The sequence below is a fragment of the Streptomyces sp. NPDC045998 genome (assembly GCF_056430285.1).
In genome coordinates, this window is record NZ_JBWKLJ010000001.1 from 1 (window position 1) to 115,343 (window position 115,343).

Sequence of the window (115,343 nt, forward strand, 5' to 3'; positions counted from 1 at the left end):
GCGAGGTGAGCCGCGCGATCTTGTGGCGGGAGAGGTGGTCTCTGCGCCCGTTCACGTCCAGCTGCGTCAGCAGGCACTTGCCGACCGCGCTCGCGCGCGCGGCGGAGCGGAAGTCGACCCACTCGTTGACCTTCGGCGTGTGCGGCCCGTCCGCGACCTGGGTGACCTTCACCTCGCCGTCGATGTACCGGCTGATGTAGACGGCGGCGCCGAGGGAGTCGCGCAGCTCGGTCAGGGTCTCCTGGAGCTTGTTTTGCAGGGCTTCGCGGCGGGTGGCGCCGGAGCCGAGCAGGACGAGGGAGTCGCCCACGACGTACGCGCCGTCGGAGACCTGCTCCACGTACCCCTCGCGGCGCAGCATCAGGAGCATGGGGGCCAGATGGCCGGTCGGGAGTCCGGTCTCGCGTGCGATCTGGACGTCGGTGACGCCACCGGGATGCCTGGAGATCGTTTCGAGGACGCGCAGGGCGTAGTGCACCGAGTGGAACGGCGCGGTCGGCTCGGGCTTCGGCGCCACGGTTTCCCCCTACCAGGTTGTGACCGCATGCTTCTGTACCACGATAGCCGCCAAGGGCCGTTTCAGGAGGCCCCGTTGGCAAGAAAGTGTCCCGTCCCGGGGTCATATGCAGGAACGGGACACTTTGGCATATGCCAATGGCCTACTTTCGCGGCTGACGGGGAGGTCAGAGCACCGCGCCGAGGAAGTCGCGCGTGCGTGCGTGCTCCGGATCGGAGAAGATCCGTTCCGGCGCACCCGACTCGATGACCTTCCCCGCGTCGAACATGAGCACCTCGTCCGAGATGTCCCGGGCGAAGTTCATCTCGTGGGTGACGCAGAGCATGGTGATGTCCGTGGACCGCGCGATGTCCCTGAGCAGGTCCAGCACCCCGGCCACCAGCTCCGGGTCGAGGGCCGAGGTCACCTCGTCCAGCAGCAGCACCTTCGGCCGCATCGCCAGCGCCCGCGCGATCGCCACCCGCTGCTGCTGACCGCCCGAGAGCTGAGCCGGTCTCGCGTCGCACTTGTCGGCGAGCCCCACCATCTCCAGGAGCTCCCGGCCGCGCTCCACGGCCTCGTCCTTCTCCAGGCCCAGCACCCGCACCGGGGCCTCGGTGATGTTGCGCAGCACCGACATGTTCGGGAAGAGGTTGAAGTGCTGGAAGACCATCCCGATCTGCTTGCGCACCTCCCGCCGCTGCTTCTCGTCGGCCGGGAAGAGCCGGCCGCCGTCGACGCGGATGGTGCCCGCGTCGGGCTTCTCCAGCGTCATCAGCATCCGCAGGATCGTCGTCTTGCCCGAGCCGGACGGGCCGATGAGCGTGACGTGCCGGCCCGCCTCGACCGAGAAGCACAGGTCGTCGAGGACGGTGTTCCCGCCGTAGCGCTTGGTGACGTTCTCGAAGGTGATCAGGTCAGTGGACAAGGCGGCGCTCCAGGGCTCGTACGAGAAGGGATGCCGGATAGGCGATGAGAATGAAGGCGACACCGACGACCGTCAGCGGCTCGGTGTACTGGAAGGTCGCCGCGCTCTCCAGCCGGGACTGCTGGAGCAGCTCCAGCACGCTGATTCCGGCCAGCAGCGGCGTGTCCTTCAGCATCGCGATGACGTAGTTGCCCAGCGCCGGCGCGACGCGGCGCAGCGCCTGCGGCAGGATCACCGCGGTCCAGGTCCGGTGGGCCGGCAGGCTCAGCGCGGTGGCGGCCTCCCACTGCCCGGCCGGTACGGCGTCGATCCCGGCCCGGTACACCTGCGCCGTGTACGTCGAGTAGTGCAGCCCGATGGCGAGCGTGCCGGTGGTCAGGGCGGAGAACTGCACCCCCCACTCCGGCAGCACGAAGAAGAGGAAGAACAGCTGCACCAGCAGCGGCGTGTTGCGGATGAACTCCGTCACCGCGTGCACCGGCCACCGCACCAGCCGGCTCGGGGCGCGGAAACCGGCCGCCCAGACGAGGCCGAGGGTGAAGGAGATGAGCGAGCCGAGGACGAGGATCTGCAGCGTGACCAGCAGCCCGTCCCAGAAGCGCGGCATGAAGTCCGCCACCGCGGACCAGTCCCAGGTCACTTGGCCACCACCCCCAGATTGGCCTTGGTCTTCCGTTCGAGTGCCTTCATGGAGCGGGTGATGACGAACGCGATCACGAAGTAGATCACCAGGATGAGGGAGTAGATCTGCGCGCTCTCCTGGGTCGCGAGGCGCACCAGGTACGCGGCGAAGGAGACGTCCCCGACGCCGAGCAGCGACACCAGCGCCGTGCCCTTGAGCAGCTCGACCAGCAGGTTGCAGAAGGACGGGATCATCTCGGGCACGGCCTGCGGCAGCAGGATCAGCCGCAGCCGCTGCCAGGGCGTGAAGCCGAGCGCCACGCCCGCCTCGCGCTGCGCCTTCGGTACGGAGGCCAGGGCGCCGCGCACGATCTCGGCGCCGTACGCCCCGTACGACAGGCCGAGCGCGAGCACCGCCGCCCACATCGGCACCAGCTGCCAGCCCAGCAGCGGCGGCACCACGAAGAACAGCCAGAACATCAGCACCAGCGCCGACGTGCCCCGGAAGATCTCCGTGTACGCGCCCGCCAGGAAACGGACGAACAGCGAGCGGTGGGTGCGGGCCGTGCCGACGGTGAAGGCGACCAGCGCGCCGAGCGCGGCGCTGTACACGAGCAGCTGGAGGGTGGTCCAGATGCCGGGCAGTACCCAGTTCTGCCAGAGTCCGGCGGTCATCGGCACAGCTCCTCGGCGGTGAGCGTGGTCATCTCGGCCTGGGTGAAACCGAAGCGCCGCATGATGCGGAAGAGCTCGCCGCTCTTCTTCATCTTGTGGATCTCGGTGTTGAAGGCGTCCCGGAGGTCGTGGTCGGTGGGGCGGAAGGCGAAGCCGCCGCCGTCGATCTTCTTCTCGCCGTCGACGACCGCCGAGAAGGGCGCCGTCGCCTCGGCCCGCCGGCTCTTCTCCACGACCAGGCGCGCGGTGAGGGCGGTGGCGGCGAAGACGTCGACGCGGCCGGATTCGACGGCGTTCAGCCCGGCCACCTGGTCCTGGAGAATGACGACGTCCTTCTCGGGGTACCCGGCGGCCACGGCGTAGTCGAGCTGCGCGTACCCGGTGGCGGTGGCGAACCTGGCCTTGGCGCGGACCGCGTCCTCGTACGAGCGCACGTTGAGGGGGTTGCCCTTGCGGACGACGAAGGAGTCGAGCATCTGGTACTCGGGGTCCGAGAAGATGACCTGCTCGCAGCGTTCCTTGTTGATGTACATCCCGGCCGAGACGACGTCGAACTGCCGGGAGTTCAGGCCCGGTATGAGGGAGGCGAAATCGGTGGCCACGGGCTGGACGCGGTCGATGCCGAGCCGCTTGAAGACCACCTTCGCCAGCTCGGGCGCCTCGCCGGTGAACTGGCCCTGCTCGTCGACGTACCCGTAGGGGACCTCGCCGGCGATGCCGAGCCGGACGGTGCCCTGCGATCTGAGCCGGTCCAGGGCGTTGCCGGAGGCGACGCGGCTGCAGCCGGTGGCGGCGGTGGCGCCCAGGGCGGCCGCGGCCGAGCCCAGCAGGAGGGTGCGCCGGGGCATCGAAGGGGTCGTTCTGAGTCGACGAACTGTTCGGGCCATGGGCGCGCGGCTACCCGAGACCGCGCGGGGTATGCGTACGTGAACGCCGACGCACAGGAGCGCGTGACATGGAGGGCATGACATGACGACGGTCGGACTGCTCTACCCGGGGCACGCCGCCGAGGAGGACTTCCCCCGGATGGAGTCGCTGCTCAACGGCCTCAACCTGCCCATCGTCCGCACCGACATCGGCGAGGACGCGCACCGCGTGGACGTCCTCCAGGAGATGGGCGCCCGCGAGCGGCTCGCGGCCGGGGTCGAGGAGCTGCGGCTCTCCGGCGCCGAATCGGTGGTCTGGGCGTGTACGAGCGGGTCGTTCGTGTACGGCTGGGAGGGCGCCCACGAGCAGATCCGGGCCCTCGCGGCGGCGGCCGGGCTGCCGGCGTCCAGCACGGCGTTCGCGTTCGCGCACGCGGCGGGGGCGCTGGGGGTGCGGCGGGTCGCGGTGGCGGCCACGTATCCGCCGGACGTCACGGAGCTCTTCGTACGGTTCCTCCAGGACGCCGGACTCGACGTGGTCGCGGCCCGGTCGAGCTCCGTCGTCACGGCGGCCGAGCTCGCCCGGTGGGGCCGGGAGCACGTGCTCCAGCTCGCGGCGACCGGCGACCATCCGGAGGCCGAGGCGGTGCTCCTGCCCGATACGGCGCTGCACACGGTGGCGTACCTGCCGGAGCTGGAGGCGACCGTCGGCAAGCCGGTGCTCACCGGGAACCAGGTGACCGTGTGGGAAGGCCTGCGGCTCGCGGAGCGGCGCGGGGCCTGGTCGGAGGAGCTGGGGCGGCTCTTCGCGCGGCAGGGCGCGGAAGCGCTCACGGAATGAGCCCACGCGGAGGGCGTGCGGAATAACCGGAGAGTGCCTCATGTTGTGGATGGGTGCACTACGCACGCATCGACGCAGGAGGGTCCTTCGTGAACGACGACGCCGTACGAGGCGATGAGGCCGTACGAGGCGAGGGCGCCGTACGAGGCGGGGACGCCATCCGCGGCACGGCGCTCGGGAGCGCGCCCGTACCGCTGTCCGTCCTCGACCTGGTCACCGTAGGCAGCGGGCGCACCGCCACCGAGGCCGTCGCCACCAGCGTGGCCCTCGCCCGGCTGGCCGAGCGGCGCGGCTACCACCGCCACTGGGTCGCCGAGCACCACTCCATGCCCGGGGTCGCCTCCTCCTCGCCGGCCGTGATCCTCGCGCACCTCGCCGCCCACACCGAGCGCATCCGGCTCGGCTCGGGCGGCGTCATGCTGCCCAACCACGCGCCGCTCGTCATCGCCGAGCAGTTCGGCACCCTGGAGGCCATGGCCCCGGGCCGCGTCGACCTGGGCCTCGGTCGGGCGCCCGGCACCGACGGGGCCACGGCGGCGGCCCTGCGCCGCACCGAACGGCTGAACGAAGGCGCCGACGACTTCCCGCAGCAGCTCGCGGAGCTGGTGCGCTTCCTCGACGACGACTTCCCCGACGGCCACCCCTACGCCCGGATCCACGCCGTACCGGGGCCGGTGCAGGGCCCGTCGGGCCGCCCGCCCGTGTGGCTGCTCGGCTCGTCCGGCTTCAGCGCCCGGCTCGCGGGGGCGCTGGGACTGCCGTTCGCGTTCGCCCACCACTTCTCGGCGCGGAACACCATTCCGGCGCTGGACCTGTACCGCGACTCCTTCCGCCCCTCGGCCGTGCTGGACGCGCCCTACACGCTCATCGGCGTCTCCGCGCTCGCCTCGGAGGACGAGCGGGAGGCGCGGCGCCAGGTACTCACGGGCGCGCTGTCCATGGTCCGCCTGCGCACCGGCCGGCCGGGCCTGATCCCGACGCCGGAGGAGGCGGAGTCGTACGCCTTCAGCCCGGCGGAGCGCGAGTTCGTCGACGGCTGGCTGGCCAACGTCGTCCACGGCACGCCGGACGCGGTACGGACGGGGTTGGGCGACCTCCAGAAGCGCACGGGCGCGGACGAGCTGATGATCACGGCGAACGCGCACGGGAGCGAGGCGCGGCTGCGCAGCTACGAGCTGATCGCGGACGCGTACGGGCTGCCGGACGCCTGATCCTTCGGATCGCGTGGTTCCTGCTCGGGAACGGGTGCACAAGATCCATAAGGGAGCCTTAAACCGCTCGTCACCACCGGTGGCGGGCGGTTTGTGCGCGCTCCTGACGAGGGGTTTCGCCGCCGAAATGGTCTAGTCCTCATTTGGTTCGGACCATTGACGCGCTGTTCACGAGGCGGCTATCACTGCTCCAACTCCCGTACCGCCACCCCCCTCGGAGGCCGCACGTGCAGCACCGCAAACCCCTCGTCGCCGCGCTCACCGGCGTGGCGCTGGCCGCCGGCGCGCTGGCCGCCCTCGCCGGCCCCGGCACCGCCGCCGCTGCCGCCCCGGCGGCCGCCGCGCCCTCCTCCGGCGGGGTGAAGATCGCGTACTACGACCAGTGGAGCGTCTACGGCAACGCCTTCTACCCCAAGCACCTGGACACCCGGGGCATCGCGGGCAAGCTGGACATCATCAACTACTCCTTCGGCAACATCCACCCCACCGAGCTCACCTGTTTCCAGGCCAACAAGGCGGCGGGCGATGACGCCAACCCCAACGCCGGTGACGGCGCGGGCGACTCGTACGCCGACTACCAGCGGTCCTTCTCGGCCGCCGACAGCGTCGACGGGGTCGCCGACAAGTGGGACCAGCCGATCGTGGGCGTCTTCAACCAGTTCAAGGAGCTGAAGGCGAAGTACCCGAAGCTGAAGATCAACATCTCGCTGGGCGGCTGGACCTACTCCAAGTACTTCCACGACGCCGCCAAGACGGACGCGAGCCGCAAGAAGCTCGTGGCCTCCTGCATCAAGCAGTACATCGCCGGCGACCTGCCGGTCGAGGGCGGTTACGGCGGGCCCGGCACGGCTGCCGGGATCTTCGACGGCATCGACATCGACTGGGAGTACCCCGGTTCGCCCGACGGCCACCTCGGCAACCACTACGGCCCCGAGGACAAGCAGAACTTCACGCTGCTCCTCGCCGAGTTCCGCAAGCAGCTGGACGCGTACGGCGCCGCCCACGGCGGCAAGAAGTACCTGCTGACCGCCGCCCTGCCGGCCGGGCAGGACAAGATCAAGCACATCGAGACCGACAAGATCGGCGCGTACCTCGACTACGCGAACATCATGACGTACGACATGCACGGCGCCTGGGACGGCGACGGGCCGACGTACCACCAGTCGCCGCTGTACTCCGGCTCCGACGACCCGACCGACCCGATCAAGCCCGGCACCGAGAAGTACTCGATCGACAACGCCATCGACGCCTGGATCGACGGCAAGCCGGCGTACGGCATCGCGGGCGGCTTCCCCGCGAACAAGCTGACGCTGGGGTACGAGTTCTACTACCGCGGCTGGAAGGGCGTCCCCGCCGGGGCGAAGAACGGCCTGGCGCAGCCCGCGACCGGCGCCTCGGCCGCCCGGCCGGTGAGTCAGCAGGCCGGCATCGCGCACTACAAGGAGCTCGGCGGCATCGTCGACAACGCGGCGACGACGTTCTGGGACGACCAGGCGAAGGCCGCGTACTTCTACAAGGACGGCGAGTTCTTCACCGGACTGGACAAGCGGTCCATCCAGGCCCGCGCGGACTACGCCCACAACCGGGGCCTGGCGGGCGCGATGATGTACTCGCTGCTCGGGCTGGACGAGCGGACCACGCTGCTGAACGACATCGTGGCCGCGGTCGGTTCGTCGCCGTCGACCCCGGACCCGACGCCGACCCCGACCCCGACCCCGACCCCGACTCCCACGCCGACCCCGACCCCGACGCCGGGTACGTGCACGGCCGCGGCCTGGTCCGCGACGGCGGAGTACACCGGTGGCGCGCAGGTCTCCCACAAGGGGCGGACCTGGAAGGCCAAGTGGTGGACGAAGGGCGAGGAGCCCGGCACCACCGGCGAGTGGGGCGTCTGGCAGGACCAGGGAGCCTGCTGACCCGCCACCACACGGCCTGACCGCCTGAGACCCACCCCCCACGACCACCGCCCCTGCCCGGCGAGCATCCCCCGGGCAGGGGCGGTTTCACGCCCCGGCGCCGATCAGCTCGGGGATGCGGTCGGGGGCCACCGCCCGCGAGTAGAGCCAGCCCTGGCCGGTGTCGCAGCCGATGCGGCGCAGGCGCGCCGCCTGGCCGGAGGTTTCGACGCACTCGGCGGTGACGGTGAGGCCGAGGCGGTGCGCGAGCTGGACCAGGGCCTCGACGATGACCTCGTCGGCCGGGTTGGGGTGCTCCTCGTCCTGGAAGCCGCGGACGAACGAGCCGTCCAGCTTGAGGACGGAGACCGGGAGGCGGCTGAGGTAGGCGAGGTTGGAGTAGCCGGTGCCGAAGTCGTCGATGGCGATCTGCACGCCCATGTCGCTGAGCGCCTGGAGCGCCTGGAGCGGCCGGCCCGCCGAGCCCATGACGGCCGACTCGGTGAGCTCCAGCTGGAGGAGGTGGGGCGCGAGCCCGGTCTCGGCGAGGATCTCGGCGACGTCCGCGACCAGGTCGGAGTCCCACACCTGGCGTACGGCGACGTTGACGCTGACGAACAGCGGCTTCTCGCGCGGGTGCTCCTTCTGCCACTGCCGGGCCTGGCGGCACGCGGTGCGCAGCACCCACCGCCCGAGCTGGACGATCGAGCCGTCCTCTTCGGCGATCCCGATGAACCGATTCGGCGCCAGCGAGCCGAACTGCGGGTGGTTCCAGCGCACCAGCGCCTCGACGCCGCGCACCGTCCCGTCGGACATGCCGACGAGCGGCTGGTACTCGAGGGCGAACTCGCCGCGTTCGACGGCCGGGCGGAGGGTGGAGGAGAGCGACTGCCGCGTCATGCGGTGGGCGTTGCGCTCGGGGTCGAACAGCGTCCAGCGGGCCTTGCCGTCGGCCTTGGCCCAGTACAGCGTGGTGTCGGCGGCCTGCATCAGGCCCGTCACGGTGGTGCCGGCGGCAGCCCGTTCGACGACCCCGATCGACGCCGAGACCGACAGCCGCTGCCCGGCCAGGTCGAACGGCCGCTGTACGGCGGCGAGTACGGAACGGGCCAGGTCGGCGAGCTGCTCCGTACCGGTCGAGTCCTCGACGAGGATCGCGAACTCGTCGCCGCCGAGCCGGGCGACGAGGTGGCCGCCGCTGCGGGTGTAGCCGTCGCTGTCCGCGCACTCGGTGAGCCGGGCGGCCACGGCCGCCAGCAGCCGGTCGCCGACGCGGTGCCCGAGGGTGTCGTTGACGGCCTTGAAGCCGTCCAGGTCCAGGTAGACGAGGCCGATCCGCCCTGATCCGCCATCGCCGTAGGAGTCGTACGTGTCGTACGCGTCGTACGCGGAGTTCTCCAGCGCGGAGGCGAGCCGTTCGAAGAAGAGCGTGCGGTTGGGCAGCCGGGTCACCGGGTCGTGCATCTGGAGGTGGCGCAGCCGCGCCTGGAGTTCGCGCCGGTCGCTGATGTCGGCGATGGACAGCAGCACCCGCCGGCTGTGCGGTACGGGCGCGACGGTGACCTCCGCCCACAGGGAGCGCCCGTCCGGGTGTTTGAGGCGCCGGGTGCAGCGGAAGCGGGAGCGGCGGCCGCTCAGCACCTCGCGGTAGGCGTGCCAGGTGCGGCTGTCGGAGGCGAGGTCGACGAGGTCGGAGGCCGGCTGCTCGCTCAGCGAGTCGGAGTCGGTGCCGAGGAGGGTGGCGAGGGCGTCGTTGGCGGCGACGACGAGGCCCTCGGGGTCGACGACGGCCATGGCGAGGTGGGCGGCGTTGAACGCGGCGCGGTAGTCGCGCAGTTCGGTGTCGGGCACGGGGCCCGGACCGCCGGATTCGTGACTCTGCGTGTTCGGAAGGTCGGCGGTGTCGGTCGCTGAGACTGCCGCAGCTCCCGGTGCTTGGGGCGTTCCGCTGGAGGTTCCGCTCACCGCTCGCTCCCGCAGGGCAGTTGTGACGCACAGATGTGGTCGGAATGGTCAGCCATCGAAAGTGTGCCGATCATAGAGGCTGTCGCGGCGGCCGTTCCAGCGCCGCCACTGGGTGAGAGGCGCCCGGAAGGTGTGAGCCGCCCCACCCGCGCGCCCCCGGTCGATCGTTTCTGCACAGGTCTGGCCCGGGTGTGGCGCACGCCGATCCCGCCCTGACCGGTTGTGACTTAGCGTGAAATCGGTCCGCTCACCCAAGTGGGGCAACGGAACAGGACGTATCGCACCAAATCGCCTCAGGGTGGTGAGACGTCCTGCATCCCGCACCCGGAGGTCGACGTGGAGAGTCAGCAGACACCCGAGGGAGTGGACCGCGCACGCCTGCGGTCCACCGCCGCGGGCATCTTCTCTCTCCTGGCGCTCGCCGCGACGGGCCTCGTGGCCGGCCCCGCGTCCGCCGCGCCCGAGGCGGCCCCGTGCGCCCTGCCCCGTACCGGCGCGCACCACTCGCTGGGCCTGGACACCTGGAACGCCGCCTACCCGCGGCCGGTGCGCGACCTCGACGCGGTCATGCTCTTCCTGTCCTTCCCGGACGCGCCGCCGCTGACCCACCCCGACGAGATCGCCGCCGACCACTTCCCGGCGACCACCCATTTCTTCCAGCGCGCGTCGTACGGCCGGTTCACGCTCCGCCCGCACCTGCTGCGCGAGTGGCTGCCGATGCCGCGTCCCTCCACCGCGTACGCCATACGGCGTGACTGGGAGCCGCAGCGGCGCGCGGCCTACCTGCGCGACGCGCTCGCCGTGGCCGACCCGTACGTCGACTTCTCGCGGTACGACATCGTCTACCTGGTCGCCGACCCGGACGCGCCGGGCGTCGACTCGGACGCTACGAAGGTCGTCAACCTCGACGTTCCGCTGCGGGCCGACGGCACCGACATCCGGCGTGTCGTCACGGTCTTCGAGCGCCACCCGCCGGACCGCAACGTGCTGGCCCACGAGACCGGGCACGTCTTCGACCTGCCGGACCTCTACCGGCGGCCGATGGACGGCAAGGGCGACTGGGACACCCATGTGGGGGACTGGGACGTCATGGGCAGCCAGTTCGCGATGGCGCCGGAGCCCTTCGGCTGGCACAAGTGGAAGCTGGGCTGGCTCGGCGGGCACCAGGTCCGCTGCGTTCCGGCGGGGGAGCCGACCCTCCTCACCCTGGAGCCGCTGGCCGCGGCGCCCGAGTGGGGTGTGTCGGTGGGCACCCGGCTGGCGGTCGTCAGGACCGGCGAGCACAGTGTGCTGGCGATCGAGGCGCGCGCCGCGACCGGCAACGACGAGGGCACCTGCACCGAGGGGGTGCTGATCTACCGCGTCCGGGGCGAGGCGTCGTCCGGCGCCGGACCGGTCGAGGTGGTCGACACGCACCCGCGTACCGGAGCCTGCTGGGGCCGCTCGGTGTACGCGCCGCTCGCGGACGCGCCGCTGGGGGTGGGGGAGACCTTCACGGTGCCGGGGGAAGGCACGCGGGTGGAGGTGGCGGACCGCACGGCCACGGGCGCCTGGACGGTCAAGATCACGCCCCGTTGACCGTGACGGCGAACGACCGCGGGTGAACGACCGCGGGCTAACGACCCCGGGCGAACGAAGAAGCCCCCCGCTTCCGCGAGGGGCTTCTTCCGTCTGTGCGCCGCCAGGGACTCGAACCCCGGACCCGCTGATTAAGAGTCAGCTGCTCTAACCAACTGAGCTAGCGGCGCCTGCTGACGTCGTAGACCTTAGCACCCTGTTCGGCGCGAGGAGAAATCGATAACGGCGCACCGCCCACAGCAGCACCTCCGGCCCCGGCAGCCACGGCCGCCGGGAGTCCGGCGCCACCACCCAGCGCGGCCCCTCGGTCGCACCCAGCGGCGCGGGCGGCGGCACGGTCACGGCGTCCCCCACGCCGTGGCAGATCAGCGGCGGCATGTCGTCGCCGCCCCACTGCTCCCAGCGCAGCAACGACGGTAACCGCTGGGCCGTGCCCGGCGCGGTGAACAGCAGCATCCGCCCCCGGTGTACGGCGACCGGCCCCGATCCCGGGCCCTCCTCCCACAGCCGGTCCAGCACGCGGCGCCCGGCGACCGCCGGGCCGCTCACGACGTCGAAGACCCGCCCACAGGGCAGGACGGCGGGGGCGGCGGGGTGCGCAGCCCAGAGGTCGAGGACGGAGTCCGGGTGCGGGGCGGCGGAGGCGAGCCAGTCGGCGCCGTCGGAGGTGGCGTGGGATACGTTCATGGCCACCACACTTACGCCCTGTGACAGCCCCCTCTCCGAGGGTTGGGGAAAACCCGGACAAGCGGGTCCCTCCGGGAGTAAGGTTCGCCCGACCGGCATATGCCGTCGGCCAGCGCCCGATCCTCGCGGTGGCGCCGGAGACCCTCCGTGGCGCCGTCGTCCCTCCGCGGTGGCGCCGTCCCCCGTGGCGCCGCCGTCAGTCCCGCTCGCTGTCCCGCAGCAGGTCACGCCCGAACTCGACCATCCGCTTCGCGTAGTCCTCGGTCCACTCCGCGCGCTCCGCGATGTCGGCGGCCGTCAGCCGGTCGAACCGGCGCGGGTCCGCGAGCTGCGCGGCCGCCATCGCCTGGAACTCCACCGCCCGGTCGGTCGCGGCGCGGAACGCCAGCGCGAGCTCGGTGGAGCGCGCGAGGAGCTCGCGCGGGTCGTCCATCGACTCCAGGTCGAAGAAGTGCTCCGGGTCGGCGGCGGCCTCCGCAGGCTCGAAGAGCAGGGGCGCGGGTTTCAGCCGCCGCTGCTCGCTCCGCTCGGTCTCCGCCATGTCGCCATCTCCTCCTGGTCCCGGCCCCCGCCCTCCGGTCGGCCACCGTCCATTGTCCCGCGCCGCGCAACCCCGCCCCGGGGGCCGTCCTACGGAGCCCACCTCACCCGGTGCTCCGACAGGTGCGACAGCACCGCGTGGTTCGCCTCCCAGCCGTCCGGGAACTTGACCGTCACGCCCAGCTGCACCGGCTCCGTCGACGGGTGCTCGTCCAGCAGCTCCGCGACGCCCGCCCGGCACACCACGATGCACGCGTGCCGGTGCCGCGACGCCAGCACGCACAGGCGGCCCGTCTCCAGGTGGAACGCCGTCGCGTCCGGGCGCCCCGACAGGGGGTGGAGCACGACCGTCACGTCGTACTCCCGCCCCTGGAGCCGGTTCGCCGTGTCCACCGTCACCCCGAACACGCCCAGCTCCGCCAGGGCCGCCCGCACCGCCGCCGCCTGGTCGCGGTGCGCCGTGCCGACGGCGATCCGGTCGGGGCCCAGCGGCACCGGCTCGGCGGCCCGCTCCGAGACCGCCGCCCCGCCGCGGTCCAGCAGCCGCCGCACCACCAGCGCCACGGCCCGTACGGCCTCCGGGTCCGTACGCGGCGTGTGCCGGGCCGGCAGCTCCAGCAGGCCCCACCCGGACTCGGCCGCCTCGTCCAGCACCCGGTCGGGCCCCGACCCGTCCGACGCGACGCCGAAGGCCAGCCGCCGCTCACCCGGCCCGGTCCCGCTGCGGAACGGCGTGTACGGGTAGAACGCCTGCGACACCAGCGGCGCCGCCGACGCCGGCAACCGCCACGACACCGGCAGCCGGTGCTGCGGCAGCTCGGGGTTGTGCGCGAGCAGCGTCGACACCGCGCTCGCGGACGGGTCGTACGACAGCCCCGCCCACTGCTCGGCGCCCACCACCGAGAAGGGGTCCAGCTGCCCGGGGTCCCCGACGAACAGCGCCCGCTCGAAGAGGCCGGCCACCGTCAGCAGGGCGTCGGACCGCATCTGGTAGGCCTCGTCGACGATGGCGTGGCCCCACGGCTCGACGCCCTTCACGTGCGCCCACTTCGCGGCCGTCGAGATCACCACGTCGAGCCCGGCCAGGTCCGCCGCCTTCGCCGACTTCCGTACGTTGTCGAGGGTGTCCAGCGCCTTGTCGTACGGGTCGGAGTCGTTCGAGTGCAGCCGCCCCACCGGCAGCTCCGGCTCCTTCTCGGCGAGCCGCAGCACCAGGTCGTCGACCTGGGCGTTGGTCTGCGCGACCACCATCAGCGGCCGCCCGGCCGCCGCCAGCTCCAGCGCCGCCCGCACGACGAGCGTCGACTTCCCGGCGCCCGGCGGCGAGTCCACGACGACGCCCCGGGCGTCCCCGTGCAGCGTGTCGTCGAGGATCCCCCGGGTCGCGCGGGCGGCCTCCGCGGCGGGATCGAAGGGCACGACGGCGGTCACAGCAGGTCCTCCGGCGTCACGGCGTCGGGCGTTTCCCCCGCGTCGGAACGCGGGGGACCGCCGTGGGTCCACGGCGTCTCCTCCGGGTCCGGCAGCTTCGGCCCGACCCGCTGGTCGTGCTCGAACAGCGTCCACACCAGACGGTCCCCCTTCTCCGGTACGGACCCCTCCGCCGGCTCCTTGCCCCGCCCCATGCGGTCCAGCACCCGCAGCACCAGCGCCCCGGCCTCCCCGTCCTCGAACCGCACGAACTCGGCCGTCTGCGGCTTGCCGTCCAGCGACCGGTACACCTTCACCTTCTCGCCCAGGTGCGGCCGGTCGTCCGTCCGCACCGTCAGCAGCGGGCGCGGCGCCGGGCGCTTCGACTCCGTCCACGTCATGGTCACGTCCAGCACCTCGGCCACGAACGCCTCACCGGCCAGCCGCCGCCCCGCCATGACCAGCGGATCGTCCAGCGCCTCCTGCGCCTCCAGCTGCGCCTGGGCGCTCTCGCGCGCGGCGAGCTTCTGCGCCGCCGTGACGGCGTCGTCGCGGCGCGGCTGCGGCGGCTCACCGGCCCGGACCCGGTCCCGGTGGCCGGTGAACGACCAGCGGTCCCGGGTCCAGCGGTCCGCGACCCGGGCGCCCGGCGGCAGCTCGCGCGCCAGCTCGACCGCCCGCCACACCGCCTCCCACGTGGGCCGCAGCTGGGTGGCGATCAGCCGCCGGACCTCCCGCTCGGCGCGGTGCAGCTCGCCGAGCCGCTCGTCGGCCGCCTCGCCGTCCTCCGCCGCCGCGAACGCCTGCCGCGCCCGGTCGTACCGCTCGATCGCGGGCGCCAGCAGCCGGTTGTCGAACGCCGGATCGGTCGCGGGACCGGCCGGCGGGCACAGCAGCTGCCCGTCCCGGTCACGCCCCAGCTCCGCCCGCAGCGCCGCCTCCGCGCCCGACTCTCCCCCTGGCTTCGCCGGGGGGACCCCCACCTCAGGGGTGTCGATCCAGGCGAGCAGCGCCCCCAGGTGCTGGTCCTCCAGCGAGGACTGGCCCGTCGCCCAGTGCCGGTTCAGCAGGTCCGTCGCCGCCAGCAGCAGCGACGAGCCCGGCACCCGCGCACGCTCGCCGTAGTGCGTCAGCCACCGCCCCAGCAGCGGCACGCGCGGCGGCGCCGGGAACGGCGTCTCCGGATCCTGCTCGGCCGTGCGCCGGAACCGCATCGACCGTCCCAGCAGCCGTACGTACTCGACGCCCGCCCGGCTCGGCACGATCAGCTGCGGCGCGTCCGCGCACAGCTCCAGCTCGACCTTGACCTTCTTGCCGGTCTCGGGGTCCGTCTCGTTGCGCTCGGCCGGCTCGACGTCGTCGGCGTACGCGTCGAGGTACGGGATCACGGCCTCCGCGAGCTCCGCGAGGAAGGCGAACCGCAGATCCCGGTCGCGCGGCTGCGGCACGACCAGCAGCCGCGGCTCCTCCGGATCGGTCCCGACCAGCGCCCCGAGCGGAGCACCGGCCTCACCGGCGGTCGTCAGCGGTACGAGGACGAGCGGCCGCTCCGAGAGATGGCGGTGCCGCACGGTGGCGAGCGGCTGCGCCCGCCCGGACTCGACGGCCTCCAGCCGCGCGAGCGTGGAGATCAACGACACGCGCCCACCCCCTCCGCGAGGGCCGGGCTCAGCACGCTCAGCAGGGACACGGTCAGCAGGGACATTCGACGTACTCCTTCGGCATCCGCGCGGGCGCCTGTGCGACCGCCTCCGCCCGCAGCGCCGCCGCCCGGCGCAGCGCCGCCACCGCCGGGTCGTCCGGGTCGCCGGCCTCCCCGCGCGCGGCCGCCAGCACCGCGCCGACCGTCGTCAGCCCGCCCAGCTCGCCCCGCACCGAACGGCCCAGCGCCTCCACCGCGCCCGCCTCCCTGGCCCGGTCGCGGCAGTGGAACGCCAGCTCGCACGCGGCCAGGCACTCCGGCGCGTACGCGTGCGGCACCGCGTCCACCGCCGCCGCCAGCTGCTCCGCCGAGCACGCCTCCACATCGAAGGTGACGCCGTCGGGGAGGGCGGCCGCGATGTCCTCCACGCGCGTCAGCCGGGCCAGCTGCCGCCGCGTCACGGACAGCTGCTTGCGCACGTCGACGAGCGAGCCCGTCGGCTGGTTGGAGAAGTCCTTGGGGCAGACCAGCAGCACCGAGTGCGTCACCCCCGCGCCGTCCGTCAGGGCCGCGACCCGCTCCAGCGCCAGCACGTACACGGCGGCCTGCCGGGCGGCCGCGCCCACCTTGGCCGCGTCCGCCGAGCCGTCGATCATCGGGAAGGACTTGATCTCGACGACCGTCCACCGCCCGTCGGGCCGTACGACGACGGCGTCCGGCTCCAGGTACGCGGGCGAGCCGGCGACCTCCAGCGCGAGCATCGGATGGTCGAGCAGCGACCACACCCCGGCCTCCGTCGCCTCACGCAGCGCCAGGGCCGTGCGCGCCGCGCGCCCCTCGGGCCCGGCCGCCGTGAGGTCCGGCACCCGCACGTCGCCCTGGCCCTCCACGCCGAGCAGCCGCAGCAGCTCCAGGCCGCCGTCGGCCTTGACCTTGGCCTCGAAGGCGTTGCCCCGCATGAAGGCGAACTGAGACTGCCCGAAGCCCGACGGCGAGCCGAGGGCGGTCGCCAGCGCGGCCTTGTCGACCCCCGCTCCGTCGAGCAGCGCGCGGCGCCGGCAGCCCGGATTGGCCGCCAGCGCGGCCAGCGCGCGGGCGTCCAGCGGATGCGGAGCGGCGGCGGGGCCGCGCAGCTCAGCGAGCCGGTGCCGGAGTGTCGTCTGCGGACGCCGATCGGGCCCGCTGCCCAGGAATTCGCTCACCCGCGGAAGTCTCGCATCCGCCACTGACAATCGGTGAGGTTCCCGGAAGGGAACCCCCGCCGAAACGCTCCCGTACCCGGTCCACCCCGCGCGCCACCGGCCCCGCCAGCACCAGCCCGGCGCCCATCACCGCGCACCCCGCGACCGCGTCGAGGAAGTAGTGGTTGGCCGTCCCCATCACGACGACCACGGTCAGCAGGGGGTACGCCACCCCGAGCGCCTTCAGCAGCGGTGTACGCCCGTACCGCCACAGCATCACCCCGCACCACAGCGCCCACCCCACGTGCAGACTGGGCATCGCCGCGTACTGGTTGGTCATGCCGCCGAGCCCGCGCGGGGCGCTCGCCTCGCCGCCCCACCAGCCGTAGGCGCTGTACTGCGCCATGGTGTCGACGAAGCCGTGCCCGGCGGCCAGCAGCCGGGGCGGGCAGGTCGGCAGCAGGGTGAAGCCGACGAGCCCGAGCAGCGTGGAGACCATCAGCCAGGTGCGGGCGGCCCGGTAGTGGAGGGGCCGGCGCCGGAAGAGCCAGACCAGGAGGGCGGGGGTCACCAGGTAGTGCAGGGTGGCGTACGCGAAGTCGGCGGGTATGCCGAGCGCGGGGGTCGTGGTGAAGAGACGGTTCAGCGGATGTTCGGCGTCGAGGTGCAGCGCCTGTTCCAGCCGGAGTATCGCCAGCCCGTGGTCCACGGCGTCGGCCACATCACCACGCGCGAGCAGCCGCCCGCCGGAGTACGCGGTGTACACCACCACGATCAGCAGCAGCTCGGTCCACCACCGGGGGCGACGGCTCACGACGGTGTGCGGCATCCGAACGGCTCCCCCTCCATGGCTCCCTCCTGTCATGGACGTGGAGATCGCGGCCGGGGTTGCTCCGGCGTGGGCCCCCGTTCACGTACGGGATGATGGAGGGGCACCTTCTGTGAACCTCAGGGAGAGCCCTCATGGCACCGCGCATCCTGCTCGCCCGGCACGGCCAGACCGAGTGGTCGCTGCTCGGCAAGCACACCGGCAGGACCGACATACCCCTCCTCGAGGAGGGCCGCCGGGGCGCGAAGCTGCTGGGCGAACGGCTGCACCGCGGCCCGTGGGGCGGCCTGGAGGGCGTCGAGATCCGTACGAGCCCGCTGGCCCGTGCGCGGGAGACCTGCGAACTGGCCGGCTTCGGCGACCGCGCCGAGCGCTGGGACGCGCTGATGGAGTGGGACTACGGCGCCTACGAGGGCATGACCCCCGCCGAGATCAAGGCCCTCCGTCCGGACTGGTTCATCTGGCGCGACGGCGTCCCGGAGGGTGAGTCCCTCGCCCAGCTCTCGGCCCGCGCGGACGAGGTCGTGGAGTGGGCCCGCTCGGCCGACCGCGACGTGCTGGTCTTCGCCCACGGCCACATCCTGCGCTCCATCGGCGCCCGCTGGCTCGGCGAGGACGTCTCCTTCGCGGCCCGCATCCGCCTCGACCCGACGAGCATCTCGGCCCTGGGCTGGGCGTACGGCGCCCCGGCGATCGAGCGCTGGAACGACACGGGCCACCTGGAGGGCTGACGGCGGCTCCGGCTCCCGGCGCGGCGGGGCGTCAGACCCGGTCCAAGGCCGCCCGCCGGTCCAGGAAGGCCGCCACCGCCGGCGTCGAGCGCTGCGGGGAGAGGATCCGGACGGTGTCGACGAGCATCGCCCGGATGCGGGACGACTGGACCTCGCCCAGCAGGTCCAGCACCCGCTCGCCCGCCGCGGCCGACTCCTCCAGGGCGCCGGAGCGGGCGAGGTCCGTGGCGAGCTGGGCGCGGTAGAGCGCGAGGTTCCGGGTGAAGTGCGGGTTCTGGAGGGCCGTCGCACGGCGGGCGTGGCGCACCGCGCGGGGCCAGTCGCCGAGCGCCGACCAGCACTGGGCCTCCAGTGCCTCCAGCTCGGGTTCGCCGAAGAAGGACATCCACTCGGGGTCCGCGTCGCACGGGCCCCGCCCGAAGAGCGCGTGCGCCCGGCCCAGGGCCTGCTCACACGCCGCGCGGTCGCCGAGGCCCGCCCAGGCGCACGCCTCGCGCAGCGTCAGCAGGGCGAGCAGGCGCGCGGAGGACAGCTGCCGGGCCGCGTGCTGGCCCGCCTGGGCGGCGCGGACCGCCTCCCGGAAGCGGCCCTCGTCGCGGGCGAGGAACGAGGTGTTGGAGAAGGCGTGCGCCTCCAGTGCCTGGTCGCCCGCCACGCGGGCGGTGGCCAGCGCCTCCGCGTAGTGGGAGCGGGCGTCCTCCAGGCGGCCCGAGTCATGGGCGAGCCAGCCCACGGAGAGGGCCAGCTCGCCGGTGCCCGCCTGCATCCGGTCGGCGGTCGACTGGCGGGCCGGGGTCCCCGAGTCGAGGAGCGCGTACGCCATGCGGAGCGGCTCGGCGGCTCTGCGGTACAGCCCGTCCGCGCCGTACCGGTCGTCGAGCAGGCGGATGCGCCGTACCGCCTCCTCGACGGCCTCCACCTCCGTCTCCCCGAACGTGCGGCCCGCGCGCGGCGCGGGGATGGTGCCGAGACCGGCACCGGCCAGGCCGCCGAGGCCGAGCGAGGCGGCCGCCACCGTGGCGGTACCGCTCGTCATGAATGCGCGACGCAGCACGTCGCTCTCCTCATCGTTCCGGATGGTGATCTGTGCCGCCGGTGGGGGGCCGGCGGGGGCGCGGGCCGCCCGGCCGCGCACCTGCTCACGTGCCGCGAACCCCAGATCGGCCAGGGTGAGGCCGGGGAACATGTGCAGGAACACCCGCTCGTACGCGTAGTTGGGGCAGCGGATCTCACCCGACTCCACGCGCCCGATGTAGCGGGCGTCACATGCGACCTGTTCGCCGATCTCCCGGGCGGACCGGCGGACCGCAGCCGCGAACTCGGCCGGGGAGCGCAGGCCGCGCAGCCGGCGGAAGGCGAGATTGGGAACTGCCCGTGACGACGCCATGGCCGAGCCCTCTCCTGCGTGCTGCCGTTGGTCCGGCGGAGGAAGAACGTACCTGCTGTGACCGGGTGCGCACGCTGCGTTTGGCAACAAACGGGATATCTCGCCCGCGATCCGCCATGAAATGCCATCCTTTGCGGCGGCGTGCCGCCGTAGCTGTTGACGCGTGTCGGCGTTGAACCCTCCGGAGAGACGGAACGTGTCTCCACACGGGGACTCGAGCGAGGAGGGATCCCTTGTTGGAGGTCGGCATGGCGTCGCAGCAGCAGTCGCACTACCAGTCCCAGTCCCAGCACGCGGAACCGCACACCACCGCACAGCACCGGCCGACGCAGGACGCGGGCGCCGCGCCTCCGGAGGCGGTCGGCGAACCCTGCGATCTGGTGACCGTGCCGACCCGTCAGGGCCTGGAGGCGGTCGACATCCTCCGCCGCGGCGGCGCCCCCGCCGTCGGCCCCGTCCTGCACGACGACCACCGCGACACCCTCGGCTTCCTGGTGCCCCCCGGCACCGCCGCCGACTGGGACATGCCGGGCAGCGCCTGTACGCAGACGGCGGGAAGGGGTCTGCGGATCCCCGACCTGGAGCCGGGCGTGCCGGGTGAGCCGCCGGTCGCCGGCGCCGGCTGGCTGCTGCCGCCCACCGGCCCCGACGCGGTCACCGACCCGGCCGTGCTGCGCCGGGCGCTCGGCGAGGCCGCCCGCCTCATCGAGGCCGCCGACAACTGTCAGTAGGCTCCCGCGGCCCCCGGCTCGCACGCCAGTGCGTCGATAATGGGCTGGTGGCGAGGAAAGCAGCACAGCACAAACAGCGCGGGCGGCAGGCCCCGGCGACCGTCGCCGAGGCCGTGGACGGCGGCCTCGCCGAGCTCGTACCCGACCCCGAGCGCTCCCGCGCCTGGACCCTGCTCATCGACCGCGCCCCGCAGTCGCACGTCGACCTCGACGACCCCGCCCACCTGAGCTTCGCCTACCAGCGCCGCCTCGGGCACATCGCCGACCTCGTCGCGCCGCCCGGCCGCCCCCTCACCGTCGTCCACCTCGGCGGCGGCGCCTTCACCCTCGCCCGCTACGTCGCCGCCACCCGGCCCCGCTCCACCCAGCAGATCGTCGAGCTCGACGCACCGCTCGTGGCGCTGGTCCGCCGTGAGCTGCCGCTCGACCCGGGGGCCCGGATACGCGTCCGGGGCGGCGACGCCCGCGCCGGGCTCGGCAAGATCCCCGACGGCTGGGCCGACCTCGTCATCGCCGACGTCTTCAGCGGGGCGCGCACGCCCGCGCACCTCACCAGCGCGGAGTTCCTCGCCGAGGTGCGGCGCGTGCTGAAGCCCGGCGGACACTACGCCGCCAACCTCGCCGACGGGCCCCCGCTGGCCCACCTGCGGGGTCAGATCGCCACCGCCGCCACGCTCTTCCCGGAGCTCGCGCTCGCCGCCGACCCGGCCGTACTGCGCGGGCGCCGCTTCGGCAACGCGGTCCTCCTCGCCTCGGACACCCCGTTGCCGGTCGCCGAGCTGACCCGCCGGGTGGCCACGGACCCGCACCCGGGGCGCGTCGAGCACGGGCGGGCGCTGGCCGACTTCACGGGCGGGGCGACAGCCGTCACCGACGCCGCGGCCAAGCCGTCGCCCGCACCGCCCGCAGACGCCTTCGAATAAGAGGACTACATCCGTCCGCATGGTGGGCGGCTGTTGCCCCGCACGGCCGCCGGAGGCCAGAATCGGGCAATTGTCCCAAAGAAGGTAGGGAGAGCCCCCATGGGTGCACATGTCCATGTTCGTATCCGCCAAGGCATGGGCGTCTCCGACGCCGGCGAGCTCGTCGAGCACTACCACTGCCGCTGCGGCGAGACCTGGACCAAGTCGTACCGGGTCGACGAGGGAGACCCGGAGCGCTAGCCGCTAGCGTTCGTCGATCTCGACGCGTGGCGCGGTGTCGTGCCAGACGCAGAACACCGAGATCTCCCGGCCGTCCTTCGTGAACGTCACCCGGATCCACGTCGGCTGCTTCCACACCTGCATCTGCCAGCCGGAGGCCGGGGTCGCCGAGACCAGCTCGGCGGAGGAGGGGCCCATGTCGAAGGCCACCCGGCCGCCGTCGACCGAGTAACTCTTCACGCTGCCGGTGGGCCGGCCGCTCGCCGACGGTGTCCTCTCCGGCGTACGGGACGGGGACGCGGGCGCGGACGGCTCGCGCGACGGCGACTCCGGCCGCTTCGACCCGGGCGTCCCGCCGGTGCGCGGGGGAGCGGAGGAGGCCGGCTTCTCCTCCGGATCCGGCCCCGGGCGCCGCGTCGACGACGACTGCGGCTCGGCGCCGCCCGCGGGTGCCGTGGGACGGTCGGCCGTGATCGGCAGGGCGCGCGGTGGGTCGTACGCCGTCCCGGCCATCACCGTGTGCACACCCCACCACGACAGAGTGACCGCCGCGCCGGTGGCGAGCGACCACGCCATGGCATGTACGAGTCCTCTACGCATCCGGGCCATAGTGCACTACCCGTCCGCGGCGTCCCTACCGGTCCCCCTCGTTCCGCCGAACGGATGAGGGATGGCGTACGGTGCGGGCCATGGCAAGTGTGCTCGTGGTCGAGGACGACCAGTTCGTGCGCTCCGCCCTCATCCGGCACCTGTCCGAGGCCGGCCACACCGTGCGGAGCGTCGGCACGGCCCTGGAGGCGCTGCGCGAAGTGGCCCATCACCGCTTCGACGTGGTCATCCTGGACCTCGGACTGCCCGATCTGGACGGGTCGGAGGCCCTGAAGATGCTGCGCGGCATCACCGACGTACCGGTGATCATCGCGACCGCGCGGGACGACGAGGCCGAGATCGTACGACTCCTGAACGACGGCGCCGACGACTACCTCACCAAGCCCTTCTCGGTGGAGCACCTCTCCGCGCGGATGGCCGCCGTGCTGCGCCGCTCGCGCGCCGCGGCCGGGGACGTACCGCCGCCGCGCCTGATCCAGGTGGGCGGGCTGTCCATCGACCCGCTGCGACGGCAGGCCGAACTCGACGGGGTGCCCCTGGACCTGACGCGGCGGGAGTTCGACCTGCTGACCTTCCTGGCCGGGCGGCCGGGCGTGGTCGTCCCGCGCAAGGAACTGCTCGCCGAGGTGTGGCAGCAGTCGTACGGCGACGACCAGACCATCGATGTCCACCTGTCATGGCTCCGCAGAAAGCTGGGCGAGACGGCGGCCCGACCACGCTACCTGCACACGCTGCGGGGTGTGGGCGTGAAGCTGGAGCCGCCGCTGTGAGCGTCGCACGCGCGGCCGCCAGGCCGCAGACAACCGACAAAGCCGCACCGCTGCTCCCCCTGCCTTCGGCGGGCGGTACCCCCAGCGCGGGCGGAGAAGCGAGCCGACGAAGGTGAGGTGGGCGCTCGTCAAGGTGGCGCTGGCGGTGACGGTGATGGTCGTGGTGGCCTTCGCCGTGCCCTTGGGCCTGGTCATCAAGGAGATGGCACGGGACCGGGCCTTCACCAACGCCGAGCGGCAGGCCGCCGCCATCGGCCCCACCCTCTCCATCACCACCGACCGCGACCAGCTGGAACGCGCCGTCGCCTCCACGCAGGCCGGGGCCGCCGGGCGCATGGCCGTCCACATCCCCGGCCGGGGGGAGGGCGGCGAGGCCGTGACCATCGGCACGGGGCGGGCCGCCGCGAAGGACCTCGCCACCGTGCAGCGGGTACCGCGCGCCTCGACGACCGAGGTGTCCGGCGGCTTCGCGCTGCTCCAGCCGACCGCCATCAGCACCGGCCGGATCGCGATCGTCGAGGTGTACGTGCCCGAGGGGGAGGTCACCAACGGCATCGCCACCGCGTGGCTGGTCCTCGCCGGGGTCGGGGCCGCGCTGGTCGTCGGGTCCGTCGCGGTCGCCGACCGGCTCGGCGTGCGCATGGTGCAGCCCGCCCAGCGCCTCGCGCGGGCCGCGCACGAGCTCGGCGAGGGCAAGCTGGGCGCCCGCGTCCCCGAAGACGGGCCCACGGAGCTGAAGTCCGCCGCGGTCGCCTTCAACTCGATGGCCGACCAGGTCGTCCAGCTCCTCGCCAACGAGCGCGAGCTCGCCGCCGACCTCTCCCACCGGCTGCGCACCCCGCTGACGGTGCTGCGGCTCAACGCCGCGTCCCTGGGCGACGGGCCCGCCGCCGACCAGACGCGCGCGGCCGTCGAGCAGCTGGAGCGGGAGGTCGACGTCATCATCCGCACGGCCAGGGAGGCCAAGCCCCAGACGCAGCCCACCGGTCCGGGCGCCGGCTGCGACGCCTCGGAGGTCGTACGGGAGCGGATGGACTTCTGGTCCGCACTCGCGGAGGACGAGGGGCGCAAGGTGCGGGTGGCGGGTGTCGACCGGCCCGTACGCATCCCGGTGGCCCGGCCCGAACTCGTCGCCGCGCTCGACGCGCTGCTCGGCAACGTCTTCCGCCACACCCCGGAGGGCACCGCCTTCTCGGTGGACCTCCACAACGGCGACGACGCCGTGATCATCCTCGTCTCGGACGCCGGGCCCGGCATCGCCGATCCGGAGGCGGCGCTGGCGCGCGGCAACAGCGGCGGCCGGGACGGCTCGACGGGGCTCGGACTCGACATCGTGCGCCGGGTCGCCGAGTCGACCGGCGGCGACGTGCGGATCGGGCACTCGGTGCTGGGCGGCACGGAGGTCCGGATCTGGATCGGACTGGGCGACGGGCGTGCCGACGCCCCGGCGCGGCGCGGGCACCGCGTCGTACGCCGCCGCCGCACGAGCGCCGGACGTGCCCCGCGTTAGTCGGCTCCCACCCGGCCGGAGCGCGCCCTCCCCCCTCCAGCTCGTCACCCGTCCAGCTCGTCGAGGAACGACGTGATGAGCTTGCCCCACCTCTCCGGTGCCTCGGCGAACGGCAGGTGCCCGGTGGCCAGCTCCTCCAGGCGCGCGCCGGGGATGCCGGCGGCGACGGCGCGGTGCAGGGCGGGCGGGACGAGCCGGTCCGCGGTCGTGGAGATCACCAGCGTCGGTACGGCTATGCCCGCCAGGTCCGCGCGCACGTCGGTGCGCGCCACCAGGTCGGCGTGGTCCCCCGTCCCGGGCGGCGCGGTCTCGCCCGTGGAACGGATCGCCGCCTCCAGCTGCTCGGGCGGCAGCGCCTCCAGCAGTCCCGGGCTGAGCGCGAGCGGTACGAGGAAGCGGCCCATCAGCTCCCGCTGCCCGCTTGCGAACAGGTCGCGCCACACCTCGGCGGCCAGCCGCGTGCGGTGGTCGGGCCGGGCGAACGCGGAGGTCAGGACCAGGGCCGTGACCCGCTCGGGGTAGCGGGCGGCGACCCGCACGGCCACCGAACCGCCCAGTGAGTACCCGGAGACGGCGAACCGGTCCAGGCCCTCCGCGTCGGCCGTGGCGACCAAGGCGTCGGCGAGGTCGTCCACTTCGAGGGCGCGCTCGGCGCGGGGCGTGCCGCCCGTACCCGGGAAGTCGACGCCCACGACGCGGCGCCCCTGCGCCAGGACGTCCAGGACCGGGCCGTAGTTGGCCTCGACGCCGCCACCGGCGCCGTGGGCGAGGAGGAGGCCGGGGCCGGAGGTGCCGCGGACGGTGCGGGCGAAGGCGGGCGGGGCCGACACGGCCGTCACGGATGACGCGGCCGTCACGGATGACGCGGTGGACACGGATGACGTGGATGGCGCGGTGGACGTGGACGACATGGGGTGGCCCCTCGTTTCTGTAGCGGTCGCTAGGGAATCTGGTGTAACCGTAGCACCTTTTCTAGTGACCGCTACAGAAATAAATCGCGGGCCCGGCCCCGGGTGTCGAAGCGTCAGGACGCGTCCCGCGACGGCAGTTCGCCGGACCGCGCCACCTTCGCGTACCAGTGCGCGCTCGACTTCGGCGTCCGCGCCAGCGTCTCGTAGTCCACGTGCACCGCGCCGAACCGCTTGGCATAGCCGTACGACCACTCGAAGTTGTCCATCAGGGACCACAGGAAGTAGCCGCGTACGTCCGCTCCGTCCGCGATCGCGCGGTGCACGGCTTCCAGGTGCCCGTGGACGTAGGCGATGCGCTCCGGGTCGTGGACCGAGCCGTCGGCGGCGACCTCGTCCTCGTACGCCGCGCCGTTCTCCGTGATGAGCAGGGGCAGGCCCGGGTGCTCGCCGGCCAGGCGCATCAGCAGGTCGTACATGCCCGTCGGGTCGACCGCCCAGCCCATCGCCGTCCGCGCGCCGGGCGGCTGGTGGAACGCGACGTCCTCCGCGCCCGGCCACGGCGAGTGGGCGCTGGCGCCGTGCCCGTCGTTGCGCGGGGCGGCCTCCCCGTCGCGGATCTTCGCCACCACGGCGGGGGTGTAGTAGTTGACGCCCAGGAAGTCGAGGCGCTGGTGGATGGCGGTGAGGTCGCCCGGCCGGACGAACGACCAGTCGGTGAGCGCCGCCGTGTCCGCGAGCAGGTCCTCCGGATACCCCCCCTCCAGCATGGGCCCGAGCCAGACGCGGTTGCCCACCGCGTCGATGCGGCGTACCGCGTCGATGTCCTCGGCCGCCGGGGTCAGCGGCCGCACCTCGTGCAGGTTGAGCGAGGCCGACACCTCGGCGTCGGCCGGCAGGGTGGCCCGCAGCGCCTGGACCGCGAGGCCGTGCCCGAGGTTGAGGTGGTGCGCGGCGCGCAGCGCGGCGACGGGGTCGGTGCGGCCCGGGGCGTGGACGCCGGAGCCGTACCCGAGGAAGGCCGTGCACCACGGCTCGTTGAGGGTGATCCAGCGGCCGACGCGGTCGCCGAGCGCGTCGGCGACGAGGGCGGCGTACTCGCCGAACCGCTCGGCGGTGGCCCGGTGCGGCCAGCCGCCCGCGTCCTCCAGCTCCTGCGGCAGGTCCCAGTGGTAGAGCGTCAGGGTCGGGGAGATACCGTGCGCGAGCAGCTCGTCGACGAGCTCGCGGTAGAAGTCGAGGCCCTTCTGGACGGCGGGGCCGCGGCCGGTGGGCTGCACGCGCGACCAGGAGACCGAGAAGCGGTACGCGCTCAGGCCGAGGTCCGCCATGAGCCGTACGTCGTCGCGGAAGCGGTGGTAGTGGTCGGTCGCCACGTCGCCGGTGTGGCCCTGGAACACCTTGCCCGGCGTGCGGGAGAAGGTGTCCCAGATGGAGGGGGTGCGGCCGCCCTCGGTGGCCGCGCCTTCGATCTGGTACGCGGCGGTGGCGGCGCCCCAGAGGAAGCCGGGCGGGAACTGACGGGTCGCGGTGAGAGGGCGAGCGTCGGACGCAGTCATTTGGGAGCGCTCCCAGGAGAAGAGGAGGGATGGGTGGAGGACGAAGGCTGATGTCCGGGGGCGGAGGGGCTGGCCCGAGGGCCTGGAGGGGGCGCACGCGAAGCGGCTGGGTGGCCGAGTGGCCGGGTGCCGGGGATCGGGTGGGGGTGGGGTGACGGGTATGGGGTGGGGGCGGGCGGCGACGGCGCTAGCGCGGACGTCCGCCCCCGGGCTCGCCCCCCGGGGCCGCCCCCGGGCCTGCCCCCCCGTGGCCGCCCCCGGCCCGGGCCCCGCGGGGGCCGACCCCGACGGTGCGTGGGCCTCAGCTCTTGACCGCGCCCGACGTGATGCCGCCCACGATGTGCTTGCCGAGCAGGGCGAAGACCAGCAGCAGCGGCACGGTCGAGATCAGGGCACCCGTCAGCACGATCGCCTGGTTGATGGTGTGGTTGCCCGAGCCCAGGCCGGCGAGCGCCACCTGGAGGGTCGGGTTGCCGTCCGGCGTGAGGGCGATGAACGGCCAGAAGAAGTCGTTCCACGCCTGGACGAAGACGAGCATGCCCAGCACCGCCATCGCCGGCCGCGCGACGGGGAAGACCACGTGCCAGATGATGCGCAGGCTGTGCGCGCCGTCCACCCGGGCCGCCTCGACCAGCTCCACGGGCAGTGCCTCCAGCAGGTACTGCCGCATGAAGAACACCCCGAACGCCGCCACCAGCGACGGCAGGACGACGGACTGGAGCTGGTCCACCCACCCGAGATCGGTGATGATCCGGTACAGCGGGATCACGCTGAGCTGCGGCGGGATGGTCATGGTCGCCACCACCAGCGCGAGCAGCGCGTTGCGGCCGCGGAAGGGCAGCTTGGCGAAGGCGAATCCGGCGAGGGTGGAGAACACCACGGTCGACGCCGCCACCAGACCGGCCACCACCGTGGTGTTGACCAGCGCCTCGCCCATGTCGACCTGGTTCCAGGCGAAGGTGAGGTTGTCGAGGAGGCGCGGTCCCGGCAGCAGCGGGGCCGGGGCCTCCACCACGCGCTCGCCGGTGTGCGAGGCGGCGACGAGGTTCCAGTACAGCGGGAAGAGCGAGAAGAGGGCGGCCAGTCCGAGGAGGACGTACGTCAGCGGGCCCGCGTGGTGCTGGCGCCCCGCCGCCGGCCGCGCCGGCCGGAGCCGCTTCAGCGGTGTTCCGAGGCTCATGACGTCCTTCCCTTGATGCCCTTGATCCCCTTGATCCCCTTGATCCCTTTGCGGGCGACGAGCAGCCGGGCCGCGCCGATCAGCAGCAGGAGCAGCAGCATCACCCAGGCGATGGCGGACGCTTGCCCCAGGGCGCCGGTGACCCAGCCCTTCTCGTACATCAGCAGGCTCAGCGTCTGGTACTGACCGCCGCTGCCGCCGCTCACCCCGAGGCTGCCGCCGAACAGCATCGGCTCGCCGAACAGCTGCGTGGCCCCGATCGTCGAGACGACGATCGTGAACAGGATGGTCGGGCGGATGGACGGAATGGTCACGCTGATGAACTGGCGCAAGCGCGACGCCCCGTCGAGGGCGGCCGCCTCGTACAGGTCCTGGGGAACGGCCTGCATCGCGGCGAGGTAGATCAGCGCGTTGTAGCCGGTCCAGCGCCAGATGACGATGACCGAGATCGCGATCTGCGCCGGCCACTTGGACGACTCCCAGTCGACGGGGTCGAAACCGACCCACCCCAGGACGGTGTTGACGAGGCCGTAGTCGCTGTTGAACAGCTGCGCGAAGACGAGCGTCGCGGCGGCGATCGAGGTGGCGTACGGGGCGAGGACCGCGACCCGGAAGAAACCACGGCCGCGCAGCTTGTAGTTGAGCAGGTGCGCGAGCCCCAGCGCCATCAGCAGCTGCGGAACGGTCGAGATGACCCCGATGGTGAAGGTGTTGGCGAGTGCCCGCCAGAAGAACTCGCTGTCCCACAGGCCCGTGTAATTGTCGAAGCCGCGCCACTCCGCCTCACCGCCGAGCTCCACGCGGTGCAGCGACAGCCAGCCCGTGTAGATCAGGGGGAAGAGCCCGAAGGCCGCGAAGCAGAGGAAGAACGGCGAGACGAAGGCGTACGGGGTCGCCTTGAGGTCCCAGCGGTAGAGGCGGCTGCGCCAGCCGCTGCCCGCGCGTACGGTACGGGGCGGCGGCGAGGGCGTGGGCGGCGGTGGCGCGGTGCCGCCATCGGCCGCCGCACGGACGGAGGTGGCCACGAGGGGCATTCCTTCCAGGTCGGTACGGGGCGGGGTGGCCGTCCGGCGGGGGAGCGCCGGGCGGCCACCCGCCTCAGGGGCACCCCGCTACTGATCGATCTTGTCGTCGACCAGCTTCTTGACGTTCTCCCAGGCGGCGTCGGGCGCGGTGCCGCGCTGCTCGATGTCGAGGATGCCGTTGTCGGTGATGAAGGTCTTCACCTGGCCGTCGTAGCGGCTGACCGGCGCGGGTGTGATGCCGGCCGCGGCCTCGGAGTAGATCCTGCCGACGGGGGTGTCGCCGAAGTACGGGATCTTGGCGTTCTGGACGGCGGCGGAGGCGAGGGTGGCCTTGGTGGAGGGGATGTTGCCGTTGACCCCGAACACCTTGGCGTGCTGCTCGGGCGCGGTCAGCCAGGCGGCGAGCTTGGCGGCCTCCTCCGCGTGCTTGCCGGACTTCGGTACGGCGAGGAAGGAGCCGCCCCAGTTGCCCGCGACCGGCGGCGCGGCGATGTCCCACTTGCCCTGGTTGGCCGGTCCGGCCTGGTCCTTGATGATGCCGGTCATCCAGCTCGGGCAGGCGACGGTGGCGAAAGTGGAGTTCTTGAACCCGGCGTTCCAGCTGCCCTTCTCGTCGAACTGCCGCAGCTTGGCGGTGATGCCGCTCTGCGCGGCCTCGACGGCCAGGTCCCACGCCTTCTTCACGCCGGGGCTGTTCGCGTAGTCCAACTCGCCCTCGGCGTTGGCGTACTGGAGGGGCTGGCTGGAGAGCACGGCGTTGAACAGGCCGCTCGCGGAGTCGTGGAAGGCGGTCCCGGCCGGGGCGCTCTTCTGGTACGTCTTGCCCGTGGCGACGAACTTCGCCCAGTCGCCGGCCCAGAGCCGGGCGACCTGGGTGCGGTCGGTGGGCAGTTTGGCCTTGGCGAAGAGGTCCTTGTTGTAGCAGATGGCCATCGGGCCGATGTCGGTGCCGAGGCCGATGACCTTGCCGTCGGCGGTCGTGGCCTGCTTGACCTTCCAGTCGAGGAAGGCGGAGGTGTCGGCGCCGCCGCTCTTGGAGAGGTCCACCCACTTGTTCGCCATGGCGGGGCCGGTGGCCTCCGCGATGTAACCGACCTCGATGGCCTGGATGTCGGCGAGGCCGCTGTTGCGGGAGAGGCGGAGCTTCAGCGTGTCCCAGTACTTCTGGCCGTCCGCGACGTTCGATTCCTCGATCTTGATGTTCGGGTGGAGCCTCTCGTACTCGGCGTAGAGCTTGGCCCCGTTCTTGTCGTCGTAACCGAAGGAGCCGAAGGTTCCGATGCGCAGGGTGATCTTCTCGTCGCCGGCTGCCTGGCCGGAACCGCCGCCGTCGCCGCAGCCGGTGAGCAGGACCGCGCAGGCCGCGACTGCGGCGGCGGCTCCGGTGTACGCGGTGCGCGTGCGGCGCGCGGTACCCGCGGGGCGCGTGGGGCGGCGGCCGGGCGCTCCGGCGCGCGTTCTGCCGCCGGACGTGCTGGAAGGGCGCATTCGACTCTCCTCGTCGTCTGTGGGAGCGCTCCCACGATGTTGGGTCACGAGGGTGGGTGTCAAGGGATGGGCGCGAATTGGAGCAGCTCCGTACGCAGGGACGCTCGCGGGGACGTCGCGCGGACGTCCGCAGGGACGTCCAGGGCTCGACCGGTGTCCGACGGGCGTCCGCTGGGTGCCCGTCCGGTGTCACGTCCGGCGTCGGGCTGGTGCCAAGCCGCGTGTCCGGCCCGCGCCGTTCGCGACCCCGTACCGCGAAGTGCCTGCCAGCGGAGGTCACTTGACCTTCTGCCGGCGCTTCCCCGGCCCCGCGCCACGGAATTGTGGCAATCCTGCGACATTCACCACGGCGCCACATAACGGAAGGTCGTGCGAACATTCCGTCGCCCGGCCCGCGCGGGACCGGGTGACAAGGGGAAGACTTCGTGAAGCGATCGACGTTCAGATCCGCCCTGGGGGCCGTATTGGCAGTCGCCGCATCGGCCGTCCTGCTGCCCACCGCTTTCGCGGGTGGCGACCCGGAGGCCGAGGCGGCCGTGAAGCCGACGGTGGACGGTGCCACGACGGCCTCGTTCGAGAAGCTGGCCGACGCCGTACTGACGCAGCGTACGGCGGCCCTGCTCGACAACGGCCAGGCGCGGCGTCCCACGCCGATGACGGACCGGAGGGCCGGCCTGTCCGCCGGGGCGGCGCGGTCGGAGAAGGAGGCGGTGTCCTCGCTGCGGTCCCGGAAGGACCGGCTCGCCGCACTGGGTGAGGTGTACACCGCGGCCACCACCGACGTCCGCGTGGACAAGACGCGCGTCAAGGACCGCCGCGCCACGGTCCGGGTCACCGAGACCACGACCCTGACGTACAAGAGGATCCGCGGTGACGAGCCGGCGAGCACCGGATTCCAGGCCCACCACGAGCTGAGCTTCGCCTTCACGCCGCGCGGCACGTGGGAACTGACGGGCATGAGGTCCACCGACGAGGGGCCCGTCGCCATCAACGAGCCCTTCGCGGCGCGGACGGCGGCGGCCGCGGCGGACACGGGCGTACCCTCGGCGACGCCCGCCTCGACCCGGCGGCCCTCGCAGCAGACGCAGAAGCCCCCGGGCACCGCCGGTTACGACTACCAGGCGATGGCGGCCTACGCCGAGAAGTACTGGAGCAACTACAACCCCGCCTACCCGGCGTACAACAGCGCCGGCGGTGACTGCACGAACTTCATCAGCCAGGCCCTGAAGGCGGGCGGCTGGAAGCACGATCCGGGGCTCTACTCGGACTACACCAACTGGTGGTACGACCCCACCCTGGGTGCCTCCGTATCGTTCGTGGGTGCCAACGAGTGGTCGTGGTTCGCGCTGCACAGCAAGCGGACGACCAACCTGGGCAACGTGTACGACATGGGCATCGGCGATGTGCTCCAGGTGGACTTCGACCGGGACGGGTCCAAGGACCACACCATGATGACCACGTACCGGAGCCGTTACGGGACGCCGTACCTGACCTACCACTCGACCGACACCTACCGGAAGTCGGTGGCGAGCCTCATCGCGTCCTACCCGAACGCGCTCTACTACGCCTACCGCACCTGACGCGCCGACGGCGCGGGGGTCCCGGGAACCCGCCGCCCCCGCGCCCGCGCACGTTCCCTGCCTCCGCGCCCGCGCGCGCTCCCTGCCCCCGCGTCCGCGCACGCCCCCCGCGCCCGCTCCCTGTGAGCGGTAGGCGGCTGGCGCCCCGGTGGCCTCGTCACTTACGGTGGGAGCGCTCCCAAGATCACGGGGGTGAAACCGGTACTCCCCTTCGGGCCGCGCAGGGGGCACCCTCTAGGTTGACTGGGTCACACCTCTTCTGAGGGAGAAACGTTCGATGGGAGGCCGATGGCGGTGAGCGGACGGCAGACCGGCAGGCCCACGCTGGAGGAGGTCGCGGCCCGGGCGGGGGTCGGGCGCGGCACGGTGTCGCGGGTGATCAACGGCTCGCCGCGGGTGAGCGACCGTGCGAAGGAGGCGGTCGGCCAGGCCATCGCCGAGCTCGGGTACGTCCCCAACCGCGCGGCCCGCGCGCTCGCGGGCGCCCGCACGGACGCCGTCGCGCTCGTCATCCCGGAGACCGAGGCGCGGCTGTTCGCGGAGCCGTACTTCCTCGACATCATCCGTGGCGTCAGCGCCGAGCTGGCGGACGCGGACATGCAGCTGCTGCTCACGCTGATCCGCTCCAGCAAGGAGCGGCAGCGCTTCGAGCAGTACCTCGCCGCACAGCGCGTGGACGGCGTCCTGCTGGTCTCGGTCCACGGCGACGACCCGCTGCCCGACATCGTCCAGGAGCTGGGGCTGCCCGCCGTGCTCAACGGCCGCCGCTCCGAGGCGGAGCCGGGCGCGTACGTCGACTCCGACAACGTCGGGGCCGGCCGTTCGGCGGTCGGCCACCTCGCCGCACGGGGCCGCCGCCGGATCGCCACCATCACGGGGCCGCTCGACATGTACGTGGCGCAGTGCCGCCTCGACGGCTACCGCCAGGGCGTCGAGGCGGCGGGCCTCCCGGCGGACGACCGGCTCGTGGCCGCGGGCGACTTCACCGAGGAGGGCGGCCGCCGGGCCATGCGCGAGCTGCTGGAACGCTGCCCCGACCTCGACGGCGTCTTCGCCGCGTCGGACGTCATGGCGGCGGGCGCTCGCGGAGTCCTGCGGGACGCGGGCCGCCGCGTACCGGACGACGTGGCGCTCATCGGCGTCGACGACTCGGCGGTGGCGCGCCTGATGGACCCGGCGCTCACCAGCGTGCGCCAGCCGATCGAGGAGATGGGCCGCCGGATGGCCCGCATCCTCCTCCAGGAGGTCACGGGCACGGCCGCGGAACCGCGACAGCTGGTGCTGCCGACGGAGCTGGTGGTACGGGAGTCGACGTGAGGGGCAATGCGCCGCGCCAGCGGCGGCGGCTCGGATCGGCGTGAGCGGCGGCGGCTCGGATCGGCGTGAGCGACGGCGTCGACTGGAGTCGGCGGGTGAGCGGAGCCGACCCGGGCCGGCGTGAGGGCGGCGACGGAACGGGTTACTCCGGGTAGGGCGCCGGGCCGAAACAATCAGGCGAACATGCTGGTCAGCGACGAGCCCTCGGGCCTTGTCAAAGATCGCCCGGGGCCCATATGTTCTCCCCCGCACCGCTTCTTTCCGGCCATACAGACGCCGCTCATGGTGCGCGCGGGACCACCTTTCCCGTTTCTGGTTCTCCCCCCCACGTTTCTCCACCCCTCCTGCCCGTATCGCTCCGGGCCTGCCCACCCTTCCGCCCGGCTCGACACCGGCGAGTACGACGACGCGTACAGGTCCCTCTGGAAGGACGGCGGTGGTCAGCGGCTGCAGCCAGTGCGCCCTCTGACTGGTGCCCGGCGCCCCGTCCTTCCAGAACGGACCCTGCCTTGCCCGCATCGCCCCGCCCCCGTCCCCGCCCCCTCCTCGGCCTCCGCCCCCTCCCTCACCTCACGCGGCGCCGCTCCACACCGGTCGCCCCCGCGCTGGCTGTCGTCACGCTGGCCGCCGTCACGCTGTCCGGGTGCGCGGGCGCGGGCGCGGCCGACTCCGCGGACGGTGCCGGAAGCGGCCCCATCGCGATCGGTGCGGTCACCACCGTCACCAGCGCGGAGCAACTCGCCTTCCCCCTGGACGCGTACGAGCTCACTCCCGCGCAGGCGCGTCAACTCCAGCTCGCGCAGGACAAGCTCGTCGCGACCTGCATGACCGCGCGGGGCTTCTCGTGGGCCGCGCCGCAGCGGCCCGCCCCGGCAGGGGGGAACCGGCACGTCCGCAGGTACGGCGTCCTCGACCCGGCGGAGGCCGGCCGGACCGGCTACCACGGCCCCGCGCAGACCGGCCCGGGCGCCAAGGAGCGGGAGGCGGGGCAGGACACGTCCGAGGCCGCACAGCAGGCGGCGGGCGCGTGCGTACTGGAGGCGCGGGCCCGGCTCAACGGCAGGAAGTCCATGGACAAGGCCGACACCACCAGCGACGACTACATCGAGCGGCTCGTCGTCGAGGACGCCGAGCGAGCCGAGCAGGACCCCCAGGTCGTCAAGGCGTTCGCCAAGTGGAGCGCGTGCATGGGCGAGGCCGGGCACGACTACGACGGCCCCTGGGCGGCCAACAACGACCCCGAGTGGGGCAAGTCGGAGACGGCGACGGACACCGAACGCCGCATCGCGACCGCGGACGTGACGTGCAAGGTGGAAACCAACCTGGCCGGGGTGTGGCTGGCGGTGGAGACCGCGTACCAGAAGCGCACGCTGGAGAGGAACGCGCAGGCGCTCGCCGAGGTGAAGAAGTCCAACGAGGACCGGATGCGCAGGGCGGCCGACGTCCTCGCCCAGGGCTGACCGGCGTAGCCAATCCCCGTCGAATTTCTTCGACTCCTCCCGCACCTTGACCCCTCTCGCGGCCCTCCCCATAGTGGGAGCGCTCCCACATGTTCACCGCTTGTGCTCACCCCCGACCCTCCCCGAGCCGCGAGGAGAAGCAGGCACATGTCACCGGGAACCCGAACCAGTAACAGAACCAGAACCTGGCTCAGAGGCAGGTCAAGGCCCCGCTCAACCGCCGCCCTCGTCGTCGCCCTGGCGTTACCGCTGGGCATGGCCGCCGTCGGCGCCCCCGCACCCGCCACGGCGGCCCAGGCCGCCGCCGTCCAGTGCAGCGTCGACTACAAGGTGGCCAACGACTGGGGCTCCGGCTTCACCGCCGAGGTCACGCTCACCAACCGGGGCACCGCGCCCCTCACCGGCTGGACCGTCACCTACGACCAGGCCGGCGACCAGAAGCTCACCAACGGCTGGAACGGCGTCTGGTCGCAGTCCGGCAAGACCGTCACCGTCCGCAACGCCGACTGGAACCGGACCGTCGCCGCGGGCGCGGCCGTCACCGCAGGCGGGCAGTTCACCTACACCGGCGCCAACCCCGCCCCCGCCGCCTTCGCCGTCAACGGCGAGCCCTGCGCCGGGGCGCACAAGCCGCCCGTCGCCGTGCTGACCAGCCCGGCCGCGGGCGCCGTCTTCACGGCGGGCGACCCCGTCCCGATGGCCGCCACCGCCGCGGCCGCCGACGGGGCGACCGTCACCAAGGTGGAGTTCTACAGCGACACCACCCTCCTCGGTACGGACACCACGGCGCCCTTCACCCACAGCGCGACCGGCCTCGCCGCCGGGACCCACTCGCTGTACGCCAAGGCGTACGACAACCGGGGCGCCGCCGCCGAGTCCGCGCCCGTCGGCATCACCGTCGCCGCCGGTGCCGCGCTCGTGGCGAGCCCCGCCCAGCTCGGCGTACGCCAGGGCTCCAGCGGCACGTTCGACCTGAAGCTCTCCACCCAGCCGTCCGCGAACGTCACGGTGACCGTCGCCCGCACCTCGGGCAACACGGGCCTCACCGCCGCGCCCGCCACCCTCACCTTCACCCCGGCGAACTGGAACACCGCCCAGAAGGTGACCGTGACCGCCGCGCCCACCGGCACCGGCTCGGCCGTCTTCACGGCCACCGCGCCCGGCCACACCAAGGCCGAGGTCACCGTCACGCAGCTGGCCGCCGACTCGACGTACGACGCCCGCTTCCTCGACCTGCACGCGCGGATCACCAACCCGGCCAACGGCTACTTCTCGCCGGAGGGCATCCCGTACCACTCGGTCGAGACCCTCATCGTCGAGGCGCCGGACCACGGCCACGAGACGACGTCGGAGGCGTACAGCTACCTGATCTGGCTCCAGGCCATGTACGGGAAGATCACCGGCGACTGGACGAAGTTCAACGGCGCGTGGGACACCATGGAGAAGTTCATGATCCCCACCCGCGCCGACCAGCCGACCAACTCCTTCTACAACGCCTCCAAGCCGGCCACGTACGCGCCCGAGCACGACCTCCCGTCCCAGTACCCCGCACGCCTCGACTCCGGCATCCCCGCCGGCGCCGACCCGATCGCGGGCGAACTGAAGAGCGCGTACGGCACGGACGACATCTACGGCATGCACTGGATCCAGGACGTCGACAACGTCTACGGCTTCGGAAACGAGCCGGGCAAGTGCTCCGCCGGACCGACGGCCACCGGCCCGTCGTACATCAACACCTTCCAGCGCGGCCCCCAGGAGTCCGTCTGGGAAACCGTCACCCACCCCACCTGCGACAACTTCACCTACGGCGGACGCAACGGCTTCCTCGACCTGTTCACCGGGGACGCCTCCTACGCCAAGCAGTGGAAGTTCACCAACGCCCCCGACGCCGATGCCCGCGCCGTCCAGGCCGCCTACTGGGCCGACGTCTGGGCCAAGCAGCAGGGCAAGGGCGCCCAGGTCACGGCGACCGTCGCCAAGGCCGCCAAGATGGGCGACTACCTGCGGTACGCCATGTTCGACAAGTACTTCAAGAAGTCGGGCAACTGCGTCGGCCCGGCCACCTGCCCCGCCGGCACCGGCAAGAACAGCGCGCACTACCTGCTGAGCTGGTACTACGCCTGGGGCGGCGCCACCGACAGCAGCGCCGGCTGGGCCTGGCGCATTGGCTCCAGCCACGCCCACGGCGGCTACCAGAACCCGCTCGCGGCGTACGCGCTCAGCGAGTACGCGCCACTGAAGCCCAAGTCGGCGACGGGCGCGCAGGACTGGGCGACCAGCCTCGACCGGCAGGTGGAGTTCTACCGCTGGCTCCAGTCCTCCGAGGGCGCCATCGCGGGCGGCGCCACCAACAGCTGGCAGGGCCGCTACGCCACCCCGCCGGCCGGCACGCCCACCTTCTACGGCCTCTTCTACGACGAGAAGCCCGTCTACCACGACCCGCCGTCCAACCAGTGGTTCGGCTTCCAGGCGTGGTCCATGGAGCGGGTCGCCGAGTACTACCACCAGAGCGGTGACGCCCTCGCCAAGAGCGTCCTCGACAAGTGGGTCGACTGGGCGATCTCCAAGACCACCATCAACCCCGACGGCACCTTCCGCATCCCGTCCACCCTCCAGTGGTCGGGCCGGCCCGACACCTGGAACCCGTCCGCACCCGGCGCGAACACCGGACTGCACGTCACCGTCGCCGACTACACCAACGACGTCGGCGTGGCCGCCGCGTACGCCAAGACCCTGACGTACTACGCCGCCAAGTCCGGTGACGCGAACGCCAAGCGGGTGGCCAAGGCCCTCCTCGACGGCATGTGGGACCACCACCAGGACCCCCTGGGCATCGCCGTCCCGGAGACCCGCGCCGATTACAACCGGTTCGACGACCCCGTCTACGTGCCGAGCGCCTGGACCGGGACCATGCCGAACGGCGACCGGGTCGACTCCTCCTCCACCTTCGCCTCGATCCGCTCCTTCTACGAGGACGACCCGGCCTGGTCGAAGGTCGAGGCCTATCTGAAGGGCGGCGCCGCGCCGGTCTTCACGTACCACCGCTTCTGGGCCCAGGCGGACATCGCCCTGGCCATGGGCTCGTACGCGGAGCTCCTCGAATAGCCCCGCGTGGCTCCGCGTACGTACGCACAACCGGGCCGGCCGCGCAGTCCGCGGCCGGCCCGGCTCGTCCCCCACCGAGAGGAAGCACCGTGCGCAGCACACGACACCTGCTCCTCGGCCTGGCGCTCGCCGCCGGCCTGCTGACCGCCGCGCCACCCACGGCCGCCGCCGAACCGGCGGTGGAACCGAAGGCCGCGGAGGCGTACACCTGGAAGAACGTCCGCATCGACGGCGGCGGCTTCGTCCCCGGCATCGTCTTCAACCGCGCCGAGAAGAACCTCGCCTACGCCCGCACCGACATCGGCGGCGCCTACCGCTGGCAGCAGTCGACCAAGACGTGGACCCCGCTGCTCGACCACATCGGCTGGGACGACTGGGGCCACACCGGCGTCGTCAGCCTCGCCACCGACTCCGTCGACCCGAACCGCGTGTACGCCGCCGTCGGCACGTACACCAACAGCTGGGACCCCGGCAACGGAGCCGTCCTGCGCTCCACCGACCGCGGCGCCACCTGGCGCAAGGCCGACCTGCCCTTCAAGCTCGGCGGCAACATGCCCGGGCGCGGCATGGGCGAGCGCCTCGCCGTCGACCCGCACCTGGGCAGCGTGCTCTACCTCGGAGCGCCCAGCGGCAAGGGCCTGTGGCGCTCCACCGACTCCGGTGCCAGCTGGTCGCAGGTCACCGCCTTCCCCAACCCCGGCAACTACGCCCAGGACCCGAGCGACACCAGCGGCTACGCCTCCGACAACCAGGGCATCGTCTGGGTCACCTTCGACGAGTCCACGGGCACGCCCGGCACCGCCACCAAGACGGTCTACGTCGGTGTCGCCGACAAGGAGAACGCCGTCTACCGCTCCACGGACGCCGGCGCCACCTGGACCCGGCTGCCCGGCCAGCCGACCGGCCTCCTCGCCCACAAGGGCGTCCTCGACAGCGCCAACGGCCACCTCTACCTCGCCTACAGCGACACGGGCGGCCCGTACGACGGTTCCAAGGGCGCGGTGTGGCGGTACGACACCAAGGCGGGCGGCGCCACGGGCGCCTGGAAGGACGTCACCCCCGCCGCCGACGCGTACTACGGCTTCAGCGGCCTGACCGTCGACCGGCAGAAGCCCGGCACCGTGATGGTGAGCGGCTACAGCTCCTGGTGGCCCGACACGCAGATCTTCCGCACCACCGACAGCGGCGCGAGCTGGACGAAGGCCTGGGACTTCACCTCGTACCCCGACCGCTCCAACCGCTACACCATGGACGTCTCCTCCTCCCCGTGGCTGACCTGGGGCGCCAACCCCGCGCCGCCCGAACAGACCCCCAAGCTCGGCTGGATGACGGAGGCCCTGGAGATCGACCCCTTCGACTCCCAGCGGATGATGTACGGCACCGGCGCCACGATCTACGGCACCGAGAACCTCGGCCAGTGGGACACCGGCGGCAAGATCACCATCAGGCCGATGGTGCAGGGCCTGGAGGAGACCGCCGTCCTGGACCTGGCGTCCCCGCCCTCCGGCGCGCCCCTGATCAGCGCCCTCGGTGACATCGGCGGCTTCCGCCACACGGACCTGACCAAGGTGCCGTCGATGATGTTCACCTCACCGAACTTCACCTCCACCACGAGCGTCGACTACGCCGAGACCAAGCCCGACGTCGTCGTACGCGCCGGGAACCTCGACGGCGGCCCGCGCGTCGCCTTCTCCACCGACAACGGCGCCCACTGGTTCCCCGGCACCGAGCCCTCCGGCGTCACGGGCGGCGGCACCGTCGCGGCCGCCGCCGACGGCAGCCGCTTCGTGTGGAGCCCGGACGGCGCCGGCGTCCACACCGCCTCCGGCTTCGGCACCTCCTGGACCGCCTCGCGGGGCATCCCGGCGGGCGCGGTCGTCGAGTCCGACCGCGTCGACCCGAAGACGTTCTACGGCTTCAAGGCCGGGGTCTTCTACGTCAGCACGGACGGCGGCACCACCTTCACCGCGTCCAAGGCGACGGGCCTGCCGGCCAAGGGAAACGTCCGCTTCAAGGCCGTCCCGGGCCGCGGCGGCGACCTCTGGCTGGCGGGCGGCGACCCCGACGGCGCCTACGGCCTGTGGCACTCCACCGACCGCGGGGCCACCTTCACCAAGGTCCAGGGTGTCGACCAGGCCGACACCATCGGCTTCGGCAAGGCCGCCCCCGGCGCCTCGTACCCGGCCCTCTACGCCAGCGCCAAGGTGGGCGGCGTACGCGGCGTCTTCCGGTCCACGGACGCGGGCGCGAGCTGGGTGCGCATCAACGACGACGCCCACCAGTGGGGCTGGACCGGCGCCGCCATCACCGGCGACCCGCGCGTCTACGGGCGGGTGTACGTGTCGACCAACGGCCGCGGCATCGTCTACGGCGACACCGCCCAGCCCTCCGACGGAGGGGGCGCCTGCCTCGCGACGTACAAGGTCACCGGTCAGTGGCAGGGCGGCTTCCAGGCCGAGGTGACGCTGAAGAACATGGGCGCGGCGGCCTGGAGTTCCTGGTCGGCCGACTGGACCTTCCCCGGCGACCAGCGGGTCACCCAGATGTGGAACGCCACCCACACCCAGACCGGCGCGGCCGTCACGGCGCGGAACACCGCCTGGAATGGCCGTGTCCCGCCGGGCGGTTCGGCCACCTTCGGCCTCACCGGCTCGTGGTCGGGGACGAACCCGCCCCCGACGACCGTGTCCTGTACGGGTACGGGTACGGGCACGGGGTAGCGATCGGCGGCCGGGGTGCGGTCCGCGTCCCGGCCCCCACGAACCTCACAGGCGCACCGGCCGGCCGGTCAGCGGCGGCGCACGTAGTCCAGGTCGTCCCGGGCGCTCGGCAGGTCCGTGTGCCCCTGCGACCAGTGGTTGACCCATCCGCACACGCCGCACGCGTAACGGCCGGTCAGCCCCGCGATCCGCGTGCCGCACCGCTCGCAGTCGGTCTCGGTGATCTCGGGCATGGGCCCGCCCGGCCGTCGCCGGAGGGCCGCTGCGGGCTCTGACCGCCGGTCGGCGGTCGGGCGGTTGGTCATGCCCGCAGGCTACCCGCGCGGGCTCAGGCGGGGCTTCCGGGCACGTAACGCGGCGCCTCGTCGTCCGGGGTCTCCGGGCTGCCGAAGTGGAACGGCACTCCCAGGTGGGCGGCCAGCTTTCTGCCGACGCGGTCGGCGGCCACGGCCGACGGGTGGAGCCCGCCGACGTCCTCGCCGCCGAGGTGCCGTACGGCCGTGCCCCGGTAGAGGGTGGCGAGCGGGTGTTCGCCGGCCGGGTCGGCGGTGAGGGCCAGCAGCTCCACGAACCAGTCGTGGACGGTGTCGCCGTCCCACACGGCCTCGATGGCCACGACTCGGCCGGGCGCCCCGGCGGCCAGGGCGGCCAGGGACTCCAGGTCGAGCGGGCTGTCGGGGGTGCGGGCGACCCGGTCGCCGTGGTGGACGTACCGGGCGTGGACCACCAGTTCGGCCTCGTGGAGGCCCATCCCGTGGGCGCGGCCGGCGGCGAAGACGACGCGGAGGGCCCGCATGCGCGCGTCCTGCAGGACGTGGCCGTCGGCCTGCTCCCGGATGCCGGCCGGGAGCAGGCCCCACCACGCGGACGCGGTGGCGTCGCTCATTCCTCGCCGAGCTTCCACTGCCCGGTCTCGTCGGAGAAGCCCGAGTTCATCGCGAACTGCACGGAGGCGAGCTTGGACGCCTTGGGCACTTCGAACACGACCCACCCGAGCACCTTCTCGCCGGGCGGCACATTGGCGTCGGAGGTCATGGACGGCCCGGCGCTGATGTCGGCGAGGGTGGTGCCGAACCGCTGCCCGTCGGCGTCGGCGACCTGGGCGCCGTTCCCGGGGCTGTCCGCGTAGACCTTGGTGCCGGTGTTGACCAGCTCGAACTGGGCGCCGACCCACCGGCTGCCGTCCTGGGGCTTGAAGAACTCGTCCTTCGGCTGGGCCGGGTCCACGATCTTCTTGAGGGTGACGGCGAGCTGCTCGCCCTCCTCCATGCCCTTGAGGGTGATCGTGCCGCCGACCTTCGCGGCGCTCGGCTTGTCGGCCTTGGGCTTGTCCGCCGGCGCCGCTGCCGTGGCGGCCGGGTCGGCGGAGGCCTTCACCTTCGGCGCGCTGTCGGCGTACTGCGGTCCGCCGCAGGCGGTGAGCGCGCCCAGGCAGAGGAGAGCGGTCAGGGTGGTGGTGGTGCGTCGCATGGTCCCCCCAGCGTTGATCGTGATCAGAGAGCCATCATGCGCGGTGTGGAGCGTATGTGGAGCCATCGCGACCGTTTCGTGACGGGAGGGCGGCTGCGGGATCGGTGGCGAGGAGCGGCCGGAGGGCCCCCAGAAGGGCGCCCGTGCAGGTGTCCCGCAGTTCGTCGCGGGGTCCGGCAGTCGCCGATCCCGGCGACGGCGGTGCGCTGGCCGGCCGGAGTGTTCCTGCTGGGCGCGGTCGGGCGGCTGCTCTCCTTCGCCGCGCACGGATGGCCGCACCCGTTCCAGGTGGTCCTCACGGCGATCGAGCTGGTGATGCCGCCGCTGTACTTCTGGCTGGCGGACGCGGAGGAGAAGGCGGTCCTGAACGGGACGGCGCGCGGGGCCGGCGTAGGACGGCGTATGACGGGAAGCAAACAGGCCGTCGACCTGCTTTCGCAGGTCGACGGCCTGTTCATCAAGGGTGAGTAACGGGACTCGAACCCGCGACATCCTGGACCACAACCAGGTGCTCTACCAGCTGAGCTATACCCACCACGACCGGTCTTCGTTTTTTCCCGACCGGCCGAGAAAAAGTGTACAGGGTCCGAGAGGGTGCTCGCTCCCGCCTTTCTCGTGGCGGCTCAGCGCGGGTGTCAGACGGCCGGTTCCGCGGGCAGGACGTGGCGGGACGCGATGGCGCGGGCGGTCTCGGAGTCCGGGCCGGGCTGGGGGACGAAGATCGCCTCGCGGTAGTAGCGGAGCTCGGCGATGGACTCGCGGATGTCGGCGAGCGCGCGGTGGTTGCCGCTCTTCTCCGGACTGTTGAAGTACGCCCTCGGGTACCAGCGGCGGGCCAGCTCCTTGACCGAGGAGACATCGACGATCCGGTAGTGGAGGTAGTCCTCCAGCGTCGGCATGTCGCGCAGCAGGAAGCCGCGGTCCGTGGAGACGGAGTTGCCGCACAGGGGTGCCTTGCCGGGCTCCTTCACGTACGCGCGTACGTAGGCCAGGACCTGCTCCTCGGCCTCGGCGAGGGTGGTGCCGGCGGCGAGCTCGTCGAGGAGGCCGGAGGCCGTGTGCATCTGGCGCACCACCTCGGGCATGGTCTCCAGTGCGGCGTCCGGCGGGCGGATCACGATGTCCACGCCGTCGCCGAGTACGTTCAGTTCCGAGTCGGTGACCAGCGCGGCCACCTCGATGAGTGCGTCGTCCGTCAACGAGAGCCCGGTCATCTCGCAGTCGATCCACACCATGCGGTCGTTCATGCGTCCTACCTTAGATGGGCCGCGCCGGAGGGGGTGTGGTCGTGCACCCCCTCCGCCGCGGCCCATCGTCACGGTGCGCTGCGCTGGCCCGGCAGGGCCACGTGCTGTCTGCCCGGCTCCCCGGGGCCTCCCGGGCGTCTGGCGCCCGGCAGGACCGCCTCCACGACCGCCTGCGGCGGCGGAGCGGAGGAGGCCGCGGTGTCGCCCTGCGGCCGCCGGGCCCGGTAGGCGGCCCGGTACGCGGCCGGCGACGAGCCCAGCTGGCGCCGGAAGTGGCCGCGCAGGGCCACCGGCGAGCGGAAGCCGCAGCGGCCCGCCACCTCGTCGACCGAGTAGTCGGACGTCTCCAGCAGCCGCTGGGCCTGGAGCACCCGCTGGGTGATCAGCCACTGCAGCGGCGCCGAGCCCGTCAGCGAACGGAACCGCCGGTCGAAGGTCCGCCGGCTCATGTACGCGCGGGCGGCGAGCGTCTCCACGTCGAACTGCTCATGGAGGTGCTCCAGTGCCCACGCGACCACCTCGGCCAGCGGGTCCGAGCCGATCTCCTCGGGCAGCGAGCGGTCCAGATAGCGCTCCTGGCCGCCGCTGCGCCGCGGTGGCACCACCAGCCGCCGGGCCAGCGCCCCGGCGGCCTCGGCCCCGTGGTCCGTCCGCACGATGTGCAGACAGAGATCGATTCCGGCCGCCGTGCCGGCGGACGTCAGTACGTCGCCGTCGTCGACGAAGAGCTCCCGCGGGTCCACATGGACCGACGGGTAGCGCTTCGCGAGCGTCGGCGCGTACATCCAGTGCGTGGTCGCCGGGCGGCCATCGAGTAAACCGGCCGCCGCGAGCACGAAGGCACCGGTGCACAGCCCGACGATGCGGGCGCCTTCCTCGTGCGCGCGGCGCAGCGCGTCGAGCGCCTCGGGCGGTGGCGGCGATGTGATCGAGCGCCACGCCGGTACGACGACGGTGCCGGCCCTGCTGATGGCCTCCAGGCCATACGGTGCGGAGAGTTCCAGTCCCCCTGTGGTCCGCAGGGGTCCTTCCTCGCCCGCACAGACAAGCAGCCTGTAGCGGGGCACTCCGGCGTCCTGGCGGTCAATCCCGAACACGGAGAGAGGAATGGAACTCTCGAAGATGGGGCCGCCGCTGAACAGCAGCACCGCGACGACCTCGCGACGACGGCGTCCGGACAGTCTGCGTCCGTTCTCCGGTGCGGCGGAGTCCTGGCTCATGACGCTAAGCCCCCCTCGGTGTTCGCGTCTCCTAGGTCCTGTCGCTCCTGCACGTTTCCCCTCGGTTTTGCACGAGTCCCCAGTCTTCGATACTCATGATCGAATCTACTGTGTCCCGTGGCGCCGCAGTGACAAGTTCCGCATCCGGGACTATGTCGACAAGGCAACTTGGCGCGAAGCATTCGATCACGAAGGCTTCCACTCCCGAGGCCCGCAGGGAAGTGCGCGTCGCGTGCATGGCCCATCCGCGTAGGGTTCCCGCGACCCCGTCGAGGCTTTCTTCCCTGGTGGCAAGGGGGTTGGCAGGCCATTTTGGCAAGGACTCGCCACCTCCCCGAAGTTGGCTGAAAACCAACGGGCGCAGGTGTGCGAAACCCTCAGCCCGCGGGCGTACACCGTCCCCCGTGACGGCCTCCCCGGTGCGCCCCCGCCCCCGTGCGCGTACCCGTACGCGTACCCGTGCGGGAGTGACGGGCCCGGTACGGCGCGTACGGCTCCGCCGGCACGCGGGCGGCGAGCCGCTCCGAGCGGCGCAGCAGCGCCCGGCAGGCGGCGGTCACGGCCGCCAGGCCCAGCGCGGTGCTGACCGCGCCGCCGAGGGGGGCTCCGTTGGCGACGAGGACCACGGGGACCAGGGCGCAGCTGAAGGCGGCCCAGCGCACCACCTCGCTCGCCGACTCGGAGGCTCCGGGCGCGGTCGGGGGAACGGGCGGGGGGACGGGCACGAGGGGCTCCCTGGGCGGCGCGGCGGCGGGGTGGACGTGTGGGCCAACGACGGGCCGCAGCTCGGGTCACTGCGCGCGCACGGGGGTGCGCGCGGCACGGGCGGGTGTCCGCGAGGTCACCCGGCGGTCACGTTCCGTGTCCAAAGGGCGCCTGTACGGCACAACCGGCATTGCCATCCTGGGCGGGCTCGGGCATGCTCCCTGGAACGCCTGTGAGCGCCGTGGGCAGGGCGGCGGGCACTGGGCAGGGCAGGAGTGTCGCCGTACCCTTGGGGGTATGGGGTTGGGAAGATGATTCCCGGACACGCCGCCTACCGTTGTTCCCCCGTCCCTTCTCACGAGGACTGTCTTCGCCGAGACTCCGATGGCCGGTCACGAATTCCCTGAACCCGCGGACCGCAGGCAGGTCGCCGACTCCACGGTCGACCCCCTCGCGGCGGACCAGACGCGCCACGCCTGCGATCCCGCCTTCCTCCACGGCGTCGTCGTGGGGTTCGACGGCTCCACCTCCAGTGAGCGCGCTCTGGCGTACGCCATCGGCATGGCCCGGCGGGCCGGCTCCGGACTGATCATCGTGCACGTGGCCAACCGGCTGCCCACCACCGTCTGGGCGGGCTGCGAGCCGCCGGTCTTCGTCGACGTACCGGATCACCGCACCGAGGTGCTCGGCCTGGAGCTGGCGTGCGCCGACTACCTCTCCGAGGTGCCGTGGATCCTGGTCGAGCGCGGCGGTGACATCTGCCACGAGCTGGAGGAGGTCGGCCGGGAGTACTCCGCCGACGCGATCGTGGTCGGCTCGACGCACGGCATCGTCGGGCGGATCTTCGGCTCGGTGGCCGGGCGGCTGGCGCGGCGCGCGCAGCGGCCGGTCGTCGTCATCCCGTAGCCCTCCCCGTCCCCGGGACCGCACCCCGTGGCCGGGTCGTAATCCGGCCGTTGCCCCGGCGTTATCGCTGGTGAGGCTGCGTCAACTTCCTTCCGTACCGATGGAATTCAGCCCCGCTCACAGGTGGATTGTGCGCTTGTGAAGGGTATATCCAGATGGCTGGGATCCAGTGCTCGGCACACTCACGAAGGGAGCCCGCCGTGGACAACGACGTCTCTGCGGGGAGCACCACCACCTCCACTCTCGGCCATCTCGCGCTCGGACTGACCCTGTTGGCCTTCGGCCTCGGCAACACCGGTGTGATCGACCACGTCGCGGCGGCCGACACCTCGGCGCTCGCCACCTGGGTCGGTGGAGTCGCGCTGTTCGCGACCGGGCTGCTGGCGCTGCGCGCGGGCAACGGCGGCGAGGGCACGGCCTTCGCCGGGCTCGGCGCCTTCTGGTTCACCTGGGGCACCGCCGTCGGCGGCGGGGCCTCGGCGGAGGCATCGGGTCTGTTCCTGCTGGTGTGGTCGCTCCTGGCGCTCACGCTGACCGTCTCGGCGAAGGGCGGCGGCCTGATGGGGCAGGGCGTGTACGGCCTGCTGTTCCTGTCGCTGCTCTCGTCCGGCGTCGGCGCCTTCGCGGAGGCGGGCGTCCTGACCAAGGCCGGCGGCTGGGCCGCCGCGCTGGCGGGCCTGGCGGCCTGGTACGGCGCGACGGCGACGGTCGCCAAGTGGCCGACGCTGTCGAACAGGGCCGCGGGCCGCAGCCGGGGTGTGACGGCCACGGGCTGAGAGGGCCACGGAGGCCGGTGTGAGGGCGACGCCGGCCGTACGAAAAAGGGCGACCCCCGGCGCGTTGGTGGCACGCGCCGGGGGTCGCCCCCTGTCCGGGAGGCAATCGCTCCGGGGGGATTTACTCCACGGTGACCGACTTCGCCAGGTTGCGCGGCTTGTCGATGTCCCGGCCCAGGGCCAGGGCCGTGTGGTACGCGAAGAGCTGGAGCGGGATGCCCATCAGGATCGGGTCCAGCTCGTCCTCGTTCTTCGGGACGATGATCGTGTGGTCGGCCTTCTCCTGCTCGGCGTGCGCCACCGCGAGGATCTTGCCGCTGCGGGCCTTGATCTCCTCCATCGCGGCGCGGTTCTTCTCCAGCAGCGAGTCGTTCGGGACGATCGCGACCGTCGGCATCGCGGGCTCGATGAGCGCCAGCGGGCCGTGCTTGAGCTCGGAGGCCGGGTACGCCTCGGCGTGGATGTAGGAGATCTCCTTGAGCTTCAGGGAGGCCTCCAGGGCGACCGGGTAGCCCCGGACGCGGCCGATGAACATCATCGACTTGGCGTTCGCGTACTCCGCGGCCAGCTTCTTGATGTCCTCCTCGCCCTGGAGGATCTCCTGGATCTGCTCCGGCAGCTTGCGCAGGCCCTCGATGATCCGCTTGCCGTCGGAGACCGACAGGTCGCGGATGCGGCCCAGGTGCAGTGCGAGCAGCGCGAAGGCGACGACCGTGTTGGTGAAGCACTTGGTGGAGACGACGCAGACCTCCGGGCCCGCGTGCACGTACACGCCGCCGTCCGCCTCGCGGGCGATCGCGGAGCCCACGACGTTGACGACGCCGAGGACGCGGGCGCCCTTGCGCTTGAGCTCCTGGACGGCCGCGAGCACGTCGTACGTCTCACCGGACTGCGAGACGGCGATGTACAGCGTGTCGGGGTCCACGACCGGGTTGCGGTAGCGGAACTCGGAGGCCGGCTCGGAGTCGGCCGGGATGCGGGCCAGGCCCTCGATCAGCGAAGCGCCGATCATGCCCGCGTGGTACGAGGTGCCGCAGCCGAGGATCTTCACGCGGCGGATGCCGCGGGCCTCGCGGGCGTCGAGGTTCAGGCCGCCCAGGTGGACGGTGGAGAACTTCTCGTCGATGCGGCCGCGCAGGACGCGGTCCACCGCGTCGGCCTGCTCCGAGATCTCCTTGTGCATGTACGTGTCGTGGCCGCCCATGTCGTACGAGGCGGCCTCCCACTCCACGGTCTCGGGCGTGGCGGTGGTCAGCGTGCCCGAGGTGGTGTACGTGCGGAACTCGTCGGCCTTCAGGGTGGCCATCTCGCCGTCGTCCAGGGTGACGATCTGGCGGGTGTGGGCGATCAGCGCGGCGATGTCGGAGGCGACCAGCATCTCCTTCTCGCCGATGCCGAGGACGACCGGCGAGCCGTTGCGGGCGACGACGATGCGGTCGTTGAAGTCGGCGTGCATGACGGCGATGCCGTACGTGCCCTCGACGACCTTGAGCGCCTCGCGGACCTTCTCCTCCAGGGTCTCGGCCTGGGAGCGGGCGATCAGGTGGGTGAGGACCTCGGTGTCGGTCTCGGAGGCGAAGACCACGCCGTCGGCCTCGAGCTTGGCGCGCAGCTCGGCGGCGTTGTCGACGATGCCGTTGTGGACGACCGCGACCTTGTTCTCGGGGTCCATGTGCGGGTGCGAGTTGATGTCGCTCGGGGCGCCGTGCGTGGCCCAGCGGGTGTGGGCGATGCCGGTGGTGCCGGTGAAGCGCTTGGGGACGCGGGCCTCCAGGTCACGGACCCGGCCCTTGGCCTTGACCATCTTCAGCCCCGGCGACTTGGGGCTGGTGATGACCATGCCCGCGGAGTCGTAGCCCCGGTACTCCAGCCGTGCCAGACCCTCCAGCAGCAGCGGAGCCACATCGCGCTTACCGATATAACCGACAATTCCGCACATAAAGTTCTGCCCCTCCGAGTGATTGCGGGTGTGCCCGGCTCTGGACCAGCCGTCAGCCGTAGACGATGCGGCGCAGCTGCCGGAGCGAGAGCTCCGGAGGCGCCACGGCGCGGTGCGGCAGCTCGGCCGCGATGCGCTCGAAGATCGCGGAGTTCACTTCGCCGCCGGACTGCAGTTCGCGGTGGCGGCGGCGGACGAACTCCTCGGTCGTCTCGTCGAAGTACGCCAGCACGTCGAGCACCACCCGGGCGGCCTCACCGCGCTGGAGCGCGGTGCTGCGGACCAGGTGGTCGATGAGGTCGTCATGCGACGGGCGGCGTTCGAGCACCCGTAGATACTGAGGGCTGAGGGGGTGCCTTCGCAAGATTTCTGCCCGATATCGGGCAGGACCTTCATGATCGACGGAAAACCACAGTCGGTCGGCAGCAGCTCCACGCTCGTGTCGGCCCCGGCACGCCGCCTATGACGTACCCGTCGAAACTCCAGTGCCGTGCTTCTGGATGATTTCCGCCGGGAGGTCGATTCTGGCATGGGGCACGCCCGGTGCGGCTGCCCGGCTCCACGGTTGCGACGCCCGTGCGACACCCGTCGAAGGGACCAGCTCGTGAGACAGCATTCAACGTTCCTCCGCCTCTGCTCCCGCCCCCGCCCCCGCCTTCGCCCGCGCTCCCGCCCTCGCCTGAGGCTCCTCGGACCGCTGCTGCTCGTCGTGGCCGCCGGGGTCGCGGGGGCCGGGGCCGCGCCCGGCGGGGCGTCCGCCGCCGCGCCCGCCGTGCGGCCGCTCGGCGACATCGTGCCCGTACCCGCCTCCGTACGCCCCTCGGGAGGCCCGTACACCCTCACCGCCCGCACCCGCGTCCACGCCGACGACGGCTCACCCGAGGCGCGCCGCGTCGCCGCGTACCTCGCGGAGGCGCTGCGGCCGTCCACCGGGTTCGCGCTGCCCGTCGCCGACGACGACGGCGAGGGGCGCGGCGGCATCCGGCTGCGGCTGAGCCGGGGCGAGCAGGAGCTGGGGGAGGAGGGCTACCGGATGGAGTCCGGGCGCCAGGGCGTCGTCCTCACCGCCCGCACGCCCGCCGGGCTCTTCCACGGCGTGCAGACCCTGCGCCAGCAGCTCCCGGCGGCGGTGGAGAGCGACACGCGGCAGCCCGGGCCCTGGACGGTCGCGGGCGGCACCATCGTCGACACGCCCCGGTACGCGTACCGGGGCGCGATGCTCGACGTCTCCCGGCACTTCTTCACCGTGGAGCAGGTCAAGCGCTACATCGACCAGCTCGCCCTCTACAAGGTCAACGCGCTGCACCTCCACCTGAGCGACGACCAGGGCTGGCGCATCGCCGTCGACTCCTGGCCGCGCCTGGCGGCCTACGGCGGCTCCACGCAGGTCGGCGGCGGGCCCGGCGGCCACTACACCAAGGAGCAGTACCGCGACATCGTCGCGTACGCCGCCTCCCGCCACCTGGAGGTCGTGCCCGAGATCGACATGCCGGGCCACACCAACGCCGCCCTCGCCTCGTACGCCGAGCTGAACTGCGACGGCGTCGCCCCACCGCTCTACACGGGCACGGCCGTCGGCTTCAGCTCGCTCTGCGTCGGCAAGGACATCACCTACGACTTCGTGGACGACGTCGTCCGCGAGCTCGCCGCGCTCACCCCCGGCCGCTACGTCCACATCGGCGGCGACGAGGCCCACTCCACCGGCCACGCGGACTACGTCGCCTTCATGGACCGGGCGCAGGCGGTCGTGGCGAAGTACGGCAAGACCGTCATCGGCTGGCACCAGCTGGCCGGCGCGACCCCGGCGAAGGGCGCGCTCGTGCAGTACTGGGGCCTGGACCGGACGAGCGACGCCGAGAAGGCGCGGGTGGCGGCCGCCGCGCGCGGCGGGACCGGGATCGTCCTGTCGCCCGCCGACCGGCTCTACCTCGACATGAAGTACACCAAGGACACCCCGCTCGGCCTGTCCTGGGCCGGGTACGTCGAGGTGCGGCGCTCCTACGACTGGGACCCGGGGAGCTACCTCCCGGGCGTCCCGCCGGGCGCCGTCGCGGGCGTCGAGGCGCCGCTGTGGACCGAGACCGTCGCGTCGAGCGCGCACATCGACCGGATGGCGTTCCCGCGCGTGCTGGGCGCGGCGGAGCTGGGCTGGTCCCCGGCCGCCTCGCACGACTGGGAGGCGTACCGGCAGCGGCTCGCGGGACAGGGGCCGCGCCTGGCGGCCCTCGGGATCGACTTCTACCGGTCGCCACAGGTGGAGTGGCGGACGGAGTAGGAGATGAGCCGGCGCCCGGGGGGACCGTACCCCCGGGCGCCGGCTGGTCCCGTTACGCGAACCGCGCCAGCGGGTTCTTCAGCGTGCCGACGAACTGCAGCGCGGCGGACGGGTCCGCCAGGTCCACCATCTGCTTGTTGTTGCGCAGCTGGAGCCGGTTGAGGCAGGACAGCGTGAACTCGTCCGCGAAGACGTCGTACTGCGCGAACTTCTCCGCCAGCTCCGGCTTCGACGCCTGGTACGCCTTCACGCACGCGGCGACCGTGCCCCAGAAGTCGTCCTCCTCCAGGACGCCCTCGGCGGCGAGCGTGGCGCTCAGGAAGCGGAAGAAGCAGTCGAAGACGTCCGTGAAGACGGACAGCAGCTTCGTGTCGTCCGGCACGTCCACCCGGATGCGCTCGACCGCCGGCGGCAGCACCGCGTCCGGGTCCATGACCACGATCTCCTCGGCGATGTCCTTGAAGATCGCGCGCTGCACCGCGCCGCCCTCGATGACGAGGATGACGTTCTCGCCGTGCGGCATCCACGCGAGGTCGTACGCGTAGAAGGTGTGCAGGATCGGCAGCAGGTACGCGTCCAGGTAGCGGCGCAGCCACTCGGTCGGCGCGAGCCCCGACTCGGCGATCAGCGCGCCCGCGAACGACGCGCCCGCGTGGTCGACGTGGAGCAGCGACGCCATGGTGGCGAGGCGCTGGCCCTCGGCGATCGTCGGCACCGGGCTCTCGCGCCACAGCGCGGCGAGCATCTTGCGGTACGGCGAGTACCGGTCGGTGGCGGCCTCGTACTCCAGGTGCCGGTAGCCGACCGCCGCGCGCTCGCGGATGATCGAGAAGCGGACGGACTGGAGGGTGTCGTCGCCGGCGATGAGGGTGGCCAGCCAGTCGTTGATGGCCGGGGTGGCCTCCATGTACGCGGCGGACAGGCCGCGCATGAAGCCCATGTTGAGGACGGAGATGGCCGTCTTCACGTAGTGCTTGGCCGGGTCGCTGGTGTTGAAGAAGGTGCGGATCGACTGCTGGGCCAGGTAGCGGTCGTCGCCCTCGCCGAGGAAGACCAGCCGCCGCTGGGCGATCTCGGCGGCGAAGGTGACGGACAGCTTGTTCCACCACTGCCAGGGGTGCACCGGCATCAGCAGGTAGTCGGCGAAGTCCAGGCCCAGGTCGGCGAGGGTCTTGGCGAAGCCGTCGACGGTGGCGTCGCCCAGCTCGGCGCGGATGAAGGCCTCGTAGTCGATGCCCGCGCCCGCCGTGAAGGTGGTGCGGTCGCGGCGCGCGGCCAGCCACACCAGCTGCAGAGGGCTCGCGGCCTCGGGGGCGTACGCGTGGTACTCGTCGATGCCGAAGCCGAGCCGGCCGTTGTTGGCGACGAAGCAGGGGTGGCCCTCGGTCATGCCCGTCTCGACGGCCTGGAAGTCGGCCTTGGCGAGCTCGGCGGCGGGGACCTGCGGCTTGGTCGCCTTGTAGGCCGTGCCGGAGAGGGTGGAGGAGATCTCCTCCAGGTAGACCGGGAGGATCTCGTCGCTCAGGCCGAGGGAGCCGCGCAGCTCGATGATGAAGCGCAGCGCGTCGAGCGGGAGCTCCTCGCCGTCCCGGTGGAGGCTGATGGAGTCGGCGTCCACCTGCCAGTGGTCCAGGGCGTACCGGCGGGCGTTGAAGCGGTACTCGGCCGTGCCGTCGTCGGTGCGCACGCGGTAGCGGTCCTCCCCGAGCGGCTCGGGGGTGAGCAGGCGCTCGTGGGTGAACTCGGCGAGGCCCTTGCGGATGAGCTGGCGGTTGGCCTGGGCCCAGCGCTCGGGGGTGAGGTGCGCGACGGGGTTCATGGGGTGCGTGGTGCTCATCGGGCGGCTCCCACGGCGGCGAAGAACTGCTCGCGGGTGCAGACGCTGAGGTAGGCGTCCTTCTCCGGCTTGGCTATCTTCTCGACGATCTCGAAGCCGACGGCCTCGTTGAGCGCGTGGACGGCCTTGTTGGCGACGTCCGGCTCGACGACGACCCGCTCCGTCGCCGGGTCGCGGAAGAGCTCCGCCATCACGGCGGTGATGACGGCGCGCGTGAAGCCGTGGATCCGGACGTCGCTGGGCGCGACCAGGAAGTGCATGCCGACGTCGCCGGGCCGGGCGTCGTACAGCCCGACCAGTTCGACCTTCGAGGGGTCGTACCGCTCCATGAGGAAGGCGGGCTCGCCGTCGTGGAGGCCGATGAAGGCGTCGTGGTGCGGGTGGGCCGCGATGGCCGCGTAGTCGCGCTGCACGTCCGCGACGGAGTGCTCGGCCATCAGCCAGAAGGACGCCTTGGGGTGGGTCACCCAGCCGTGGACCAGTTCGGCGTCGGCGAGGGGGTCGAGCGGCCGGAAGGAGAAGCTCCCGACCGACCGGGTGGTGCTGAGGGTGCTGGTGGTGCTCATACGGCGAACTCCTGGAACGCGATGGACTTCTCGATGGGGTAGTACTCGGAGCCCAGCAGCTCGCCGATGATGTACGCGTTGCGGTAGGCGCCCATGCCCAGGTCGGGGCTGGTGATCGAGTGGGTGTGCACGCCGGCGTTCTGCAGGAAGATGCCGCGGCCGGTCGTGTCGATGGAGTAGTTGCGGGCGACGTCGTAGCGGCCCTGCCCGTCCCAGCGGATGCGGTCGCGCACCGGCTCCAGGAAGGCGGGGGTGACGTACTTGTAGCCGGTGGCCAGGATCAGGCCCTCGGTCTCCAGCTCGAAGTCCTTGCCCTGCTCCTCCTGGCGCAGCCCGAGGGTGTAGGTGCCGTTCTCGTACGACGCCGAGTTCAGCGACGCGTTGGTGAGCAGGCGCGTCTGGACCGGGCCGCCGAGGTTCTTCTGGTACAGCAGGTCGAAGATCGCGTCGATGAGCTCGCCGTCGATGCCCTTGAACAGGCCCTTCTGCTGGGCCTCCAGGCGGTAGCGGGTGGTCTCCGGCAGGGCGTGGAAGTAGTCGATGTAGTCCGGGGACGTCATCTCCAGCGTGAGCTTGGTGTACTCCAGCGGGAAGAACCGCGGGGAGCGGGTGACCCAGTTCAGCCGGTAGCCGTGGACGTCGATCTCGCTCAGCAGGTCGTAGTAGATCTCGGCGGCGCTCTGGCCGCTGCCGACGAGCGTGATCGACTTCTTCTTCTGCAGCGCTTCCTTGTTCGGGAGGTAGCGCGAGTTGTGGATGAAGTCGCCGCCGAGGCCCTGGCAGGACTCCGGGATGTACGGCGGGGTGCCGGTGCCCAGGACGAGGCGGGGCGCGCGGAACGTTTCGCCACCCTCGGTGCGGACCGTGTAGAGGCCGGCCTCGTCGTCGTACTCGACCGTCGTGACCGTCGTGTCGAACCGGATGCTGCTCAGCTTCGCGGCGGCCCAGCGGCAGTAGTCGTTGTACTCGGTGCGCAGCGGATAGAAGTTCTCGCGGATGTAGAACGAGTACAGCCGGCCGTTCTCCTTGAGGTACTGGAGGAAGGAGTACGGCGACGTCGGGTCGGCGAGGGTGACCAGGTCCGACATGAACGGCGTCTGGAGGTGCGCGCCTTCGAGGAACATCCCCGAGTGCCACTCGAAGTCCGGCTTGGACTCCAGGAAGACGCCGTTCAGCTCGTCGATCGGCTCGGTGAGGCAGGCGAGGCCGAGGTTGAACGGACCCAGTCCGATACCGATGAAGTCGTGGATGTCACGAGGCGTGGACAAGGTTCTCTCCAAGGTACTGCTCGGCGTGGCCGGCGATCAGGTCGAGGACGGCGGCGATGTCGTGCACGGTCGTCTCGGGGTTGAGCAGGGTGAACTTCAGGTACTGACGGCCGCCGACCTTCGTACCGGCGACGACGGCCTCGCCCGAGGCGAACAGCGCCTTGCGGGCGTGGAGGTTGGCGCGGTCGATCTCCGCGGGGGAGGTGACGGCGTCCGGGACGTAGCGGAAGACCAGGGTGGACAGCGACGGCTCGACGACGACGTCGTAGCGCGGGTCCGCGGCGAGCAGGTCCCAGCCGGCGGCGGCCAGGTCGCAGACCTCGTCGAAGAGCTGCCCGACCCCGTCGGCGCCCATGACGCGCAGCGTCATCCACAGCTTGAGCGCGTCGAAGCGGCGGGTCGTCTGGAGCGACTTGTCGACCTGGTTCGGGATCTTCTCCTCGACGGTGCGCCGGGGGTTGAGGTACTCCGCGTGGTACGTGGCGTGGCGCAGCGTCGCCCCGTCCCGTACGAGCACGGCCGAGGAACTGACCGGCTGGAAGAAGGACTTGTGGTAGTCGACCGTGACGGAGTCGGCGCGCTCGATGCCGTCGAGGAGCCCGCGGCGGGTCGGGGAGGCCAGCAGGCCGCAGCCGTACGCGGCGTCGACGTGCATCCAGGCGCCGTACTGGGCGGCCAGCTCGGCGATCTCGGGGAGCGGGTCGATGGAACCGAAGTCGGTGGTGCCGGCGGTGGCGACGATCGCCATGGGCGTCAGGCCCTGGGCGGCGCACAGCTCCAGCTCGGCGGCGAGGGCGACGGACTGCATGCGCTTGTCGCGGTCGGTCGGGATGGACACGACGGCCTGCGGGGAGAGGCCGAGGAGCTTGGCCGACTTCTGGACGCTGAAGTGGCTGCACTCGGAGGTGAAGACGCGCAGTTTCGCCAGGTCGTCCGTCTTGGCCTCCTCGCGGGCGAGGAGCAGGGCCTGGAAGTTGGACTGCGAGCCGCCGCTGGTGAAGACGCCGTCGGCGGCGGGGCCGAGGCCGATGCGGCTGTTCGTCCAGTCGATCAGCTTGCGCTCGATGAGGGTGGCGCCGGCGCTCTGGTCCCAGGTGTCGAGGGAGGAGTTGACGGCGGAGAGGACAGCCTCGCCGAGGACGGCCGGGATGACGACCGGGCAGTTGAGGTGGCCCAGGTAACGGGGGTGGTGGAAGTAGACGGCGTCGCGGAGGTAGACGCTCTCCAGCTCGTCGAGGGCGGCGGTGGCGTCGCCGAGCGGCTGGTCGAGGTCGACCGCCGCGATCTGCGGGGCCAGCTCGTCGGGCGTGATGCCGGTGAACGGCCGCCGGGTGGAGGCGAGTCGGTTCGCCACCCGCTCGACTCCTTCGGTGACGGAACGCCGGTACTGCTCGGCGGTTGCGTCATTGAGCAGGTGCGAGCGCATGGAATGTCCTCCCGGGTACGGGGACTTGATCGGCCCTCAGGGGACAGGAGGGCGAGGAACCGTGTGGTTAGTAAGGTTAGCCTAACCTCAGTTGAAATACCAACGGCCACAAGGGCCTCAGAAAGCGCACCGGGCGCAGTTGTTGCCCCATCCGGGGCGCGTGTGCGGCGCGGGTCGCCGCCGGGTGTGTGCGGCGCGGGCCGGCCGCGGGGGCAGTGCTACGCCGCGGGGCAGTGCTACGCCACGGCGGCCCGCCCCGGGGATCCTCCCGGACGCAAGCCGCCGTGGCGGGGTGGGTCGGCCTACGCCTCGTCCTCGGAGGTCTCCGGGACCTCGCGCAGCGCGTCCTCGCTCATGCCCTTGCGCCAGTAACCGACGAACGTCACGCGGCGGCGGTCGATCCGGCGCTCGTTCACCAGGTGGCGGCGCAGCGCCTTGACCGATCCCGACTCGCCCGCGATCCAGGCGTACGGCGACGAGCCGGACAGCTCGGCGGCGCGGACGGCGTCGACGGCGGCGGGCGCGCCCTCCTCCCGTACGAGCCAGGTGACGGTCGCGTCCGCCTTCGTCGCGAGCTCCAGGCGGTCGGCGGCGTACGGCACTTCGAGCCAGACCCGCGCCCGCAGGCCCGCCGGCAGTGACTCCAGGATGGCGGAGGCGGCGGGCAGCGCCGTCTCGTCACCCCAGATCAGCACCTCGTCGGCGTCCTCGGGGAGCCGGAAGCGCACGCCGGTGTTGTCGGCGACGGCGGGGCCGAGGACGACCACGCGGTCGCCCTCGGACGCCTGCTGGGCCCAGCGGCACGCCGGACCGCCGTCCTCGTGGAGGGCGAAGTCGATGTCGACCTCACCCGCCTCCCGGCGCTGCTCCCGCACGGTGTACGAGCGCATGACGGCCCGTACGTCGTCGTCCATGGCCCGCCAGGCGCCGAGGACCGCGTACAGGTCCTCGGTGTCGAGCGGCGGCAGGACCGGCTCCGGCTGGCCGGGGTGCGGCAGGAAGAGGGAGAGCGACTGGTCGCGTCCGCCGGAGGCGAAACCTTTCAGCGCGTCCTCCGACGCCCCGGTGAAGGTGACGCGGACGAGCGACGGGCCGAGCCGCCGCGTCCGGGCGACCCGCAGGGCGAAGAAGCGGAACGGGACGGCGGCGGTCTCGGCTGTCGTCATCGGGTCAGGCCACCTTCTTGGCGTTCTCGATCGCCTTGGCGAGGTCCTCCAGGATGGGGGCGCACTTGGCGTACGAGTAGATGGGCTCGGTCACGCGCGGCACGACCTGGCCGGCCTTGACGGCGGGCAGCTGACCCCAGGTCGGCTTGGACTTCAGGGCCTCCGGCTGGAGCTGGGAGGAACGGTTGTCCAGGAGGATGATGTCGGCCTTGTACGTGTCGACCTCCTCCCAGCTGAGGCTCTGGAACCAGCCGCCCTCGTCCAGCTTGGTCGGCGCGACCAGGTTGACGCCCAGCTCCTTGAAGTAGAGCGTGTCGGACGGGCGGGCCGGGTCGGAGACGTAGAACGTGTCGGCGGCGGCCGAACCGATCAGGACCTTGATCTCCGGCTTGGCCTTGGCGGCCTGGCGCAGCCGGGCGGCCGCCTTCTCGAAGCGGGCCTTGTCGTCCTGGACCTTCTTCGCCTTGACGTCGGCGCCGAGCGCCTCGGCCAGGTCGACGTGGCGCTGGAGCACCTTGGGCATGGTGGCGTCGGCGGCCCACAGGGCGACGGCCGGCGCGACCTTGAGGATTTTGGCCTTCTGCTCGTCCGGGACGTACCAGAGCTGGTCCTTCTCCCACATGTCGGTGATGAGCAGCTCGGGCTGGAGCTTGAGGTACTCCTCGATCTTGAACTCGCCCCAGACGTTGCCGATGACCGCGACCTTGTTGATGTCGAGGTCGCCGGCCTGGACGTCGGGCACGCGCTTCTTGGTCTTCGGGTCCTCGACGTACGTCGGGCCGAAGACGCCCTTGACCTCGACGCCGAAGTCGTGCAGCGCGGCGGCCATGCCGGTGAAGGCGACGATGTTCTTCGGGGCGGCCTTCAGCTCGACGGTCTGGCCGCGGTCGTCCTTGAAGGTGAAGGGGCCGGACTTGGCGGCGCCGCCCTTGGCGTCGTCCTTCTTCGCGTCCTTGCCGCCGCAGGCCACGAGCGCGGCGCCGAGCCCGAGGGCGCCGCCCGCGGCGAGCAGACCGCGACGGGTGAATTGGGTGGCTCGTGCGTTGCTGGGCATGGCGGATCGCTTTCGTACGGCCGGTTTCGGCCACTGGGCAAGTTCGAGGGTAGGTTAGCCTAACCTCAGCCGTTGTCCAGAGTGGCCCCCGCCACATAGCCCGTCACGCGCCCCTGCCGCACCTTCTGACGCACGGCCAGCACCACGCACACCACCGTGCCCACCGCCCCCACCGCGAGGCCCGGGTTCACATAGCCGGGGACCAGGTCGTACGACGCGTTGCACCGGGCCGAGAGCGGCAGCAGCGAGTCCGGGCCGGCCTCGTCGGGGGCGAACTCCTGGCCTCGCGACAGCGTGCAGAACTCCTGGCGGTCGAAGGTGAACAGGCCCGCCAGGCCCCAGAGGTAGAGCAGCCCCGTGCCCAGCGCGAGGAGGACCCCGGCACGCGCCCAGGGGTGGCCCGCCGTGGCCCTGACCACCATCCAGGTGACCAGGGCCACGACGCCGATCGGGAGCGCCAGAACGCCGATGATGTGGACAGCGGCCTCGAAATGCACCTGTTCCCCCCGGTTTTCGTCCGAGGGGTCAGGCTACGGTGGCAGGCGCTGCTCGCGGAGACCGGCTCAGGCCGAGAAGCCCAGCTCCCGGGCGATGAGCATGCGCTGCACCTCGCTGGTGCCCTCGCCGATCTCCAGGATCTTCGAGTCCCGCCACATGCGGGCGACCGGATACTCGTTCATGAAGCCGTAGCCACCGTGGATCTGGGTGGCCTCCCGGGCGTTGTCCACCGCCACCGTCGACGAGTACAGCTTCGCCAGGGCCGCCTCCTTCTTGAACGGCTCACCGTGCACGAGCCGCGAGGCGGCGTCGCGCCAGCCGATCCGGGCCATGTGGGCCCGCATCTCCATGTCCGCGAGCTTGAACTGAATGGCCTGGTTGTCGCCGATGGGCCGCCCGAACGCCACGCGCTCCTTGGCGTACTTCACCGACTCGTCCACGCACCCCTGCGCGAGGCCGGTGGCGAGCGCCGAGATGGCGATCCGGCCCTCGTCCAGGATCCGCAGGAACTGCGCGTACCCGCGGCCCTCCTCGCCCAGCAGGTTCGCCGCCGGGACGCGGACGTCCGAGAAGGACAGCTCGCGGGTGTCCGAGGCGTTCCACCCCACCTTCGAGTACGGCGCGGCGACCGTGAAGCCCGGCGTGCCGGACGGGACGATGATCGACGAGATCAGCGGCTTGCCCTCCGGGGTGCGGCCGGTGACGGCGGTGACCGTGACCAGGCCGGTGATGTCCGTACCGGAGTTGGTGATGAAGCACTTGCTGCCGTTGACGACCCACTCGTCGCCGTCGCGCACGGCCGTCGTACGGGTGCCGCCCGCGTCCGAGCCGCAGCCCGGCTCCGTCAGCCCGAACGCGCCCAGGATCTCGCCGCTGCACATCCGCGGCAGCCACTCCCGCTTCTGCTCCTCGGTGCCGAAGCGGTAGACCGGCATCGCGCCGAGCGAGACGCCCGCCTCCAGGGTGATGGCGACCGACGAGTCGACGCGCGCCAGCTCCTCCAGCGCGATGCCGAGCGCGAGGTAGTCCCCGCCCATGCCGCCGTACTCCTCGGGGAAGGGCAGGCCGAACAGGCCCATCCGCCCCATCTCGCGGACGATCTCGTACGGGAACTCGTGGCGCTCGTAGAAGTCCCCGATCTTCGGGGCGACGACCTCGTGGGCGAACTCCTCGACGGTACGGCGCAGTTCCTCGTGTTCCGGTGAGAGCCGGTGGTCCAGGGACATGGGTCGGTCACTCCTTGTGGGAGGCGTCCGCGCCGGCGAGGGCGCGGACGGTACGGGAGGGGCTCGGGCGGCCCAGGTGTCCGGCCAGCCACACGCTGGTGGCGGTGAGCAGGCCGAGGTCGACCCCGGTGTCGATGCCGAGGCCGTGGAGCATCCACACGAGGTCTTCGGTGGCGAGGTTGCCGGTGGCGGACTTGGCGTACGGGCAGCCGCCGAGGCCGCCCGCCGAGGCGTCGACCGTCGTCACGCCGTGCTGCAGCGCGGCCAGCGTGTTGGCCAGGGCCTGGCCGTACGTGTCGTGGAAGTGCACGGCGAGGGCGCTGGTGGGGACCTGCGCCTCGTTCAGGGCCGTGAGGAGCCGCCCCACGTGGCCGGGCGTGGCCACGCCGATGGTGTCGCCCAGGCTCAGCTCGTCGCAGCCCATGTCCTTCAGGCGGCGGGCGACCCGGACGACCTGCTCGACGGGGACGGGGCCCTCCCACGGGTCGCCGAAGCACATGGAGAGGTACCCGCGCACCGACAGGCCCGCCTCTATGGCGCGGGTGACGACCGGCGCGAACATGTCGAGCGACTCGTCGACGGTGCGGTTGAGGTTGGCCTTCGCGAACGACTCGGTGGCGCTCGCGAACACGGCGACGTCCCGCGCCCCGAGCGCCAGCGCCCGGTCCAGCCCGCGTTCGTTCGGCACGAGGACCGGCAGGCGGACGCCGGTCTCGCGGACGAGCGGGAACAACTGCTCGGCGTCCGCCAGTTGGGGCACCCACTTGGGGTGGACGAAGCTGGTGGCCTCGACGGTGGTGAGCCCCGCGGCGGCGAGGCGCCGGATGAACTCGGCCTTCACCTCGGTGGGGACGGTGCCCTGCTCGTTCTGCAGACCGTCGCGCGGGCCGACCTCGTGGATCCGCACGCGGGCGGGCAGCCCGGGGGCGGGGACGGTCATGGGCAGTGCCCCGGGTTCGGGAACGGCTCCGGTCGTCATGATTCCTCCCTCGGGACGACGACGGCCAGCACCTGGTCCATGGCGACGGTGGTGCCGGGGGTGACGTCGAGCTCGGCGACGGTGCCGTCGTGGGGGGCGGAGATGACGTGCTCCATCTTCATCGCCTCCACGACGACGAGTCCCTGACCGGCGGTGACCTCGTCGCCGACGGCGACCTTGACGACGGTGACCGTGCCCGGCATGGGCGCGGTGAGCGAGTCGGCCCCCGCGTGCGCGGCGCGGCTCAAGGACGCCTCGACGGGGTCGTGGTCCAGGACGTTCCAGCTGTCCCCGTCCCGGCCGAGCCAGGTTCCGGCACGGCGGAAGGTGTGGGTGAGGCCGTCGAGGGTGACCGTGACCCGGTCCTCGGTGACGTGCGCCTGACCCCGGGTCCGGTGAGTGACGGGTTCGGCTCCCGCTACGCGAAGCCAGTGGGTGACCGGCACGGGTTCTCCTCCGAGGCGCCAGCCGCTCGGCATCGAGAACGGGTCGGTCCAGCCGGTGGTGGCGTCGGGCCGCGGCTGGAGCCGGGCCTCCCGTACCGCCGCGGCGGCCTCGTACACCTCCTCCGGGACACCCTCCGGAACCAGGCCGTCCACCTCACGCTCCACCAGCCCCGTGTCGAGGTCGCCCGCGACGACGTCCGGGTGGGCGAGCAGCCGGCGCAGGAACCCGGCGTTGGTCGGCACGCCGAGGGTGACGGTGTCCGCGAGGGCGGCGCGGAGCTTGCGCAGGGCGGTGGGGCGGTCGGCGGCGTGGACGATGACCTTCGCCAGCATCGGGTCGTACAGGCTGGAGACCTCGGTGCCCTCGCTCAGGCCCGAGTCGGTGCGTACGCCGTCGCCCTGCGGCTCGTCGAGCGCCAGCACCGTGCCGCCGGAGGGGAGGAAGCCGCGGGAGGGGTCCTCCGCGCAGAGGCGGGCCTCGATGGAGTGCCCGGTGAGGGTGATGTCCTCCTGGGCGAAGGGGAGTGCCTCGCCGGCGGCGACGCGCAGCTGCCATTCCACCAGGTCCAAGCCCGTGATCAGCTCGGTGACCGGGTGCTCCACCTGGAGGCGGGTGTTCATCTCCATGAAGTAATAGGAGGAGGGGTCACCGCCCGGGACGATGAACTCGACCGTGCCCGCGCCGCGGTAGCCGCAGGAGCGGGCCGCCTGGACCGCCGCCTCGCCCATTGCCGCGCGCGTCTTCTCGTCCAGCAGGACGGACGGCGCCTCTTCGATGATCTTCTGGTGGCGGCGCTGGAGGGAGCACTCGCGCTCGCCGAGGTGCACGACGTTGCCGTGGCCGTCCGCCAGGACCTGGATCTCGATGTGCCGCGGCCGGTCGATCCACCGCTCGACCAGGAGCGTGTCGTCGCCGAAGGAGGCGCGCGCCTCGCGCCGGGCCGCCGCGATCTCGTCCATCAGGGCCGACTCCACGCGCGTGAGGCGCATGCCCTTGCCGCCGCCGCCCGCCGAGGGCTTGAGCAGGACGGGCATGCCGATCTCGCGGGCGGCGGCGGCCAGTTCCTCGTCGCTGAGCCCGCTCCCGGAGGAGCCGGGGACGACGGGGACGCCGGCGGCCTTCACCGTCTCCTTGGCCCGGATCTTGTCGCCCATCAGGGCGATGGCCTCGGCCGGCGGCCCGATGAAGACGAGTCCGGCGTCCTCGCAGGCCCGGGCGAAGGCGGCGTTCTCGGCGAGGAAGCCGTACCCGGGGTGGACGGCCTCGGCGCCGGTGCGGGCGGCGGCCTCCAGGAGCCGGTCGACGCGCAGATAGCTGTCGGTCGCCGCGGGCGGTCCGATGCGTACGGCCGTGTCGGCCTCCCGTACGTGGCGGGCGTCGGCGTCCGCGTCGCTGAAGACGGCGACCGAGCGGATACCGAGGGCCCGCAGCGTACGGATCACGCGTACCGCGATCTCGCCCCGGTTGGCGACAAGAACAGTCGTGAACATCCCACCCTCACATCCGGAAGACGCCGAACTGGGGGTCACCCAGGGGCGCGTTGGCACAAGCCGTCAGGGCCAGACCCAGCACCTGGCGGGTCTCCAGCGGGTCGATCACACCGTCGTCCCACAGCCGGGCCGTCGCGTAGTAGGCGTTGCCCTGCCGCTCGTACTGGCCGCGGATCGGGGCCTTGAAAGCCTCCTCGTCCTCCGCCGGCCACTGCTCGCCGCGTGCCTCCAGCTGGTCGCGCTTGACCGTGGCGAGGACGGAGGCGGCCTGCTCGCCGCCCATGACGGAGATCTTGGCGTTCGGCCACATCCACAGGAAGCGGGGCGAGTACGCCCGGCCGCACATCGAGTAGTTGCCCGCGCCGTACGAGCCGCCGACCACCACCGTCAGTTTCGGCACGCGCGTGCAGGCGACGGCGGTGACCATCTTCGCGCCGTGCTTGGCGATGCCGCCCGCCTCGTAGTCCCGGCCGACCATGAAGCCGGAGATGTTCTGCAGGAACAGCAGCGGGATGCCGCGCTGGTCGCACAGCTCGATGAAGTGGGCGCCCTTCTGGGCGGACTCGGCGAAGAGGATGCCGTTGTTGGCGACGATCCCGACCGGGTGGCCGTGGATCCGGGCGAACCCGGTGACCAGCGTCTGCCCGAACTCCGCCTTGAACTCCTGGAACCGCGATCCGTCGGTGATCCGCGCGATGACCTCCCGGGCGTCGTACGGGGTGCGCGGGTCGACCGGCACCGCGCCGTACAGCCCGTACGGATCGACCTTCGGCTCCTCGACCGGCTCGACGGACCACGGCAGCGGGGCGCGCTCCGGCAGGGTCGCGACGATGTTCCGCACGATCCGCAGCGCGTGCGCGTCGTCCTCCGCGAGGTGGTCGGTCACCCCGGAGATCCGGGAGTGGACCTCGCCGCCGCCGAGCTCCTCGGCCGTGACGACCTCGCCCGTGGCGGCCTTCACCAGCGGCGGGCCGCCCAGGAAGATGGTGCCCTGGTTCCGCACGATCACGGCCTCGTCGCTCATCGCGGGGACGTACGCGCCGCCGGCCGTGCAGGAGCCGAGGACGGCGGCGATCTGCGGGATCCCGGCGCCCGACATGCGGGCCTGGTTGTAGAAGATGCGCCCGAAGTGCTCGCGGTCGGGGAAGACCTCGTCCTGCATCGGCAGGAAGGCGCCTCCCGAGTCCACCAGGTACACGCACGGCAGCCGGTTCTCCAGCGCCACCTCCTGCGCGCGCAGGTGCTTCTTCACCGTCATGGGGTAGTACGTGCCGCCCTTGACGGTCGCGTCGTTCGCGACGACCACCACCTCGCGGCCGCTGACCCGCCCGATGCCGGCGATGACGCCCGCGGCCGGCGCCTGGTCGTCGTACATCCCGTTCGCCGCGAGCGGTGCCAGCTCCAGGAACGGCGACCCCGGGTCCAGCAGCGTGTCCACCCGCTCGCGCGGCAGCAGCTTGCCGCGCGCGGTGTGCCGCGCCCGGGCCTTCTCACCGCCGCCCAGCCGCGCGGCGGCCAGCCGGGCGTGCAGATCCTCGACGAGCTCGCGGTGCGCGGCCTCGTTGGCCTGCCAGGCCGCGGAGGCGGGATCAGCCGCGCTGGTCAGCACGGGTGCCTGCTGCATCATGCCCCCAGTTAATGAGCGTTAACGTATGTCCATCAGGTTAACGACCGCTAACCGCGTTGTCTAGAATCAATCCCATGAGCACCAGGACCGACGCCCCGACGCGCCGCGAACAGATCCTCAAGGAGGCCGCCCGCCTCTTCGCCGAGCGCGGCTTCCACGGTGTGGGCGTCGACGAGATAGGGGCGGCGGTCGGCATCAGCGGCCCCGGCCTGTACCGGCACTTCCCCGGCAAGGACGCGATGCTCGCGGAACTGCTGGTCGGCATCAGCGAGCGGCTGCTCGACGGCGGCCGGCAGCGGGTGGAGGAGTCGGACGGCGACCCCGAGGCCCTGCTCGGCGCGCTCATCGACGGCCACATCGACTTCGCGCTCGACGACCGCCCGCTGATCACCCTGCACGACCGGGAGCTGGACCGCCTCCGCGACACGGACCGCAAACGGGTGCGCCAGCTCCAGCGCCAGTACGTCGAACTGTGGGTGGCGGTGGTGCGCCGCCTGTACCCCGCGCCGCCGGAGGCCGAGGCCCGGGCGACGGTCCACGCGGTGTTCGGCCTGCTGAACTCCACCCCGCACCTCGGCTCCGCCTCCGCGGGCAGCAGGGTGCTGGGCCGCGCGGAGGCGGAGTCCCTGCTGCGGCGGCTGGCGCACGGGGCGTTCGGGGCGCTGGCGTCGGTGCCGGCGTCGGCGTCGGCCTCGGCGGAGTGAGGGGCCGGGCCCGGGGCCGGGCGCTTGCCCGGTCTATCGAATTTCGATAGATTCCCATCGTTGCTCGATAAAAGGAGGAGCGATGGGAAAGCTGACCGTGCTCGCGCTGCGTGCCGTGCTCGTGGCGCTGCTCGCCGGATCGGTGTTCGTCGAGGCGGTGATGGTGCCGCTGCTGGCCATCGACCTGAGGCAGCTGAACCCGGAGTACGCGTACCTGCGCGCTCCGCTCCTCGCGATCATGTTCCTGGGGGCCGTGACGTTCCAGGTCGTCCTGGTCTGCGTGTGGCGCCTGGTGACGATGGTGCGGCGCGGGACGGTGTTCTCGCACGCCGCCTTCCGGTACGTGGACGTCGTGACCGGCGCCTTCGTGGCGGCCGCCCTGCTGGTCTTCGCCCTCGCGGTCGTCCTGGCCCCGGGCGAGGCCGTCGCGCCGGGCATCGTGCTCCTCGTCTGCGGGGTCAGCCACGCCGCCCTGGGGGTCGCGCTCATCGTGCTCGTCCTGCGGATGCTGCTCGCCCAGGCGACGCGGATGCAGGCCGAACTGGCCGAGGTCATCTGATGCCGATCACCGTCGACATCGACGTGATGCTGGCCAGGCGCAAGATGTCCGTGGGCGAACTCGCGGAGCGCGTCGGCATCACCCCCGCGAACCTGGCGGTCCTCAAGAACGGCCGCGCCAAGGCGGTCCGCTTCGCCACGCTCGCCGCCCTCTGCGAGGCGCTCGACTGCCAGCCGGGGGACCTGCTGCGCTGGGAGCCGGAGGACTGACGGGTGAGGCCCCGCCGTACCCCTCCACCCCAGGTCGGAGAGGCCGGTCCTGCCCAGGTGTGATGCCGCCGCGGCCCCCCGACTGACATGCTCGTCGCCGGGGTTGACCGAACGGACGACGGGGGCATGGCGTGACGGGGGAACAGGCGGGCACCGCCACCCAGCCGGTGGCGGGACAGGGGGACACCGGACGGCGCGTGCCGGAGGTCGACGCGCTGCGCGGCTTCGCGCTCGGCGGCATCGTCCTGGTGAACGTCCTGGTGCTGTCGGGGACCTACGGCCGCACGGCGGTCGACCCGGCCGTCGCCGGCGCCGACCTCGTGGCGCACTGGCTGGTCATCGCCTTCTTCGAAACCAAGTTCTACCTGCTGTTCTCCTTCCTCTTCGGGTACAGCTTCACCCTGCAGATGGAGTCGGCGCGGCGGGCGGGCGCGGCCTTCGTCCCCCGCATGCTGCGCCGGCTGACCGGCCTGCTGCTGCTCGGCGCCGCGCACATGGCGCTGCTGTACAGCGGCGACATCCTCACCATGTACGCCGTGCTGGGGCTGATCCTGCTCGCCGCGCGCAACGCGCCCCCCGAGCGCCTGTGGCGGGCCGCGCGCTGGTTCTACGCCGTGCCCGTGGTCCTGCTGGTCCTCGTCGGCGCGCTGGCCGCGGCCGCGTACACCCCCGACCCGTCCGCCACGGCCGACGCCACCCGGGAAGCCGCCCGGATCGCCGAGGAGATGCGCGGCGGCGCCGCCGACGTCATCGGCGCCCACCTCGCCACCTGGCCCGAGGCCATGGGCGCGCTGCTGCTCATGGGCGGTTCGATCGTGGCCGCCTTCCTGGTCGGCTGCGGGGCGGGCAAGCGACGCCTGCTCACGGGCGGCGTCGTCGACCCGGCCCGGCTGCGGCGCACCCGCGCCATCGGCCTCGCCGTGGGCCTGCCGGGCGGTCTCCTCATGGCCGCGGGCACCGTGACACCCCTCCCGGAGCGCTGGGAGGTCGTCTGCTTCGCCCTGGGCATGGCCGCCGCCCCGATGCTCACCGCCGCCTACGTGAGCGCGCTGATGCTCTGGTTCACCACGCCGCGCGGCGCCCGCGTGGCCGCGTGGCTCGCGCCCGCCGGCCGGATGGCGCTCACCAACTACCTGTCCCAGTCGCTGGTCTTGGCGCTGGTCTTCACCGGGTACGGCCTCGGCCTGTACGGCCGTACGGGCGCGGCGGTCGCGTGCGCCGTGGCCCTCGCCGTGTACGCGGCCCAGCTGTTCCTCAGCGCCCGGCTGATGCGGCGTTACTCCCACGGCCCCGTGGAGTGGGTGCTGCGCACGGTGACGCTGGGCAGGCCGCCACGCCGCTCCTGAACGCGGCCACCGCCGCCGCGCGCCGTCCACCCGACGGAATGGCGCCGCCACCGCGGGCGGCGGGCGGCAGAATGGGGGGCATGCCGATACCCAGCCGCGCCGCCCTCGTCGAGCACCTCGTCCGCACCCGGATCGCCGGAGACGTCGCCACACCCCGCGACAACAACCTCTCCCACTACCGCAAGCTCGCGAACGGCGACCGCCACTACTGGCTCGGGCTGGAGCTCGGCGACCGGTGGACGGACGAGCAGGACGTGCTCGCCGTCATGGCCGAGCGGTGCGGCGTGAACGACGACCCGGCGCACCGGGCCGGTCAGGACACCATCGATCCCGAGCTCACCGTCGACGGGCTGGAGCGCGCGGCGGCGCGGCTGCGGAAGGCCGCCGCCGGGAGGCAGCGCGTGCTGTTCGCGACCGGGCACCCCGGGGCGCTGCTCGACGTGCACAGCAGGACCGCCGCCGCGCTGCGCGCCGCCGGGTGCGACGTCGTGCGGATCCCCGGCGGGCTCACGGCCGACGAGGGGTACGTCGTGCAGTTCGCGGACGTCGCCGTCTTCGAGCGCGGCGCGAGCCTGTGGCACACGCACTCGCCGGAGCCGATGAACGCCATCCTGGACCGGCTCGACGTGCAGCCGGACCTGGTCGTGGCCGACCACGGGTGGGCGGGACGGGCCGGGCAGCGCGGCATCGACTCCATCGGGTACGCCGACTGCAACGACCCCGCCCTCTTCATCGGCGAGGCCGAGGGCACCATGCAGGTCACGATCCCGCTCGACGACCACGTACTGGACCCGCGCTTCTACGAGCCGATGACGGAGTACCTGCTGGGCGCGGCGGGGCTGCTCTGAGGGTGCCCCGCTGTCACAGGGTGCCCGGGGGAGCCACCCACAGCGTGGGCTGACCGGTCGCGCGTGCCACGGTCTCGAAGTCCGCGTCGTAGTGCAGGACCGTCAGCCCGGACAGCTCGGCCGTGGCCGCGATCAGCAGGTCGACCGGGCCGGCGCTGCGGTGCTCGCCGCGCTTCGTGAGCGTGCGCTGCACGGCGCCGGCCCGGCGGTAGACGCCGTCGGGGACCGGCGTCCAGTTGAAGAGTTCGGTGAGCAGTTCCTGCTTCTCCAAGCGGTCGGCGAGAGAACGCGCGGAGAAGAGCATCTCCAGCTCGGTGATCTCGCACATGCCGATGACCCCCTCGGCGAGGTGATCGCTCCAGCGCTCGCGTACACCCTTGTCCGTGAGGATCCGTGCCGCGGCGGAGGTGTCGATGAGATGAGTGACCGGGCTCATCCGCGGTAGTTCTCCTTGGTCAGGAGTACGTCGAAGTCACCGCGCTCGCCCATGGCCGCGAGCTCCTCGAGGGCCTTGAGGCGCCGACGGCGTTTCGCCACCTCCAGCAGCGCGGCGTTGACCGTGTCCTTCTTCGTGGTCGTGCCCAGTATCGACGCGGCCTCGGCCAGGGCGTCGTCGTCCACCTCGACGTAGAGATTCGACACGGCATATCCTCCCTATGGCGTTGGCATATGAAGCATATGCCCGCCCGGGTCGAAGCGCACCGCGTCGACGCCTCACCCCCGCGGCACCCGCACCACGCCCTCCTGGATGACCGAGATCGCGAGGCGGCCGTCCCGGGTCCAGATGCGGGCCTGGCCCAGACCCCGGCCGCCCGAGGAGGACGGGGACTCCTGGTCGTACAGGAGCCAGTCGTCGGCGCGGAAGGGGCGGTGGAACCACATCGCGTGGTCCAGGGACGCGCCGACCACGTCGCCGACCGCCCAGCCGCCGCGGCCGTGGGCGAGCAGGACCGAGTCGAGCAGCGTCATGTCGGAGACGTACGTCGCCAGGCAGACGTGGAGCAGCGGGTCGTCGGCGAGCTTGCCGTTGGTGCGGAACCAGACCTGCGACCGGGGCTCGCGCGGCTCGCCGACGCTGCCCCAGGGCGGGGTGTCGGCGTACCGCAGGTCGACCGCCGCGCGGGCCTCGATGAGGCGTTCGGCGACCGGGGCCGGGAGGTGGCGCGGCAGGATCTCGGCGGCCGTGGGGAGGGTCTCGGGGTCCGGCGCGGGCGGCATGGCCGCCTGGTGGTTGAGGCCCTCCTCGTACGTCTGGAACGACGCCGAGAGGTGGAAGATCGGCTGGCCGTGCTGGACGGCGACGACCCGCCGCGTGGTGAAGGAGCGGCCGTCGCGGATGCGGTCCACGGTGTAGACGATCGGCGCGCCCGGGTCACCGGGGCGCAGGAAGTACGCGTGGAGCGAGTGGGCGAGCCGGTCCTCCGGGACGGTCCGGCCGGCCGCGACCAGCGCCTGCGCGGCGACCTGGCCGCCGAACACGCGCGGGACGAGGGCCGACCGGGACTCGCCGCGGAAGATGTCCTGCTCGATCCGCTCCAGGTCGAGCAGATCGAGCAGGGCGTCGAGCGGTTCCGTCACCTGGCTTACAGGCCCATCGACTTGGCGATGATGGTCTTCATGATCTCGCTGGTGCCGCCGTAGATGCGGTTGACGCGGTTGTCCGCGTACAGGCGGGCGATCGGGTACTCGTTCATGTAGCCGTAGCCGCCGTGCAGCTGGAGGCAGCGGTCGATGACGCGGTGGGCGACCTCGGTGCAGAACAGCTTGGCGCTCGCGGCCTCGGCCGGGGTGAGCTCGCCGGCGTCCAGGGCCTCCAGGGCGCGGTCGGCGACCGCCTGGGCGGCGTCCACCTCGGCCTGGCAGGCGGCCAGCTCGAACTTGGTGTTCTGGAAGGACGCGACCGGCTTGCCGAAGACCGTGCGGTCGGTGACGTACTGCTGGGCGAACCGGATGGCGGCGGCGGCCTGCGCGTACGCGCCGAAGGCGATGCCCCAGCGCTCGGAGGCCAGGTTGTGCCCGAGGTAGTAGAAGCCCTTGCCCTCCTCGCCGAGGAGGTCCTCGACCGGGACCTTGACGTCGACGAAGGCCAGCTCGGCGGTGTCGGAGGTCTTCAGGCCCAGCTTGTCCAGCTTGCGGCCGACCGAGTAGCCCTCGGACTTGGTGTCCACCGCGAAGAGCGAGATGCCGAAGCGGCGGTCCTCGGCGGTGGGGGCGGCGGTGCGGGCGCAGACGATGACGCGGTCCGCGTGGACACCGCCGGTGATGAAGGTCTTGGCACCGTTGAGGACGTAGTGCGTGCCGTCCTCGGAGAGCTTGGCGGTGGTCTTCATGCCCGCGACGTCGGAGCCGGTGCCCGGCTCGGTCATCGCCAGCGCCCACATCTCCTCGCCGGTGACGAACTTCGGCAGGAAGCGCTTCTTCTGCTCGTCCGTGGCGAGCATCTTGAGGTAGGGCAGGGCCAGCAGGACGTGCACGCCCGAGCCGCCGAACTGCACGCCCGCGCGCGCCGTCTCCTCGTACAGGACGGCCTCGAACTTGTGGGTGTCCAGACCCGCGCCGCCGAACTCCTCGGGCACGTTGATGCCGAAGACGCCCAGCTCGCCGAGCTTGTAGTAGAAGTCGCGGGGCGCCTGGCCGGCCGCGAACCACTCGTCGTAGACGGGGACGACCTCGGCCTCGATGAAGGCGCGGATGGTCTCCCGGAACGCCTCGTGGTCCTCGTTGAATACGGTACGGCGCACGAGCCGCCTCCTTCGGTTCCTGTCCTGGTCCGGCCGGTCGCTCCCACGCTCCGGCATGTGCCTAAGCGCTTGCTCAGCCTATGTCAGACGAAGTTACTCATCGGTCACCCGGTCTGTCCAGACTCCGCGTCTGTGATCCAGCGCCCTTCGGTGGAGTCGTACCCGTACGCCGGCCTCCCCGCGGTCCCGCTCGTGCGGAACGGCTTCCCGCCGTCCGTGATCCGCACCGTCCCCGAACGGCCCCCGGCGCTCCACTCCAGCTCCAGGTACCAGCGGCAGTCGCAGCCCGCCGTCCGGGCGGAGACGAGCAGCTCCTCGGGGTCGGAGGAGGTGACCTTGTACGGGAAGGAGACGGCCGGGATCGTCCGGACCTCGGCGCCGGAGGCGTCGACGCCGTCGACGGGCCTCGCGAGCGGGCGCGGCCGGTCGAGGTCCACGGCGAAGTGGCGGGGAGTGACGGCGCCGCCGCAGCCGTTGTCCATCCGGTACGCGGTCCACGGCAGTGGTGCGGCCCGGTCGACCACGCGCACGTGCAGGGCGTGGAGGACGACGGCGTCGGACGGGGACCGGCCCTGGAGCGTGATCCGCACCAGCGCCTCCCCGCCGTGCACGGCACCGTGCGTCCCGGCCCACGCCCCGGAGTCGGCCGCGACCGGCGGCGGGGCGACCGCGCCGGGGGCCCGGTCCACGAGGTAGGTGTGACCGCAGCCGCCCTGCCAGAGCTCGGAACCGATGGTCCAGGTGAAGGGGAGGGGGGCGGCGGGCCGCCCCGGAGGGGTGGAAGCGGGAGCGGGGGCGGGGGCGGAAGCCGTACGGGTGGGGCGGCCGAGCAGGGCGGCGGCGAGGGCGAGCACGACGAGGGCGACGGCGACGGCGACGAGGAGGGGAGCGGGGACGGCACGACGGGGGCGGGCGCGTGGCGCCTCCGGCGCGGTCGGGGCCGGCGCGGACGGTTCCGGGTTCGGTTCCGGCGCGGCCGGTTCCGGCGCGGCCGACATGGCCGGCACAGGCACAGGCGAGGGCACGGGCGAGGCCGTTCGGCGGCGGGCGCGGTCCGCCTCCGTCCAGGCCGCCTCCAGGGCCCGCCGTTCCTCCTCGTCCGCCCCGCACAGCAGGGCGAGGCGGTCGACCACGGCGAACCCCTCCGGGACGGTCGCGCCCGAGCAGTAGCGGTGGAGTGTGGACGCGCTGACGCTCAGGCGCCGGCCCAGCGCCTCGTAACTCCTCCCGTCCCGCGCCTTCAGCGTGCGGACGAGCCCCGCGAACTCCTCGACGGCGGCGTCCTTCGGCATTCCATCCCCCTCGACCCTGCGTCCCACCCTTTACATCCCTGCACGTCAGTGGGGGTGGAATGGTTCCGGGACGGATGGTGGGCGTGTGATCGTTGCAGGCGGCGGGCGCCGGCCCCACGCTGGTTGAGCACTGACCGAGCGAACGACCCGACGGGGGAACCACCACCGTGAACAAGCTCCGTACCGCATTCGCCGCCGCCGCCGCTGCCGCCCTGGGCCTCGCGGCCCTCGCCACGGCCCCGGCGCAGGCCGCCGCCCAGCCCGCCTTCCTCGCCGCCTCCGAGATGCCGAAGTCGTCGACGCCGTGGACCGCCTCCAAGGTCTTCGCCGGCGTCCCGGAGAACGGTGGCACCCTCTGCGCCCCGTACAAGATCCCGGCGCAGAACAGCCGCTACCGCGATTTCAGCAACGAGCTCGACGCCTACGGCGTCCAGATCACCAACGTCGCCCGCACCGAGGCCGACGCCGTGAAGCTGGTCGACACCCTCCGCACGGCCCTCGCCGGCTGCGGGCCCCTGCTGGAGCGGCAGAACCCGGGCCTGAAGGCCGTCAGCGCCTCCCACGGCAAGCTCGCCGTCGAGGAGGGCGCCTGGGTCTACAGCCTGGACACCGCCGACCCGCAGATCGGCAACAGCGACATCCACCTGTTCGCCGTCGGCCGCGACGGCCGCACCGTGACCCTCGTCCGCTGGGGCCAGATGGGCGACCTCAAGGACGCCCCGCTGACCGCCTTCCGCACCACGACGAAGACCGCCGTCAACAAGCTCCACTGATCCGGGGGCTCTCCCAAGGGCTCACCACAGCTCCGCAGCGGCGCGTCCGGAACCTGGGCGCGCCGCTGTCGTGCCCACCTACTACGCTGGCGGCGGAGAGGGGCCGGCATGCTGCTGAGATTCCGCACGGCCAATGTGCGGTCACTGCGCGACGAGCAGGAGCTGTCGTTCGTCGTACCCGAGGACGATCCGAGCGCCGCCGCGCGGCGCGTTGAGCTCGCGGGGGGCTCAGTGGGCGTGCTCCCCCTGGTGGGCATCTTCGGCGCCAACGCCTCGGGCAAGTCGAATGTTCTTGCTGCGATGACGGACATGAGCAGCGCGGTGCAGAACTCCTACGCGCACTGGGCCTCGTACGACGGCACGGACCGCGTCCCCTTCGCACTGGACGCCAAGGGGTCTGCGGAGTCGAGTTTCTACGAGGTGGATCTCGTCCTCGACGGGATCCGCTGGACGTACGGCTTCGAGCTGGGCTCCGAGCGGGTCGAGGCCGAGTGGCTGCACAGCTACCCCCGCGGTCACCGGCAGGTGTGGCTGGACCGTGACGCCTCGCGCCCCAAGGTCTACGACTGGCCGGGTGCCCGGGTGAAGGACCGCGCCGGTCTGGAACGGCGTACACGTCCGAATGCCCTGGTGCTCTCCACGGCGGGCACGGACAACCACCCGCAACTCACCCCCTTGTTCCACTGGTTCCGTCGGAACCTCTGGCTGATCGACCCCGAGCTGGAGCGCCAGGAACGGGAGACGTTCACGACGCGCCAGCTGTCAGGCACCCGGGCAAGCCGTATCAACGAACTGCTGCGGGTCGCGGACCTCGGTATCACCGGCGCGGAGACGATCGAGGGAGGCAAGGGACGCCCGGAGGTCCGGCTCACCCACCGGTCCGCGGCCGGAGACGTCCCCCTCGACTGGCGGCACGAGTCCTACGGCACCCGCTCATGGTTCGCCCTGCTCGGCCCGCTGCTGCTGGCCCTGGACGAAGGGGCGGTACTGCTCGTCGACGAACTTGACGCCAGCCTGCACCCGCGTTTCGCGGCCGAGGTCGTCAGGCTCTTCCACGACCACCAAGCCAATCCCAAGGGCGCGCAGCTCGTCTTCACCTCCCACGACCCGTCCGTGCTCACCACGCCGAGCGGCGGTCGGCTCCTTGAGCCCGCGCAGGTGTGGCTCACCGAGAAGGACGAGGACGGGGCGACCCAGCTGTATCCGCTGACCGCCGCCTCGCCGGGAGAGGAAGAGGACCTGATGAAGTCCTACCTGGCCGGGGCTTTCGGAGCCGTTCCCGCCTTGTTGGAGGGGCAGATCGCGCGGCGACTGATGGCGGCGAATGAGCGGGAACGCGCGTACGGGGCGGAGCGGAGCGGCAGCTGATGGCGTACGCGAAGGGAAAGGACTCGCTGGGCCCCGCGAGCAAGGGACAGCGACGGAACAAGATCGTTCATGTCTTCACCGAGGGCCGGGTGACTGAGCCCGAGTACATCCGGATCGTGCGTGAACGGGCTCGCGTGACGGGCATCGAGGTCCGGATCGCCAACGCGACCGCGCCCGGGTCGCAGCGCAAGCCCATAATCCTGGTCGAGGCGGCGGCGCGGCTGATGCGTGAGGAGACGCGGACCGCGAAGAAGGCGAAGATCGCCAAGAAGTTCTGGCCCGAGGTCTGGTGCCTTTTTGACAGGGATCAGCACGAGCAGATTCCGGACGCCTTCAAGCTGGCGAAAGAGGCGGGCGTGCGGATCGCCTTCTCGCACCCCTGCTTCGAGCTCTGGCGGCTGCTCCACCACAAGCCGGTCCAAAGCACCTTCGGCGGTGTCTGCCGGGAAGCGGTGAAACTTCTCCCCTTCGCGAACGACGCCGAGAACATCAAGAGCGTGCTGCCCGAGCAGATCCCGAAGGGCAGTTTCGCCCTCGCGAAGAAGCGAGCCCAGGAGATTAACGCCCAGCACCCCGCGCACAAGGCCAAGGACCTGCGGGACCCGTACACGGATGTGTACGAGTTCGTCGAGGAGGGCCTGGGCATCACCGCGTACTGACGGAGGGTGACAGTCCGGGTCCGGGTTATCACCCCGGCCCCGAATCACCGTAGGGTTCCCTGGTCGTATCGGCTCGTAGGGAAGACGGTGACGTGGCCAAGCTCACGCTCGCGCAGTTGGAGCGGCATCTCTTCGCCGCCGCGGACATCCTCCGCGGCACGATGGACGCCTCCGAGTACAAGGACTACATCTTCGGCTTGCTGTTCCTGAAGCGGGCCAACGACGAGTTCGAGGCGGCGCGCGAGCGGATCAGGGAGAGCGCGCCACGGGGCCTGACCGGGGAACATTTGGAAGGCTGGCTGGAGAAGCCGACCCCCTACAACACCAGTGGAGTCCTCTTCGTTCCGGAGAAGGCTCGCTGGGCCAGGATCTCGTCAGCCACCCACAACATCAACGAGGAATACCTGCGGCCCGCGCTCCAGGCCCTCGAAGGACAGAACGCCAAGCTCAAGGGCCTCTTCGACCAGCTCGACTTCAACCGCATCGGCGGCTCGGGCGCCACGGCCGGCGCGGCCAAGCTCGCCGACCAGCGGCTGAAGCTGCTGATCGCCCACTTCGGGCGGGTCCGCCTGAGGACGGACGACTTCGAGTTCCCGGACCTGATCGGTGCCGCGTACGAGTACCTGATCAAGGAGTTCGCCGACACGGCCGGCCGGAAGGGCGGCGAGTTCTACACCCCGCGCGCCGTGGTCCGGATGATGGTCGAGCTGCTCGACCCCAAGGACGGCACGCGCATCTACGACCCCTGCGTCGGCTCGGGCGGCATGCTCATCCACGCCAAGGAGTACGTGGAGGAGCACGGCGGCGACGCCACGAACATGTTCTTCGCGGGCCAGGACGCCAACAGCGGCTCCTGGATCATGTCCACGATGAACATGGTGCTGCACGGCGTCAGCACCCGCTTCGACCTGCGGACCGGCGACACCTTGTCGGAGCCGGCGCACGTCCCGAAGTCGGACGACGACCGTTACGACGGCGTGCTGAGCAATCCGCCGTTCTCCATGGACTACTCGTACGAGAGCTTCCCGCACAAGGCGGAGCGGGCGAAGTACGGCGCGACGAGCGAGCGCGGCAAGGCCGACCTGATGTTCCTCCAGCACATGCTCTGGATGACCAAGCAGCAGGGACGCGGAGGCATGGTCATCACGGTCATGCCGCACGGCGTGCTCTTCCGGGGCGGCGGCGAACGGGACATCCGCGCCGAGCTGATCGAGAAGGACGCGATCGAGGCGGTCATCGGCCTCGCCCCGAACCTCTTCTACGGCACGGGCATCCCCGCCTGCATCCTGGTCCTCCGCCCTCCGGGCAAGAAGGACCGCGACCGTGAGGGCAAGATCCTCTTCATCAACGCGGACCGCGAGTACCACGCGGAGCGGGCGCAGAACGTACTTCTCCCCGAGCACGCGGAGAAGATCGTCACCACGTTTCGCGCGCAGGAGGACGTACCCGGCTTCGCCCGGTGGGTCGACCGCGAGGAACTGCGGGAGAACGACTACAACCTCAACATCCGCCGGTACGTCGACAACACGCCCCCGCCGGAGCCACAAGACGTGCGGGCTCACCTCACGGGCGGGATGCCTCGCGCCGAGGTCGCGGCGAAGCAGGACCTGCTCGACGCGTACGGGATCCGGCTGGAGGACCTGTTCGCGGAGCGGGACCCGGTGGACCCGGCGTACGTCGACTTCCTCCCGGAGGGCGAGCGCCCGGACACGGCCCGGCTGGCGGAGCTGGCGCGCCCCCGTGAGGAGGCGTTGCGGACGGCCTTCACCAAGTGGTGGGACGAGGAGGCCCGCCACCTGGAGGCCGTCGCCGCCACCGACGAGCGCCTGGCCGACCTGACGGCCTCGGAGCGCAAGGCGGCCCTGATGGCCGTACGGGGCTCGCTGATCGAGTCGTTCGTGAAGCGGCTCGGCGGGATCGGCCTCCTCGACCGGTACGCGCTCGCGGGCGCGGTGGCCGGCTGGTGGTACGAGGCCAAGTACGACCTGCTGGCCCTGTCGGAGAACGGCTTCGCCGGAGTCCTCGACGGCTGGGTCGAGAACGTCGAGACGATGCTCGCCCCCGAACAGGACCCGAAGACGCGGAAGCTGCGCAAGCGCACGGCGGCGGAGCGGCGCCAGGCGTACGACCACAAGGTGGTCGCGGCGATCGTCCCCGAGTTCCTGACGGAGCTGGCGGACGCGGACGCCCGCAAGGCGGAGCTGGACGCGCGCTGGAAGGAACTCAACGCGGAGCCGGAGGCTTCGGAGGACGGCGAGACCGAGGGTGACGAGGACGCTGTCACACGGGAGCGGGCCGAGCTGAGCGTGGAGCAGCTCGCGGAGCTGGCGCACGTGAAGAAGGAGCGGACGAAGGCCGCGGCCCGCATCAAGAAGCTTGAGGCGGAGTTCTGGTTCACCCCGTGGCCAGACCCCGACAAGCTGGCGGAGGACCCGCCGAGGCTGACCGCGGCGCGGCAGCGGTTGGCGGAGGACCCGGAGGGGGAGCGCCGGGTGGTCCTTGAGCTGCTGCGCGACGACCTGGCGGGGAAGCTGGAGGGGCATGTGGTGCGGCGTCGGCGGGAGTTCAGCGATTCATACTTGGCTTGGGTGGAAAAGTACGCTGTCTCGTTTCGAGAGATTCAGGCCCTGCGTGAGAAGGCTACCGAGCGGTTCGGTGGATTCCTGAAGGAGCTGGGCTATGAGGACTAGTGGCTGGGTTGCGACACGCCTGTCGAAGGTCCTGGATGAGGTGTTTGCGGGCGCTTGGGGGGAGAGTCCTTCGGACTCTGTGAATCCGAATGTACATGTGCTCCGGGCGACGAATATCGATAATGAAGGCCGTATTGACTACAGTAAGCCTGCCCCAAGGGTGTTTTCTGCGCAAGAGCTGGCTCGAAAGGAGCTGATCGCTGGCGATCTCATCGTCGAGGCATCGGGTGGAGGCCCCGGGACCCCTGTGGGAAGGGTGGCCCTCCATAAGGGGGGGACTGATGGGCGCGTGTATGCCTGCTCAAACTTCTTCCGCGCTATGCGGCCGAACTTGGATGTCGTAGACCCCGATTTTCTGACGCAGGTCCTCGTCAAGGTTTACCGATCGCCTGAGATCTGGCGTTACCAGCAGCAGACCACAGGTCTAGTAAACCTTAAATTCAGGGACTATCTGGAACAGCCTCTATTTCTTCCTCCGCTTAACGAGCAGCGGCGAATCGTCGAGGTGATCGATGCGATGTCGGCGCAGGAGCACGCCGTTCAAGCTTCGATCGCGAAGCTTCTCAAGCTTCGCGAAGGGGTCCTGCAGAACTTCATGGAACGCCTCGCGCGGGCAGATATCCCCATGGAATCGATCCCTGTGTGCGAGGTCGGAAGTATTCGAATGGGGAAGCAACTTTCACCCGAGAGTCGCGCAGCAGGGGGCCAGTTCCCATACCTGCGTGTGGCGAATGTCCTCGCCGGAGTAATCGACTACTCGGACGTGAAGTCCATGGGGTTCTCGTCCAGGGAACGCTTCACCTACGGGCTGCGTCCTGGCGACATCCTCTTGAACGAGGGGCAAAGCCTGGAGCTGGTCGGACGTAGCGCCATCTACAAGAGGGCAGCGGGTGAGTTCTGCTTTCAGAACACCCTGATCAGGTTTCGTGCGGGGGAGGGGCTGCATCCTGAGTATGCGCAGGTCGTTTTCGAATACTGGCTTCAAACCGGCGTATTTGCCAGCATCGCGAAGAAGACCACGAGTATCGCCCACCTTGGTGGAGATCGCTTCGGAGCGCTTGCTTTCCCGCTCGTCTCGCCTGAGGAGCAGGCCAGGCTCGTCTCCGTCGTCGGTGCCTGTGATGCACAGGTGGAGAGCGAGAGACGGGAGCTGGCGCGCCTGCGACTCATCAAGCAAGGACTCGCGGACGACCTGCTGAACGGAAATGCCTGAGTCAGGCCAAGGTGTCCGTGATGCTGGGGACAAAGGATGACCAGCTGGCACCATGGGAAGATCAACGCGGGTCCATGCGGGGTCTTCGAATCGCGGACGGCACGCCGGATGGGTAGCCGTCCCGGACCTCGACGCAGCTGCCTCCCTCGGGACCGCTATATGACGACTTGCGCCAGCCGCCGCGCAGGGCGGAGCTGCCGGGGATGGTGTAGTCAGCCACGATTTTCGTAGTCCTTTGCCGTTGCTCTCGGGAAAGCGAGCGATTCCTGTAGCGAAAGCGCGTCGCTCAGTGCGGATCGTAGGCACCTTATGGAGTCGGGTGACCAGCGCGGGTGAGTCGTGGACCGTGCCATCGCTGTTTCCTTCCGAGTAGGCGAGGGGCGGCTGGTCCTCGAACTCCAACAGGCTCAGCGTGCCCTGGATCAGCCGGTAGGCGCCGACGCCGAACGGCAGCACGTGGACACGGATGCGCCCCGCCTCCACGAGGCGAACCAAGTGCGTGATCTGCTCCGCCAACAGCCCCTCGTCAGGCCCTACCTCCTCGCCCGCGAGCGCCTCAGGCCAAGGCCCGGCGTCAACGATGCCGCCGCCGTTCCCTCCGGCTCGCCGTGCACGGCATCGACACCGGCCCCCGCGTCATCCATGGAAGGGAGGTCGCGGCTTGATCCGGCACACCACGCAGGCCGCCCGGCTGCTCCCCCGGACTGGTGACGAGGGGAAGCCCTGTTATCTCCTCGGTGACGGCGAGGGCTACGTCTCCCGCGTGGCCGACAACATCGAGAGCGTGCAGCTCGGCATGGCCGCCGATCTCCTCGGTCATGTCGAGGACCTGCTGAGTGACCGTTCGGCGACGCCCGAGCAACTCCGCTACGTCGTCGCCCGTCTGTCGGAGTCCCTGCGGGAGGTGCATCGTGTCGCACGGAGCCGGGGTGCCCGCCTGGTCGGAGACACCGTTCGCGCCGATCACCCCGAATAGTCGGAGCCGTCCGGCGGCCTGAACTCTCGCCCGTCCTCCGTCCATCGCGCAGAATGGATCACCTGCACGGTGTGGTGGGCGGGCGAGAGGGCGTGGGGGCATGGCGGCGATGCAGTTCGAGCGGGACGAGGTGGAGCGGCCGACCGTCGCGCAGCTGCAGGCGATGGGCTGGACGCACATCCCCGGCAAGGACGTCGGCACGCTCGACGTTGAAGCGCCCTTCCTCGATCACCAGCTCACCAAGGCGCTGCGCCGCATCAACGTCCGGGCCGACGACAGCCAGCCGTGGATGGACCTGACAGATATCAGGCGGTCGATCTCCGAACTTGCCTCGGTCTCCCTCGGTCAGGGTGTCGACGCGGCCAACCTCGAGGCCACCGATCTCCTCCTCAGCGGACTGACGCTCTTCAACCCGTCCGCCGCGCACGGCGGTCCGTCCGCCACCGTCCAGTATGTCGAGTGGCACGAGGAGCGCGCCGACCGCAACGAGTTCACCGTCGTCGACCAGCTCCGCGTACGGAACCGGTCCGGTGACGTGTCGGTCCTCGACATCGTCCTCTTCGTGAACGGCATTCCGCTGGTCGCCGTCGAGTGCAAGAGCTCTGAGCTCGCCGACCCGATCCGCAGCGCGGTCCTCGATCTGCGGCACTACGCCGGATCGCCACTCCCCGATGACGAGCGGGGCCCCGCCGGGCTGCTGCCCGCCGGAGTCCCGGAACTCTTCCGTACGGTGCAGCTGCTCGTGGCCGCGACGGCGGAGACCGCCTATCTCGGCACGATCACCTCCACCCCGGAGCACTTCCACCCGTGGCGGAGCGTCGAGCCGGAGGACCCGGCGGCGCTCATCGCCGACCTCCCCGACGGAGTCGGCAAGCTCAACGAGCGCCACAAGCTGGTGGGCGTCGTCCTGCGCCCGGCGGCACTGCTCAGGATCGTCCGGCACTACGTCATCCCGATGACCGTACCGACCGAGGCGGGCGGCGCCCGGATGGTCAAGGCCGTCGCCCGGCACCAGCAGTACCGGGCCGCCGAGAAGGCGGTCCACAAGCTGCTCACTGGCAAGGCACGCGGCGGACCCGTCCTCGAAGACGAGCGAGGGGGTGTCATCTGGCACACCCAGGGCTCCGGCAAGAGCCTCACCATGACGTTCCTCGTCCGCCGGATGCATCTGCACCACCGGCTCAGCGAGTTCATGGTGGTCGTCGTCACCGACCGGACGCAGTTGCAGGAACAGCTCGCCGGCACCCTGCGGCTGAGCGAGTCCGAGGTGGAGACCGCCAAGAACGCGGCCCAGATGGAGGGGCTGCTGCGGGACGGCGGTCGGCGGGTCGTGTTCGCGATGATCCAGAAGTACGGGGCCGGCGGCTTCACCTTCGCTGCCGAGGCCGAGGAGGACGGCGACGACCGGGACTTCGCCGCCGAGTACGACGAGGCGGAGAAGTCCCGGCGAGAGCGGCGCGCGGCGAAACTGCCGCCGGTGCCGAACTTCCCCGAGTGCAACACCTCGCCCGACATTCTCGTCCTCGTCGACGAGGCGCACCGGTCGCACACGAAGCTGCTGCACGCCGCCCTGCGCAAGGCGATCCCCAACGCGGCGAAGATCGGTTTCACCGGCACCCCCATCATGACCGGTAAGGCCGAGGACACGCGCCGGATCTTCAGCGGCGGCCCCGACCGGGGGTTTCTGGACGAGTACCGCATGGCGGACGCCGAGCATGACGGCGTGGTCGTCCGTATCCGCTACGAGGGCCGCACGGGTGAGGGGACGGTCCTCGACCAGGAGGGCCTGGACCGGCGCTTCGAGGACCTCATCAAGGACCGCAGTGAGGAGGAGCGGCGTGAGCTGCTCCACCGGTGGCCCACGGAGAGGGACGTCGCCGAGTCGACGCCGATGATCCGTGCCAAGGCCGAGGACATGCTGGAGCACTGGGTGACCACGGTGCTACCGGGCGGCGGCTTCAAGGCGCAGGTCGCGGCGGTCAGCCGGAAGGCGGCCGTCGAGTACCACCACGCGCTGCGGGCGGCGCGGGACGCCCTGCTGGTCGAGCTGGCCGAGTTCCGTCCGGAGTCGGTCGCCGGGACGCCGATCGAGCAGATGGACCGGCGGACCCGGTACCTCTTCCAGGCGTATCCGTTCCGGTCGCTGCTGCGGCGGATCGACTTCGTGCCGGTCGTCTCGCCCGGCAAGGAGCGCAAGCGGCGCGAGTGGCTGCACTGGACGGACCCGGTGCGGCAGGCCGCGTACATCGAGCGGTTCCACAAGGCGTTCCCCGTACTGCCGCCAGAGCCCGACTGGGTCGTCACCACGCCCTTCCACGCCCCGGCGAACGAGCCCCAAGCCCCGACGGAGACCGGCGGCAACCCGTGGTCCCAGGACGACGCGGACCAGGCCGGGAAGCCGAACACCGAACCCGACCCCGTACACCCCGAGAGCCCCATCGCCTTCCTGATCGTCAAGTCCATGCTCCTCACGGGCTTCGACGCCCCGCGTGAGCAGGCGCTCTACCTTGACCGGCCGATCCGGGACGCCGAGCTGCTGCAGGCCGTGGCCCGGGTGAACCGGCCCATGCCGGGCAAGGAGATCGGGTACGTCGTCGACTACTACGGGGTCTTCGAGCACCTGACCAGCGCGCTCGCCGACTACAAGAAGGCCGACGTCGACGACACGATGCGCAGCATGTCCGTGGAGATCGAAGCTCTGGAACCGGCGGCGGAGGAGGTGCGCCGGTACCTCCGGGACCACGCCGGTGTCATCGACGCCGACCTCGTCGACTTCGCCGCCGTGCGGTCCGCCGCCCTGGCCTTCGACGACGAGACCGTCCGCCAGGACTTCGATCAGGTCCTGCACGAGTTCCTCGCCACACTGGAGCGGGTCCTTCCGCACGAGCGCGGCCTGGACTACGTGGGCGAGGCCCGCCGCTGGGGGCTGCTCCAGAAGCGGATTCGTACTCTCCACCGCGATGCGGCGGGGGGCGCCTTCACCATGCGCATGTACGGACGCAAGGTGCGCTCGCTGATCGCCGAGCACCTGGAAGGCCCGGAGATCGACCAGGTGATCGCCCCCGTGTCCCTGGCGTCGCCGTTGTTCGACGAGAAGGTGCGAGCCATGCCCGCGCGCGAGGCGGCGGCCGAGATGGGGCATGCCCTGCGCTTCCACCTGGAGGAGCGGGTGAAGCGGGAGGACCCGGAGAAGTACGCCAGGCTCTCGCAGCGGCTGGAGGAGATCCTGCGCGAGATGCCCGGCCGGTTCGAGGACCAGATCCAGGAGTTCGGACCGCTCTTCGAACAGGTGCGCCGGGAGACCGAGGAAGATCCGAGGCTGGCGGGACTCACCCGGCTGGAGCAGGTGGTGTACCGCCTTCTGGACAGGGACGCGGTGGAGAACCCGGACATCGACACGAGCGGGGCGGACCTGCGGGCCGTGGCCGAAGCGGTGTGCGAGACGGCGGCCCGAGTCATGGGCAAGAAGTCCTACCAGGGCCAGGACCAGGACATCACTCTTCTCGCCGGTGAAATCGAGACCGCGCTTCTCCACCACGGGATGCTGCCGGGCGACGCGGGATGGGATCCGCTCAGCGCGCTCGCCCAGGGACTCGCGGCGTACGCCAATGACAACCAGGACTCGTTCCGGGCGAGGCTGAGGGGAGAATAGGCGGAGTGACCGCCTCCACCATCGACCCCGCCTCACCGGCCGCCCTCGCCGAGGGCGACCGGCTCGCCGTTGACGGTCTGGTGCTGGCCGTACGCGTCAGCCCCCGGCGGAAACGGTTCGCGCTCACCGTGGAGCTGGACGCCGAGGTCACACTGCACGCGCCGCAAGGGCGTCCCGCGGCCGACGCGGCGGACTTCGTCCGGGCACACCGGTCCTGGGTAGCGGACAAGGTGGCACTCCGCGAACGGACCCGCCCCCTGACCCCACCGAAGCGTCTCGTGGAAGGTGAGGTCTTCCGCTACCTGGGACGTACGTACCGGCTCACCATCGACGAGGAGTGCGCCGTGGAGGCCCCGGTGCGGCTGATCGCAGGGCGGCTCGCTCTCAGTGCGGCGCAGGCCGCCGACCCTGCGCTGGGGCGGACAGCGCTCGCCTCCTGGTACTGCCGAGCCGGGCGGCGGTGGGCCGGGGGGCGCCTTCAGCCGTGGGCAGCCCGGATGGGAGTGCCCGAGCCCGCCCTGGTCGTGTCCGATCTCGGTGGACGCTGGGGCAGCTACCGGCCCGGACCCGGCGATCGGGAGAAGGGGCGGATGAACCTTGGTTGGCCGCTGTTCCAGCTCCCCATGCACTTGGTGGACTACGTCGTCGCCCATGAGCTCGCCCACGTCAGGATCCACGGCCACGGCCCGGACTTCTGGGCGCTGCTCGGCCGGGCCCTCCCCGAGTACGAGGAGCGCAAGGCGGAACTCGACGAGCTGGGACGGCGCATGTGGATGGGGGACATCGCCTAAGGCCGCGGGGCGCTCTTGACGCCCCTGCGGCCAGCGCCCTGCTGTCCAGGGCCGTTCATGTCACAACGGCTCACAGCCACCGCAGCGCGAACCAGAGCTCCATCCGCACCTCCGCGTCGTCCAGGTCCGCCTCCAGCAGCGCCGCGCACCGCGCGATCCGCTGCCGCACGGTGTTGCGGTGCACCCCGAGCGCCGTGGCCGTACGGTCCCAGCTGCCGTGCAGCGACAGCCAGGTGCGCAGGGTCTCGGCCAGGGACTCCGTCAGCGGGTGCAGCAGGTCGCGGGCGTACGCCGCCGCCTCCTCGGGCGCCATCAGCCCGGCCAGGCCCGCCTCCCGGTGGTGCCGCGCCAGCGGTACGTGCCCGGCCTCGGCGCGGCGCAGGGCGCGGGCGGCCTGGAGGTCAGCGTCGCCGAGCGCGTCGGGGGCGGCCGGGGCGCTGACCCCGAGCGTCCAGCCCGGGTGCGGCGACGGCTCCCGGCCGGCGGGCAGCAGGGCCCGTACGGCGCCCGGCTCCCCGAGGTCCAGCAGCGGCGTGCCCAGCGGCGGCGGCGGGCCCTCGCCGCGCGCGTGCACCACGGTCCAGGGGGCCTCGCCGAGCAGCGGGGCCACCTCGGCGGGCGCGGCGCCCAGCAGCAGGCGCACCAGGGCGGTCGAGCGCGCGGCCTCGTCGGCGCCCTGGTGCGGAGCGGTCAGCAGCGACAGCAGCACCACCGCCACGCCCGCGATCGTGTGGTCGCCCGGTTCGCGGCGCGCGGTGGCGAGCGCCAGCGTCAGGCGCAGGTCGCCGCCGAGGGCGTACGCGGACAGGTGGGCCCCGCCCGAGGTGTCGGTCGCCGACGCCGGCGCCCGCGGGCCGGCCCGCACCACACCGACCAGGCGCACCAGCGCCTCCCGGGCCCCCGGCTCCACGGGCCGCCCGGCCGCCGCGTATTCCGTGCCGTCCGGCGCGTACAGGGCGGCGCGGCCCGACAGGCGGGACGCCAGCGCGTGCAGCACCGCCGGTACCGGGTCCGGCCGCGCCGCCGCGGTCGCGAGCGACTGCTGCGCCTCCGTCACGCGCCGCAGCTCGTGGTGGCGCGCCTGCGCCATGAGCCGCCACACCGCGCGCCCCACCGCCGCGAACGGCGTCCTCGGCGGCACCTCCAGCAGCGGCAGCCCGTGCCGGGCGCAGGCCACGACCAGGGCCTCCGGCACCGTGTCGTAGACCGGCGTCACACCGAAGCCCAGCGCCGCCGCGCCCGCCGCGACCACGCGCGCGACGTACCGCTCGGGGTCCGTCAGCTGCACGCCCGCCGTCAGCAGCAGCTCGCCGCCGAGCAGATACGGGTACGGATCGGCCATCTCCGAGGGGTGCACCCAGTGCAGCTCCGCATCCGGCGACCCGGCGATCAGCCGCAGGCCCAGGTCCTCGCGGGCGAGGAGCGCCGAGAGGGGGATGACCGGCCCGGGCGGGGCCGGCGCCGGTGTCGCCTCGGGCATGGACACTTCCTCCATCGAGAAGTGGGGTAGTGGAGGAAACGTACACTTCTGTCGGGCTTCCCAGCCACCTACTGTCGGGTCCAGGAGTACGAAATCCGCACCTCCGAACCTCCGCAGTCCGAACCGAAGGCAGAAGGCGACCGATCATGACCAGCAGCACCCCCGAGACGCCGCGCGGCCCCATCGACTCGTCCCGCGTCCCGCGGTACGCCGGACCCGCGACGTTCGCGCGGCTGCCGCGGCTCGACGAGGTCGGCACCGCCGACGTCGCCGTCATCGGCGTGCCCTTCGACTCCGGCGTGTCGTACCGCCCCGGCGCCCGCTTCGGCGGCAACGCCATCCGCGAGGCCTCGCGCCTGCTGCGCCCGTACAACCCGGCCCAGGACGCCTCGCCCTTCGCGCTCGCGCAGGTCGCGGACGGCGGCGACATCGCCGTGAACCCCTTCAACATCAACGAGGCCGTCGAGACGGTCGAGGCCGCCGCCGACGACCTGCTCTCCACCGGCGCCCGCCTGATGACGCTGGGCGGCGACCACACCATCGCGCTGCCCCTGCTGCGCTCGGTCGCCAAGAAGCACGGCCCCGTCGCCCTGCTCCACTTCGACGCCCACCTCGACACGTGGGACACCTACTTCGGCGCCGAGTACACGCACGGCACGCCGTTCCGCCGGGCCGTCGAGGAGGGCATCCTCGACACCGAGGCGCTCTCCCACGTGGGCACCCGCGGCCCGCTGTACGGCAAGCAGGACCTGACCGACGACGAGAAGATGGGCTTCGGCATCGTCACCTCCGCCGACGTCTACCGCCGCGGCGCCGACGAGATCGCCGACCAGCTGCGCCAGCGCATCGGCGACCGCCCGCTGTACATCTCCATCGACATCGACTGCCTCGACCCGGCCCACGCCCCCGGCACCGGCACCCCCGAGGCGGGCGGTATGACCTCCCGCGAGCTGCTGGAGATCCTGCGTGGCCTGTCCTCCTGCAACCTCGTCTCGGCCGACGTCGTCGAGGTCGCCCCGGCGTACGACCACGCCGAGATCACCTCCGTCGCCGCCTCCCACACGGCGTACGAGCTGACGACGATCATGTCCCGCCAGATCGCCGCGGCCCGCGCCTGACCCTCCCCCGGGCGTCCCGGTACCGTTCCCCCGGGCCCCGGTGACCCGCGGGGCCTCCACCGGGACCCCGGGGACCTCTGCCGTCGCCCGGGAAACCAGAGGCGAGTGAGGCGAAGGGGCGCGGCGGTGTCGAAAGGGATGGGGGTCCCCCCGCCGAAGGTAGGGGGAGCGCGGAGGTTCCGAGGAACGAGGAACCGAGCACGATCGACCGTCGACACCGACTGAGGCGCCCCGGAGCCGAACCGAGCCCCCAAAAAAGAGGGACCACACGCGTGACGCACGACCACGACCTGGTGCTGAGGCCCACCGCCGCGCAGACGGCCGCCGCCCTCAACCCTCCGCCCGGCCGCACCGGCGGCGACCTCGTCGTGGAGACGCTGGCGGGGCTCGGGGCCACCACGGTCTTCGGCCTGCCCGGCCAGCACGCGCTCGCCCTGTTCGACGCGGTGGGCCGCTCGACGCTCCGGTACGTGGGCCTGCGCACCGAGAACAACGCGGGGTTCGCCGCCGACGCGTACGGCAGGATCACCGGTGAGGCCGCGCCGCTGCTGCTGTCCACCGGGCCGGGCGCCCTGCTGTCGCTCGCCGCGCTCCAGGAGGCCGCCGCGGCCAGCGCGCCCGTGGTCGCCCTCGCCAGCCAGGTGCCGGTGGCCGGGCTCGGCGGGGGCCGCCGCGGCCACCTGCACGAGCTGCGCGACCAGCAGGCCTCCTTCCGCGACGTCGTGAAGTCCGTGCACACCGTCCGTACGGTGTCGCAGATCCCGTCGGCCGTCGCCGCCGCGTGGCGCTCCGCGCTGACCGCGCCGCACGGGCCCGTCTGGGTCGAGATCCCGCAGGACGTGCTGGCCGCCGAGACCCTCCTCCCGGTCGTCACCGCCCCGGACGCCTTTCCCGACGAGCTGGTGCCCCGCCCCGAGCTCACCGCCGTCGCCGCGCACCTGCTGGCGCACGCCGAGCGGCCCGCGATCATCGCGGGCGGCGGAGTCGTGCGCTCCGACGCGTCTGGCAAGCTGCGGGCCCTGGCGGAGCGGCTCAAGGCGCCGGTGGTGACGACCTTCGGCGGCAAGGGCGCCTTCCCCTGGACCCACCCGCTGTCCCTCCAGTCCTGGCTGGAGGACCGCCACACGACGGAGTTCCTGGAGGACGCCGACGTCCTGCTGGTCGTCGGCTCCGGGCTCGGCGAGCTCTCCTCGAACTACCACACCTTCGCCCCGCGCGGCCGCGTCGTCCAGATCGAGGCCGACCTCGGCAAGCTGGAGTCCAACCACCCGGCCCTCGGCATCCACGCCGACGCGCGGCTCGCGCTCTCCGCCCTGCTGGAGACGCTGGAGGCGGTTCCGCCGCGTGAGGACACCGGCGCCGCCGAGCGCGTCCGCACGGTGCTGGGCAAGGTACGCGACCGGCTCGCGGCCCAGGACCTGACGCTGGAGCAGCGGGTGCTCGCCGCCGTGCGCGAGGCCCTGCCGGACGACGCGCCCAGCTTCTGGGACATGACGATCCTCGCCTACTGGGCCTGGTCCGCCTTCGACGCCCGCCGCCCCAACACCATGCACTCCGCCCAGGGCGCGGGCGGCCTCGGCTACGCCTTCCCGGCCGCGCTCGGCGCGGCGTTCGCCGACCCCACCACCCCGGTCCTGGCCGTCTCCGGCGACGGCGGCGCCATGTACTCCCTCGCCGAGCTCGCGACGGCGAAGCAGTACGGCCTCGACGTCACCTGGCTCATCGTCGACGACGGCGGCTACGGCATCCTGCGCGAGTACATGACGGACGCCTTCGGCCGGGCCACCGGCACCGAACTGGCCCGCCCGGACTTCGTCGCCCTCGCCGGGTCCTTCGGCGTCCCGGCGATCCGTACGACGCCGGACGCGCTGCGCGAGGACCTCGCCGCCTCCCTCGCCACGCCCGGCCCTTCGGTGGTCGTCCTCCCGGCGGTCCTGCGCATGTTCGCGCCGACGCACCTCACGGCACCGGCCGCGGACGGTTCATGAGGGGCCCGTGCTTCTCCTCGTAGAGCGCCCGCTGGGTCTCGTAACCGGCGGTGAACTCGGCGGCCTCCGCCACGCCGAGGTTGCCGGCGGGCAGGCCGCCGGCCGGGACGAACCCGGGTATCGCGGCGAAGACCTCGGCGGCGGCCTCCGCGTGGGCGGGGCTCCGCCGTACCGCGAGGTGCAGGTGCTCGCCCACCGCCCGCAGGTGGCGTAGCAGCACGGTCCGCGGCGGCTGCATGGCCTTGCGGACCTCTTCCGGGCGCGCCATCCCCTCGCCGCCCGTGCCGATGACGCTCAGCGCCTCCAGCGTCGCGTACAACTGGCCGCAGAGGTACGGAGCCCTCCGCTCACCACCCGACATGGCCGTCCCCCGTCCCGTTTCCCTCGATGGCCGCCGGGACTGACTACCCCTCACGAGGCGCGCGGGAACGCGGTTTCGGCGCGCCGTGCCGTAGATCGCGTACAACCTTCCGGCCGGTCGCGGGTCTGGAAAGGCGTGACATCCATATTCCGCCATCCCCGGCGCGGCGCGCTCCGCGCCGCCCTCGCCCTCGGGGTGCTGCTGCCCGTCGTCGCCACGGCGACGCCCGCGAGCGCCGCGCCCCCGGCCGTGACGTGCACGTCCGGCAAGTCCGGACTGGCCGCCAAGCTGTCCCAGGACATCGCCGCGGCCCTCAAGGGCCGCACCTCCATGACGGCCGTCGTCGTGCACGACCGCGTCACCAACACGCACTGCGAGCTCCGCCCGACGCAGAAGTTCGACTCGGCGAGCATCGTGAAGTCGACCGTCCTCGCCGCCCTGCTGTGGGACGCGGGCAAGCAGGGGCGCGGGCTCACCCAGCGCGAGGTCGACCTGACCACGGCCATGATCACCAAGTCGGACAACGCCTCCACCAGCACCCTGTGGAAGCAGCTCGGCGTGACCAAGATCAACGCCTTCCTGCGGGCCGCCGGCATGACCCAGACCGTGCCCGGCTCCGGCGGCTACTGGGGCCTCACCCAGATCACCGCCCGTGACCAGCGCAAGCTGCTCGACCTGGTCTCCGTACGGAACACCGTGCTGACCGAGAGCTCCCGCTCGTACATGCGCAAGCTCATGCGGAACGTCGTCTCCTCGCAGCGCTGGGGCACCCCCGCGGGCGCGCCCGCCGGCATGACCGTCCACGTCAAGAACGGCTGGCTGTCGCGCGCCACGCACGGCTGGCGCGTCCACAGCATCGGCGTCTTCTCCAGCAGCACCGCCAACTACTCGATCACCGTCCTCACGCACGACAACAAGACGATGAACGACGGCATCAACACCATCCAGGCCGTCTCAAGGGTGGTCCACCGCGACCTCAACCCGACGCCGTCGAAGATGGGCAAGACGTTCCAGCTGCCCGCCGTCCCGCAGGAGGCCATGCCTCCGGTACCGGAGACGGGACCCGCCCACCCGGCGGGATGAAAATCGCATTTCAGCGTGTTGGTGCTTCCGGCGGAACAGACAACGGGAGGCACCAGTGGCGGCGGCGGACACGACCGCGGAACGAGGATGGGCACGGCGGCTGGCCGGTTACGCCTGGCGATACCGGCGCAACGTCGTGCTCGCCCTCGGTTCGTCCCTCGCGGGCATGGCCGTCATGGCCGTCGTCCCGCTGATCACCAAGATCGTCATCGACGACGTCATCGGTTCGGGAACCCGGTCCCTCGCCGTATGGACCGGGCTCCTCATCGGAGCCGCCGTCGTCGTCTACGCCCTGACGTACGTCCGCCGCTACTACGGCGGACGCCTCGCCCTCGACGTGCAGCACGACCTGCGCACCGAGATGTACGACACGATCATGAAGCTCGACGGGCGGCGTCAGGACCAGCTGTCCACCGGGCAGGTCGTCGGCCGCGCCACCAGCGACCTCCAGCTCATCCAGGGCCTTCTCTTCATGCTCCCGATGACGATCGGGAACATCCTGCTCTTCCTGATCTCCCTCGGCATCATGGCGTGGCTCTCCCTCCCCCTCACCCTCGTCGCCATCGCCGTCGGCCCCGCCCTGTGGTTCATCGCCAAGCGCAGCCGCACCCGCCTGCACCCCGCCACCTGGTACGCCCAGGCCCAGGCCGGTCACGTCGCGGGCGTCGTCGACGGCGCCGTGTCCGGCGTGCGCGTGGTCAAGGGCTTCGGGCAGGAGGAGCAGGAGACGCAGAAGCTGCGGGAGGCCAGCCGCAAGCTCTTCGCGGGCCGCCTGCGCACCATCAAGATGAACGCCCGCTACACCCCGGCGCTCCAGGCCGTGCCCGCCCTCGGGCAGGTCGCCATGCTGGCGCTCGGCGGCTGGCTCGCCACCCGCGGCCAGATCACCCTCGGCACCTTCGTCGCCTTCTCCACCTACCTCGCCCAGCTCGTCGGACCCGTCCGCATGCTCGCCATGGTCCTCACCGTCGGCCAGCAGGCCCGCGCGGGCGTCGAGCGCGTCCTGGAGCTCATCGACACCGAGCCCGTCCTGAAGGACGGCACGAAGGAGCTCCCGGCGGACTCGGCCGCGAGCGTCGAGTTCGACGACGTGTCCTTCGCCTACGAGGACGGGCGCCCGGTCCTGGACGGCTTCTCGCTGGAGATCCGGCCCGGCGAGACCGTCGCCGTCGTGGGCTCCTCCGGCAGCGGCAAGTCCACCGTCTCGCTGCTCCTGCCCCGCTTCTACGACGTGACGCACGGCGCCGTCCTGGTCGGCGGGCACGACGTGCGCGAGCTGACCCTCGCCTCCCTGCGGGACGCCATCGGGCTCGTACCGGAAGACAGCTTCCTCTTCTCCGACACCGTCCGCGCGAACATCGCCTACGGCAAGCCCGACGCGACCGACGACGAGATACGCGCCGCCGCCCGGGCCGCCCAGGCCGACGGCTTCATCGGCGAGCTCCCCGACGGCTACGACACCAAGGTCGGCGAGCACGGGCTCACCCTCTCCGGCGGCCAGCGCCAGCGGATCGCCCTCGCCCGCGCGATCCTCACCGACCCGAGGCTGCTGCTCCTCGACGACGCCACCTCGGCCGTCGACGCGCGCGTCGAGCACGAGATCCACGAGGCGCTGCGCTCCGTCATGGCCGGGCGCACCACCCTCCTCATCGCCCACCGCCGCTCCACCCTGAACCTCGCCGACCGGATCGCCGTCCTCGACGACGGCCGGCTCTCCGACATCGGCACCCACGACGAGCTCCAGGAGCGCTCCGCGCTCTACCGGCGGCTGCTCACCGACCCCGACGAGCTCGGCGGCGTCTCGCCCGGCCACGCCCTGCCCGTGGACGTCCCCGAGGACCACAGCGTCCGCGAGGAGCTTGACGCCGAGTTCGACGCGGAACGCGGCATCACGCCCGCCCTGTGGGAGCGCGACGCCGACGCGGCCGGCGCCGGCGTCGGTGCCGCCTCCACCTCCGCCTCCGAGACCCCCGGCGCCACGCCCGAGCTGCTCGCCCAGGTCGAGGCCCTGCCCCCGGCGGCCGACACCCCGGACATCGACGAGGCGCGGGCGGTCACGCCCGAGGAGTCGTACGGGCTGCGCCGGCTGCTGCGCGGCTTCGGGCTGCCGCTCCTCGTCAGCCTCGGGCTCGTCGCGCTCGACGCGGGCGCGGGCCTGCTGCTGCCCGTTCTCATCCGGCACGGCATCGACGAAGGCGTCGAGCGGCTCGCCCTCGGCGCGGTGTGGGCCGCGTCGGCCCTCGGGCTGCTGACCGTCGTCGTGCAGTGGGTGGCGCAGACCGGCGAGATCCGCATGACCGGCCGCACCGGTGAGCGGGTGCTGTACGCGCTGCGCCTGAAGATCTTCGCGCAGCTGCAGCGGCTCGGGCTCGACTACTACGAGCGCGAGCTGACCGGCCGCATCATGACCCGCATGACGACCGACGTCGACGCCCTGTCGACGTTCCTCCAGACCGGACTCGTCACCGCCTTCGTCTCCGTGGTGACCTTCTTCGGCATCATGGTCGCCCTCGTCGTGATCGACCTCCAGCTGGCCCTCGTCGTCTTCGCCACCCTGCCGGTGCTCGTCGTCGGGACGGTGTTCTTCCGCCGGTCGAGCGTCAAGGCGTACGAGCTGGCGCGCGAGCGGATCAGCGGCGTCAACGGCGACCTCCAGGAGTCGGTGTCCGGGCTGCGGATCGTGCAGGCGTTCCGGCGCGAGCGCGCGGGCGCGGCGCGCTTCGCCGAGCGCAGCTCGGAGTACCGCGAGGCGCGCGTCCGGGGCCAGTGGCTGATCTCGATCTACTTCCCCTTCGTGCAGCTGCTGTCGTCCGTCGCCGCGGCGGCCGTCCTCATCGTGGGCGCGGGCCGCGTCGAGGCGGGCACCCTCACCACCGGCGCCCTCGTCGCGTACCTCCTCTACATCGACCTCTTCTTCGCGCCCGTGCAGCAGCTGTCGCAGGTCTTCGACGGCTACCAGCAGGCGACGGTCTCCCTCGGCCGCATTCAGGAGCTGCTGCGGGAGCCGACCTCGACGGCCGCGCCCGCGCGGCCGCGTTCCGTGAGCGCGCTGCGCGGCGAGATCGCCTTCGAGAAGGTCTCCTTCGCCTACGGGGACGAGGAGGAGGCGCTGGCGGGGGTCGACCTGCGCATCCCCGCCGGTCAGACCGTCGCCTTCGTCGGCGAGACCGGCGCCGGCAAGTCGACGCTCGTCAAGCTCGTCGCCCGCTTCTACGACCCGACCGCCGGCCGCGTCACCGTCGACGGCACCGACCTGCGCGAGCTCGACCTCACCGCGTACCGCCACCGCCTCGGCGTCGTCCCCCAGGAGGCGTACCTCTTCCCGGGCACCGTCCGCGACGCCATCGCGTACGGGCGCCCCGGGGCGAGCGACGCGGAGGTCGAGGCGGCGGCGCGGGCCGTCGGCGCGCACGACATGATCGCCACGCTCGACGGCGGCTACCTCCACGAGGTCGCCGAGCGCGGCCGCAACCTCTCGGCCGGCCAGCGCCAGCTGATCGCTCTCGCCCGGGCCGAGCTCGTCGACCCGGACGTCCTCCTCCTCGACGAGGCGACGGCGGCGCTGGACCTCGCGACGGAGGCCCAGGTCAACGCCGCGACCGACCGCCTGGCCGGGCGCCGCACCACCCTGGTGGTCGCGCACCGGCTCACCACGGCGGCCCGCGCGGACCGCGTGATCGTCATGGACCACGGCCGCGTGGCGGAGGACGGCACCCACGAGGAGCTCCTGGCGAGGGGCGGGCGGTACGCCCGGCTGTGGGCGACGTTCGTGGGGGAGGCGCCGCTGGTGGCGTGAGGGTGGCTGCCGCCGGTGGCTGGTTTGCGGTGCGCTATGGCTTGCGCCGGTGGGCGTGGGGCGGGTGCCGGGGGTTCCGGTGGGGGGTGGTCGGACTCTCGTTCACCGCGCTTCGCGCGTGTTCAGTCGTTTGACGTCCGACCACCCCCCACGCTCCACCCCCGTCCCCCTCGCGACGGTGGTCCCTCGCGCCGTCGGTGCGTGCAACCCCCGGTGGGTGGCTTGAGGCCGTTCCCTGGCCCGATGGGCGTGCCCGTCGGCACGCCCCGCGTACGTCCCTCGCCGGCCAGCGCCTGGTGCACAAGCCCCGCGGCGCGAAGCTGCCGCGCTCCGGGGTGTGGGGGCGGAGCCCCCGGTTACGGGAAGGGGAGGGGTGGGGGAAAGGCACCGCGCAACCGAGCGGCGTCCTCGTGCGTCGTACGCATGTACGCTCACGAGGCGAAGGAGTGCAAGGGTGTTCGGTGGTGCGACGGCCGCGGCCGGGGCGACTAGGCGACTGTTCACGCACGTCCTCGCGGTGCTCGTCGCCGTGAGCGCCCTCACCCTCGCCGGGCACAGCGCCCCCGCGGAAGCCGCCGCGGCCTGCTCCGGACGGCTCGTCAAGACCGTGCCGTTCTCGACCGGAGAGCTGAGGATCTACAAGAGCCGCCAGTACGCGTGCGCCGTGACCGTCGCCAGGAAGCCGGGCGTGCGCCGCGCCATGTTCGTCTCCATCCAGGCGCGCGGTGGCCGTGCGGCGATCGACAAGGGACGCTTCACCCAGCAGGCCGGCCCCGTGACGGTGTACGCCCTCAACCGCTGCGTCCGCGCGTCCGGCACGGTCGCCGGCAAAGGTGGGAACACCGGCTGGATCCTGTGCTGAGCGGGTAACCGCCTCTGGTGGCGGCGGTGTTGACCCCGCTAGGTTCACGGGCGACCACCGTGACCCAAGTGGAGGGTGCATGCGTAAGGCGCTCAGATGGCTGCTGTCGCTCGTGGTGCTCATAGGCACCGTGAGCGCGACCGGTACGGCCACGGCCACCGCCGTCGTACCGGCCGACAAGGACAGGGACATCAAGGACCGCATCCTGGCGATCCCCGGGATGACCCTGCTGGAGGAGAAGCCCTACCCCGGCTACCGCTTCTTCGTCCTCGGCTACACCCAGCCGGTCGACCACCGCGACCCGGCCCGCGGAACCTTCCAGCAGCGCGTCACCGTGCTGCACAAGGACACCGCACGCCCCACCGTCTTCTACACGAGCGGGTACGAGCTCGGCACCCGCCCCTGGCGCAGCGAGCCGGCGGCCATCGTCGACGGCAACCAGGTCGCCATGGAGTACCGCTTCTTCCGCCCGTCCCGCCCCGAGCCGGCCGACTGGTCGAAGCTGGACATCTGGCAGGCGGCCTCCGACCAGCACAGGATCTTCGCCGCGCTGAAGCCGCTGTACGACCGCAAGTGGCTGGCCACCGGCGTGTCGAAGGGCGGCATGACGGCGACGTACTACGAGCGCTTCTACCCCCGGGACATGGACGGCGTCGTCGCGTACGTCGCGCCCAACGACGTGGTGGAGAAGGAGGACTCGGCGTACGACCGGTTCTTCGCGACCGTCGGGACGCAGGAGTGCCGCGACCGGCTCAACGCCATGCAGCGCGAGGCGCTGGTGCGCCGGGAGCCGCTGCAGAAGAAGTACCGCGCGTGGGCGGAGGAGACGGGCGCGACGTTCACCACCGTCGGCAGCCTCGACAAGGCGTACGAAGCGGTCGTCCTCGACTTCGTCTGGGGCTTCTGGCAGTACCACACCGAGGCCGAGTGCGCCGACATCCCGGACGCCGCCACCGCCTCCGACCAGACCGTCTACGACACCATCGACGGCTACTCGGGCTGGTCGTACTACACCGACCAGGGCCTGGAGTGGGCGGTCCCGTACTACTACCAGGCCGCGACCCAGCTCGGTTCGCCGAGCCTGCGGATGGACCACCTCAAGGGGCTGACGCGGTACGGCTACCAGCCCGCCCGCGCCTTCGTCCCGCGTGACGTCCCGCTGCCCCGCTTCCAGGCGTGGGCGATGCGGGACGTCGACACCTGGGTGCGCACGCGGGCGCGGGGGATGCTCTTCGTGTACGGCGCCAACGACCCGTGGGGCGCGGAGCGGTTCCGGGTCGACCGGGGCGCCCGCGACAGCTACGTCTTCGCGGCGCCCGGCGCCAACCACGGGGCGAGCGTCTCCGCTCTGGTCGAGGCCGAGCGGGTGAAGGCCACGGCACGGATCCAGGCGTGGGCGGGCGTCGCCCCGGCGCCGGTCCGCACGGTCCCGGGCCTGGACAAGCGCACGCTCGTGCGGGAGCAGACGCTGCGGCCGTAGGACGGGGTGGTGGCGGCCGGGCGGGGCGTGGTCCCGCCCGGCCGCCGCGTTCAGTACGTCAGGCCGTAGCCCATCGGGTACAGCACCTGCGCCGGGTCGTCGGCACGCTGCACGGGCACCGGCAGCCGCCCCCCGGGCCGCGCCCGGCCGGCGATGACCCGCGCGGCGGCGCGCAGTTCGACGTCGGTCCAGGAGTACGCGGCGAGGGTGGCGCGCTGGCCGCTGAGGCGTGCGATGTCGTACGGGTTGCGCAGGGCGACCGTGACCACTGGGACACCGGTCGCGGCGAGCCGGGACACCAGCGTGCGCTGGCTGCTGGTGGCCGACACGTTGTACGTGCCCACGACGATCGCGTCCTTGCCGGCCGATGCCGCCACCGCCTCGTCGATCTTCGCGGTGGAGGGCGCCGTGCCGGTGGAGAGGACCGACGCCGTGAAGCCCAGCTCCGTGAGAGCGGCGGCGAGGGTGGCGGTCGGCGGCCCCGTGGTGCCGGAGGGGGACGCCGGGTCGGCACCGACGACGAGCAGGTGGGGCCGCTCGCGGCGGTCGAGCGGCAGCAGGCCGCCCTCGTTGAGGAGGAGCGTCGTCGTCCGTTCCGCGATCCGGTCGGCGGTGGCGAGGTGGAGGGGGGAGCCGACGGTGCGGTCCACGCCCTCGTGGGTGACGTACGGCTCGCGGAAGAGGTCGAGCTTCGCCTTGAGGCGCAGGATGCGCAGAATCGATTCGTCGATACGGGCTTCGCTGATCTCGCCGCTCTGTACGGCCTTGAGGACGGCGTTCCAGGCGGTGGGGAGGTGCGGCGGGTTGAGCAGCTGGTCGCAGCCCGCCTTCAGCGCGAGGACGGGCACGCGGGCGTCGCCGTACTTGGTGCGGACGCCCTCCATGCCGAGCGAGTCGGTCACGACCACGCCGTCGTAGCCGAGGCGCTCGCGCAGGATGCCGGTGAGGATGGGGTGGGAGAGGGTCGCGGGGTCCTCGGCCGGGTCGAGCGCCGGGACCACGATGTGCGCCGTCATGATCGAGTCGATGCCGGCGGCGATGGCCGCCCGGAACGGCGGCGCGTCCAGCTTCTCCCACTGCTCGCGGGTGTGGCCGATCCTCGGCAGCCCGTAGTGGCTGTCGACCTCGGTGTCGCCGTGGCCGGGGAAGTGCTTGGAGGTGGCCGCGACCCCGGCCCGCTGATACCCCTTCACCTGGGCGGCGACCAGCTCGGCCACGGCCTCGGGGTCGGCGCCGAAGGAGCGGACGCCGATGACGGGGTTGGCGGGGTTGACGTTGACGTCGGCGACGGGCGCGTAGTTCTGCCGGATGCCCATCGCGGCGAGCTCCCGTGCCCCGACGCGCGCGGCCCGCCGGGCGTCGGAGCGGGACCCGCCCGCGCCGAGCGCCATCGCGCCGGGCAGCAGGGTGGCGGGTTCCCCTATCCGGGCGACGACACCGTGCTCCTGGTCGGTGGAGATGAGGAGCGGTACGGGCGTGGGCTGCGCGAGCCCGGCGCGCTGGATGCCGTTGGACAGGTCGGCGATCTGGTGCGGGTCGCGGGTGTTGTGCGCCCAGGTGAAGTAGATGACGCCGCCGACGTGGTACCGCTCGACGAGCTCGGCGGCGGTGCGCACGCCGATCTCCTTGAGGTTCGCGTCGACGTCGGCCGGGTCCGGCGCGGTGGCGGAGTGCCCGTACACGCGCGAGACGAAGAGCTGGCCGACCTTCTCCTCCAGGCTCATGCGCGCGACGAGCTGCTGGAGGCGCCGGTCGTCGGCGGCCCGCGCGGGGGTGGCCACCCCGGTGGCGGCGGCGGCCGCCGCGGCGGCGGTGACGGTGAGAAGGGTACGTCTCGAGGTGGTGGCGCGGTGGTGCACTGGTGCTCCTTCCGGCCGTGCAGAGGGGGAGTGGGGGGCGGTGAAGGAAACTGCCAAGGAGTCACGCTTAGCCGGAAAGTAACTGCCAGGTCAAGAACCGTGACGGCAGCGCGCGACAAAGCCCCCGGCGCGGCCGCGCGGCTTATACGCCCCGACGGGCGGCGAGCATGAGGGCGAGCGGCCCGGCCGGCAGGAGGAAACGACCGGTCACGGCCGCGTCGATGGCCTCCTGCAGGCGCCACCAGGACAGCTTGAAGTCCCCTTCGGTCGCGGTGAGCTGCTGCGCGCCGAGGGTCAGGCCCTGTGCCTCGAACAGATGGACGCGGGCCGTGGAGCCGAGAGTGATGGCGTACGAGCCGAGAGAACGCCACGAGGAGGCGGTGATGCCCGCCTCTTCCCGCAGCTCGCGTCGCGCGCATTCGTCGGGAGTCTCTCCTTCTTCGCGGCGTCCACCGGGAAGGAAGAGGTACTCGCCGCCATGCGCCGGGAAGTCCGCGCTCAGCAGGGCGACGAGTCCCTTGTCGTCACGGGCGACGACGACCGAGGCGTCCGGCGCGGTGCTGTGCGTCGAGGAGCTGCTCATGGGGCGCGAGCGTAGTGGTCACCCGCGCACCATGGCCGCGAAGGGGACGTTCATGACGGCCGGGTGCGCGATGCCCCGGCCCTGATGGCCGTCGTCTCCGTAACGCGCCGCCATGGTCGGCGCACATGAGGATCGGCCACCGCCCAAGCGTCCGCTCTCGTCGCAGCAGGGCTTCCTCCGTATGGCCTGGGGTGCCCCCTACCCCAGCCCCGCCAGCCGCTCGCGCCCCGCCGCCAGCAGGGGCGGCAGCTCGGGCGCGTCGGCGTACCAGCGCTTCTCGTACTCCCAGCACGCCCAGCCCTGGCCGCGCGTCAGGCCCAGGCACTCCGCGAGCGGCAGCACCCCGGTGCCCAGCGGCAGCGGGGTCGTGTCCTCGGCGGAGGCGATGTCCTTGACCTGGACGTAGCCGAGGTACGGTGCGAGGACCGCGTGCGTCGCCTCCGGGGGCTCGCCCGCGAGCCAGGGGTGCATCACGTCCCACAGCGCGCCGACGTGCTTGTGGCCGACCGCGCCCACGACGCGGGCGACGTCCGCGCCCGTGCGGTGCGAGTCGTGGGTCTCCAGCAGGACCCGTACGCCCAGTTCCGCCGCGACCTCCGCCGCCGCGCCCAGCCGCCGCGCGGCCGTCGCGTCCGCCTCCGCCGGGTCCTGGTCGCCGCCGCCCGGGAAGACCCGGACGAACGGCGCGCCCAGGTCGGCCGCCAGGTACAGCAGCCGGTGCAGCTCCTCGTACACGGCTTCGTCGTCGCCGGGCGCCGCGACCCGCGCGTATCCGGCGACGGCGAGGATCTCGACACCGCCGCGCGCGAACTCCTCGACCACCGCGCGGCGCTCATGCGCCGGCAACCCCGGATGGACCGGTTCCTCGGGGTGGGCGCGCAGTTCGACACCGTGGTAACCGGTCTCGGCGGCGAGGCGTACGACGTCGGCGACGGGCATCCCGGGGACACCGAGCGTGGAGAAGGCGTACTTCATGGGCGCGAACCTACCCGCTCGCCACCCTTCTATGACCGAGGCGCTACCCCCGGGGCCGCCCCGTCGACGCCCGCACCATCAGCTCCGCCGCGATCGTCGCGATGCCGCCCGGGGGCACGGCCTCGGCGCCGACCGCGAGGCGGCCCGCCCGCGCGCCCGCCTCCGACAGCGGAAGCCGTACGGTCGTGAGCGCGGGCACCGCGTCCACCGAGAAGGGGAGGTCGTCGAAGCCCGCCACCGAGACGTCCTCGGGGATGCGCAGCCCCCGGTCCCGCAGCGCGGCGCAGGCGCCCAGCGCCACGGTGTCGTTGGCGGCGACGACCGCCGTCAGGTCCGGGTCGCGCCGCAGCAGTTCCAGCGTCGCGTCGTAGCCGGAGCGGCGGTCGTACGAACCGTGCACGGTGAGGTGGTCCGGGCCGGCGCCCGCCACCCCCGCCGCGGCCATCGCCTCGCGGTGCCCCTCCAGCCGGTGCCGGGTCGTCGTGCGGTCGGCGGGCCCGGCGACGTAACCGATCCGCCGGTGGCCGAGGGCCAGCAGGTGCTCGGTGAGCCGCCGCCCCCCGCCCCGGTTGTCGAAGGTCAGCGCGGCCACGGTCGCCTCGCCGCCGCTCCCCTCCGGCATCGGCGGCCGCCCGCACAGCACCACGCGCGTGCCCGCGTCCGCCAGCTTGGCGAACCGCGCCGCCATCGCCGTCGTGTGCGCCGGGTCCTCCAGCGCGCCGCCGGTGAGCACGACGGCCGCCGCGCGCTGGCGCTGCAGCAGCGTCAGGTAGCGCAGCTCGCGCTCGGGCGAGCCGCCGGTGTTGCAGACGACGGCGAGCTTCTCGCCGCCGGCCCGCCCCTGCGCACCCTCGCCGATCGCGCTCTGCGCCGCTCCCGCCATGATCCCGAAGAAGGGGTCGGCGATGTCGTTGACGAGGATGCCGACCAGGTCGGAGGTGGCGGCGGCCAGCGAGCTGGCCGGACCGTTCAGGACGTAGTCGAGTTCCTCCACCGCGCGCAGGACGCGCTCGCGCGTGGCCGCGGCGACCGGATAGTTGCCGTTCAGGACGCGCGACACGGTCGCCGGGGACACCCGGGCGCGCGCCGCCACATCGGCCAGGGTGACTGTCATCGCTATCGCGTTCCTCCGAGGAGAGTCGGGCGTGGCTCTTGTACGCGCCGCTGCCCGCAGGCTAGCGTCACCCCGTATAGAAAGCGCTTACTACGCCGCTTACCACGCCGCTTACCGACTCTTGGAGGGACCTTCGTGACACCCAGGACAGTGCGGATCGCCATGAACGGCGTCACGGGGCGGATGGGCTACCGCCAGCACCTGGTCCGCTCGATCCTCGCCATCCGCGAGCAGGGCGGCCTGGACCTCGGCGACGGCGAGGTCCTGTGGCCCGAGCCCGTCCTCGTCGGCCGCCGCGAGCACGCCCTGCGCGCCCTCGCCGAACGCCACGGCCTCACCGAGTGGACCACCGACCTCGACGCGGTCCTCGCCGACGAGCGCACGGACGTCTACTTCGACGCCCAGGTCACCTCCGCCCGCGTCGACGCCCTCACCAAGGCCATCGCCGCCGGCAAGCACGTCTACACCGAGAAGCCCACCGCCACCGACACCGCCGGCGCCCTGGAACTGGCCCGGCTCGCCCGGGCGGCCGGCGTCAAGCACGGCGTCGTCCAGGACAAGATCTTCCTGCCGGGCCTGCTCAAGCTGAAGCGCCTGATCGACGGCGGCTTCTTCGGCGAGATCCTGTCCGTACGGGGAGAGTTCGGCTACTGGGTCTTCGAGGGCGACTGGCAGCAGGCCCAGCGCCCCTCCTGGAACTACCGCGCCGAGGACGGCGGCGGCATCGTCGTCGACATGTTCCCGCACTGGGAGTACGTGCTCCACGAGCTGTTCGGCCGCGTGACGTCCGTGACCGCCCACGTCACCACCCACATCCCGCAGCGCTGGGACGAGGACGGCAAGCCGTACGCCGCCACCGCCGACGACGCCGCGTACGGCATCTTCCAGCTGGCCGGCGGCGCCGTCGCGCAGATCAACTCCTCCTGGGCGGTACGCGTCCACCGCGACGAGCTCGTCGAGTTCCAGGTCGACGGCACGCACGGCTCGGCCGTCGCCGGGCTGCGCGGCTGCCGCGTCCAGCACCGGTCCATGACCCCCAAGCCCGTCTGGAACCCGGACATCCCCGTGACGGAGGCCTTCCGCGACCAGTGGCAGGAGGTGCCGGACAACACCGAGTTCGACAACGGCTTCAAGGCCCAGTGGGAGCTGTTCCTGCGCCACATCGCGCTCGACGAGCCGTACCACTGGGACCTGCTGGCGGGCGCGCGCGGTGTGCAGCTCGCCGAACTGGGCCTGAAGTCCTCGGCGGAGGGCCGCCGCTACGAGGTGCCGGAGCTGGCGCTGTGACGATCCGCCTCCCGCACGGCACGTACGAACCCCGCACCTCCGCCGCGTCCTTCACACCGGGCGCCGCCCTCGCCTCCCGTACGGTCTTCTCCGCCGCGCACGTCGTGGCCAACCCGTACGCGGACGTCTCGCCCGACTCCCCGGCGGCCGTGGACTGGGACGCCACGCTCGCCTTCCGCCGCCACCTGTGGGCGCACGGGCTCGGCGTCGCCGAGGCCATGGACACCGCGCAGCGGGGCATGGGCCTGGACTGGGCGGGGGCCGCCGAGCTGATCCGCCGCTCGGCGGCGGAGGCCAAGGCGGTGGGCGGCCGGATCGCGGCGGGCGTCGGCACGGACCAGCTGACGGGTCCGGCGGACCTGGAAACCGTACGGCACGCGTACGAGGAGCAGCTCGCGCTGGTCGAATCCGCCGGCGCGCAGCCCGTCCTCATGGCGTCCCGCGCCCTGGCGGCGGCCGCGACGGGCCCCGACGACTACCTGGCCGTCTACACCCACCTCCTGCGCCAGGCGTCCGAGCCCGTGATCCTCCACTGGCTGGGCCCGATGTTCGACCCGGCCCTGGAGGGCTACTGGGGATCGGCGGACCTGGACGCGGCGACCGACACCTTCCTGAAGGCCATCGCCGAACATCCTGACAAGGTCGACGGCATCAAGGTCTCCCTGCTGGACGCGCGCCGCGAGGTCGACCTGCGCCGCCGCCTGCCGAGGGGCGTGCGCTGCTACACCGGCGACGACTTCCACTACCCCGAGCTGATCGCGGGCGACGACCAGGGCTTCAGCCACGCGCTGCTGGGCGTCTTCGACCCGCTGGGGCCGCTGGCGGCGGAGGCGGTCCGCCGCCTCGACACCGGTGACATGGCGGGCTTCCGCGCCCTCCTCGACCCGACCGTCCCCCTCGCGCGCCACCTCTTCCAGACGCCCACCCGCTACTACAAGACGGGCGTGGTGCTGCTGGCGTGGCTGGCCGGCCACCAGGACCACTTCACGATGGTCGGCGGCCTCCAGTCGGCGCGCTCCCTGCCGCACCTGGCGATGGCGTACGAACTGGCCGACCGGCTGGGCCTGTTCCCCGACCCCGAGCTGGCGGAATCCCGCATGAGGAGCCTGCTGACCGTGTACGGAGGCGACCGGTGAACCTGAGCCGCTTCAGCATCAACCAGATGACCGTCAAGCAACTCCCGCTCCCCGAGCTGATGGAGGCCTGCGTCCGGCTCGGCGTGCCCGGCGTCGGCCTCTGGCGCGAGCCGGTGCACGCGTACGGGGTCGAGGCCACGGCCAAGCTCGTCCGGGACGCCGGCCTGACGGTCACCACCCTGTGCCGCGGAGGGTTCTTCACCACCGCGACCGACCTCGACGACAACCGCGCCGCCATCGACGAGGCCGCGACCCTCGGCACGGACACCCTGGTCCTCGTCTCCGGCGGTCTCCCCCCGGGCGGCAAGGACCTGCCCGGCGCCCGCTCCCTCATCGCGGACGCCCTCGCCGAACTCGCCCCGTACGCCGCCGCGCGCGGGGTCCGCCTGGCGATCGAGCCGCTGCACCCCATGTACGCGGCCGACCGCTGCGCCGTCTCCACCCTGGACCAGGCCCTCGCCCTGGCCGAGCCCTTCCCCGCCTCGCAGGTCGGCGTCGTCGTCGACACGTACCACGTCTGGTGGGACGACCGCGCCCCTGCGGCGGTCACCCGCGCGGGCGCGCAGGGCCGCATCCACTCCTTCCAGCTCGCCGACTGGACCCTCCCCCTCCCGGCCGGCGTCCTCACCGGCCGCGGCCAGCTCGGCGACGGCACGATCGACCTCCGCGCCTGGCGCGAACTGGTCGACGCGGCGGGCTACACCGGCCCCATCGAGGTCGAGCTCTTCAACGACGGCCTGTGGGCGCGCGACGGCCTGGAGGTCCTGGAGGAGACGGCCCGCCGGTACGCGGAGCACGCGCTGTAGCGGCCCCGCTTGTGGAATCCGGCTTCCGGAAAAATTACCCCCCGCATCCGTGCAACCAACCGGCGGTGAGGGGAGTCGTACATGGCGTCAGGGCTTCCGGGGGGAATCTGGGGGGATTCGGGAGGCCTTGAGGGGTGGGGGGAGCGCACAGGGGCCCGGTCATCGGACCGGGCCCCTTGGTGTCGCTCACCCGGCCCGATGCGGGTTCCCCGGCTCTCACCCGCGTTCTCGCTCGCGCAAAGCGCGGGCTGTCTCGATGTCCTCCCGCAGTGCACTGAGCCGAGGTGGCTGCCTGGAATCGTCCAGAACAACGGCATGCAGTCGATCACCCACCCGCGGAGGAGCCACGCCCGTGGACCACCAGGACGGATGCTTGACCTGGTCGATGAAACCCGTAGTCCCGTTCGCGTCGACCTGTGATCCGACGGAGGCGACGGCCGTGACCGTGACCTCGACTTCCTGGTGGTTCGCGAGCGTCATCGAGTCAGCGGTACTCGCCGGCCAGATAATCGAGATGCTCCAGCTCCGAGCCGCGCAGCGCCTGGCGCTGAAGCTCCCACAACGGCGTGAGGTGCACGGCTTCCACGAAGCCGGTTTCGGTGAGTTCACCTAGCGCGTGCAGCTCGCTCTCCAGGCAGTCCCGCTCGCTCTCCAAGGCCGCGACGGATGACAGCAGTCCGGCGATCACGGCTACCTCGCGCCGGTCGAAGGAGTGCAGCCAGTCGCAGATTACCGCCGAGGTTTCCTCTCTGATGTCAGGGGATGCGGAAACCAACCCGCGGACCACTCTGAGGAGATTCTCGTTTCCTACCGTCATCCCACCCACTCCGACGCTGCGGCCCGGAACTGCTCCACGAGAGCACACCCTGGATACGTCTCGAACGCCGTGTACCTCCAGCGGTAGTGGCACGACCAGTAGCTCACCACGCGCCTCTCCGTCCGCGCGAAGAAGGCCGCGTTCCGCGCGATGAACTCTCCGTAGAGCCGGCGCTGGGCCGAGCCGGGGACAGCGAGCCCGGGAAGCCCCCGCCCGATCGCCTCGACGATCTCCACTACGTACTCGCCGGCCAGTTGCACCACGAACGGCACGACCCACGGCTCGCTTGACGACACGATCTGTTCGAGGCGGCGCTGACGGACCCGGCCGTCACTGTGCCGGGAGTACAGGCACTGCAGGATCAGGCGCTGGGTCCCGGTCAGGGACCGCTCCAGGCCGGCTTCCGGTTCCGGGTGGTAGATCCGCGAGGGGATGGCAACCATCTCGCCCCGCACATCGACGTGGAAGGGGTCCGCCGGCCCGAGCGCGGCGTCCGGCACGGCCGCCAGAGCACTCCGTACATCACCGGCAAGACCGGCCGGAAACGTTGCCACCAGGGGATGCGGGGCGCTCGACGGGCCAGGGGACAGCTGCACGCGACGAGGATAAGCGGCGGACTTCCCAATCCCGCCCTGTGGAGGGCGCTCAGCGGACCAGCCCGGCGCCTCGGGAGTTGTCCACAGGCCTGCCGGACTGTCCGACCTGCCCGGTAGCGTCGGGGCATGTCCAACCTGGCAGTCGTCGAAGGGGTCCTCGAGCGGATCACGTACGCCAACGAGGAGAACGGCTACACCGTCGCGCGGGTCGACACCGGGCGCGGCGGTAAGGAGTTGCTCACCGTCGTCGGCTCGCTGCTCGGCGCGCAGCCGGGGGAGTCGCTGCGGATGGAGGGGCGCTGGGGGTCGCATCCGCAGTACGGCAGGCAGTTCACGGTGGAGAACTACACGACCGTGCTGCCCGCGACCGTGCAGGGCATCCGGAGGTACCTCGGGTCCGGGCTGATCAAGGGCATCGGCCCGCGCATCGCGGAGCGGATCGTCGACCACTTCGGGGTGGAGACGCTCGACGTCATCGAGCGGGAGCCGAAGCGGCTCATCGAGGTGCCGGGGCTCGGGCCCAAGCGGACCAAGCTCATCGGGGCCGCGTGGGAGGAGCAGAAGGCGATCAAGGAGGTGATGGTCTTCCTCCAGGGAGTGGGCGTCTCCACCTCCATCGCGGTGCGGATCTACAAGAAGTACGGGGACGCCTCGATCTCGGTGGTGAAGAACCAGCCCTACCGGCTGGCCGCCGACGTGTGGGGCATCGGCTTCCTCACCGCCGACCGGATCGCGCAGGCCGTCGGCATCCCGCACGACAGCCCGGAGCGCGTGAAGGCGGGCCTGCGGTACGCGCTGTCGCAGTCCAGCGACCAGGGGCACTGCTTCCTGCCCGAGGAGCAGCTCATCGCGGACGCGGTCAAGCTGCTCCAGGTCGACACGGGCCTGGTCATCGAGTGCCTCGCCGAGCTCGTCGCGGACGAGGAGGAGGGCGGCGTCGTACGGGAGCGGGTGCCGGGGCCGGAGGGGCCCGCGGGGGAGCCGCTGACCGCCGTCTACCTGGTGCCGTTCCACCGCGCCGAGGTCTCCCTCGCCGCCCAGCTGCTGCGGCTGCTGCGCACCGAGGAGGACCGGATGCCCGCCTTCCGCGACGTCGCCTGGGACAAGGCGCTCGCCTGGCTCGCGGACCGTACGGGCGCGGAACTGGCGCCCGAGCAGGAGCAGGCCGTGCGGCTCGCCCTCACCGAGAAGGTGGCCGTGCTGACGGGTGGCCCCGGCTGCGGCAAGTCCTTCACCGTGCGTTCCATCGTGGAGCTGGCCCGGGCCAAGAAGGCCAAGGTCGTCCTCGCCGCGCCGACCGGCCGCGCCGCCAAGCGGCTGGCGGAGCTGACCGGCGCGGAGGCCTCCACCGTGCACCGGTTGCTGGAGCTGAAGCCGGGCGGTGACGCGGCGTACGACCGGGACCGGCCGCTCGACGCCGACCTGGTCGTCGTCGACGAGGCCTCCATGCTGGACCTGCTGCTGGCCAACAAGCTGGTCAAGGCGGTCGCCCCGGGCGCGCACCTGCTGCTGGTGGGGGACGTGGACCAGCTGCCGAGCGTCGGTGCCGGCGAGATGCTCAGCGACCTGCTGGCCCCGGACAGCCCGGTGCCCGCCGTCCGGCTGACGAAGATCTTCCGGCAGGCCCAGCAGTCCGGTGTCGTCACCAACGCCCACCGGATCAACTCCGGCCAGCAGCCCCTCACTTCGGGGCTGCCGGACTTCTTCCTCTTCGTCGCGGAGGAGACCGAGGAGGCCGGGCGCCTCGCGGTGGACGTCGCCGCCCGCCGCGTGCCGATGAAATTCGGCCTTGATCCGCGCCGGGACGTGCAGGTCCTCGCGCCCATGCACCGCGGCCCGGCGGGCGCGGGCACCCTCAACGGTCTGCTGCAGCAGGCGATCACCCCCGCCCGCCCGGACCTGCCCGAGAAGAGGTTCGGCGGCCGGGTCTTCCGCGTCGGCGACAAAGTCACCCAGATTCGCAACAATTACGAAAAGGGCGCGAACGGCGTCTTCAACGGCACGGTCGGCGTGGTCACCTCCCTGAACGTGGACGACCAGCGCCTGACGGTACTGACGGACGAGGACGAGGAGGTGCCGTACGACTTCGACGAGCTCGACGAGCTGGCGCACGCGTACGCCGTCACCATCCACCGCTCCCAGGGCAGCGAGTACCCGGCCGTGGTGATCCCGGTCACCACGGGCGCGTGGATGATGCTGCAGCGCAACCTGCTCTACACCGCCGTCACGCGCGCGAAGAAGCTCGTCGTCCTCGTCGGCTCACGCAAGGCGATCGCCCAGGCCGTCCGGACCGTCTCCGCGGGCCGGCGCTTTACCTCACTGCGGCACCGGCTGACAGGTGAGGTCCGGGTGGGAAACATCACCCAGAGCCCCCCGGGAGATCGCCGGACTTTCCTAACCGGGGCGAAGGGGGCAGGATGAGCAGGTTGACGGCACTGAGTGCCGCCAATTGGCCGAATGGTCGACCCCGAGTGCACTCTGCTGAGCCAAGTGGGGGATGGTAGAGACAGTCAGGGCACCTCGAAGAAGAGGCACTACGTCGGTGAGGGATGACGTGAGCGACAACTCTGTAGTACTGCGGTACGCGGACGGTGAGTACACCTACCCGGTGGTCGAGAGCACCGTCGGTGACCAGGGCTTCGACATCGGGAAGCTCCGAGCCCAGACCGGTCTGGTGACCCTGGACAGTGGTTACGGCAACACCGCCGCCTATAAATCCGCGATCACCTACCTCGACGGCGAGCAGGGCATCCTGCGGTACCGCGGCTACCCCATCGAGCAGCTGGCCGAGCGCTCCACCTTCCTCGAGGTGGCGTACCTGCTGATCAACGGCGAGCTCCCCAAGGTGGACGAGCTGGCGGCCTTCCGTAACGAGATCACGCAGCACACGCTGCTGCACGAGGACGTCAAGCGGTTCTTCGACGGCTTCCCGCGCGACGCCCACCCGATGGCGATGCTGTCCTCCGTCGTCAGCGCGCTGTCCACCTTCTACCAGGACAGCCACAACCCCTTCGACGAGAAGCAGCGCCACCTCTCCACGATCCGGCTGCTCGCCAAGCTGCCGACGATCGCGGCGTACGCGTACAAGAAGTCGATCGGCCACCCCTTCGTCTACCCGCGCAACGACCTCTCGTACGTCGAGAACTTCCTGCGCATGACCTTCTCGGTCCCGGCGCAGGAGTACGAGCTCGACCCGGTCGTGGTCTCCGCCCTGGACAAGCTGCTGATCCTGCACGCGGACCACGAGCAGAACTGTTCGACCTCCACCGTGCGTCTGGTCGGCTCCTCGCAGGCGAACATGTTCGCCTCGATCTCCGCCGGCATCTCGGCCCTGTGGGGCCCGCTGCACGGTGGCGCCAACCAGTCGGTGCTGGAGATGCTGCAGGGCATCCAGGCCACCGGCGGCGACGTCGACTCCTTCATCCGCAAGGTGAAGAACAAGGAGGACGGCGTCCGCCTGATGGGCTTCGGCCACCGCGTCTACAAGAACTTCGACCCCCGCGCGAAGATCATCAAGGCGGCGGCGCACGATGTCCTCTCGGCCCTCGGCAAGTCCGACGAGCTGCTCGACATCGCGCTGAAGCTGGAGGAGCACGCGCTCGCCGACGAGTACTTCGTCTCGCGCAACCTCTACCCGAACGTCGACTTCTACACGGGTCTGATCTACCGGGCGATGGGCTTCCCGACCGAGATGTTCACGGTCCTCTTCGCCCTGGGCCGCCTGCCGGGCTGGATCGCCCAGTGGCACGAGATGATCAAGGAGCCGGGTTCCCGCATCGGCCGCCCGCGCCAGATCTACACGGGCGAGGTCCTGCGCGACTTCGTGCCGGTCGAGGCCCGCTGACGCCCGACGCCTTCCGCTTCCCCCACGGGGGAAGCGAAAGCGCCCCGCCGCCGATCCCCCCACGGGTCGACGAGCGGGGCGCTTCCATATCCCGGAGCGGATTCCCCCCACGGGATCCGGCCGGGCGTCTGCCGGGTTCGACAGAAGCTCGCGGTTGCGATCTGCCGGGGTACGTACGGGAGGGCCGCTCAAAGCTCCCCGGTGCACGTGCCCCGGCCAACGCTTGCCTGGGACGTCCCCCAAGACATCCCATGAACGTCCCCCAAGACGTTCGTGGCATCGCCCATTTAGACTCGCGAGCCGTCCAAATGGTTACCCCCAAATATCTGTGATCTAGGTCTCTTTGTGAAGGTCTTGTGTGTCACGTGAAGGCAAACTCACGTGAACGATCGCAGACGAAGGCTGTTCGTCACCACGAAAACGGACGAAAACGCCATGGCGAGGCCCGCGATCATGGGGTTGAGGAGCCCGGCGGCGGCCAGCGGCAGCGCGGCGACGTTGTAGCCGAAGGCCCAGAAGAGGTTCCCCTTGATCGTGGCGAGGGTGCGGCGCGCGAGGCGGATCGCGTCCGCCGCGACCCGCAGGTCCCCGCGTACGAGGGTGAGGTCGCCCGCCTCGATGGCCGCGTCCGTGCCCGTGCCCATGGCCAGGCCCAGGTCGGCCTGGGCGAGGGCGGCCGCGTCGTTGACGCCGTCGCCGACCATCGCCACGGAGCGCCCCTGGGCCTGGAGGCGCTTGATGACGTCGGCCTTCTCCTCGGGCAGCACCTCGGCGTACACCTCCTCGATGCCGACCTCGGCCGCGACCCGTTCGGCGACGGCCCGGTTGTCGCCGGTGAGCAGGACCGGGGCGAGGCCCAGCGCGCGCAGCCGCCGCACCGCCTCCGGGCTCGTCTCCTTGACGGCGTCGGCGACGGCGAGGGCGCCGCGCACCCGGCCGTCCCAGGCGACGTGGACGAGCGTGGTGCCGTCGGCCGGGGCCGCCGTGATCTGCGCGCCGTCCGCGTCGTCCAGCAGGGCCGCGCGGCCGACGACCACCTTGTGGCCGTCGACGACGCCCCGTACGCCCAGCCCCGGCACGTTCTCGAAGCTCTCGGGCGACGGCAGTCCGCCCACCCGCTCGGCGGCGCCCGCCGCGACCGCGCGGGCGACCGGGTGCTCGGAGGCGTGCTCCAGCGCCCCCGCGAGGCGCAGCAGCTCGCGCTCGTCCGTGCCCTCGGAGGCGTACACGCCCTGGAGGGTCATGCGCCCGGTGGTGACCGTGCCCGTCTTGTCGAGGACGACGGTGTCGACGCGGTGCGTGGACTCCAGCACCTCGGGGCCCTTGATGAGGATGCCCAGCTGGGCGCCGCGCCCGGTGCCGACCAGGAGCGCGGTCGGCGTGGCGAGGCCCAGCGCGCAGGGGCAGGCGATGATCAGGACGGCTACGGCCGCGGTGAAAGACGCGGTCGCGTCGCCGGTCACGGCCAGCCACGTCAGCAGCGTACCGAGGGAGATCAGCAGCACGACGGGTACGAAGACGGCGGAGACCCGGTCGGCGAGCCGCTGCACCCGCGCCTTGCCGGTCTGCGCCTCCTCGACCAGCCGGGCCATCCGGGCGAGCTGGGTGTCGGCGCCGACGCGGGTGGCCTCGACGACGAGGCGGCCGGAGGTGTTGAGCGTGGCCCCGGTGACGGCGTCGCCGACGGTGACGTCGACGGGGACCGACTCGCCGGTGAGCAGCGACACGTCGACGGCCGAGGCGCCCTCGACGACCGTCCCGTCGGTGGCGATCTTCTCCCCGGGACGGACCACGAAGCGGTCGCCGGGCCGCAGGTCGCCGACCGGGATCCGCACCTCGCCGCCGTCGCGCAGGACGGCCACGTCCTTCGCGCCGAGGCGCATGAGGGCGCGCAGGGCCGCACCGGCGCTGCGCTTGGCGCGGGCCTCCAGGTAGCGGCCGAGGAGGATGAAGGTGGTGACTCCGGCGGCGACCTCCAGGTAGATCGTCGACGCGCCGTCCCCGGGGGTGGGGGTGAGGTCGAAGCCGTGGCGCATGCCCGGTGCGCCGGCGTGGCCGAGGAACAGCGCCCACAGGGACCAGCCGAAGGCGGCGAGGGTGCCGACCGAGACGAGCGTGTCCATCGTCGCGGCGCCGTGCCGGAGGTTGGTCCAGGCGGCACGGTGGAACGGCAGGCCGCCCCAGACGACGACGGGGGCGGCGAGGGTGAGCGAGAGCCACTGCCAGTGGTCGAACTGGAGCGAGGGCACCATCGCGAGCAGGACGACGGGCGCGGCGAGGAGGAGGGAGACGGCGAGCCGCTGCCGCAGGGCGTCGGTCTCCCGGTCCGGGGCCTTCTCCTGTCGCTCCTCCGGCGCCGGCGCCTCCGCCCCCTGTGCCGGTGCCGGTGCCGGCACAGGGGGCGGAGGCGGAGGGGCCGGTTCCTGGGCCGTGTAACCGGTCTTGACGACCGTCGCGATCAGATCGGCGACCTCCACGTCCGTGGAGTGGGTGACCTTCGCCTTCTCCGTCGCGTAGTTGACGGTCGCGGTGACGCCTTCCATGCGGTTGAGCTTCTTCTCCACGCGGGCCGCGCAGGAGGCGCAGGTCATCCCACCGATGATCAGTTCGGTGGTGGAGGTCTCGGTCCCGGCGTTGGTCCCGGCGCCGGTCCCGGCCTCGGGTTCCGGTGGAGTGGTGGTGCTGGTCATGGGCGATTCCAGAGCGGGGCGGGGCGGGGCCGGGCCGACCGTCGTCACGGTACGGCCCGGCCGATGGTCCGAGGAGCGGGCCGCGGCGCCGGGCGGCGGCCGGCGGTGCCGGGTCGCGGTGCCGGCCCGCTGCCCTCGCGCTCAGGCCTGGCCGACGAGTTCGTAGCCCGCCTCGTCGACGGCCGCGCGCACGGCGTCCTCGTCCAGTGCGGCCTCGGACACCACGGTAACGCGGCCGGTCGCGGCGACGGCCGTGACGGAGGTGACGCCCGGGATCTCCGAGATCTCGCTGGAGACGGCGCCCTCGCAGTGGCCGCACGTCATGCCCTTGACCTGGTAGACGGTGGTGACCGTGCCGGCGGCGGCCGGGGTGTCGGCGGCGCCGCCGTGGCAGCCGCCCGACGGCGAGCAGCAGGAGCCGGAGGTGGCCTGGGGCAGTTCGGTCTTCGTCTCGGCGGTCATGGCGTACTCCTTTGGGGTCGGTCATGGTGCGCCAGGGGTTCACGGGAATGCCGTGGCTGCCTGACACTCCTCACTCTATACCCCTAGGGGGTATGAATGCCAGGTGGGTCGGTGGGCGATTTCGCGCCGGTACGTGAGAGGGCCCCGCACCGGGGCCGGTGCGGGGCTGTGGATGGTGCGGGGCCGCGGAGGGTACGCGGCTAGTACGGGCCGAGGGGTGGCGGGAAGTCAGTCCTTGCGCCCCCGGTTGCCCGGTCGATTGGCGACCCAGGTGCGGATGGTGTCCGCGTACCAGTACGGCTTGCCGCCCTCGACGTGGTCGGGCTGGGGGAGCAGGCCGTGTTTGCGGTACGACCGGACGGTGTCCGGCTGTACCCGGATGTGTGCGGCGATCTCCTTGTAGGACCAGAGCCTTCTGTCCGTCATCTGTGGCACCTCCCTGCGGGCGCCGCGGCGGCGGCCCGGGAGGGCCGTCGGGGGAGCCGCGGCGGGACGCTGGCGATCACTGAGCCTGTGCCCGGACAACGACGCTGAGTGAGCGGCGGGGAGCGGCTGTCGAAGGGCTGTGACGGAAGCCGGGCGGAGTGGAGACAAGCGTGACGAGGAGGAGACGCCTGTGACGCGAGAGGCGCCGGCCGAAACCTCCCGTGCCTCAGGCGCCGCAGGAGCGGAGGAAGCGGCGCGTCCGCTCCGCGATGGGGTACGGCTTGTCCGGCGGGCACGGGTACATGTCCTGCTCGACGATGGCGAAGAGGTCCACGTCCAGCGCCTGGGCCGCGGCCAGCACCGGTTCGAGCGCGGGCACCCCGGCGGGCGGCTCGCACATCACGCCGCGCGCGACGGCCGGGCCGAAGGGGGTCCCCTCGGCGATGACCTGGGCGAGGATCCGGGGATCCACCTGCTTGAGGTGGAGGTAGCCGATCCGTTCCCCGTAGGTCTCGATGAGCTTGACGCTGTCGCCGCCGCAGTAGGCGTAGTGCCCGGTGTCCAGGCAGAGGGCGACGAGCCCGGGGTCGGTGGCGTCGAGGAAGCGGGTGACGTTCTCCTCGCCGTCGATGTGCGTGTCGGCGTGCGGGTGGACGACGATGCGCAGCCCGAAGCGGTCCTGCACCTCCAGGCCCAGGCGCTCCGTCAGGCGGGTCAGGTTCCGCCACTGCTCCGGCGTCAGCGTCCGGTCCTCCAGCACCCGGCCGGTCTTGTCGTCCCGCCAGAAGGACGGGATGACGACCAGGTGGTCGGCGCCCACGGCCCGGGCGAGGGCGGCGTTGTCGGCGACGTGCGCCCAGGTCTTCTCCCAGACGGCCTCGCCGTGGTGCAGCCCGGTGAAGACCGTGCCGGCCGACACCTTGAGGCCCCGGCGCGCGGTCTCCTCGGTGAGCCGCGCCGGATCGGTGGGGAGGTAGCCGTACGGGCCGAGTTCGATCCACTCGTAACCGGCTGCGGCCACCTCGTCCAGGAAGCGTTCCCAGGGGACCTGCCGGGGGTCGTCGGCGAACCACACGCCCCACGAGTCGGGGGCGGAACCGATCCGGATACGGGACAGCGGCGGCGGTGACTGCGGCGTCATGGTGGCCAGCTTGGAGGCGGGCGGAGGAGAGCGTCAAGGGATAGTCCGAATGTAAGGACAAAATGTTGACAGGTGTTCCGGGGGCGGCTAGACCTGACCGCGGTGCCGATGTGAAGGGGACATGGATGGCGACCGATCCGTACGACCTGATCACCATGGGGCGCATCGGGGTGGACCTCTACCCCCTCCGCACGGGCGTGCCGCTCGCCCAGGTGGACGCCTTCGGCAAGTTCCTCGGCGGATCCGCCGCCAACGTCGCCGTCGCCGCCGCCCGCCTCGGCCGCCGTACCGCGCTGATCAGCCGCACGGGCGCCGACCCGTTCGGCGACTACCTCCACCAGGAGCTGCGGGCATTCGGCGTCGACGACCGCTGGGTGACGCCCGTCGAGGCCTACCCGACACCGCTCACCTTCTGCGAGATCTTCCCGCCCGACCACTTCCCGCTCTACTTCTACCGGCAGCCCAAGGCCCCGGACCTGGAGATCCACGAACACGAACTGGACCCGGCCGCCATCGCCGCCGCCCGCGTCTTCTGGGTGACCGGCACCGGCCTGTCCGCCGAGCCCAGCCGTACGGCCACCCTCGCCGCCCTCGCACACCGCGCCGAGCGCGGCACCACCGTCTTCGACCTCGACTGGCGGCCGATGTTCTGGTCCGGTGCCGACAGCGCCCGCCCGCACTACCGCGAAGCCCTCCGGTACGCCACCGTCGCCGTCGGCAACCTCGACGAGTGCGAGATCGCCACCGGCGAGCGCGAGCCGTACGCCGCCGCCCGCGCGCTGCTCGACGCGGGCGTCCGCCTCGCCGTCGTCAAGCAGGGGCCCAAGGGCGTCCTCGCCGTGGCCGCCGACGGCGAGACCGCCGACGTACCGCCCGTCCCGGTGGAGGTCGTCAACGGACTGGGCGCGG

General features: G+C 72.0%; 98 protein-coding genes, 2 tRNA genes and 3 pseudogenes (1 of these 103 running past the window's edge). 43 read left to right on the forward strand and 60 right to left on the reverse strand.

All coding sequences use genetic code 11. The annotated features are described in order from the left end of the window. The 5 genes from AC07FJ_RS00005 to ehuB all read right to left on the reverse strand — a co-directional run. A partial coding sequence (locus tag AC07FJ_RS00005; RefSeq protein ID WP_479043578.1) for a helix-turn-helix domain-containing protein occupies nt 1-517 on the reverse strand: 517 nt, incomplete at its 3' end. 166 nt (nt 518-683) lie between these two features. Continuing rightward, the gene (gene ehuA, locus AC07FJ_RS00010) at nt 684-1,424 is read right to left on the reverse strand and encodes an ectoine/hydroxyectoine ABC transporter ATP-binding protein EhuA (protein ID WP_479043580.1); all 741 of its coding nucleotides are present in this window, start codon (nt 1,422-1,424) and stop codon (nt 684-686) included. Continuing rightward, entirely contained in the window at nt 1,414-2,064 is a 651-nt protein-coding gene (gene ehuD, locus AC07FJ_RS00015) for an ectoine/hydroxyectoine ABC transporter permease subunit EhuD (RefSeq protein ID WP_479043583.1), read from the reverse strand. The genes ehuA and ehuD overlap by 11 nt, the downstream gene beginning before the upstream one ends. Then, nucleotides 2,061-2,720 carry an ectoine/hydroxyectoine ABC transporter permease subunit EhuC gene (ehuC, locus tag AC07FJ_RS00020; RefSeq protein ID WP_468290557.1) on the reverse strand — a complete coding sequence of 220 codons (660 nt, stop codon included), beginning with the start codon at nt 2,718-2,720 and terminating at the stop codon, nt 2,061-2,063. The genes ehuD and ehuC overlap by 4 nt, the downstream gene beginning before the upstream one ends. Next, entirely contained in the window at nt 2,717-3,568 is an 852-nt protein-coding gene (ehuB, locus tag AC07FJ_RS00025; protein ID WP_479043585.1) for an ectoine/hydroxyectoine ABC transporter substrate-binding protein EhuB, read from the reverse strand. The genes ehuC and ehuB overlap by 4 nt, the downstream gene beginning before the upstream one ends. Nucleotides 3,569-3,689: 121 nt before the next feature. Between ehuB and AC07FJ_RS00030 the strand changes: the two genes are divergently transcribed. The 3 genes from AC07FJ_RS00030 to AC07FJ_RS00040 all read left to right on the forward strand — a co-directional run bounded on the left by AC07FJ_RS00030 (nt 3,690) and on the right by AC07FJ_RS00040 (nt 7,554). Next, a complete protein-coding gene (locus AC07FJ_RS00030) occupies nt 3,690-4,427 on the forward strand; it encodes a maleate cis-trans isomerase family protein (protein ID WP_479043588.1) in 738 nt (245 codons plus the stop codon). An 89-nt stretch (nt 4,428-4,516) separates the two neighbouring features. Next, nucleotides 4,517-5,638: an LLM class flavin-dependent oxidoreductase gene (locus tag AC07FJ_RS00035; protein ID WP_479043591.1), complete on the forward strand. Its 1,122-nt coding sequence runs from the start codon at nt 4,517-4,519 to the stop codon at nt 5,636-5,638. A 227-nt stretch (nt 5,639-5,865) separates the two neighbouring features. After that, the gene (locus AC07FJ_RS00040) at nt 5,866-7,554 is read left to right on the forward strand and encodes a glycosyl hydrolase family 18 protein (protein ID WP_479043594.1); all 1,689 of its coding nucleotides are present in this window, start codon (nt 5,866-5,868) and stop codon (nt 7,552-7,554) included. A gap of 87 nt (nt 7,555-7,641) precedes the next feature. Here the strand turns inward: AC07FJ_RS00040 and AC07FJ_RS00045 are convergent, their stop codons facing one another. Continuing rightward, a complete protein-coding gene (locus tag AC07FJ_RS00045; protein ID WP_479043596.1) occupies nt 7,642-9,384 on the reverse strand; it encodes a putative bifunctional diguanylate cyclase/phosphodiesterase in 1,743 nt (580 codons plus the stop codon). Nucleotides 9,385-9,834: 450 nt separating this feature from the next. On the opposite strand from AC07FJ_RS00045, the gene AC07FJ_RS00050 reads away from it, so the two are divergent. Beyond that, complete coding sequence (locus tag AC07FJ_RS00050) at nt 9,835-11,076, forward strand: M6 family metalloprotease domain-containing protein (protein WP_479043598.1); 1,242 nt, start codon at nt 9,835-9,837, stop codon at nt 11,074-11,076. Nucleotides 11,077-11,172: 96 nt separating this feature from the next. Here the strand turns inward: AC07FJ_RS00050 and AC07FJ_RS00055 are convergent. From AC07FJ_RS00055 to AC07FJ_RS00085, 7 genes and pseudogenes are all read right to left on the reverse strand, one after another. Further along, a tRNA-Lys gene (locus AC07FJ_RS00055) sits at nt 11,173-11,246 on the reverse strand. Then, nucleotides 11,237-11,763 (reverse strand): annotated as a pseudogene (locus AC07FJ_RS00060) (bifunctional DNA primase/polymerase). The gene AC07FJ_RS00055 and the pseudogene AC07FJ_RS00060 overlap by 10 nt, the downstream one beginning before the upstream one ends. 196 nt (nt 11,764-11,959) lie before the next feature. Continuing rightward, nucleotides 11,960-12,304, reverse strand: a complete 345-nt coding sequence (locus AC07FJ_RS00065) for a hypothetical protein (RefSeq protein ID WP_361422962.1) — start codon at nt 12,302-12,304, stop codon at nt 11,960-11,962. Nucleotides 12,305-12,393: 89 nt separating this feature from the next. Further along, complete coding sequence (locus tag AC07FJ_RS00070; RefSeq protein WP_479043599.1) at nt 12,394-13,734, reverse strand: AAA domain-containing protein; 1,341 nt, start codon at nt 13,732-13,734, stop codon at nt 12,394-12,396. After that, entirely contained in the window at nt 13,731-15,353 is a 1,623-nt protein-coding gene (locus tag AC07FJ_RS00075; RefSeq protein WP_479043602.1) for a hypothetical protein, read from the reverse strand. Before AC07FJ_RS00075 ends, AC07FJ_RS00070 begins: the two co-directional genes overlap by 4 nt. A gap of 52 nt (nt 15,354-15,405) precedes the next feature. Then, a complete protein-coding gene (locus tag AC07FJ_RS00080; RefSeq protein ID WP_479043603.1) occupies nt 15,406-16,557 on the reverse strand; it encodes a hypothetical protein in 1,152 nt (383 codons plus the stop codon). Next, the gene (locus AC07FJ_RS00085; RefSeq protein WP_479043605.1) at nt 16,490-17,365 is read right to left on the reverse strand and encodes a phosphatase PAP2 family protein; all 876 of its coding nucleotides are present in this window, start codon (nt 17,363-17,365) and stop codon (nt 16,490-16,492) included. The genes AC07FJ_RS00080 and AC07FJ_RS00085 overlap by 68 nt, the downstream gene beginning before the upstream one ends. A 134-nt stretch (nt 17,366-17,499) precedes the next feature. Between AC07FJ_RS00085 and AC07FJ_RS00090 the strand changes: the two genes are divergently transcribed. Next, a complete protein-coding gene (locus AC07FJ_RS00090) occupies nt 17,500-18,096 on the forward strand; it encodes a histidine phosphatase family protein (RefSeq protein WP_479043608.1) in 597 nt (198 codons plus the stop codon). 31 nt (nt 18,097-18,127) lie between these two features. Here the strand turns inward: AC07FJ_RS00090 and AC07FJ_RS00095 are convergent, their stop codons facing one another. Continuing rightward, on the reverse strand, nt 18,128-19,483 hold the full coding sequence (locus tag AC07FJ_RS00095; protein WP_479043610.1) for a tetratricopeptide repeat protein: 1,356 nt from the start codon (nt 19,481-19,483) through the stop codon (nt 18,128-18,130). A 248-nt stretch (nt 19,484-19,731) separates the two neighbouring features. On the opposite strand from AC07FJ_RS00095, the gene AC07FJ_RS00100 reads away from it, so the two are divergent. Together AC07FJ_RS00100 and AC07FJ_RS00105 are read left to right on the forward strand one after the other, a co-directional pair. Beyond that, on the forward strand, nt 19,732-20,214 hold the full coding sequence (locus tag AC07FJ_RS00100) for a hypothetical protein (protein ID WP_479043611.1): 483 nt from the start codon (nt 19,732-19,734) through the stop codon (nt 20,212-20,214). A gap of 113 nt (nt 20,215-20,327) precedes the next feature. Continuing rightward, nucleotides 20,328-21,137 (forward strand): spermidine synthase, encoded by an 810-nt coding sequence (locus AC07FJ_RS00105; protein ID WP_479045191.1) that lies wholly within the window; start codon nt 20,328-20,330, stop codon nt 21,135-21,137. 243 nt (nt 21,138-21,380) lie between these two features. On the opposite strand, the gene AC07FJ_RS00110 is transcribed toward AC07FJ_RS00105, so the two are convergent. Further along, nucleotides 21,381-21,965: a hypothetical protein gene (locus tag AC07FJ_RS00110; protein ID WP_479043614.1), complete on the reverse strand. Its 585-nt coding sequence runs from the start codon at nt 21,963-21,965 to the stop codon at nt 21,381-21,383. Nucleotides 21,966-22,045: 80 nt separating this feature from the next. Between AC07FJ_RS00110 and AC07FJ_RS00115 the strand changes: the two genes are divergently transcribed. Then, nucleotides 22,046-22,735, forward strand: a complete 690-nt coding sequence (locus AC07FJ_RS00115) for a response regulator transcription factor (protein ID WP_361422995.1) — start codon at nt 22,046-22,048, stop codon at nt 22,733-22,735. A gap of 112 nt (nt 22,736-22,847) precedes the next feature. Then, nucleotides 22,848-24,245, forward strand: a complete 1,398-nt coding sequence (locus AC07FJ_RS00120) for a sensor histidine kinase (protein ID WP_479043616.1) — start codon at nt 22,848-22,850, stop codon at nt 24,243-24,245. Nucleotides 24,246-24,289: 44 nt separating this feature from the next. On the opposite strand, the gene AC07FJ_RS00125 is transcribed toward AC07FJ_RS00120, so the two are convergent. From AC07FJ_RS00125 to AC07FJ_RS00145, 5 genes are all read right to left on the reverse strand, one after another. Continuing rightward, nucleotides 24,290-25,102: an alpha/beta fold hydrolase gene (locus AC07FJ_RS00125; protein WP_479043619.1), complete on the reverse strand. Its 813-nt coding sequence runs from the start codon at nt 25,100-25,102 to the stop codon at nt 24,290-24,292. 167 nt (nt 25,103-25,269) lie between these two features. Further along, complete coding sequence (locus tag AC07FJ_RS00130; protein WP_479043621.1) at nt 25,270-26,712, reverse strand: GH1 family beta-glucosidase; 1,443 nt, start codon at nt 26,710-26,712, stop codon at nt 25,270-25,272. A 301-nt stretch (nt 26,713-27,013) separates the two neighbouring features. Further along, on the reverse strand, nt 27,014-27,892 hold the full coding sequence (locus AC07FJ_RS00135; RefSeq protein WP_361423004.1) for a carbohydrate ABC transporter permease: 879 nt from the start codon (nt 27,890-27,892) through the stop codon (nt 27,014-27,016). After that, entirely contained in the window at nt 27,889-28,917 is a 1,029-nt protein-coding gene (locus AC07FJ_RS00140; protein ID WP_479043623.1) for a carbohydrate ABC transporter permease, read from the reverse strand. The genes AC07FJ_RS00135 and AC07FJ_RS00140 overlap by 4 nt, the downstream gene beginning before the upstream one ends. Before the next feature lie 87 nt (nt 28,918-29,004). Continuing rightward, nucleotides 29,005-30,405 (reverse strand): ABC transporter substrate-binding protein, encoded by a 1,401-nt coding sequence (locus tag AC07FJ_RS00145; RefSeq protein ID WP_479043626.1) that lies wholly within the window; start codon nt 30,403-30,405, stop codon nt 29,005-29,007. Between the two features lie 425 nt (nt 30,406-30,830). On the opposite strand from AC07FJ_RS00145, the gene AC07FJ_RS00150 reads away from it, so the two are divergent. From AC07FJ_RS00150 to AC07FJ_RS00170, 5 genes are all read left to right on the forward strand, one after another. Continuing rightward, nucleotides 30,831-31,985: an amidase domain-containing protein gene (locus AC07FJ_RS00150; protein ID WP_479043628.1), complete on the forward strand. Its 1,155-nt coding sequence runs from the start codon at nt 30,831-30,833 to the stop codon at nt 31,983-31,985. Between the two features lie 288 nt (nt 31,986-32,273). Continuing rightward, on the forward strand, nt 32,274-33,302 hold the full coding sequence (locus AC07FJ_RS00155; RefSeq protein ID WP_479043630.1) for a LacI family DNA-binding transcriptional regulator: 1,029 nt from the start codon (nt 32,274-32,276) through the stop codon (nt 33,300-33,302). 509 nt (nt 33,303-33,811) lie between these two features. Then, entirely contained in the window at nt 33,812-34,762 is a 951-nt protein-coding gene (locus tag AC07FJ_RS00160; RefSeq protein ID WP_479043632.1) for a hypothetical protein, read from the forward strand. A gap of 147 nt (nt 34,763-34,909) precedes the next feature. After that, the gene (locus AC07FJ_RS00165) at nt 34,910-37,867 is read left to right on the forward strand and encodes a glycoside hydrolase family 48 protein (protein WP_479043634.1); all 2,958 of its coding nucleotides are present in this window, start codon (nt 34,910-34,912) and stop codon (nt 37,865-37,867) included. A gap of 89 nt (nt 37,868-37,956) precedes the next feature. Continuing rightward, on the forward strand, nt 37,957-40,587 hold the full coding sequence (locus AC07FJ_RS00170; protein ID WP_479043636.1) for a cellulose binding domain-containing protein: 2,631 nt from the start codon (nt 37,957-37,959) through the stop codon (nt 40,585-40,587). Nucleotides 40,588-40,655: 68 nt separating this feature from the next. Here the strand turns inward: AC07FJ_RS00170 and AC07FJ_RS00175 are convergent, their stop codons facing one another. Genes AC07FJ_RS00175 through AC07FJ_RS00185 form a run of 3 tightly spaced genes read right to left on the reverse strand, consistent with a single transcriptional unit; the run spans nt 40,656 to nt 42,057 of the window. Further along, nucleotides 40,656-40,892, reverse strand: coding sequence for a hypothetical protein (locus tag AC07FJ_RS00175; RefSeq protein WP_479043637.1), 237 nt, complete (start codon nt 40,890-40,892; stop codon nt 40,656-40,658). Nucleotides 40,893-40,915: 23 nt separating this feature from the next. Then, on the reverse strand, nt 40,916-41,473 hold the full coding sequence (locus tag AC07FJ_RS00180) for a hypothetical protein (RefSeq protein ID WP_479043640.1): 558 nt from the start codon (nt 41,471-41,473) through the stop codon (nt 40,916-40,918). Then, nucleotides 41,470-42,057 carry a DUF4352 domain-containing protein gene (locus tag AC07FJ_RS00185; RefSeq protein WP_479043643.1) on the reverse strand — a complete coding sequence of 196 codons (588 nt, stop codon included), beginning with the start codon at nt 42,055-42,057 and terminating at the stop codon, nt 41,470-41,472. Before AC07FJ_RS00185 ends, AC07FJ_RS00180 begins: the two co-directional genes overlap by 4 nt. Before the next feature lie 174 nt (nt 42,058-42,231). Here AC07FJ_RS00185 and AC07FJ_RS00190 point away from each other — a divergent pair. Next, nucleotides 42,232-42,528: pseudogene (locus AC07FJ_RS00190) on the forward strand (DUF4345 domain-containing protein); the annotation flags it as partial. Here the strand turns inward: AC07FJ_RS00190 and AC07FJ_RS00195 are convergent. The 4 genes from AC07FJ_RS00195 to AC07FJ_RS00210 all read right to left on the reverse strand — a co-directional run bounded on the left by AC07FJ_RS00195 (nt 42,520) and on the right by AC07FJ_RS00210 (nt 45,249). Then, nucleotides 42,520-42,592: transfer RNA gene (locus tag AC07FJ_RS00195), tRNA-His, on the reverse strand. The pseudogene AC07FJ_RS00190 and the gene AC07FJ_RS00195 sit on opposite strands and share 9 nt — an antisense overlap. 100 nt (nt 42,593-42,692) lie before the next feature. Further along, nucleotides 42,693-43,304 (reverse strand): oligoribonuclease, encoded by a 612-nt coding sequence (gene orn, locus AC07FJ_RS00200; protein WP_479043644.1) that lies wholly within the window; start codon nt 43,302-43,304, stop codon nt 42,693-42,695. Between the two features lie 68 nt (nt 43,305-43,372). Beyond that, entirely contained in the window at nt 43,373-44,524 is a 1,152-nt protein-coding gene (locus AC07FJ_RS00205) for a helix-turn-helix domain-containing protein (protein ID WP_479043646.1), read from the reverse strand. 377 nt (nt 44,525-44,901) lie between these two features. After that, the gene (locus AC07FJ_RS00210) at nt 44,902-45,249 is read right to left on the reverse strand and encodes a hypothetical protein (RefSeq protein ID WP_479043649.1); all 348 of its coding nucleotides are present in this window, start codon (nt 45,247-45,249) and stop codon (nt 44,902-44,904) included. A gap of 364 nt (nt 45,250-45,613) precedes the next feature. On the opposite strand from AC07FJ_RS00210, the gene AC07FJ_RS00215 reads away from it, so the two are divergent. Together AC07FJ_RS00215 and AC07FJ_RS00220 are read left to right on the forward strand one after the other, a co-directional pair. Further along, nucleotides 45,614-46,135 (forward strand): universal stress protein, encoded by a 522-nt coding sequence (locus AC07FJ_RS00215; protein WP_468290665.1) that lies wholly within the window; start codon nt 45,614-45,616, stop codon nt 46,133-46,135. A 200-nt stretch (nt 46,136-46,335) separates the two neighbouring features. Next, nucleotides 46,336-46,911 (forward strand): GPR1/FUN34/YaaH family transporter, encoded by a 576-nt coding sequence (locus AC07FJ_RS00220; protein ID WP_479043651.1) that lies wholly within the window; start codon nt 46,336-46,338, stop codon nt 46,909-46,911. Nucleotides 46,912-47,032: 121 nt separating this feature from the next. Here AC07FJ_RS00220 and glmS read toward each other — a convergent pair whose 3' ends face one another. After that, nucleotides 47,033-48,850: a glutamine--fructose-6-phosphate transaminase (isomerizing) gene (glmS, locus tag AC07FJ_RS00225; protein ID WP_361423066.1), complete on the reverse strand. Its 1,818-nt coding sequence runs from the start codon at nt 48,848-48,850 to the stop codon at nt 47,033-47,035. 52 nt (nt 48,851-48,902) lie between these two features. Continuing rightward, a complete protein-coding gene (locus AC07FJ_RS00230) occupies nt 48,903-49,178 on the reverse strand; it encodes a hypothetical protein (RefSeq protein ID WP_355353671.1) in 276 nt (91 codons plus the stop codon). A gap of 276 nt (nt 49,179-49,454) precedes the next feature. On the opposite strand from AC07FJ_RS00230, the gene AC07FJ_RS00235 reads away from it, so the two are divergent. Beyond that, entirely contained in the window at nt 49,455-51,125 is a 1,671-nt protein-coding gene (locus AC07FJ_RS00235) for a beta-N-acetylhexosaminidase (RefSeq protein WP_479043655.1), read from the forward strand. Between the two features lie 52 nt (nt 51,126-51,177). On the opposite strand, the gene AC07FJ_RS00240 is transcribed toward AC07FJ_RS00235, so the two are convergent. The 11 genes from AC07FJ_RS00240 to AC07FJ_RS00290 all read right to left on the reverse strand — a co-directional run bounded on the left by AC07FJ_RS00240 (nt 51,178) and on the right by AC07FJ_RS00290 (nt 64,706). After that, the gene (locus AC07FJ_RS00240; protein WP_479043657.1) at nt 51,178-52,962 is read right to left on the reverse strand and encodes an IucA/IucC family protein; all 1,785 of its coding nucleotides are present in this window, start codon (nt 52,960-52,962) and stop codon (nt 51,178-51,180) included. Further along, a complete protein-coding gene (locus AC07FJ_RS00245) occupies nt 52,959-53,528 on the reverse strand; it encodes a GNAT family N-acetyltransferase (protein ID WP_479043658.1) in 570 nt (189 codons plus the stop codon). Before AC07FJ_RS00245 ends, AC07FJ_RS00240 begins: the two co-directional genes overlap by 4 nt. After that, entirely contained in the window at nt 53,525-54,796 is a 1,272-nt protein-coding gene (locus AC07FJ_RS00250; RefSeq protein ID WP_479043660.1) for a lysine N(6)-hydroxylase/L-ornithine N(5)-oxygenase family protein, read from the reverse strand. The genes AC07FJ_RS00245 and AC07FJ_RS00250 overlap by 4 nt, the downstream gene beginning before the upstream one ends. Beyond that, on the reverse strand, nt 54,780-56,222 hold the full coding sequence (locus AC07FJ_RS00255) for a pyridoxal phosphate-dependent decarboxylase family protein (protein WP_479043662.1): 1,443 nt from the start codon (nt 56,220-56,222) through the stop codon (nt 54,780-54,782). The genes AC07FJ_RS00250 and AC07FJ_RS00255 overlap by 17 nt, the downstream gene beginning before the upstream one ends. Before the next feature lie 302 nt (nt 56,223-56,524). After that, nucleotides 56,525-57,388 (reverse strand): siderophore-interacting protein, encoded by an 864-nt coding sequence (locus AC07FJ_RS00260; protein WP_479043665.1) that lies wholly within the window; start codon nt 57,386-57,388, stop codon nt 56,525-56,527. A gap of 4 nt (nt 57,389-57,392) precedes the next feature. Further along, nucleotides 57,393-58,442: an ABC transporter substrate-binding protein gene (locus tag AC07FJ_RS00265; protein ID WP_479043667.1), complete on the reverse strand. Its 1,050-nt coding sequence runs from the start codon at nt 58,440-58,442 to the stop codon at nt 57,393-57,395. A 65-nt stretch (nt 58,443-58,507) separates the two neighbouring features. Next, a complete protein-coding gene (locus AC07FJ_RS00270; RefSeq protein ID WP_479043669.1) occupies nt 58,508-58,939 on the reverse strand; it encodes a hypothetical protein in 432 nt (143 codons plus the stop codon). A 66-nt stretch (nt 58,940-59,005) separates the two neighbouring features. Further along, a complete protein-coding gene (locus AC07FJ_RS00275; protein WP_479043671.1) occupies nt 59,006-60,166 on the reverse strand; it encodes an acyl-CoA dehydrogenase family protein in 1,161 nt (386 codons plus the stop codon). A 7-nt stretch (nt 60,167-60,173) separates the two neighbouring features. Further along, nucleotides 60,174-61,145, reverse strand: coding sequence for a hydroxymethylglutaryl-CoA lyase (locus AC07FJ_RS00280; RefSeq protein WP_479043673.1), 972 nt, complete (start codon nt 61,143-61,145; stop codon nt 60,174-60,176). Then, entirely contained in the window at nt 61,142-63,082 is a 1,941-nt protein-coding gene (locus tag AC07FJ_RS00285) for an acetyl/propionyl/methylcrotonyl-CoA carboxylase subunit alpha (protein WP_479043674.1), read from the reverse strand. Before AC07FJ_RS00285 ends, AC07FJ_RS00280 begins: the two co-directional genes overlap by 4 nt. A 7-nt stretch (nt 63,083-63,089) precedes the next feature. Then, nucleotides 63,090-64,706 carry a carboxyl transferase domain-containing protein gene (locus tag AC07FJ_RS00290; protein WP_479045193.1) on the reverse strand — a complete coding sequence of 539 codons (1,617 nt, stop codon included), beginning with the start codon at nt 64,704-64,706 and terminating at the stop codon, nt 63,090-63,092. A gap of 77 nt (nt 64,707-64,783) precedes the next feature. On the opposite strand from AC07FJ_RS00290, the gene AC07FJ_RS00295 reads away from it, so the two are divergent. From AC07FJ_RS00295 to AC07FJ_RS00315, 5 genes are all read left to right on the forward strand, one after another. Continuing rightward, nucleotides 64,784-65,413 carry an SACE_7040 family transcriptional regulator gene (locus tag AC07FJ_RS00295; protein ID WP_479043676.1) on the forward strand — a complete coding sequence of 210 codons (630 nt, stop codon included), beginning with the start codon at nt 64,784-64,786 and terminating at the stop codon, nt 65,411-65,413. 82 nt (nt 65,414-65,495) lie between these two features. Then, on the forward strand, nt 65,496-65,972 hold the full coding sequence (locus AC07FJ_RS00300) for a DUF2975 domain-containing protein (RefSeq protein WP_479043678.1): 477 nt from the start codon (nt 65,496-65,498) through the stop codon (nt 65,970-65,972). Next, complete coding sequence (locus AC07FJ_RS00305; protein WP_479043680.1) at nt 65,972-66,181, forward strand: helix-turn-helix domain-containing protein; 210 nt, start codon at nt 65,972-65,974, stop codon at nt 66,179-66,181. Before AC07FJ_RS00300 ends, AC07FJ_RS00305 begins: the two co-directional genes overlap by 1 nt. Before the next feature lie 131 nt (nt 66,182-66,312). Beyond that, nucleotides 66,313-67,527: a DUF418 domain-containing protein gene (locus tag AC07FJ_RS00310; protein ID WP_479043682.1), complete on the forward strand. Its 1,215-nt coding sequence runs from the start codon at nt 66,313-66,315 to the stop codon at nt 67,525-67,527. Nucleotides 67,528-67,607: 80 nt separating this feature from the next. Further along, nucleotides 67,608-68,375 carry a phosphatase gene (locus tag AC07FJ_RS00315; protein ID WP_479043683.1) on the forward strand — a complete coding sequence of 256 codons (768 nt, stop codon included), beginning with the start codon at nt 67,608-67,610 and terminating at the stop codon, nt 68,373-68,375. A gap of 13 nt (nt 68,376-68,388) precedes the next feature. Here the strand turns inward: AC07FJ_RS00315 and AC07FJ_RS00320 are convergent, their stop codons facing one another. From AC07FJ_RS00320 to AC07FJ_RS00340, 5 genes are all read right to left on the reverse strand, one after another. After that, nucleotides 68,389-68,811, reverse strand: coding sequence for a PIN domain-containing protein (locus AC07FJ_RS00320; RefSeq protein ID WP_479043685.1), 423 nt, complete (start codon nt 68,809-68,811; stop codon nt 68,389-68,391). Next, nucleotides 68,808-69,017, reverse strand: a complete 210-nt coding sequence (locus AC07FJ_RS00325; RefSeq protein ID WP_479043688.1) for a type II toxin-antitoxin system VapB family antitoxin — start codon at nt 69,015-69,017, stop codon at nt 68,808-68,810. Before AC07FJ_RS00325 ends, AC07FJ_RS00320 begins: the two co-directional genes overlap by 4 nt. A 72-nt stretch (nt 69,018-69,089) precedes the next feature. Next, nucleotides 69,090-69,953: an acyl-CoA thioesterase II gene (gene tesB / locus AC07FJ_RS00330; protein WP_479043690.1), complete on the reverse strand. Its 864-nt coding sequence runs from the start codon at nt 69,951-69,953 to the stop codon at nt 69,090-69,092. Nucleotides 69,954-69,958: 5 nt separating this feature from the next. Then, nucleotides 69,959-71,116 carry an acyl-CoA dehydrogenase family protein gene (locus tag AC07FJ_RS00335; protein ID WP_403551148.1) on the reverse strand — a complete coding sequence of 386 codons (1,158 nt, stop codon included), beginning with the start codon at nt 71,114-71,116 and terminating at the stop codon, nt 69,959-69,961. Between the two features lie 104 nt (nt 71,117-71,220). Then, entirely contained in the window at nt 71,221-72,408 is a 1,188-nt protein-coding gene (locus tag AC07FJ_RS00340; protein ID WP_479043692.1) for a helix-turn-helix domain-containing protein, read from the reverse strand. Between the two features lie 167 nt (nt 72,409-72,575). On the opposite strand from AC07FJ_RS00340, the gene AC07FJ_RS00345 reads away from it, so the two are divergent. The 5 genes from AC07FJ_RS00345 (at nt 72,576) to AC07FJ_RS00365 (ending at nt 79,111) form a co-directional block, all read left to right on the forward strand. Then, nucleotides 72,576-73,181, forward strand: a complete 606-nt coding sequence (locus AC07FJ_RS00345) for a hypothetical protein (protein ID WP_479043695.1) — start codon at nt 72,576-72,578, stop codon at nt 73,179-73,181. Nucleotides 73,182-73,289: 108 nt separating this feature from the next. Beyond that, the gene (locus tag AC07FJ_RS00350; protein WP_479043698.1) at nt 73,290-74,549 is read left to right on the forward strand and encodes an AAA family ATPase; all 1,260 of its coding nucleotides are present in this window, start codon (nt 73,290-73,292) and stop codon (nt 74,547-74,549) included. Next, nucleotides 74,549-75,208 (forward strand): RloB family protein, encoded by a 660-nt coding sequence (locus AC07FJ_RS00355; protein ID WP_479043700.1) that lies wholly within the window; start codon nt 74,549-74,551, stop codon nt 75,206-75,208. The genes AC07FJ_RS00350 and AC07FJ_RS00355 overlap by 1 nt, the downstream gene beginning before the upstream one ends. Nucleotides 75,209-75,300: 92 nt before the next feature. Beyond that, nucleotides 75,301-77,898: a type I restriction-modification system subunit M gene (locus AC07FJ_RS00360; RefSeq protein ID WP_479043702.1), complete on the forward strand. Its 2,598-nt coding sequence runs from the start codon at nt 75,301-75,303 to the stop codon at nt 77,896-77,898. Between the two features lie 331 nt (nt 77,899-78,229). Continuing rightward, nucleotides 78,230-79,111, forward strand: a complete 882-nt coding sequence (locus AC07FJ_RS00365) for a restriction endonuclease subunit S (protein WP_479043704.1) — start codon at nt 78,230-78,232, stop codon at nt 79,109-79,111. A 61-nt stretch (nt 79,112-79,172) separates the two neighbouring features. Here AC07FJ_RS00365 and AC07FJ_RS00370 read toward each other — a convergent pair whose 3' ends face one another. Next, nucleotides 79,173-79,331: a DUF397 domain-containing protein gene (locus AC07FJ_RS00370; RefSeq protein ID WP_479043706.1), complete on the reverse strand. Its 159-nt coding sequence runs from the start codon at nt 79,329-79,331 to the stop codon at nt 79,173-79,175. A 146-nt stretch (nt 79,332-79,477) separates the two neighbouring features. Continuing rightward, nucleotides 79,478-79,594: pseudogene (locus AC07FJ_RS00375) on the reverse strand (Scr1 family TA system antitoxin-like transcriptional regulator); the annotation flags it as partial. A gap of 178 nt (nt 79,595-79,772) precedes the next feature. Here AC07FJ_RS00375 and AC07FJ_RS00380 point away from each other — a divergent pair. The 3 genes from AC07FJ_RS00380 (at nt 79,773) to AC07FJ_RS00390 (ending at nt 84,530) form a co-directional block, all read left to right on the forward strand. Then, complete coding sequence (locus AC07FJ_RS00380; protein ID WP_479043709.1) at nt 79,773-80,087, forward strand: hypothetical protein; 315 nt, start codon at nt 79,773-79,775, stop codon at nt 80,085-80,087. A 100-nt stretch (nt 80,088-80,187) separates the two neighbouring features. Next, complete coding sequence (locus tag AC07FJ_RS00385) at nt 80,188-83,739, forward strand: type I restriction endonuclease subunit R (protein WP_479043710.1); 3,552 nt, start codon at nt 80,188-80,190, stop codon at nt 83,737-83,739. A gap of 5 nt (nt 83,740-83,744) precedes the next feature. Further along, entirely contained in the window at nt 83,745-84,530 is a 786-nt protein-coding gene (locus AC07FJ_RS00390) for a M48 family metallopeptidase (RefSeq protein ID WP_479043713.1), read from the forward strand. A gap of 70 nt (nt 84,531-84,600) precedes the next feature. Here the strand turns inward: AC07FJ_RS00390 and AC07FJ_RS00395 are convergent, their stop codons facing one another. After that, complete coding sequence (locus AC07FJ_RS00395) at nt 84,601-86,010, reverse strand: PucR family transcriptional regulator ligand-binding domain-containing protein (RefSeq protein ID WP_479043715.1); 1,410 nt, start codon at nt 86,008-86,010, stop codon at nt 84,601-84,603. Nucleotides 86,011-86,156: 146 nt separating this feature from the next. Here AC07FJ_RS00395 and speB point away from each other — a divergent pair, with 146 nt between their 5' ends. Beyond that, nucleotides 86,157-87,128: an agmatinase gene (gene speB, locus AC07FJ_RS00400; protein WP_479043718.1), complete on the forward strand. Its 972-nt coding sequence runs from the start codon at nt 86,157-86,159 to the stop codon at nt 87,126-87,128. Nucleotides 87,129-87,400: 272 nt separating this feature from the next. Then, nucleotides 87,401-89,116 carry a thiamine pyrophosphate-binding protein gene (locus AC07FJ_RS00405; protein WP_479043720.1) on the forward strand — a complete coding sequence of 572 codons (1,716 nt, stop codon included), beginning with the start codon at nt 87,401-87,403 and terminating at the stop codon, nt 89,114-89,116. Here the strand turns inward: AC07FJ_RS00405 and AC07FJ_RS00410 are convergent. Then, nucleotides 89,088-89,477 (reverse strand): hypothetical protein, encoded by a 390-nt coding sequence (locus AC07FJ_RS00410; protein WP_479043722.1) that lies wholly within the window; start codon nt 89,475-89,477, stop codon nt 89,088-89,090. The genes AC07FJ_RS00405 and AC07FJ_RS00410 overlap by 29 nt on opposite strands. A gap of 135 nt (nt 89,478-89,612) precedes the next feature. Here AC07FJ_RS00410 and AC07FJ_RS00415 point away from each other — a divergent pair, with 135 nt between their 5' ends. From AC07FJ_RS00415 to AC07FJ_RS00430, 4 genes are all read left to right on the forward strand, one after another. Beyond that, the gene (locus tag AC07FJ_RS00415) at nt 89,613-90,560 is read left to right on the forward strand and encodes a serine hydrolase (protein ID WP_479043725.1); all 948 of its coding nucleotides are present in this window, start codon (nt 89,613-89,615) and stop codon (nt 90,558-90,560) included. Between the two features lie 55 nt (nt 90,561-90,615). Further along, nucleotides 90,616-94,356 carry an ABC transporter ATP-binding protein gene (locus AC07FJ_RS00420; protein WP_479043727.1) on the forward strand — a complete coding sequence of 1,247 codons (3,741 nt, stop codon included), beginning with the start codon at nt 90,616-90,618 and terminating at the stop codon, nt 94,354-94,356. A gap of 454 nt (nt 94,357-94,810) precedes the next feature. Continuing rightward, a complete protein-coding gene (locus AC07FJ_RS00425) occupies nt 94,811-95,218 on the forward strand; it encodes a hypothetical protein (protein ID WP_479043729.1) in 408 nt (135 codons plus the stop codon). A 79-nt stretch (nt 95,219-95,297) separates the two neighbouring features. Further along, the gene (locus AC07FJ_RS00430; protein ID WP_479043731.1) at nt 95,298-96,698 is read left to right on the forward strand and encodes an aminopeptidase; all 1,401 of its coding nucleotides are present in this window, start codon (nt 95,298-95,300) and stop codon (nt 96,696-96,698) included. Nucleotides 96,699-96,748: 50 nt separating this feature from the next. On the opposite strand, the gene AC07FJ_RS00435 is transcribed toward AC07FJ_RS00430, so the two are convergent. From AC07FJ_RS00435 to AC07FJ_RS00450, 4 genes are all read right to left on the reverse strand, one after another. Then, nucleotides 96,749-98,557: a glycoside hydrolase family 3 protein gene (locus AC07FJ_RS00435; RefSeq protein ID WP_479043734.1), complete on the reverse strand. Its 1,809-nt coding sequence runs from the start codon at nt 98,555-98,557 to the stop codon at nt 96,749-96,751. 142 nt (nt 98,558-98,699) lie between these two features. Then, nucleotides 98,700-99,140, reverse strand: a complete 441-nt coding sequence (locus AC07FJ_RS00440; RefSeq protein WP_479043736.1) for an NUDIX domain-containing protein — start codon at nt 99,138-99,140, stop codon at nt 98,700-98,702. A 198-nt stretch (nt 99,141-99,338) separates the two neighbouring features. Then, on the reverse strand, nt 99,339-100,115 hold the full coding sequence (locus tag AC07FJ_RS00445) for a sugar phosphate isomerase/epimerase family protein (protein WP_479043737.1): 777 nt from the start codon (nt 100,113-100,115) through the stop codon (nt 99,339-99,341). A gap of 43 nt (nt 100,116-100,158) precedes the next feature. Beyond that, nucleotides 100,159-101,229 carry a LacI family DNA-binding transcriptional regulator gene (locus AC07FJ_RS00450; protein WP_479043740.1) on the reverse strand — a complete coding sequence of 357 codons (1,071 nt, stop codon included), beginning with the start codon at nt 101,227-101,229 and terminating at the stop codon, nt 100,159-100,161. A 135-nt stretch (nt 101,230-101,364) separates the two neighbouring features. Here AC07FJ_RS00450 and AC07FJ_RS00455 point away from each other — a divergent pair, with 135 nt between their 5' ends. The 3 genes from AC07FJ_RS00455 to AC07FJ_RS00465 are packed head-to-tail and all read left to right on the forward strand — an operon-like array spanning nt 101,365 to nt 104,458. Continuing rightward, a complete protein-coding gene (locus AC07FJ_RS00455; RefSeq protein WP_479043743.1) occupies nt 101,365-102,516 on the forward strand; it encodes a Gfo/Idh/MocA family protein in 1,152 nt (383 codons plus the stop codon). Further along, on the forward strand, nt 102,513-103,652 hold the full coding sequence (locus AC07FJ_RS00460; RefSeq protein ID WP_479043745.1) for a dihydrodipicolinate synthase family protein: 1,140 nt from the start codon (nt 102,513-102,515) through the stop codon (nt 103,650-103,652). The genes AC07FJ_RS00455 and AC07FJ_RS00460 overlap by 4 nt, the downstream gene beginning before the upstream one ends. A 26-nt stretch (nt 103,653-103,678) precedes the next feature. Next, the gene (locus tag AC07FJ_RS00465) at nt 103,679-104,458 is read left to right on the forward strand and encodes a sugar phosphate isomerase/epimerase family protein (protein ID WP_479045195.1); all 780 of its coding nucleotides are present in this window, start codon (nt 103,679-103,681) and stop codon (nt 104,456-104,458) included. Between the two features lie 216 nt (nt 104,459-104,674). Here AC07FJ_RS00465 and AC07FJ_RS00470 read toward each other — a convergent pair whose 3' ends face one another. From AC07FJ_RS00470 to AC07FJ_RS00480, 3 genes are read right to left on the reverse strand one after another with little or no spacing between them, the layout of a single operon-like run. Then, nucleotides 104,675-104,938, reverse strand: coding sequence for a hypothetical protein (locus AC07FJ_RS00470; protein WP_479043747.1), 264 nt, complete (start codon nt 104,936-104,938; stop codon nt 104,675-104,677). A 4-nt stretch (nt 104,939-104,942) separates the two neighbouring features. Beyond that, complete coding sequence (locus tag AC07FJ_RS00475; RefSeq protein ID WP_479043749.1) at nt 104,943-105,275, reverse strand: hypothetical protein; 333 nt, start codon at nt 105,273-105,275, stop codon at nt 104,943-104,945. Continuing rightward, on the reverse strand, nt 105,272-105,775 hold the full coding sequence (locus tag AC07FJ_RS00480; protein ID WP_479043750.1) for a hypothetical protein: 504 nt from the start codon (nt 105,773-105,775) through the stop codon (nt 105,272-105,274). The genes AC07FJ_RS00475 and AC07FJ_RS00480 overlap by 4 nt, the downstream gene beginning before the upstream one ends. Before the next feature lie 222 nt (nt 105,776-105,997). On the opposite strand from AC07FJ_RS00480, the gene recD2 reads away from it, so the two are divergent. After that, nucleotides 105,998-108,292, forward strand: coding sequence for an SF1B family DNA helicase RecD2 (recD2, locus tag AC07FJ_RS00485; RefSeq protein WP_479043753.1), 2,295 nt, complete (start codon nt 105,998-106,000; stop codon nt 108,290-108,292). Nucleotides 108,293-108,425: 133 nt separating this feature from the next. Further along, on the forward strand, nt 108,426-109,715 hold the full coding sequence (locus AC07FJ_RS00490; RefSeq protein ID WP_479043756.1) for a citrate synthase: 1,290 nt from the start codon (nt 108,426-108,428) through the stop codon (nt 109,713-109,715). A 377-nt stretch (nt 109,716-110,092) separates the two neighbouring features. On the opposite strand, the gene AC07FJ_RS00495 is transcribed toward AC07FJ_RS00490, so the two are convergent. The 4 genes from AC07FJ_RS00495 to AC07FJ_RS00510 form a co-directional block, all read right to left on the reverse strand. Further along, complete coding sequence (locus AC07FJ_RS00495) at nt 110,093-112,405, reverse strand: heavy metal translocating P-type ATPase (RefSeq protein ID WP_479043758.1); 2,313 nt, start codon at nt 112,403-112,405, stop codon at nt 110,093-110,095. 141 nt (nt 112,406-112,546) lie between these two features. Further along, nucleotides 112,547-112,867 carry a heavy-metal-associated domain-containing protein gene (locus AC07FJ_RS00500; protein WP_468290785.1) on the reverse strand — a complete coding sequence of 107 codons (321 nt, stop codon included), beginning with the start codon at nt 112,865-112,867 and terminating at the stop codon, nt 112,547-112,549. A gap of 228 nt (nt 112,868-113,095) precedes the next feature. Further along, nucleotides 113,096-113,293, reverse strand: a complete 198-nt coding sequence (locus AC07FJ_RS00505) for a helix-turn-helix transcriptional regulator (protein ID WP_479043760.1) — start codon at nt 113,291-113,293, stop codon at nt 113,096-113,098. Between the two features lie 226 nt (nt 113,294-113,519). Then, nucleotides 113,520-114,434: a sugar phosphate isomerase/epimerase family protein gene (locus AC07FJ_RS00510; RefSeq protein WP_479043763.1), complete on the reverse strand. Its 915-nt coding sequence runs from the start codon at nt 114,432-114,434 to the stop codon at nt 113,520-113,522. Nucleotides 114,435-114,559: 125 nt separating this feature from the next. Here AC07FJ_RS00510 and iolC point away from each other — a divergent pair, with 125 nt between their 5' ends. After that, nucleotides 114,560-115,343, forward strand: the 5' portion of a protein-coding gene (gene iolC / locus AC07FJ_RS00515) for a 5-dehydro-2-deoxygluconokinase (RefSeq protein WP_479043766.1). Its footprint extends 182 nt past the window's final position; 784 of the gene's 966 nt are visible here — the first part of the coding sequence; it begins with the start codon at nt 114,560-114,562; its stop codon lies beyond the right edge, outside the window.

Bases quoted from the DNA above. Each gene is read 5' to 3' on its own strand.
- AC07FJ_RS00300 (WP_479043678.1), top strand. From the start codon at position 65,496: ATGGGAAAGCTGACCGTGCTCGCGCTGCGTGCCGTGCTCGTGGCGCTG.
- recD2 (WP_479043753.1), top strand. From the start codon at position 105,998: ATGTCCAACCTGGCAGTCGTCGAAGGGGTCCTCGAGCGGATCACGTAC.
- AC07FJ_RS00030 (WP_479043588.1), top strand. From the start codon at position 3,690: ATGACGACGGTCGGACTGCTCTACCCGGGGCACGCCGCCGAGGAGGAC.
- AC07FJ_RS00440 (WP_479043736.1), bottom strand. From the start codon at position 99,140: ATGAGCAGCTCCTCGACGCACAGCACCGCGCCGGACGCCTCGGTCGTC.
- AC07FJ_RS00090 (WP_479043608.1), top strand. From the start codon at position 17,500: ATGGCACCGCGCATCCTGCTCGCCCGGCACGGCCAGACCGAGTGGTCG.
- AC07FJ_RS00115 (WP_361422995.1), top strand. From the start codon at position 22,046: ATGGCAAGTGTGCTCGTGGTCGAGGACGACCAGTTCGTGCGCTCCGCC.
- AC07FJ_RS00285 (WP_479043674.1), bottom strand. From the start codon at position 63,082: ATGTTCACGACTGTTCTTGTCGCCAACCGGGGCGAGATCGCGGTACGC.
- AC07FJ_RS00215 (WP_468290665.1), top strand. From the start codon at position 45,614: ATGGCCGGTCACGAATTCCCTGAACCCGCGGACCGCAGGCAGGTCGCC.
- AC07FJ_RS00175 (WP_479043637.1), bottom strand. From the start codon at position 40,892: ATGACCAACCGCCCGACCGCCGACCGGCGGTCAGAGCCCGCAGCGGCC.
- AC07FJ_RS00145 (WP_479043626.1), bottom strand. From the start codon at position 30,405: ATGCGCCCTTCCAGCACGTCCGGCGGCAGAACGCGCGCCGGAGCGCCC.
- AC07FJ_RS00470 (WP_479043747.1), bottom strand. From the start codon at position 104,938: ATGACGCTCGCGAACCACCAGGAAGTCGAGGTCACGGTCACGGCCGTC.
- AC07FJ_RS00095 (WP_479043610.1), bottom strand. From the start codon at position 19,483: ATGGCGTCGTCACGGGCAGTTCCCAATCTCGCCTTCCGCCGGCTGCGC.
- AC07FJ_RS00305 (WP_479043680.1), top strand. From the start codon at position 65,972: ATGCCGATCACCGTCGACATCGACGTGATGCTGGCCAGGCGCAAGATG.
- AC07FJ_RS00255 (WP_479043662.1), bottom strand. From the start codon at position 56,222: ATGCGCTCGCACCTGCTCAATGACGCAACCGCCGAGCAGTACCGGCGT.
- AC07FJ_RS00240 (WP_479043657.1), bottom strand. From the start codon at position 52,962: ATGAGCACCACGCACCCCATGAACCCCGTCGCGCACCTCACCCCCGAG.
- AC07FJ_RS00130 (WP_479043621.1), bottom strand. From the start codon at position 26,712: ATGACTGCGTCCGACGCTCGCCCTCTCACCGCGACCCGTCAGTTCCCG.
- ehuB (WP_479043585.1), bottom strand. From the start codon at position 3,568: ATGCCCCGGCGCACCCTCCTGCTGGGCTCGGCCGCGGCCGCCCTGGGC.
- AC07FJ_RS00185 (WP_479043643.1), bottom strand. From the start codon at position 42,057: ATGCGACGCACCACCACCACCCTGACCGCTCTCCTCTGCCTGGGCGCG.
- AC07FJ_RS00280 (WP_479043673.1), bottom strand. From the start codon at position 61,145: ATGACGACCGGAGCCGTTCCCGAACCCGGGGCACTGCCCATGACCGTC.
- AC07FJ_RS00265 (WP_479043667.1), bottom strand. From the start codon at position 58,442: ATGCCCAGCAACGCACGAGCCACCCAATTCACCCGTCGCGGTCTGCTC.
- AC07FJ_RS00290 (WP_479045193.1), bottom strand. From the start codon at position 64,706: ATGCAGCAGGCACCCGTGCTGACCAGCGCGGCTGATCCCGCCTCCGCG.
- ehuC (WP_468290557.1), bottom strand. From the start codon at position 2,720: ATGACCGCCGGACTCTGGCAGAACTGGGTACTGCCCGGCATCTGGACC.
- AC07FJ_RS00155 (WP_479043630.1), top strand. From the start codon at position 32,274: ATGGCGGTGAGCGGACGGCAGACCGGCAGGCCCACGCTGGAGGAGGTC.
- AC07FJ_RS00395 (WP_479043715.1), bottom strand. From the start codon at position 86,010: ATGCCCGAGGCGACACCGGCGCCGGCCCCGCCCGGGCCGGTCATCCCC.
- AC07FJ_RS00320 (WP_479043685.1), bottom strand. From the start codon at position 68,811: ATGAGCCCGGTCACTCATCTCATCGACACCTCCGCCGCGGCACGGATC.
- AC07FJ_RS00430 (WP_479043731.1), top strand. From the start codon at position 95,298: ATGCGTAAGGCGCTCAGATGGCTGCTGTCGCTCGTGGTGCTCATAGGC.
- AC07FJ_RS00135 (WP_361423004.1), bottom strand. From the start codon at position 27,892: ATGAGCCTCGGAACACCGCTGAAGCGGCTCCGGCCGGCGCGGCCGGCG.
- AC07FJ_RS00385 (WP_479043710.1), top strand. From the start codon at position 80,188: ATGGCGGCGATGCAGTTCGAGCGGGACGAGGTGGAGCGGCCGACCGTC.
- AC07FJ_RS00510 (WP_479043763.1), bottom strand. From the start codon at position 114,434: ATGACGCCGCAGTCACCGCCGCCGCTGTCCCGTATCCGGATCGGTTCC.
- AC07FJ_RS00315 (WP_479043683.1), top strand. From the start codon at position 67,608: ATGCCGATACCCAGCCGCGCCGCCCTCGTCGAGCACCTCGTCCGCACC.
- glmS (WP_361423066.1), bottom strand. From the start codon at position 48,850: ATGTGCGGAATTGTCGGTTATATCGGTAAGCGCGATGTGGCTCCGCTG.
- AC07FJ_RS00275 (WP_479043671.1), bottom strand. From the start codon at position 60,166: ATGTCCCTGGACCACCGGCTCTCACCGGAACACGAGGAACTGCGCCGT.
- AC07FJ_RS00505 (WP_479043760.1), bottom strand. From the start codon at position 113,293: ATGACGGACAGAAGGCTCTGGTCCTACAAGGAGATCGCCGCACACATC.
- AC07FJ_RS00355 (WP_479043700.1), top strand. From the start codon at position 74,549: ATGGCGTACGCGAAGGGAAAGGACTCGCTGGGCCCCGCGAGCAAGGGA.
- AC07FJ_RS00295 (WP_479043676.1), top strand. From the start codon at position 64,784: ATGAGCACCAGGACCGACGCCCCGACGCGCCGCGAACAGATCCTCAAG.
- AC07FJ_RS00475 (WP_479043749.1), bottom strand. From the start codon at position 105,275: ATGACGGTAGGAAACGAGAATCTCCTCAGAGTGGTCCGCGGGTTGGTT.
- AC07FJ_RS00350 (WP_479043698.1), top strand. From the start codon at position 73,290: ATGCTGCTGAGATTCCGCACGGCCAATGTGCGGTCACTGCGCGACGAG.
- AC07FJ_RS00410 (WP_479043722.1), bottom strand. From the start codon at position 89,477: ATGTCGGGTGGTGAGCGGAGGGCTCCGTACCTCTGCGGCCAGTTGTAC.
- AC07FJ_RS00085 (WP_479043605.1), bottom strand. From the start codon at position 17,365: ATGCCGCACACCGTCGTGAGCCGTCGCCCCCGGTGGTGGACCGAGCTG.
- AC07FJ_RS00100 (WP_479043611.1), top strand. From the start codon at position 19,732: ATGGCGTCGCAGCAGCAGTCGCACTACCAGTCCCAGTCCCAGCACGCG.
- AC07FJ_RS00500 (WP_468290785.1), bottom strand. From the start codon at position 112,867: ATGACCGCCGAGACGAAGACCGAACTGCCCCAGGCCACCTCCGGCTCC.
- AC07FJ_RS00065 (WP_361422962.1), bottom strand. From the start codon at position 12,304: ATGGCGGAGACCGAGCGGAGCGAGCAGCGGCGGCTGAAACCCGCGCCC.
- AC07FJ_RS00165 (WP_479043634.1), top strand. From the start codon at position 34,910: ATGTCACCGGGAACCCGAACCAGTAACAGAACCAGAACCTGGCTCAGA.
- speB (WP_479043718.1), top strand. From the start codon at position 86,157: ATGACCAGCAGCACCCCCGAGACGCCGCGCGGCCCCATCGACTCGTCC.
- AC07FJ_RS00205 (WP_479043646.1), bottom strand. From the start codon at position 44,524: ATGAGCCAGGACTCCGCCGCACCGGAGAACGGACGCAGACTGTCCGGA.
- AC07FJ_RS00245 (WP_479043658.1), bottom strand. From the start codon at position 53,528: ATGAGCACCACCAGCACCCTCAGCACCACCCGGTCGGTCGGGAGCTTC.
- AC07FJ_RS00465 (WP_479045195.1), top strand. From the start codon at position 103,679: ATGACCGTCAAGCAACTCCCGCTCCCCGAGCTGATGGAGGCCTGCGTC.
- AC07FJ_RS00450 (WP_479043740.1), bottom strand. From the start codon at position 101,229: ATGACAGTCACCCTGGCCGATGTGGCGGCGCGCGCCCGGGTGTCCCCG.
- AC07FJ_RS00110 (WP_479043614.1), bottom strand. From the start codon at position 21,965: ATGGCCCGGATGCGTAGAGGACTCGTACATGCCATGGCGTGGTCGCTC.
- orn (WP_479043644.1), bottom strand. From the start codon at position 43,304: ATGAACGACCGCATGGTGTGGATCGACTGCGAGATGACCGGGCTCTCG.
- AC07FJ_RS00260 (WP_479043665.1), bottom strand. From the start codon at position 57,388: ATGACGACAGCCGAGACCGCCGCCGTCCCGTTCCGCTTCTTCGCCCTG.
- AC07FJ_RS00445 (WP_479043737.1), bottom strand. From the start codon at position 100,115: ATGAAGTACGCCTTCTCCACGCTCGGTGTCCCCGGGATGCCCGTCGCC.
- AC07FJ_RS00495 (WP_479043758.1), bottom strand. From the start codon at position 112,405: ATGACCAGCACCACCACTCCACCGGAACCCGAGGCCGGGACCGGCGCC.
- AC07FJ_RS00340 (WP_479043692.1), bottom strand. From the start codon at position 72,408: ATGCCGAAGGACGCCGCCGTCGAGGAGTTCGCGGGGCTCGTCCGCACG.
- AC07FJ_RS00180 (WP_479043640.1), bottom strand. From the start codon at position 41,473: ATGAGCGACGCCACCGCGTCCGCGTGGTGGGGCCTGCTCCCGGCCGGC.